The 111,029-nt window shown below is 71.0% G+C and carries 113 protein-coding genes (2 of these 113 running past the window's edge); 31 read left to right on the top strand and 82 right to left on the bottom strand.

The window, feature by feature from the left end; all coding sequences use genetic code 11:
• Nucleotides 1–1,875, bottom strand: the 5' portion of a protein-coding gene (locus C1N81_RS27780; protein ID WP_394433537.1) for a bifunctional glycosyltransferase/CDP-glycerol:glycerophosphate glycerophosphotransferase. 240 nt of this gene lie to the left of the window's left edge; 1,875 of the gene's 2,115 nt are visible here — the first part of the coding sequence; the start codon lies at nt 1,873–1,875; its stop codon lies off the left edge, out of view.
• Between the two features lie 116 nt (nt 1,876–1,991).
• Between C1N81_RS27780 and C1N81_RS27775 the strand changes: the two genes are divergently transcribed.
• Nucleotides 1,992–5,594 carry a bifunctional glycosyltransferase/CDP-glycerol:glycerophosphate glycerophosphotransferase gene (locus tag C1N81_RS27775; RefSeq protein WP_394433536.1) on the top strand — a complete coding sequence of 1,201 codons (3,603 nt, stop codon included), beginning with the start codon at nt 1,992–1,994 and terminating at the stop codon, nt 5,592–5,594.
• Nucleotides 5,591–7,162, top strand: a complete 1,572-nt coding sequence (locus tag C1N81_RS27770) for a hypothetical protein (protein WP_394433534.1) — start codon at nt 5,591–5,593, stop codon at nt 7,160–7,162. Before C1N81_RS27775 ends, C1N81_RS27770 begins: the two co-directional genes overlap by 4 nt.
• Before the next feature lie 3 nt (nt 7,163–7,165).
• Here the strand turns inward: C1N81_RS27770 and C1N81_RS27765 are convergent, their stop codons facing one another.
• Entirely contained in the window at nt 7,166–7,579 is a 414-nt protein-coding gene (locus tag C1N81_RS27765; RefSeq protein WP_394433532.1) for an organic hydroperoxide resistance protein, read from the bottom strand.
• A 108-nt stretch (nt 7,580–7,687) separates the two neighbouring features.
• Between C1N81_RS27765 and C1N81_RS27760 the strand changes: the two genes are divergently transcribed.
• The 3 genes from C1N81_RS27760 to C1N81_RS27750 all read left to right on the top strand — a co-directional run bounded on the left by C1N81_RS27760 (nt 7,688) and on the right by C1N81_RS27750 (nt 11,276).
• The gene (locus tag C1N81_RS27760) at nt 7,688–8,176 is read left to right on the top strand and encodes a MarR family winged helix-turn-helix transcriptional regulator (RefSeq protein WP_394433531.1); all 489 of its coding nucleotides are present in this window, start codon (nt 7,688–7,690) and stop codon (nt 8,174–8,176) included.
• A 44-nt stretch (nt 8,177–8,220) separates the two neighbouring features.
• Nucleotides 8,221–9,441 carry a glycosyltransferase 87 family protein gene (locus C1N81_RS27755; protein ID WP_394433529.1) on the top strand — a complete coding sequence of 407 codons (1,221 nt, stop codon included), beginning with the start codon at nt 8,221–8,223 and terminating at the stop codon, nt 9,439–9,441.
• Nucleotides 9,442–9,587: 146 nt separating this feature from the next.
• On the top strand, nt 9,588–11,276 hold the full coding sequence (locus C1N81_RS27750) for a glycosyltransferase family 2 protein (RefSeq protein WP_394438282.1): 1,689 nt from the start codon (nt 9,588–9,590) through the stop codon (nt 11,274–11,276).
• A 33-nt stretch (nt 11,277–11,309) separates the two neighbouring features.
• On the opposite strand, the gene C1N81_RS27745 is transcribed toward C1N81_RS27750, so the two are convergent.
• The 3 genes from C1N81_RS27745 to C1N81_RS27735 form a co-directional block, all read right to left on the bottom strand.
• Nucleotides 11,310–12,701, bottom strand: a complete 1,392-nt coding sequence (locus tag C1N81_RS27745; RefSeq protein WP_394433527.1) for a threonine/serine exporter family protein — start codon at nt 12,699–12,701, stop codon at nt 11,310–11,312.
• A 255-nt stretch (nt 12,702–12,956) separates the two neighbouring features.
• Nucleotides 12,957–13,661: a LuxR C-terminal-related transcriptional regulator gene (locus tag C1N81_RS27740; RefSeq protein ID WP_394433525.1), complete on the bottom strand. Its 705-nt coding sequence runs from the start codon at nt 13,659–13,661 to the stop codon at nt 12,957–12,959.
• Nucleotides 13,658–14,971, bottom strand: a complete 1,314-nt coding sequence (locus C1N81_RS27735; RefSeq protein WP_394433524.1) for a PspC domain-containing protein — start codon at nt 14,969–14,971, stop codon at nt 13,658–13,660. The genes C1N81_RS27740 and C1N81_RS27735 overlap by 4 nt, the downstream gene beginning before the upstream one ends.
• 173 nt (nt 14,972–15,144) lie before the next feature.
• Here C1N81_RS27735 and C1N81_RS27730 point away from each other — a divergent pair, with 173 nt between their 5' ends.
• Both C1N81_RS27730 and C1N81_RS27725 read left to right on the top strand, forming a co-directional pair.
• Nucleotides 15,145–16,530, top strand: a complete 1,386-nt coding sequence (locus C1N81_RS27730) for a PspC domain-containing protein (RefSeq protein WP_394433522.1) — start codon at nt 15,145–15,147, stop codon at nt 16,528–16,530.
• Nucleotides 16,520–16,723 (top strand): hypothetical protein, encoded by a 204-nt coding sequence (locus C1N81_RS27725; protein ID WP_394433520.1) that lies wholly within the window; start codon nt 16,520–16,522, stop codon nt 16,721–16,723. The genes C1N81_RS27730 and C1N81_RS27725 overlap by 11 nt, the downstream gene beginning before the upstream one ends.
• A 389-nt stretch (nt 16,724–17,112) precedes the next feature.
• Here C1N81_RS27725 and C1N81_RS27720 read toward each other — a convergent pair whose 3' ends face one another.
• Together C1N81_RS27720 and C1N81_RS27715 are read right to left on the bottom strand one after the other, a co-directional pair.
• Complete coding sequence (locus tag C1N81_RS27720; protein WP_394433519.1) at nt 17,113–17,643, bottom strand: DoxX family protein; 531 nt, start codon at nt 17,641–17,643, stop codon at nt 17,113–17,115.
• A gap of 121 nt (nt 17,644–17,764) precedes the next feature.
• Nucleotides 17,765–19,042, bottom strand: a complete 1,278-nt coding sequence (locus C1N81_RS27715) for a hypothetical protein (RefSeq protein ID WP_394433517.1) — start codon at nt 19,040–19,042, stop codon at nt 17,765–17,767.
• A gap of 166 nt (nt 19,043–19,208) precedes the next feature.
• Between C1N81_RS27715 and C1N81_RS27710 the strand changes: the two genes are divergently transcribed.
• Nucleotides 19,209–20,072 carry a DUF4429 domain-containing protein gene (locus tag C1N81_RS27710; protein WP_394433515.1) on the top strand — a complete coding sequence of 288 codons (864 nt, stop codon included), beginning with the start codon at nt 19,209–19,211 and terminating at the stop codon, nt 20,070–20,072.
• Nucleotides 20,073–20,102: 30 nt separating this feature from the next.
• On the opposite strand, the gene C1N81_RS27705 is transcribed toward C1N81_RS27710, so the two are convergent.
• Nucleotides 20,103–20,894, bottom strand: a complete 792-nt coding sequence (locus C1N81_RS27705; protein WP_394433513.1) for a class II aldolase/adducin family protein — start codon at nt 20,892–20,894, stop codon at nt 20,103–20,105.
• 118 nt (nt 20,895–21,012) lie between these two features.
• Here C1N81_RS27705 and C1N81_RS27700 point away from each other — a divergent pair, with 118 nt between their 5' ends.
• Nucleotides 21,013–21,492: a pyridoxamine 5'-phosphate oxidase family protein gene (locus tag C1N81_RS27700; protein WP_394433512.1), complete on the top strand. Its 480-nt coding sequence runs from the start codon at nt 21,013–21,015 to the stop codon at nt 21,490–21,492.
• 61 nt (nt 21,493–21,553) lie between these two features.
• Here the strand turns inward: C1N81_RS27700 and guaA are convergent, their stop codons facing one another.
• Nucleotides 21,554–23,134: a glutamine-hydrolyzing GMP synthase gene (gene guaA, locus C1N81_RS27695; RefSeq protein ID WP_394433510.1), complete on the bottom strand. Its 1,581-nt coding sequence runs from the start codon at nt 23,132–23,134 to the stop codon at nt 21,554–21,556.
• A 360-nt stretch (nt 23,135–23,494) separates the two neighbouring features.
• Between guaA and C1N81_RS27690 the strand changes: the two genes are divergently transcribed.
• The 3 genes from C1N81_RS27690 (at nt 23,495) to C1N81_RS27680 (ending at nt 27,711) form a co-directional block, all read left to right on the top strand.
• A complete protein-coding gene (locus C1N81_RS27690) occupies nt 23,495–23,767 on the top strand; it encodes a chorismate mutase (protein WP_394433508.1) in 273 nt (90 codons plus the stop codon).
• A gap of 645 nt (nt 23,768–24,412) precedes the next feature.
• Nucleotides 24,413–26,485: a glycosyltransferase family 4 protein gene (locus tag C1N81_RS27685; protein WP_394433507.1), complete on the top strand. Its 2,073-nt coding sequence runs from the start codon at nt 24,413–24,415 to the stop codon at nt 26,483–26,485.
• Between the two features lie 137 nt (nt 26,486–26,622).
• The gene (locus tag C1N81_RS27680; RefSeq protein ID WP_394433505.1) at nt 26,623–27,711 is read left to right on the top strand and encodes a hypothetical protein; all 1,089 of its coding nucleotides are present in this window, start codon (nt 26,623–26,625) and stop codon (nt 27,709–27,711) included.
• 77 nt (nt 27,712–27,788) lie between these two features.
• Here the strand turns inward: C1N81_RS27680 and C1N81_RS27675 are convergent, their stop codons facing one another.
• From C1N81_RS27675 to C1N81_RS27640, 8 genes are all read right to left on the bottom strand, one after another.
• On the bottom strand, nt 27,789–29,585 hold the full coding sequence (locus tag C1N81_RS27675) for a GMC family oxidoreductase N-terminal domain-containing protein (protein ID WP_394433504.1): 1,797 nt from the start codon (nt 29,583–29,585) through the stop codon (nt 27,789–27,791).
• 72 nt (nt 29,586–29,657) lie between these two features.
• Nucleotides 29,658–31,283: a succinic semialdehyde dehydrogenase gene (locus C1N81_RS27670; RefSeq protein WP_394433503.1), complete on the bottom strand. Its 1,626-nt coding sequence runs from the start codon at nt 31,281–31,283 to the stop codon at nt 29,658–29,660.
• A 138-nt stretch (nt 31,284–31,421) separates the two neighbouring features.
• The gene (locus tag C1N81_RS27665) at nt 31,422–33,101 is read right to left on the bottom strand and encodes a serine/threonine-protein kinase (protein ID WP_394433501.1); all 1,680 of its coding nucleotides are present in this window, start codon (nt 33,099–33,101) and stop codon (nt 31,422–31,424) included.
• A gap of 102 nt (nt 33,102–33,203) precedes the next feature.
• Nucleotides 33,204–34,766 (bottom strand): serine/threonine-protein kinase, encoded by a 1,563-nt coding sequence (locus C1N81_RS27660; protein WP_394433500.1) that lies wholly within the window; start codon nt 34,764–34,766, stop codon nt 33,204–33,206.
• Between the two features lie 104 nt (nt 34,767–34,870).
• Nucleotides 34,871–36,493: a serine/threonine-protein kinase gene (locus C1N81_RS27655; protein WP_394438280.1), complete on the bottom strand. Its 1,623-nt coding sequence runs from the start codon at nt 36,491–36,493 to the stop codon at nt 34,871–34,873.
• 123 nt (nt 36,494–36,616) lie between these two features.
• On the bottom strand, nt 36,617–38,992 hold the full coding sequence (locus C1N81_RS27650; protein ID WP_394433499.1) for a protein kinase: 2,376 nt from the start codon (nt 38,990–38,992) through the stop codon (nt 36,617–36,619).
• Between the two features lie 260 nt (nt 38,993–39,252).
• Complete coding sequence (locus tag C1N81_RS27645; RefSeq protein ID WP_394433498.1) at nt 39,253–41,310, bottom strand: serine/threonine-protein kinase; 2,058 nt, start codon at nt 41,308–41,310, stop codon at nt 39,253–39,255.
• A 196-nt stretch (nt 41,311–41,506) separates the two neighbouring features.
• On the bottom strand, nt 41,507–43,213 hold the full coding sequence (locus C1N81_RS27640; RefSeq protein WP_394433497.1) for a glycerol-3-phosphate dehydrogenase/oxidase: 1,707 nt from the start codon (nt 43,211–43,213) through the stop codon (nt 41,507–41,509).
• Between the two features lie 224 nt (nt 43,214–43,437).
• Here C1N81_RS27640 and C1N81_RS27635 point away from each other — a divergent pair, with 224 nt between their 5' ends.
• Nucleotides 43,438–44,691 (top strand): nucleotide sugar dehydrogenase, encoded by a 1,254-nt coding sequence (locus tag C1N81_RS27635; RefSeq protein ID WP_394433496.1) that lies wholly within the window; start codon nt 43,438–43,440, stop codon nt 44,689–44,691.
• A 61-nt stretch (nt 44,692–44,752) separates the two neighbouring features.
• Nucleotides 44,753–45,316, top strand: a complete 564-nt coding sequence (locus C1N81_RS27630) for a hypothetical protein (RefSeq protein ID WP_394433495.1) — start codon at nt 44,753–44,755, stop codon at nt 45,314–45,316.
• Between the two features lie 78 nt (nt 45,317–45,394).
• Here the strand turns inward: C1N81_RS27630 and C1N81_RS27625 are convergent, their stop codons facing one another.
• From C1N81_RS27625 to C1N81_RS27610, 4 genes are all read right to left on the bottom strand, one after another.
• Complete coding sequence (locus C1N81_RS27625; protein ID WP_394433493.1) at nt 45,395–46,519, bottom strand: GuaB3 family IMP dehydrogenase-related protein; 1,125 nt, start codon at nt 46,517–46,519, stop codon at nt 45,395–45,397.
• A gap of 102 nt (nt 46,520–46,621) precedes the next feature.
• The gene (guaB, locus tag C1N81_RS27620) at nt 46,622–48,124 is read right to left on the bottom strand and encodes an IMP dehydrogenase (RefSeq protein ID WP_394433491.1); all 1,503 of its coding nucleotides are present in this window, start codon (nt 48,122–48,124) and stop codon (nt 46,622–46,624) included.
• A gap of 150 nt (nt 48,125–48,274) precedes the next feature.
• A complete protein-coding gene (locus C1N81_RS27615) occupies nt 48,275–48,862 on the bottom strand; it encodes a sigma-70 family RNA polymerase sigma factor (protein WP_394433490.1) in 588 nt (195 codons plus the stop codon).
• Between the two features lie 282 nt (nt 48,863–49,144).
• Nucleotides 49,145–49,756 carry a response regulator transcription factor gene (locus C1N81_RS27610; protein ID WP_003948568.1) on the bottom strand — a complete coding sequence of 204 codons (612 nt, stop codon included), beginning with the start codon at nt 49,754–49,756 and terminating at the stop codon, nt 49,145–49,147.
• Nucleotides 49,757–50,165: 409 nt separating this feature from the next.
• Between C1N81_RS27610 and C1N81_RS27605 the strand changes: the two genes are divergently transcribed.
• A complete protein-coding gene (locus tag C1N81_RS27605) occupies nt 50,166–50,528 on the top strand; it encodes a WhiB family transcriptional regulator (RefSeq protein WP_394433489.1) in 363 nt (120 codons plus the stop codon).
• Nucleotides 50,529–50,597: 69 nt separating this feature from the next.
• Here C1N81_RS27605 and C1N81_RS27600 read toward each other — a convergent pair whose 3' ends face one another.
• Complete coding sequence (locus tag C1N81_RS27600; protein WP_394433488.1) at nt 50,598–51,548, bottom strand: LysR family transcriptional regulator; 951 nt, start codon at nt 51,546–51,548, stop codon at nt 50,598–50,600.
• 82 nt (nt 51,549–51,630) lie between these two features.
• On the opposite strand from C1N81_RS27600, the gene C1N81_RS27595 reads away from it, so the two are divergent.
• Nucleotides 51,631–52,308, top strand: coding sequence for an MOSC domain-containing protein (locus C1N81_RS27595; RefSeq protein ID WP_394433486.1), 678 nt, complete (start codon nt 51,631–51,633; stop codon nt 52,306–52,308).
• A 63-nt stretch (nt 52,309–52,371) separates the two neighbouring features.
• Entirely contained in the window at nt 52,372–53,145 is a 774-nt protein-coding gene (locus C1N81_RS27590; RefSeq protein WP_394433485.1) for an SDR family NAD(P)-dependent oxidoreductase, read from the top strand.
• 308 nt (nt 53,146–53,453) lie between these two features.
• Here C1N81_RS27590 and groL read toward each other — a convergent pair whose 3' ends face one another.
• From groL to C1N81_RS27570, 4 genes are all read right to left on the bottom strand, one after another.
• Nucleotides 53,454–55,079, bottom strand: a complete 1,626-nt coding sequence (groL, locus tag C1N81_RS27585; RefSeq protein ID WP_394433484.1) for a chaperonin GroEL — start codon at nt 55,077–55,079, stop codon at nt 53,454–53,456.
• Nucleotides 55,080–55,198: 119 nt separating this feature from the next.
• Nucleotides 55,199–55,507 carry a co-chaperone GroES gene (groES, locus tag C1N81_RS27580; RefSeq protein WP_282535600.1) on the bottom strand — a complete coding sequence of 103 codons (309 nt, stop codon included), beginning with the start codon at nt 55,505–55,507 and terminating at the stop codon, nt 55,199–55,201.
• A gap of 237 nt (nt 55,508–55,744) precedes the next feature.
• Nucleotides 55,745–56,476: a polysaccharide deacetylase family protein gene (locus C1N81_RS27575; protein ID WP_394433482.1), complete on the bottom strand. Its 732-nt coding sequence runs from the start codon at nt 56,474–56,476 to the stop codon at nt 55,745–55,747.
• A complete protein-coding gene (locus tag C1N81_RS27570) occupies nt 56,473–57,531 on the bottom strand; it encodes a polysaccharide deacetylase family protein (protein ID WP_394433481.1) in 1,059 nt (352 codons plus the stop codon). Before C1N81_RS27570 ends, C1N81_RS27575 begins: the two co-directional genes overlap by 4 nt.
• Nucleotides 57,532–57,613: 82 nt before the next feature.
• Here C1N81_RS27570 and C1N81_RS27565 point away from each other — a divergent pair, with 82 nt between their 5' ends.
• Complete coding sequence (locus C1N81_RS27565) at nt 57,614–58,831, top strand: THUMP-like domain-containing protein (protein WP_394433480.1); 1,218 nt, start codon at nt 57,614–57,616, stop codon at nt 58,829–58,831.
• 31 nt (nt 58,832–58,862) lie between these two features.
• Here the strand turns inward: C1N81_RS27565 and C1N81_RS27560 are convergent, their stop codons facing one another.
• Together C1N81_RS27560 and C1N81_RS27555 are read right to left on the bottom strand one after the other, a co-directional pair.
• Nucleotides 58,863–60,083, bottom strand: a complete 1,221-nt coding sequence (locus C1N81_RS27560; protein WP_394438278.1) for an RNA polymerase sigma factor — start codon at nt 60,081–60,083, stop codon at nt 58,863–58,865.
• Between the two features lie 119 nt (nt 60,084–60,202).
• Entirely contained in the window at nt 60,203–60,559 is a 357-nt protein-coding gene (locus C1N81_RS27555) for a YciI family protein (RefSeq protein ID WP_394433479.1), read from the bottom strand.
• A 142-nt stretch (nt 60,560–60,701) separates the two neighbouring features.
• Here C1N81_RS27555 and C1N81_RS27550 point away from each other — a divergent pair, with 142 nt between their 5' ends.
• On the top strand, nt 60,702–61,286 hold the full coding sequence (locus C1N81_RS27550; RefSeq protein ID WP_394433477.1) for a class I SAM-dependent methyltransferase: 585 nt from the start codon (nt 60,702–60,704) through the stop codon (nt 61,284–61,286).
• A 4-nt stretch (nt 61,287–61,290) separates the two neighbouring features.
• Here C1N81_RS27550 and C1N81_RS27545 read toward each other — a convergent pair whose 3' ends face one another.
• The 5 genes from C1N81_RS27545 to tsaB form a co-directional block, all read right to left on the bottom strand.
• Complete coding sequence (locus tag C1N81_RS27545) at nt 61,291–62,286, bottom strand: LCP family protein (RefSeq protein WP_394438275.1); 996 nt, start codon at nt 62,284–62,286, stop codon at nt 61,291–61,293.
• Between the two features lie 133 nt (nt 62,287–62,419).
• Nucleotides 62,420–62,668: a hypothetical protein gene (locus C1N81_RS27540; protein ID WP_394433476.1), complete on the bottom strand. Its 249-nt coding sequence runs from the start codon at nt 62,666–62,668 to the stop codon at nt 62,420–62,422.
• Nucleotides 62,665–63,768: a tRNA (adenosine(37)-N6)-threonylcarbamoyltransferase complex transferase subunit TsaD gene (gene tsaD / locus C1N81_RS27535; protein ID WP_394433475.1), complete on the bottom strand. Its 1,104-nt coding sequence runs from the start codon at nt 63,766–63,768 to the stop codon at nt 62,665–62,667. Before tsaD ends, C1N81_RS27540 begins: the two co-directional genes overlap by 4 nt.
• A complete protein-coding gene (gene rimI / locus C1N81_RS27530) occupies nt 63,761–64,324 on the bottom strand; it encodes a ribosomal protein S18-alanine N-acetyltransferase (RefSeq protein WP_394438273.1) in 564 nt (187 codons plus the stop codon). Before rimI ends, tsaD begins: the two co-directional genes overlap by 8 nt.
• A gap of 23 nt (nt 64,325–64,347) precedes the next feature.
• Nucleotides 64,348–65,004 carry a tRNA (adenosine(37)-N6)-threonylcarbamoyltransferase complex dimerization subunit type 1 TsaB gene (tsaB, locus tag C1N81_RS27525; RefSeq protein ID WP_394433474.1) on the bottom strand — a complete coding sequence of 219 codons (657 nt, stop codon included), beginning with the start codon at nt 65,002–65,004 and terminating at the stop codon, nt 64,348–64,350.
• Nucleotides 65,005–65,137: 133 nt separating this feature from the next.
• On the opposite strand from tsaB, the gene C1N81_RS27520 reads away from it, so the two are divergent.
• Nucleotides 65,138–65,695: a hypothetical protein gene (locus C1N81_RS27520; RefSeq protein ID WP_394433472.1), complete on the top strand. Its 558-nt coding sequence runs from the start codon at nt 65,138–65,140 to the stop codon at nt 65,693–65,695.
• 227 nt (nt 65,696–65,922) lie between these two features.
• Here C1N81_RS27520 and C1N81_RS27515 read toward each other — a convergent pair whose 3' ends face one another.
• The 4 genes from C1N81_RS27515 to alr form a co-directional block, all read right to left on the bottom strand.
• On the bottom strand, nt 65,923–66,126 hold the full coding sequence (locus C1N81_RS27515) for a hypothetical protein (protein ID WP_394433471.1): 204 nt from the start codon (nt 66,124–66,126) through the stop codon (nt 65,923–65,925).
• Nucleotides 66,127–66,250: 124 nt separating this feature from the next.
• The gene (gene tsaE / locus C1N81_RS27510) at nt 66,251–66,787 is read right to left on the bottom strand and encodes a tRNA (adenosine(37)-N6)-threonylcarbamoyltransferase complex ATPase subunit type 1 TsaE (RefSeq protein ID WP_394433469.1); all 537 of its coding nucleotides are present in this window, start codon (nt 66,785–66,787) and stop codon (nt 66,251–66,253) included.
• A complete protein-coding gene (locus C1N81_RS27505) occupies nt 66,750–67,988 on the bottom strand; it encodes an alpha/beta fold hydrolase (protein ID WP_394433468.1) in 1,239 nt (412 codons plus the stop codon). The genes tsaE and C1N81_RS27505 overlap by 38 nt, the downstream gene beginning before the upstream one ends.
• Nucleotides 67,989–68,022: 34 nt before the next feature.
• On the bottom strand, nt 68,023–69,186 hold the full coding sequence (gene alr, locus C1N81_RS27500) for an alanine racemase (protein ID WP_394433466.1): 1,164 nt from the start codon (nt 69,184–69,186) through the stop codon (nt 68,023–68,025).
• A 126-nt stretch (nt 69,187–69,312) separates the two neighbouring features.
• On the opposite strand from alr, the gene C1N81_RS27495 reads away from it, so the two are divergent.
• Both C1N81_RS27495 and C1N81_RS27490 read left to right on the top strand, forming a co-directional pair.
• Nucleotides 69,313–69,897, top strand: coding sequence for a TetR/AcrR family transcriptional regulator (locus C1N81_RS27495; protein ID WP_394433464.1), 585 nt, complete (start codon nt 69,313–69,315; stop codon nt 69,895–69,897).
• A 128-nt stretch (nt 69,898–70,025) separates the two neighbouring features.
• On the top strand, nt 70,026–71,480 hold the full coding sequence (locus C1N81_RS27490; protein WP_394433462.1) for an NAD(P)H-hydrate dehydratase: 1,455 nt from the start codon (nt 70,026–70,028) through the stop codon (nt 71,478–71,480).
• A 268-nt stretch (nt 71,481–71,748) separates the two neighbouring features.
• Here C1N81_RS27490 and C1N81_RS27485 read toward each other — a convergent pair whose 3' ends face one another.
• From C1N81_RS27485 to C1N81_RS27475, 3 genes are read right to left on the bottom strand one after another with little or no spacing between them, the layout of a single operon-like run.
• Nucleotides 71,749–72,123 carry a holo-ACP synthase gene (locus C1N81_RS27485; RefSeq protein ID WP_394433460.1) on the bottom strand — a complete coding sequence of 125 codons (375 nt, stop codon included), beginning with the start codon at nt 72,121–72,123 and terminating at the stop codon, nt 71,749–71,751.
• Between the two features lie 18 nt (nt 72,124–72,141).
• The gene (gene glmS / locus C1N81_RS27480) at nt 72,142–73,995 is read right to left on the bottom strand and encodes a glutamine--fructose-6-phosphate transaminase (isomerizing) (protein WP_394433458.1); all 1,854 of its coding nucleotides are present in this window, start codon (nt 73,993–73,995) and stop codon (nt 72,142–72,144) included.
• Nucleotides 73,996–74,011: 16 nt separating this feature from the next.
• Entirely contained in the window at nt 74,012–74,260 is a 249-nt protein-coding gene (locus C1N81_RS27475) for a hypothetical protein (protein ID WP_394433456.1), read from the bottom strand.
• 219 nt (nt 74,261–74,479) lie between these two features.
• Here C1N81_RS27475 and coaA point away from each other — a divergent pair, with 219 nt between their 5' ends.
• Complete coding sequence (gene coaA / locus C1N81_RS27470; protein WP_394433454.1) at nt 74,480–75,490, top strand: type I pantothenate kinase; 1,011 nt, start codon at nt 74,480–74,482, stop codon at nt 75,488–75,490.
• 70 nt (nt 75,491–75,560) lie between these two features.
• Here coaA and glmM read toward each other — a convergent pair whose 3' ends face one another.
• The 3 genes from glmM to rplM form a co-directional block, all read right to left on the bottom strand.
• A complete protein-coding gene (gene glmM / locus C1N81_RS27465) occupies nt 75,561–76,919 on the bottom strand; it encodes a phosphoglucosamine mutase (protein ID WP_394433453.1) in 1,359 nt (452 codons plus the stop codon).
• Between the two features lie 98 nt (nt 76,920–77,017).
• Nucleotides 77,018–77,539 carry a 30S ribosomal protein S9 gene (gene rpsI / locus C1N81_RS27460; RefSeq protein ID WP_356495134.1) on the bottom strand — a complete coding sequence of 174 codons (522 nt, stop codon included), beginning with the start codon at nt 77,537–77,539 and terminating at the stop codon, nt 77,018–77,020.
• 42 nt (nt 77,540–77,581) lie between these two features.
• The gene (gene rplM, locus C1N81_RS27455) at nt 77,582–78,025 is read right to left on the bottom strand and encodes a 50S ribosomal protein L13 (RefSeq protein WP_324767608.1); all 444 of its coding nucleotides are present in this window, start codon (nt 78,023–78,025) and stop codon (nt 77,582–77,584) included.
• Between the two features lie 291 nt (nt 78,026–78,316).
• Here rplM and C1N81_RS27450 point away from each other — a divergent pair, with 291 nt between their 5' ends.
• Nucleotides 78,317–79,165 carry a hypothetical protein gene (locus C1N81_RS27450; protein ID WP_394433451.1) on the top strand — a complete coding sequence of 283 codons (849 nt, stop codon included), beginning with the start codon at nt 78,317–78,319 and terminating at the stop codon, nt 79,163–79,165.
• Between the two features lie 24 nt (nt 79,166–79,189).
• Here C1N81_RS27450 and truA read toward each other — a convergent pair whose 3' ends face one another.
• From truA to rpsJ, 31 genes are all read right to left on the bottom strand, one after another.
• Entirely contained in the window at nt 79,190–80,041 is an 852-nt protein-coding gene (gene truA, locus C1N81_RS27445; protein ID WP_394433449.1) for a tRNA pseudouridine(38-40) synthase TruA, read from the bottom strand.
• Nucleotides 80,042–80,184: 143 nt separating this feature from the next.
• Nucleotides 80,185–80,682 (bottom strand): 50S ribosomal protein L17, encoded by a 498-nt coding sequence (gene rplQ / locus C1N81_RS27440; protein ID WP_394433447.1) that lies wholly within the window; start codon nt 80,680–80,682, stop codon nt 80,185–80,187.
• A 125-nt stretch (nt 80,683–80,807) separates the two neighbouring features.
• Nucleotides 80,808–81,830: a DNA-directed RNA polymerase subunit alpha gene (locus tag C1N81_RS27435; protein WP_394433445.1), complete on the bottom strand. Its 1,023-nt coding sequence runs from the start codon at nt 81,828–81,830 to the stop codon at nt 80,808–80,810.
• A gap of 116 nt (nt 81,831–81,946) precedes the next feature.
• Nucleotides 81,947–82,351: a 30S ribosomal protein S11 gene (gene rpsK / locus C1N81_RS27430; RefSeq protein WP_003948617.1), complete on the bottom strand. Its 405-nt coding sequence runs from the start codon at nt 82,349–82,351 to the stop codon at nt 81,947–81,949.
• Between the two features lie 64 nt (nt 82,352–82,415).
• Entirely contained in the window at nt 82,416–82,796 is a 381-nt protein-coding gene (rpsM, locus tag C1N81_RS27425; protein WP_394433443.1) for a 30S ribosomal protein S13, read from the bottom strand.
• A 219-nt stretch (nt 82,797–83,015) separates the two neighbouring features.
• Nucleotides 83,016–83,129: a 50S ribosomal protein L36 gene (rpmJ, locus tag C1N81_RS27420; protein WP_003974245.1), complete on the bottom strand. Its 114-nt coding sequence runs from the start codon at nt 83,127–83,129 to the stop codon at nt 83,016–83,018.
• 59 nt (nt 83,130–83,188) lie between these two features.
• On the bottom strand, nt 83,189–83,410 hold the full coding sequence (gene infA, locus C1N81_RS27415) for a translation initiation factor IF-1 (RefSeq protein ID WP_003948620.1): 222 nt from the start codon (nt 83,408–83,410) through the stop codon (nt 83,189–83,191).
• 162 nt (nt 83,411–83,572) lie between these two features.
• Nucleotides 83,573–84,409, bottom strand: coding sequence for a type I methionyl aminopeptidase (gene map, locus C1N81_RS27410; RefSeq protein ID WP_394433441.1), 837 nt, complete (start codon nt 84,407–84,409; stop codon nt 83,573–83,575).
• Between the two features lie 116 nt (nt 84,410–84,525).
• Nucleotides 84,526–85,173 (bottom strand): adenylate kinase, encoded by a 648-nt coding sequence (locus C1N81_RS27405; RefSeq protein ID WP_394433439.1) that lies wholly within the window; start codon nt 85,171–85,173, stop codon nt 84,526–84,528.
• A complete protein-coding gene (secY, locus tag C1N81_RS27400) occupies nt 85,173–86,486 on the bottom strand; it encodes a preprotein translocase subunit SecY (protein ID WP_394433437.1) in 1,314 nt (437 codons plus the stop codon). The genes C1N81_RS27405 and secY overlap by 1 nt, the downstream gene beginning before the upstream one ends.
• 236 nt (nt 86,487–86,722) lie before the next feature.
• Nucleotides 86,723–87,178 carry a 50S ribosomal protein L15 gene (rplO, locus tag C1N81_RS27395; protein ID WP_031041533.1) on the bottom strand — a complete coding sequence of 152 codons (456 nt, stop codon included), beginning with the start codon at nt 87,176–87,178 and terminating at the stop codon, nt 86,723–86,725.
• A gap of 2 nt (nt 87,179–87,180) precedes the next feature.
• Nucleotides 87,181–87,360, bottom strand: a complete 180-nt coding sequence (rpmD, locus tag C1N81_RS27390; RefSeq protein ID WP_013001408.1) for a 50S ribosomal protein L30 — start codon at nt 87,358–87,360, stop codon at nt 87,181–87,183.
• Nucleotides 87,360–87,965, bottom strand: a complete 606-nt coding sequence (rpsE, locus tag C1N81_RS27385) for a 30S ribosomal protein S5 (protein WP_207824967.1) — start codon at nt 87,963–87,965, stop codon at nt 87,360–87,362. Before rpsE ends, rpmD begins: the two co-directional genes overlap by 1 nt.
• Nucleotides 87,966–88,006: 41 nt before the next feature.
• The gene (gene rplR, locus C1N81_RS27380) at nt 88,007–88,390 is read right to left on the bottom strand and encodes a 50S ribosomal protein L18 (protein ID WP_394433434.1); all 384 of its coding nucleotides are present in this window, start codon (nt 88,388–88,390) and stop codon (nt 88,007–88,009) included.
• 3 nt (nt 88,391–88,393) lie between these two features.
• On the bottom strand, nt 88,394–88,933 hold the full coding sequence (gene rplF / locus C1N81_RS27375) for a 50S ribosomal protein L6 (RefSeq protein ID WP_361080955.1): 540 nt from the start codon (nt 88,931–88,933) through the stop codon (nt 88,394–88,396).
• A gap of 24 nt (nt 88,934–88,957) precedes the next feature.
• Nucleotides 88,958–89,356, bottom strand: coding sequence for a 30S ribosomal protein S8 (gene rpsH / locus C1N81_RS27370; protein ID WP_028812365.1), 399 nt, complete (start codon nt 89,354–89,356; stop codon nt 88,958–88,960).
• Between the two features lie 212 nt (nt 89,357–89,568).
• Entirely contained in the window at nt 89,569–89,754 is a 186-nt protein-coding gene (locus C1N81_RS27365; protein WP_003956452.1) for a type Z 30S ribosomal protein S14, read from the bottom strand.
• Between the two features lie 5 nt (nt 89,755–89,759).
• Complete coding sequence (rplE, locus tag C1N81_RS27360) at nt 89,760–90,317, bottom strand: 50S ribosomal protein L5 (RefSeq protein ID WP_361080959.1); 558 nt, start codon at nt 90,315–90,317, stop codon at nt 89,760–89,762.
• A complete protein-coding gene (rplX, locus tag C1N81_RS27355) occupies nt 90,317–90,640 on the bottom strand; it encodes a 50S ribosomal protein L24 (protein WP_394433430.1) in 324 nt (107 codons plus the stop codon). The genes rplE and rplX overlap by 1 nt, the downstream gene beginning before the upstream one ends.
• A gap of 2 nt (nt 90,641–90,642) precedes the next feature.
• Nucleotides 90,643–91,011 (bottom strand): 50S ribosomal protein L14, encoded by a 369-nt coding sequence (gene rplN, locus C1N81_RS27350; protein WP_003974257.1) that lies wholly within the window; start codon nt 91,009–91,011, stop codon nt 90,643–90,645.
• Between the two features lie 97 nt (nt 91,012–91,108).
• Nucleotides 91,109–91,393, bottom strand: coding sequence for a 30S ribosomal protein S17 (gene rpsQ, locus C1N81_RS27345; protein ID WP_156722919.1), 285 nt, complete (start codon nt 91,391–91,393; stop codon nt 91,109–91,111).
• Nucleotides 91,393–91,617 carry a 50S ribosomal protein L29 gene (rpmC, locus tag C1N81_RS27340; RefSeq protein WP_052580777.1) on the bottom strand — a complete coding sequence of 75 codons (225 nt, stop codon included), beginning with the start codon at nt 91,615–91,617 and terminating at the stop codon, nt 91,393–91,395. The genes rpsQ and rpmC overlap by 1 nt, the downstream gene beginning before the upstream one ends.
• Nucleotides 91,617–92,036 (bottom strand): 50S ribosomal protein L16, encoded by a 420-nt coding sequence (rplP, locus tag C1N81_RS27335; protein ID WP_059424836.1) that lies wholly within the window; start codon nt 92,034–92,036, stop codon nt 91,617–91,619. Before rplP ends, rpmC begins: the two co-directional genes overlap by 1 nt.
• 5 nt (nt 92,037–92,041) lie before the next feature.
• On the bottom strand, nt 92,042–92,878 hold the full coding sequence (rpsC, locus tag C1N81_RS27330; protein WP_394433427.1) for a 30S ribosomal protein S3: 837 nt from the start codon (nt 92,876–92,878) through the stop codon (nt 92,042–92,044).
• Nucleotides 92,878–93,225 carry a 50S ribosomal protein L22 gene (rplV, locus tag C1N81_RS27325; protein WP_004571827.1) on the bottom strand — a complete coding sequence of 116 codons (348 nt, stop codon included), beginning with the start codon at nt 93,223–93,225 and terminating at the stop codon, nt 92,878–92,880. Before rplV ends, rpsC begins: the two co-directional genes overlap by 1 nt.
• Nucleotides 93,226–93,267: 42 nt before the next feature.
• Nucleotides 93,268–93,549, bottom strand: coding sequence for a 30S ribosomal protein S19 (rpsS, locus tag C1N81_RS27320; protein ID WP_018528354.1), 282 nt, complete (start codon nt 93,547–93,549; stop codon nt 93,268–93,270).
• Nucleotides 93,550–93,561: 12 nt separating this feature from the next.
• Entirely contained in the window at nt 93,562–94,398 is an 837-nt protein-coding gene (gene rplB / locus C1N81_RS27315) for a 50S ribosomal protein L2 (RefSeq protein ID WP_361080969.1), read from the bottom strand.
• A gap of 39 nt (nt 94,399–94,437) precedes the next feature.
• Nucleotides 94,438–94,854: a 50S ribosomal protein L23 gene (gene rplW / locus C1N81_RS27310; protein ID WP_164304029.1), complete on the bottom strand. Its 417-nt coding sequence runs from the start codon at nt 94,852–94,854 to the stop codon at nt 94,438–94,440.
• Complete coding sequence (gene rplD / locus C1N81_RS27305) at nt 94,854–95,507, bottom strand: 50S ribosomal protein L4 (RefSeq protein WP_338697305.1); 654 nt, start codon at nt 95,505–95,507, stop codon at nt 94,854–94,856. Before rplD ends, rplW begins: the two co-directional genes overlap by 1 nt.
• A 5-nt stretch (nt 95,508–95,512) precedes the next feature.
• On the bottom strand, nt 95,513–96,157 hold the full coding sequence (rplC, locus tag C1N81_RS27300; RefSeq protein WP_394433423.1) for a 50S ribosomal protein L3: 645 nt from the start codon (nt 96,155–96,157) through the stop codon (nt 95,513–95,515).
• A gap of 17 nt (nt 96,158–96,174) precedes the next feature.
• Nucleotides 96,175–96,483 carry a 30S ribosomal protein S10 gene (gene rpsJ / locus C1N81_RS27295; protein WP_003948644.1) on the bottom strand — a complete coding sequence of 103 codons (309 nt, stop codon included), beginning with the start codon at nt 96,481–96,483 and terminating at the stop codon, nt 96,175–96,177.
• A gap of 479 nt (nt 96,484–96,962) precedes the next feature.
• Here rpsJ and C1N81_RS27290 point away from each other — a divergent pair, with 479 nt between their 5' ends.
• Genes C1N81_RS27290 through C1N81_RS27265 form a run of 6 tightly spaced genes read left to right on the top strand, consistent with a single transcriptional unit; the run spans nt 96,963 to nt 101,017 of the window.
• Nucleotides 96,963–97,214, top strand: a complete 252-nt coding sequence (locus C1N81_RS27290) for a hypothetical protein (RefSeq protein WP_394433421.1) — start codon at nt 96,963–96,965, stop codon at nt 97,212–97,214.
• A complete protein-coding gene (locus tag C1N81_RS27285) occupies nt 97,211–97,942 on the top strand; it encodes a hypothetical protein (RefSeq protein WP_394433419.1) in 732 nt (243 codons plus the stop codon). The genes C1N81_RS27290 and C1N81_RS27285 overlap by 4 nt, the downstream gene beginning before the upstream one ends.
• Before the next feature lie 27 nt (nt 97,943–97,969).
• Nucleotides 97,970–99,403, top strand: a complete 1,434-nt coding sequence (locus tag C1N81_RS27280; RefSeq protein ID WP_394433417.1) for a hypothetical protein — start codon at nt 97,970–97,972, stop codon at nt 99,401–99,403.
• A complete protein-coding gene (locus C1N81_RS27275) occupies nt 99,400–99,915 on the top strand; it encodes a hypothetical protein (RefSeq protein ID WP_394433415.1) in 516 nt (171 codons plus the stop codon). The genes C1N81_RS27280 and C1N81_RS27275 overlap by 4 nt, the downstream gene beginning before the upstream one ends.
• Nucleotides 99,912–100,388 carry a hypothetical protein gene (locus tag C1N81_RS27270; RefSeq protein WP_394433413.1) on the top strand — a complete coding sequence of 159 codons (477 nt, stop codon included), beginning with the start codon at nt 99,912–99,914 and terminating at the stop codon, nt 100,386–100,388. Before C1N81_RS27275 ends, C1N81_RS27270 begins: the two co-directional genes overlap by 4 nt.
• Nucleotides 100,385–101,017: a hypothetical protein gene (locus C1N81_RS27265; RefSeq protein WP_394433411.1), complete on the top strand. Its 633-nt coding sequence runs from the start codon at nt 100,385–100,387 to the stop codon at nt 101,015–101,017. Before C1N81_RS27270 ends, C1N81_RS27265 begins: the two co-directional genes overlap by 4 nt.
• 54 nt (nt 101,018–101,071) lie before the next feature.
• Here the strand turns inward: C1N81_RS27265 and C1N81_RS27260 are convergent, their stop codons facing one another.
• Nucleotides 101,072–101,275, bottom strand: a complete 204-nt coding sequence (locus C1N81_RS27260; protein WP_394433409.1) for a DUF397 domain-containing protein — start codon at nt 101,273–101,275, stop codon at nt 101,072–101,074.
• Nucleotides 101,272–102,138 (bottom strand): helix-turn-helix domain-containing protein, encoded by an 867-nt coding sequence (locus tag C1N81_RS27255; protein WP_394433407.1) that lies wholly within the window; start codon nt 102,136–102,138, stop codon nt 101,272–101,274. The genes C1N81_RS27260 and C1N81_RS27255 overlap by 4 nt, the downstream gene beginning before the upstream one ends.
• A gap of 359 nt (nt 102,139–102,497) precedes the next feature.
• Here C1N81_RS27255 and C1N81_RS27250 point away from each other — a divergent pair, with 359 nt between their 5' ends.
• A complete protein-coding gene (locus C1N81_RS27250) occupies nt 102,498–104,447 on the top strand; it encodes a PIG-L family deacetylase (RefSeq protein ID WP_394433405.1) in 1,950 nt (649 codons plus the stop codon).
• A 182-nt stretch (nt 104,448–104,629) separates the two neighbouring features.
• On the opposite strand, the gene tuf is transcribed toward C1N81_RS27250, so the two are convergent.
• The 6 genes from tuf to C1N81_RS27220 form a co-directional block, all read right to left on the bottom strand.
• Nucleotides 104,630–105,823, bottom strand: coding sequence for an elongation factor Tu (tuf, locus tag C1N81_RS27245; protein ID WP_361080989.1), 1,194 nt, complete (start codon nt 105,821–105,823; stop codon nt 104,630–104,632).
• 144 nt (nt 105,824–105,967) lie between these two features.
• A complete protein-coding gene (fusA, locus tag C1N81_RS27240) occupies nt 105,968–108,094 on the bottom strand; it encodes an elongation factor G (protein ID WP_394433403.1) in 2,127 nt (708 codons plus the stop codon).
• A 39-nt stretch (nt 108,095–108,133) separates the two neighbouring features.
• Nucleotides 108,134–108,604, bottom strand: coding sequence for a 30S ribosomal protein S7 (gene rpsG, locus C1N81_RS27235; protein ID WP_119286186.1), 471 nt, complete (start codon nt 108,602–108,604; stop codon nt 108,134–108,136).
• A gap of 2 nt (nt 108,605–108,606) precedes the next feature.
• On the bottom strand, nt 108,607–108,978 hold the full coding sequence (rpsL, locus tag C1N81_RS27230; RefSeq protein ID WP_003948652.1) for a 30S ribosomal protein S12: 372 nt from the start codon (nt 108,976–108,978) through the stop codon (nt 108,607–108,609).
• A gap of 295 nt (nt 108,979–109,273) precedes the next feature.
• A complete protein-coding gene (locus tag C1N81_RS27225; protein ID WP_394438270.1) occupies nt 109,274–109,759 on the bottom strand; it encodes a DUF1707 and DUF4190 domain-containing protein in 486 nt (161 codons plus the stop codon).
• Between the two features lie 179 nt (nt 109,760–109,938).
• On the bottom strand, nt 109,939–111,029 hold the 3' end of the coding sequence (locus C1N81_RS27220; RefSeq protein WP_394433401.1) for a DNA-directed RNA polymerase subunit beta'. The gene runs 2,809 nt beyond the window's last position; only the last 1,091 of its 3,900 coding nucleotides appear in the window; its start codon lies off the right edge, out of view; its stop codon occupies nt 109,939–109,941.

Raw genomic sequence — 111,029 nt, 5'->3', positions numbered from 1 at the left:
CGCCTGCCAGTCGGGCGCGTAGACGACGAGGGGCCGGTCGAGGCAGGCGTAGTCGAACATCACGGACGAGTAGTCGGTGACCAGGGCGTCGGCGGCGAGGCACAGGTCCTCGACGCGGGGGTGCCCGGTGACGTCGATGAGCCGGGGGTGGGCGTCGACGAGCCCGGCCTCGGCGCCGTAGAAGTAGTGGGCGCGGACGAGGATCACGTGGTCGTCGCCGAGTGCGTCGGCGAACCGGGGCAGGTCGAGGCGGGGCAGGAAGCCCTTCTGGTAGTCGCGGTGGGTGGGGGCGTAGAGGAGGGCCCGCCGGCCGTCGGCGATGCCCAACTCGCGGCGCAGCGACCGTACTTCGTCGTCGCCGGTGGTGAAGAAGACGTCGTTGCGCGGGTAGCCGAGTTCGAGGGGCGCGTACGCCGCCGACGGGTAGACCCGCTCCCAGACCTGGGTGGAGTGCGGGTTGGCGGAGAGGCTGTAGTCCCACTGGTCGGTGTGGGCGAGGACCTTGGCGAAGCTGATGCCGTGGGTGCCCGCCGGGTAGCGGCGCTGGTCGAGCCCCATCTTCTTCAGCGGGGTGCCGTGATGGGTCTGGAGGTAGACCTGCCCGGGGCGTTTGGTGAAGCCGCCGGGGAAGGAGGAGTTGTTGACGAGGTACTTCGCCGTGGCCATGGTCTGCCAGTAGCGGCGCGATCCCTCGATGACGTACGGGACGCCCTCGGGGACGCGTTCCTCGTGCCGTGACGAGACGACGAAGACGCCCTTGACGTGCGGGGCGATCCGGCGCGCCGCGGCGTGGATCGCGGCCGGGTTGCAGCTGACGCCGCGGTTCCAGTAGGCGCCGTAGACCGCGAGGTCCGGGTCGAGGCGTGCGGTGCGCAGGTCGCTGCGGTAGGCGGCCCTCATGACGCGGGAGCGGAGCTTCTTCTTCTGCCGCCTGAGCGCGGAGGCGGCCGACTTCTTCCGCCCCCTGGCCTTCTCCTGCTTCAGGTAGGCGGGCCAGGACCCGGCGGCGAGGGCCTGTTCGCGCGCGCCGGCGGGGAGGTGTCCTTCCGGGCGGTGCGCGCGGTGCAGCCCGGCGGCGCGGCGGAACAGTTCGGGCCGGTCGGCGGGTGTGGTGCGGGAGCCGTCGTCGAGGACGCGGAGGATGTGGGCGACGGCGTGGGGGAAGACGCGGCCCGTGTCGGCGGCGCCCGCGAGGAGTTCCTCGTAGCGGTCCACGAGTGCGAGGTGGCGTGGTCCGGGGGTGCCGGTCAGGCCGCCCGCGCGGCGGCGGCGCCAGCGCACGCAGGGGCGCGGCAGCGTCGCGAGGGTGGCCGCCTCCAGGACGGCGCGGTACGCCGGGACCACGTCCTCGTACGGGCCCTCGGGGGCGAAGGCGAGGCCGCGTCCGGTCCAGAAGTCGCGGCGTACGGCGCGGTTCCAGGCGGCGGGGGTGACGGCCAGCGGGTCGGCGTCAGGGCCGAGGTCGTCGCCGCTGGCCCGCACGGTGTCCCACCAGTCGGTGCGGTCGTGGCCGTGGAGCAGGACGTCGGGATCGCCCGCCTCGGTGAGCGCGGCGTCGAGGGCGGCGAGGGCGCCGGGCAGGAGGGTGTCGTCGGCGTCGAGGAAGAGGAGGTAGTCGCCGGTGGCCTCGCGAAGGCCCGCCGTGCGGGCGGCGCCGACGCCTTCGCGGGCGGGCCGGGTGAGGGCGCGTACGCGCGGGTCGCGCCGCGCGTACTCGGCGGCGATCGCGCCGGAGGCGTCGGGCGAGGCGTCGTCGACGACGATCAGCTGCCAGTCGGTGTGGGACTGGCCGAGGACGGAGTCCAGGCACTCGCGGAGGTAGCCCTGGACACGGTAGGCGGGGACAACAACGGAGAAACGGGACGAACGCGACATGGCACCTGACGCTACCTCAGCGGGGCCCGGCGGGCAGCCGCCGACGAGGTTGGTCCAGACGGGCGAGCGCCGCCGAAAATGTTGTCATACACCCGCTTATCGGGCAAATACGCTGAATGTCACAAAAGCCTGGCCGCCGCCCCCGTCTCAGCGTCGTCGTTCCCGTCCACAACGTCGAGGACTACCTGGCCGAGTGCCTGGAGTCGATCGCCGCCCAGACCTTCACAGAGCTGGAGGTCGTCCTCGTCGACGACGGGTCGACGGACGACAGCCCGCGCATCGCCCAAGCCTTCGCGGACCGCGACCCCCGCTTCCGCTACGTCCGCCAGGACAACGCCGGACTGAGCGCCGCCCGCAACACCGGCGTGCGGCAGCTCGGCCCCGGCGCCGAGTTCCTCACGTTCGTCGACAGCGACGACATCGTGCCGCACGACGCCTACGAGCGGATGGTCGCGAGCCTGGACCGCACCGGCTCCGACTTCGTCACCGGCAACGTGTGGCGGCTGAGCGAGAGCGGGCGGCAGCAGGCCTGGCAGTACAAGTGGCTGACCCGGCGCCGCGAGCGCACCCACATCACCCGCGACGTCCAGCTCCTGTCCGACCGGGTCGCCTGGAACAAGGTGTTCCGGCGCGCGTTCTGGGACCGCCACCGCTTCACGTTCCCCGAGGGCAGGCTCTACGAGGACACGCCCGTCATGATCCCGGCGCACTTCCTCGCCGAATCCGTCGACGTGCTCGACAGCCACGTCTACTACTGGCGGGTGCGCGAGGGCTCCATCACCCGGCGCCGCACCGACGTGAAGGGCGTGCGGGACCGGATCGCCGCCTGCGACCACGTCAGCCGCTTCCTCGCCGAGAGCTTCGCCGACCGGCCCGAGCTGAAGAAGACGTACGACACCTCCTGCCTGCGCGACGACTTCGTCTACTTCCTCGACGGGCTGCCGATGGGCGGGCCCGAGTACCGGCAGGCGTTCTGCGACGGCACCGCGGACTTCCTGCGCCGCGCCGACCCGGCGGCGGCCGAAGGACTCCCCCTCCACCTGCGCGTGAAGTGGCACCTGGTCCGCGAGGGCCGCGTCGACGACCTCGTACGGCTCCTCTCCTTCGAGCGCCGCAACGGCACCGCCTTCCAGGTCCGCGGCGCCCTGCGGCGCAGCGCCGCCTACCCCGGCCTCACCCGGCTGCCCGACCGGCTCCTGCGGATCGGCAAGCGGGACATGCCCGTGGTGGCGCGGGTGCGCGAGGCGGCGTGGGACGCCGGGGGAAAGCTGCGGGTGAGCGGGTACGCGTACGTGAAGAACCTCCCCGCGGGCCGCCCCGGGCAGTCGGTGCGCGCGGGCCTGCTCAAGGCCGACGGCAGCCGCACCCAGGTCCGCCTCGTCCCGACCCGGACCGTCGCCGACCCGCTGGCCACCGCCAACTCCCGGCAGGAGCTGCACGACTACGACCACTCCGGCTTCACCATGACGATCGACCCGGAGAAGCTGAAGGTGAAGGGGCGGTGGCAGCCCGGCACCTGGAACCTCGGCGTCGTCGTCGCCGGGCACAAGCAGGTGCGCCGCGCCGCCCTGCGCGCGCTCGACGGCTCGGCCGAGCAGCACCTCGTCCGCGACCTCGGCGACGGCACCCGGCTCGCCCTCGGCCACACCAAGGGCCGCCTCGTCCTCAAGGTGGTGGCGTACGCGGCGCTCGCCGACGACCACCGCGCCGAGAACGGTGCCATGGTCCTCGGCGGCCGGCTCCTGAACGGCATCGAGCCGCGCTCCCTGCGCCTGACGCACAAGCACTCCGGCACCGAGTTCGACTTCCCGGTGACGTGCGCGGGCGGCCGCTTCCTGGTGCGGGTGCCGCTGGACCGGCTCGCCGCCGTGCCCGAGCCGCCGCACCGCGCGCCCAAGGAGGTCGAACCGCCGCACGGCGACCGCTGGCAGGTCAACTTCCGTCTGCCCGACGGCAAGTCCCGCTCGGTCGCGGCGGCGCTCGACCTGCCGCCTGGCCGCTACCGCGCCGGTGACCGCGAACTGTGCGCGACCGCCAACGACCAGGGCCAGCTCGTGATCGAGCTGACCCGGCAGCCGATCGCCGACCGGGCGGACTGGACCGACGACGGCTCGTTCGTCGTCGCGGGCACGGCGTCCGCGGAGTCCTGGGCCCGCCCGGAGCTGGTCCTGCGGCACAGCGCGACCGGCGAAGAGATCACCGCCGCCACCGAGCACGCGCAGGGCCGCTTCCGCGCGGCGGTCGCCGCGTCGGGGCTGTGGGAGGGCCGCTGGTACGCGTTCCTCCGGGAGGCGGAGGACCGGCACGGGGACGGTACGCCGGTACGGGTCCTGACGTCCCTCGGCACGGAGTTGCCCCGCCATCGCCCGGGGGCGGGTGCGGGCGCGGATACGGGTGCGGGTGCGGGCTCCGGCTCGGGCGCGGCGGAAGTCGCGCCGGGTTCGCCGGTGGGGCGGCGCGGGGAGACGGGCGGACAGGACGCCGCCCCCGTCAACCGCCCGGAAACCCGCGGACGCGACCTCACCCTCGACCGCCGCTTCGGCGACCGGCTGCTCGTCGAGGCCGGCCCCGCCCTCGCCCCCGCCGACCGCGGGGCGTACCGCCGGCACCGGCTGCGGACCGTCCACTACCCGGCCCAGCGGCAGCTCCCCCTCCAGGACGCGGTGCTCTACGTCGACGGGGACTCGCCGCGCGCCGTCCACACGGAGCTGGTGCGGCGCGGCACCGCCGTCGAGCACCTCTGGGTGACCCGTGACGGCCGCACCCACGTCCCGCCGACCGCGCGCGGCGTCGAGGAGTACTCCGCCGAGTGGTACGCGGCGCTCGCCCGCTGCCGCCGCGTCGTCACCGCCCACCAGCTCCCCGACTTCTTCGAGCGCCGCGAGGGCCAGACCGTCGTGCAGACCTGGGACGGCTCCCCGCTCAAGCGGATCGGCGCCGACCTCACCGACACCCTCTACGCCGACCACGACCAGCTGGCGCTGCTGCCGGGACTCTCCCGCCAGTGGGACGTCCTGGTCGCCCCGTCCCGCTGGTCGGCACCGCACCTGTCCCGCGCCCTCGGCTACGACGGCGAGATCCTCCAGGCGGGCTCGCCCCGCAACGACCTCCTGTTCACCACCCCCGACGCCCGCCGCGAACGGACCGAACGGCTGCGCCGCGACCTCTCCCTCGACCCGGACAAGCGGATCGTGCTGTACGCGCCGACCTACCGCGACCACCTGGCGCACTCCCCCGGCCGCTTCCGGCACGAGGCCGCGTTCGACTTCGCCGCCGCCGAACGCGAACTCGCCGGCGACCACGTCCTCCTCGTCCGCAAGCACCCGCAGGCGACGGGCCGCCTGACGGGGGCCCGCGCCCCGTTCGTCCGGGACGTCACGGACCACCCGAGCGCGGCCGAACTCCTGCTCCTGGCGGACGTCCTCATCACGGACTACTCGTCCCTGATGTTCGACTTCGCGCACACCGGCCGCCCGATGCTCTTCCACACCTACGACCTCGACCACTACCGGGACACGGTGCGCGGCTTCTACCTCGACTTCGAGGACCGCGCCCCCGGCCCCCTCCTGTCCTCGACGCGGGAGATCGTCACGGCGCTGCGCCGGCTGGACACGGAGGCGCCCCGGCACGCGGCGGCGTACGAGGCGTTCCGCACCGCCTTCTGCGACCTGGACGACGGGGGCGCGGCGGCACGGGTCGCGGAACGGCTCATGCGATGACCCCGCAGGACTCGGCGACGGTGGCGGCGCCCGCCCGGGGCGGGGCGCGCGGCGCCACCTCCCTGCGCGGGGGCCGCTTCTGGCGCCCCACGCCGTTCTTCGTCTTCGGCGGCCTGTTCTGGCTGGTGATGACGGTGGCGTACTGGCGGGTGCCGATGTGCTGCGACTTCGGCCAGCACGCGGCGGTCGTCGAGCGCCTCAGGACGTCCCTGTTCCACCCCCGCCACCCGATGGCGGACCTGCCGGGCGCGGGCAGCCCGTACTACTCCCCGTACGCGGTCGCCCAGGGCGTCTTCGCGCGGGCGTCGGGCCTCGCGGGCTGGGAGGTGGTGAAGCTGGCGGGCCCGCTGAACCTGCTGGTGCTGCTCACGGGCCTGAACCGGTTCGTGCGCACGCTGACGCCCCGGCAGTGGGCCCCGGTCCTGGCGCTGCTGTTCATGACCCTGCTGTGGGGCACGCGGACGGCGTGGTGGAGCGGCTACCTCGGCCTGCTCTCCATGACGGGAAACCTCGGCTACCCGTCGACGTTCGCGATCGGCCTGACGTTCTGGGCCTGGGCCTGGGCGAACCTGCTGCGCGGACAGAGCCCATGGTGGAGCTACGCGGGCCTGGGCGCCTTGGTGGGCCTGATCCTCCTGATCCACCCGATCTCGTCGGTAGCAGCGGTGATCGGAGTAACGGCCTGCGCAATCAGCGCGGCCAGGGGCGCGGGGAACGGCGCGAGCAACCACGACGGCGCGAAACGCAAGCAACTCACCCGCTGGGCAACGGCGCTACTGACCACAGCGGCGGTCACGTTGATCTGGCCCTACTACAACGTCCTGTCCCTGGTCGGAGACACCAGTGTCGATGACATCCACCGCCAGCTCTACACAGAGCTGCCCGCACGTTTCTGGCTGGCGCTCATCGGCCTCGCCCCACTGTGCATGCGCTTCGCGCGTGACCGCCGCGACCCCCTGGCCCTGATGTTCGCCCTGGACCTGCTGGTGATCGTCTACGGCTGGGCCACCGGCCACTACACGTACGGCCGCATCATGGGCCTGGCCCTGGTCCCGCTCCAGTTCTCGCTGGCCATCGCGCTCGCCGCACCCCGCCCCTGGACGTGGCCGCGCCGCGCCCTGGCCCTCGCCGGGACGGCGGGCGCCGCGCTCGGGTTCCTCACCGTGCAGGCCGGCGCCGTCATCCCGCGCGGCTTCGACCAGCCGCCGGACTGGCCGACGTACACGTGGGCGGCGCGTCATGTCCCGCCCGGCGACGTGGTCCTGACCAACGGGTACCGGCCGACCCGCTCCCTGCCCGGCTACGGCCCGAACCTGCTCGCCCCGGCCTGGCCCGACCCGGCGCTCGACGAGCGGGAACGGCAGCGCCGCCTGTCCGCGGTGCGCGCGTACCTCGCCCCGGACTCCACCCGCTCCGGACGGACGGCGATCGTGCGCCGGTACAAGGTGCGCTGGCTGCTCCTGGACAAGAGCCAGAAGCTGCCCGCGGAGGCGGTGATGGTGGCATGGAGCCCCCGGACCGGCGAGGTACTCGCACGGGTCGGCGGGGGCTCCGCGAAGAAGGGCTGACGGTTACTCGATGACGAGGTCGACGTCGATGTTGCCGCGGGTGGCGTTCGAGTACGGGCACACCTGGTGGGCCTGCTCGACCAGCTTGCGGCCCGTCTCCTCGTCGACCGAGTCGGGCAGTTCGACGCGGAGCACGACGGAGAGGCCGAAGCCCTCGCCCTGCTTGCCGATGGAGACCTCGGCGGTGACGGCGGCGTCGGTGACGTCCACCTTGGCGTTGCGGCCGACGAGCCCGAGCGCGCTGCCGAAGCAGGCGGCGTACCCGGCGGCGAAGAGCTGCTCGGGGTTGGAGCCCTGGCCGTTGCCGCCCATCGAGGTGGGGATGCCGAGCTGGAGGTCGATCAGACCGTCGGAGGAGACGGCGCGGCCGTCACGGCCGTGGGTGGCGGTGGCGACGGCGGTGTAGAGGGCGTCCATGAGGGGCTCCTTCGCGGGACTGCGGCGGTGGTGTCCTGACAGCCACAAGTAGAGCACGCAATTCAATTGTGCACAACTAGATGATGGCGTTCGGCTAACCTTGAGCACATGACCGATTCCCGCCCCGCCGTCGAGGTCGACGACCTCCTGAGGCTCGACTCGCAGATCTGCTTCTCGCTGAACGCCGCGTCCCGCGCCTTCGGCGGCGTCTACCGCACGCTCCTCAAGGACCTCGACCTCACCTATCCGCAGTACCTGGTGATGCTGGTCCTGTGGGAGGAGGCGGCGAAGGGCCCGGAGTCCGCGGCGGTCCCGGTCAAGCGGCTCGGCGAGCGGCTGCGGCTCGACTCGGGCACGCTGTCACCGCTGCTCAAGCGCCTGGAGGGGAACGGTCTCGTACGGCGTGAGCGCAGCGCGCGCGACGAGCGTTCGGTGAACGTGACACTGACGGACGCGGGCGCCGCCCTCAAGGAGCGCGCGGCGGAGGTCCCGCGCTCCATCGCGCGGGCGACCGGTTTCGAGCTGGCGGAGATCGAGGATCTGCGCCGCCGGCTGAACCGCCTGACGGAGGCGCTGGACACGGCGACGCTTGGCTGACCGTTCCGCACCATAAGCCGTAATGGGACATACGCTCCCATAGCGTGACTATCGACATGCGAGACCGGCTGACGGCCCTGGACCCGGTCCACCACAGCTGGGTCCGCCCCTCCCGCACCGCGCTCCCCGTCGTCTGGACGCTCACCCGCGCCGTCATGCTCGCGCTGCTCACCCTCGACGGCAGATACCCGCTGGGCGTGGGCGGCGTCGCGCACGAGGTGCACGCGCGGTACGCGCACTGGAGCGCCACCCTCGCCCACGGCACCTTCCCGACCGGCGACCCGCTGTGGCAGTACCCGCCGGGCGCGGGCCCGCTGCTCCTCGCGCCCGGACTGCTGCCGGGCCTCACGTACTTCCAGGCGTTCGTCGCCCTCACGCTCGCCACGGACGCGCTCGTCACCTACGTACTGTCGCGCGGCGACCGTGATCCGCGCGGCGCCTGGCTGTGGGCGGCGGGCCTCCCCCTCCTGCTGCACGTACCGCTCGCCCGCTACGACATCGAGGTCACCGCCCTCGCCGTCGTCGCCCTGCTCGCCCTCGGCCGTGCCCCCCGCGCCGCCGGCGCGCTCGCGGCGCTCGGCGCCCTGGTGAAGGTGTGGCCCGCGCTGACCCTGCTCGGAGTGGAACCCGGGCGGACGGCCCGTCAGGTCTGGGGCACGGCCGTCGCCGCCGCGGCCGCGATGCTCCTGGTCCTGGCGCTCGCCTTCCGCGCACCGCTGTCGTTCCTCGGCGGGCAGGGCGGACGCGGTGTGCAGATCGAGTCGCTCGGCGGGACGGCGCTCGCCCTCGCCCGGTTCGCGGGCTGGCCGGGCCGGGTCCGCTACCGGTACGGGTCGATGGAGTACGTCGGCCCGTGGGTGGACGTCGTGGCGACGGCGTCGCTGGCGCTGACGGCGGTGGCGTTCGCGGTGCTGCTGTGGTGGCGGGTGCGGGCCCGGCGCCACACGGCGGCGACCCCGTACGACGCGGCGCTCTGCGCGGTGCTGCTGTTCACCGTCACCAGCCGCGTGATCAGCCCGCAGTACCTGGTCTGGCTGCTCGGCCTGGCGGCGGTCTGCCTCACGTCGCGGCGGACGACGCAGCGGCCGGTCGCGCCGCTCGTGCTCGCGGCGGCGGGCCTGACCGGGCTCGCGTACCCGGTCCTGTACGAGGACGTGATGACCGGGACGTGGGCGGGCGTCGGGGTGATGGCCGTGCGCAACGCGCTGCTCGTGGCGGCGGCGTGGGTGTCGTTCCGCGCACTGTGGACGGCGACGAGGAGGTAGCCGGGCGCGGCAGGCACCCCATGATGAGGTGGCCGGGCGCGGCGGGCACCCCACGAATAGGTGGCCGGGCGCGGAGGGCGCCACGGACGGGCGCCTTACTTATCGGACAATCAGCCCAAACCCATAGGATTTCCCCTGTGAATCCCGTGGACCCCGCAGACACAGACGCGCCCCCCGCCCCTGCCGTCACGGTCATCGTGATCGGCTACGACGACGCCGCCCACGTCGCCGACGCGGTGCGCTCGGCGCTCGCGCAGGGACCGGCCGTCCGCGAGGTGATCGCGGTCGACGACTGCTCCACGGACGGCAGCGGCGCCCTGCTCGACAGCCTCGCCGCCCGCGAACCCCGCCTCACCGTGCTCCACCGCGCGGCCAACAGCGGCGGCTGCGGCACCCCGCGCAACGACGGGATGGACCGCGCCTCCTCCCCGTACGTCATGTTCCTCGACAGCGACGACGTGCTGCCGCCCGGCGCCGTCGACGCACTCCTCGACGCGGCCGGGCGGCACCGTGCGCAGGTCACCGCCGGACTGTGCGTACGCCGCGAACTCCCCTCCGGCCGCGAGGTCCCGTGGCAGCCCGACCTGTACGCGAAGGAGAAGGTCCTCGCGGACCCGGAGAAGCGCCCGCGCCTCGTCCAGGACACCCTCTGCGTCAACAAGCTCTACCGCGCCGACTTCCTGCGCGCGCACGCCATCCGCTTCCCCGACGGCCGGTTCGTCTACGAGGACTTCGTGTTCGGGGCGCGCGTCCTCGCCGCCGCCCCGCGCATCGCCCTGATCCCCGACCGGGTCTACATCTGGCACGTGCGCCGCGCCGCCGGGAAACTCTCCCTCTCCCTCGACCGCGCCTCCGCCTCCAACTGGCAGGCCCGCCTCGACGCGCACCGCCAGTCCGTCACGATCCTCCTCGACGCCTCCCGCAAACGCCTCGCCCGCGCGGCCCGCGCCGCCTTCCTCGACCACTCCCTGCGGATGTACGCGCGCGAACTCGACCTGCGCGGCCCCGCGTACCGCGCCGAGTGGTGGACCCGCACCCGCGCCTACCTGGAGACCTTCGACACCGCCGACTTCGACGCGGCCCCGGCCCCGGGCCGCCTCGCCGGCCGCCTGATCCTCGCCTCCCCGGCCCCCCGCGACCTGCCGCGCCTGAAGGAGATCGCGGCCCGCCCCGCGCGGCTGCTCCCGCCGTACGCGCGGGCCCCCGACACCACACCGGTCTGGTCCCCCGACCTGCCGCAGGTGAGCCTGGAGCACGTACTGCACCGCCCGATGCACCTGCTCCCCGTGGCGGTAGGCGGCGCACTGCGCCCCGGCATCCGTGGCACCCGCCTCACGCTGACACTGCACGAGCTGTACGGGCGGGTGGCGGACGCGGGTCCGCGCGCGGCGGAGGTGGAGCTGGTCGAGCGCAAGCGGGGCGCGGTGGTGCAGCGCAGGACGGCACCCTTCGCGGAGTGCGGGCCGGACGAGGACGCCGACGACCGGACCTGGGTGGCGTCGACGACGCTCGACCTGTCGGCGCTCGGCCGCCCCGGCACCTGCGACCTCCGCGTCCGCCTCACCTTCGCCGACGGCACCCACCGCGACACGACCCCCCACGCCTCACGCGGCCCCGGCCTGCTCCGCCGCACAGCGGTCCCGAGCCGCCGCCACGGGATCCTCCTGGCACAGCCCTACGCAACGCACTCGGGAGCGCTGGCCCTGCGGACGGCGACGGGGGTGCGGGGGGTGCTGTCGGTGGCCCGAAGACGAGCGGCCCGCCTGCTGACTTCCACCCCAATTGTTGGCCGACCCGGTTCAAGCCCCGCCAAATCAAGCCCCTCCGGCGCTTGAGGAGCGGGGTCCGGGGCAGAGCCCCGCGACCTTCTAACCAGCCCCCCGAACCCTCCGAACAAGCTGCCCAACTTCCCCGGACAACCCAACCCCCACGGCCAGCGCCAGCGTCACCGCCGCCACGTTGACCATCCCGGCGATCCCCACCGTGGTCCGGCCGGAGGCCAACGCCCCGAGCGCCGCATAGAGCGCCCCGCCCGGCAGCAACGGCGCGATCCCGGGCACGACGAGCGGCAGCGCGGACTCACGCCGCCGCCGGGCGAAGAAGTGCCCGGCACCACCGACGGCGGTGGCGACCAGGGCGGTGCCCACCAGCGACGAGAACCCCAGCACCTCGAACTCCACGGAGACGACGAACCCCGCGAGGCCGAGCGCGGCAACAGGCAGCCAGTCGCGCCCCGGCGTCCGTGCCCGCGCCGCGACGGCGACGGCGAACACGACGGCGCCGACCCCCGGCGCCCCGAGATGCTCGGAGCGCCGTACGGACGGCACGATCGGCACGGCGAGCCCGACCAGTTGCCCGATCCCGAGGACGGCGACGACCCCGGTCACGACGGCGGCGAAGACGAGCAGCGCGTCGGTGAGCCGCCCGAGCGCGGTCAGGTAATGCCCGGCGAGGGCGTCCTGCACGGCGCTGACGAAGGTGACGGTGGGCAGAAGCCCGAGCACCCCGGCCACGACGACGGCCTGGACGGCGGACGGCGGAGCGAACCGGCTGACGGCGAGGGCCATGACGGCGGCGGGCATGGCGGCGACGGCGTACCGATAGAAGGCGGGCACCCCGTTGCGCCCGAGCCACCCGCTCAGCAGCCCGCCGAGGACTCCGGCCACGAACGAACAGACAGAGGTCAGCGGCCCGCCACCGAAGACGGGCCCGCCCCCGGCCGCGACGAGCCCGGTCTGCACGGGCGCCCGCCACCGCGCCCAGCGCCGCCCGCCGGCGTCCGCGGGCGCGTCGAGGATCCGCCCGGCGGCGGCCCGCGCCTCGTCCAGCGTCAGCGCGTGCGAACTGATCCGCCCGACCAGTGCCTGCAGATGCCCGAGGGCGCGGAAGTCGGTGGCGTGCCGCCGGACGTGCCGGGTGGCGTGCAGCGGCGTCAGCTCCCCGGGCGCGTAGGCGGACAGCGACACGGAACCGAGCGTGACCCCGGGCTCGCAGTAACTCAGCCCGTACGTCTCGGCGGTGACGAGAATCCCCGCGACCGCCTCCTCGGCGGAGGCCCCGTACGACAGCAGCGCCTCCCCGACCCGAACGGCCAGGTCGGCGACGCGCGCCCCGTACGCCTGCAGGTCCGCGCGCCCGTCGTCGTGCAACAACTCCCCGCCGAACCCATAACTGCTCATCGGTTCGAGCCCCCGCAGCCGCGGCAGGGCCCGGGCCAGCCAGGGGGCGGGCAGGGTGGCGGTGTCGTTCCTCACAGACATACAGATGGAGCGTATCGGACATATCACCCATACGGACCAGTAACTACATCTCAGCCACTCTCGCCCACGTCCTCGCCGAACACCTCGGCGACATCGACAGCGTCCGCCCCAGAGGACCGTCCTCCGTCAGGTCCGTCGGCATGACGGTGACTCTGGTGGGTGCGGGCCGCGATCGTAGGGAGCAACTGGGCGTTCACGCAGGTGAGTTGCAGGTATTCATCCGTGCGAGCGAACGCCCCGTAGCCTGCCGGGCGGTCAGACCAGGCGCCGGGCCGTCGCCCAGCGCGTCAGTTCGTGGCGGTTGGAGAGCTGGAGCTTCCTGAGGACCGCCGAGACGTGGGACTCGACCGTCTTCACCGAGATGAAGAGCTGCTTGGCGATCTCCTTGTAGGCGTAGCCGCGGGCGATCAGCCGGAGGACCTCGCGCTCGCGCTGGGTGAGGCGGTCCAGGTCCTCGTCGACCGGGGGCGCGTCCGTGGAGGCGAAGGCGTCCAGGACGAAACCGGCGAGGCGCGGGGAGAACACCGCGTCGCCCTCCTGCACGCGGAAGATCGAGTCGACGAGGTCCGTGCCGGTGATCGTCTTCGTCACGTAGCCGCGGGCGCCGCCGCGGATCACGCCGATCACGTCCTCGGCCGCGTCGGAGACCGAGAGGGCCAGGAAGCGGACGGGGTTCTCCGCGTCGGCCATCAACGGGGCGCTGCGGCGCAGCACTTCGACGCCGCCGCCGCCCGGCAGGTGGACGTCGAGCAGGACCACCTCGGGGCGCGTCGCCGTGATCACCGTGACCGCCTGGTCGACGTCGGCCGCCTCGCCGACGACCTCGACGCCCGTCGTCTCCGTGCGGCCGATCTCCGCCTGGACCCCCGTACGGAACATGCGGTGGTCGTCGACGAGGACGACGCGCACGTGCCGCCCGGGTCCCTCCGCCGTGGTCCGCGCCGCCTCGTCGTCCGTCATGACGTCCTCTCCGCCCTCTTCATGGTCAGTTCGACCTCGGTACCGCCGTCCGGGACCGCCCGCAGCCGGGCCGTCCCGCCGTTGCGCTCCATCCGGCCGATGATCGATTCTCTTACGCCCATACGGTCGGCGGGCACCGATTCCAGGTCGAAGCCGGGCCCCCGGTCCCGTACGGAGACGAAGACCTCGTCGCCCTCGACCTCCGCGTACACCTGGACCGCCCCGCCCTCGCCACCGTACTTGGCGGCGTTCACCATCGCTTCCCTCGCGGCCTGCATCTGTGCGCGCAGCGCCTCGTCGAGCGGGCAGTCGCCGACGACCACGACCTCCAGCGGCACCCCGTGCTTGTCCTCGACCTCGGCCGCGTGCCGCTTGACCCCCTCGGCGACCGTCTCCGGCTCCTGCGGGTTCTCGGCGGCGGCCGGCTTGTAGAGCCAGGCCCGCAGGTCGCGTTCCTGGGCGCGGGCGAGACGGCGCACCTCGGCGGGGCTTTCGGCGTTGCGCTGGATCAGGGTGAGGGTGTGCAGGACGGAGTCGTGCACGTGGGCGGCGACCTCGGCGCGCTCCTGGGCGCGGATGCGCATGAGGCGCTCCTCGGAGAGGTCCTGCGTCATGCGGATCAGATAGGGACCGGCCAGGAGCGCTATGCCGACCAGGACCGCGAGCGCCGCCTGGAGGATGGAGCCGAGGTGTTCCGTGGCGCCCTGCGTGACGAAGATGCCGGTCACGCCCGCGCCGACGAGGACGACGCCCGCGGCGGCGCGGGCCAGGTTCAGGGTGCGCTTGCGGCGGCCGACCTCGGCCCAGCGGGCCCGCCGCGCGTTGTCCGCCTGGCGCCAGACCAGGGCGACGCCCGCGCCGACCAGGACCGTGGGGACCAGGTAGGCCTTGGTGTTGCCGGTGAGGTTCACGTTCTGCACGAAGATCATCGCGACGATGACCATCAGCAGCAGGGCGAGGATCTGCCCCTTGTCGGGGCGGCGCGCGACGAGTCTGCGCCGCCCGTCCGGAGCGGTCTCGGTGGCCAGCACGGTGGGACGGTCCGTCCCCACCCCGCCCACGCCGAGCGGCACGAAGAACCAGAACGCCGCGTAGAGCAGGGCGCCGAGACCGTCCGCCATGAACAGGCCCGCGAAGACGAGCCGCACCCACACCACCGGAAGCCCGAGATGCCCGGCGAGACCCCGCGCGACACCGCCCAGCCAGCGGCCGTCGCTGCTGCGGTAGAGCTTGCGGGGCGGCCCCGGGTCCCGGGCGTCCCGGGACGCCCCGGGGTGCTCGGCGCGGGGGGCGGTCGCTGCTTCCTGCATACCCCGATCGTCACACGGCGTACGGGGGCGGGGCATCAGGGTCGGCCCCTTAGAGGCCCCTGATCCCGCAGCAGGTACCAGGGCGTACGGGGAGGGGTCTCAGGGGCGATCTCAGGGTCCGGCCAGGGTTGTCCCGACTGCCGCGCGCCGCGCCCGCCCGTCACCATGGACGTATGACCGAGCAGCCTCACGACGCGGTGCGTACCGCGGAGAAGGACACGGCGCCCACCGCGGAGAAGGACACCGCCCCGGCCCCGCTCCGCCGATTCCGCCGCGACCGGCGGTACAAGACCCTCGGCGGCGTCTGCGCGGGCCTCGGCCGGCACTGCGACATGGACCCGGTGATCTTCCGGATCGGGCTCGCCGTGCTCTCCGTGACCGGCGGCGTCGGCCTCGTCTTCTACGGCTTCGCCTGGCTGTTCGTGCCCTACGACGACGAGGACGAGAACGAGTTCCGCAAACTCCTCACCGGCCGCGTCGACGGCCCCGGACTCGCCGCCATCGTCACGGCCCTGGTCGGCTGCGGCGTCTTCCTCTCCATGCTGAACAACGTCGGGGCGTTCACCTTCGCCGTCGTCCTCGCCCTGCTGCTCGCGGGCGCCGGCTACTGGTCGCAGCAGCGCCGCACCGCCGACCCCGACCCCGTCGCCGCGCAGGCCGTGGCCGACGCGCCGCCCGAGGCACAGGCACCACCCGTCTCGCCCGCGCCGTCGTGGTGGCGGGACCCGATCGTCAAGGACGGTACGTACGTCGGCGGCACCGGATACTTCTGGGGCCCGCCGGACAGCGAGGATCCCGGGGCGACGGCGCAACGGGCCGCCGGACGCGGCGGACCGGTCGCCGGACGGCCCGGCGGGGCGGCGGCGCGGGCGCGCGGGCCGCGCGGCATCGGGGGGCTCACCTTTCTCGGGGCGCTCGTCGCCGGGGCCGCGGGCGCGGGGGCGTCCTGGGAGTCCCGTACGTTCGGCGCCAGCCTGCAGACCGGGCTCGCCTGCGCGCTCGCCGTCTTCGGACTCGGCATCGCGATCAGCGCGTTCCGGGGGCGGACCGCGGTGGGCACCTTCTTCTGGGCGGTCGTCACGGCCGGGCTGCTCGTCGCGTCCGCCGCGCTGCCCGCCAACATCAGCACCGAATGGGCCCGGACGAACTGGACCCCGGCGAACGCGGCCGAGCTGCGTCCGCAGTACCAACTCGGCTCCGGCGTCGGCACCCTCGACCTCTCCGCCGTGGACGTCCCCGACGGCCGCACCGCCACGACGCACCTGGAGGTCGGGGCGGGCCAGGCCAAGATCGTGCTGCCCCGGGGCGAGACGGTGCGGCTGCGGGTCGAGGTCGGGCTCGGGGACGTCCAGCTGCCCGGCGACGAGAAGAACGACGTGGACGTCCGCCCCGGCGTGGAAAAAACCCTGACGCTTCGAGGTACCGGTGACAAGGCCGGTGCCGGTGACGAGGGCGGGGGCGGTGACGAGGGCGGGGGCGGTGACGAGGGCGGGGGCGGTGTCCTCGAACTCCACGTAGAGGTCGGACTCGGACAAGCGGAGGTGTCCCGTGCGGCATGACTTCCACCCCGGCCGCCTGCTCGCGGGCCTCACGCTGCTGGCCACGGCGCTCGTCTACTTCGGCGACGCGGGGGGCGCGTGGGACGCGCCCTGGTTCGTGGGGATCCCGATCCTTTGTGGGGGGTTGGGGGTGGCGGGGGCGGTGGGGACGGCGACCCACGCGATGCGCCTCCGGGCGCGGGCCAGGGGTTGAGCGGGCCTGCCTGCCGTGTGCGGCTCTCGTCGTGGCTGGTCGCGCAGTTCCCCGCGCCCCTCGGGATGCGGCTACGCCGCTATCCCCCGTCTTAACGTGCGGCTCTCGTCGTGGCTGAGCGCGCAGTTCCCCGCGCCCCTGGGACGTGCGGCTTCGCCGCTGCCCCAGGAGATGGCGCACGAAGTGCGCATCTCAGGGGCGCGGGGAACGGCGCGAGCAACCACGACGAAACCCGCACGCTGCAAACGCACCCGGCGAAGGGACCGCGGCGCAGCCGCGTCCTCAGGGGCGCGGGGAACGGCGCGACCAGCCACGACGAAACCCGCGCCCGGCAACGCGACCGCCACACCCGCCACCGCCGCCCCCGGCGAACGCAACCCAGGCCACCCCTATCGCCCCCGCCGGCGCCGCCACCACGCATCCACCGAGAAACCCCCCGCCCCGGCCAGAACCAGTGGCAGCCACGCCATCAAATAAGCCAGGTCATTACCCAGGTAATACGGCTGCACAGCCCAGCTGACCGTGAGCCACAGGCTCAGAGAGATCAGCGCCCCGCCGAGCGCGGCAACCCGCCCGAGCACCCCGAGCAACGTCCCGACCCCCACCGCAAGCTCGCCGAAGGCAATCGCGTAGCCGAACCCCGCCGGCGACTTGAGCGCGAGGTCGACGAGTTCGGGGATCGCGGCGATGTCGCGGACGTTGCGCATCTGTTCGCCGATGGACCCGGCCCCGTTGGCCTGGAAGAACCCGCTGTCGGTGAGTTTGTCGAGGCCCGCGTAGACGAAGGTGACGCCGAGGAAGATCCTCAGCGGCAGCAGCGCGTACCGCTGCGCGGTGTCCCGCCAGCCGCCTCCGCCGGTGTCGCGGCCCCCACCCCACCCGTATCCGCTGTGCGTATCCGTTCGCGTGCCGTGCGCCATCCCCGGTCCGCCACCTCTCACGTCGCACCCGATGCCGTGCCGTGCCGTGCCATGTCATGCCGTGCCGTGCCTTCATCCGACGATACGGACGCGGCGCCGCCCCGGCTCACCGAGGAGCGGGTCAATCGGCGACGTCGATCACGGACCGGTTCGTCTCCACTCCGGCGGCCGTGATCACCTGCACCTCCACCCGGCCGGGCTCCACATCCACCGGCACGGGAACCACCAGCAACCCGTCCGCCGGGTTCGTGAACCCGCCCGGCACGGGCACCAGCGGCACATGGACGTGGACCGTGCCGATCCGGACCGCGACCCGCGCCAGCTGGTCCGCCGCGCCCGCGCCGGGCGGCACGAATCCGGCGCCGCGGATCTCGATGTCCTCGCCGGTGCGGATGGGCGCGTCGAGGTCGCCGGCCTCGCGGGCGCGGACGACGGAGAGGACGACGGGCCGCCCGCCCTCGGCGTATTTGCCGCAGAGGTAGGTGGCGGCCGAGACCACGACGAGGACGGCGAGACCCCACGGCAGGTCGGGCAGTTGGTCGGGGCGGCGGGCGAGGCGGGCGGCGGCCCAGACGAGCGCGGCCGTGGACACGGCGACGTACTGCGTGTCGGTGAAGCTGCCGCGCCCGGAGTCGTCGGTGAGCAGGTCGGCGGCGCGCGGCCGGGTGGCGGGCACTTTCTGCAGGCGCTGGCCGAGGACGCGCAGCCCGACGACCCGGCGTACGAGGACCGCCACCGCGCAGACCACCGCGAGGACCGTCAACAGGCCGACCCCGCGCGCGAGTTCGAGCCCGTCGATCAGGGCCTCCCGCTTGCCCTCCCCCGAGGCCAGCGCCAGCTCCCCCGCCAGCACGAGCACCGCGTACACCGCGAGGACGACCACGCCACCGGCCACCGCCCGGGACGTCGACAGCCGGTTGTCCTCCCCGATGACGGGCGCGAGGACGCCGCCGCGCGCCCGGTGCAGGACGGCGGCGGCGCTCAGCACGCCGCCGACGAGAACGGCCGCGACGAGCCCCGCCGTGCGCGCCGTGCTCCAGCCCGCGCCGATCGCGGTGAGCGCCTGCACGAGCAGCAGGGCGACGACCCCGCCGCCGACCACGCAGAGGGTGCGCGGCAGCAGCCTCGCCCGCCACGCGGCGCCCTCCGCCCGGCCGCGTTCGGCGACGGTCTGGGCGGACTGGGTGAGTTCGTCGGAGATCCACTGGCGGGAGGCGCCCGCGGAGTGGGCGACGGCGGGCGGCACCCCGCTGCCGGACGCCAGCTCCTCCCGGCGCGCGAGGAACGCGGCGACCGCTCTGCGGTGCCCTTCGCGTGCGCCGTGCGGGCAGTCCCCGCACGTGCATCCGCCCTCGTGCGCGCCCGCCGCCCCGCCCTGCCGTGCTTCCCGCATCGCCACCGCGACGTCCCCGCCCTCAGCCTTTGTACCGCCGTCAACTTCCGTGCATTGACAGCGAATTGTGCCGTACGGGGCGCGGGCCCCGGCGCACGGGGGCGGCGCCATGAGGCGAACGGCCCGTTGTCCGTATTGACCGGCATGTTGACGCCGCTGCGAGAATTTCCGTATGGCCGAGATCATCCAGCGTGACGGAACCTGGGCCTTCGACGGCAGCACCATCCGCATCACCCCAGGTCTGCACCGCAGCGTGGCCCTGTTGCGGCAGACGTACGGCGAGATCAGCGTGCCGCTCACGGCCGTCTCCGGGGTCGCCTACGAGCCCGAGCGCAAGCGCGGCCGGCTCCGCCTCACCCTGCGCGAGGCCTCCGACCCGCTGCTCCAGGCCACCGGTGGCCGTCTCCCAAACACCGCGGACCCCTACCGGCTCGCGGTCGACGCGGACCGTTCGGGTGTCGCCGAGTACATCGCGGAGGAGATCCGCCAGGCGCTGCTCCTCGAACAGCTCCCGGACGGGCCCGCCGACACCTATCTCGTGCCGGGGCCCGCCGTGCCCGTCTCCGTCCGCTCCAGCGACGGCATGGTCTCCTTCGACGGCAGCCGTATACGCATCGACTGGAGCGACACCTCGGACCGGGTGAAGCGGGTGACGGGCCCGCGCGTCATCGCCCTCGACGACCTCGACGGCGTCGACTGGGTCCCCAACTCCGGCTACGAGGACGGGGTGCTGCGCTTCGTCCTGAAGGGCTCCCCGTACGCGAAGCTGCCACCGGAGAAGGACCCGTACGCCCTCGATCTGTGGGGCAACGCCCGCAAGGATCTGCTGACCGCGCTCGTCGCTGCGGCGGTCACGGCCCGCCTTCCGCACCCGTCGGCGCCGCCCGGCACCCCCGCCCTGACGTCGACGCACCACACCGACCACGACATACTCCTGCGCCGCTTGCGGGAGCTGGGCGAGCTGCACCGGCAGGGGGTGCTGACGGATGCCGAGTTCACGCGGACGAAGCAGGTCGTGCTCCGCGACTTCCGCTGAACACGCCCTCCGCGCGGGCTACCGAGAGGGCTACGACAGCAGCTCCGGTTCGCTGCGCGTGATGTCCTGCCACATCGACTGGTAGTTGATCCACGCCACGAGGTCGCCGCCCGTCCGGTCGCGGGTCGCCACGGCCTGGCGCCGGTCGATCAGCACGGGTCGGCCGACCGCCCGTGCCGCGAGCTGTACCTGGCAGCAGCGTTCCAGGGCGATGAACCACCAGGCGGCCGCGTCCACCGAGTCCCCGACGGTGAGCAGCCCGTGGTTGCGCAGGACCAGCGCCTTGAACGAGCCGAGCGCGACCGCGATCCGCTTGCCCTCGTCCGCGTCGACGGAGACCCCCGTGTACTCGTCGAGCAGCGCGTGGTCCTCGTAGAACGCGCACGCCTCCTGGGTGATCGGTTCGATCAGCTCGCCGAGCGCGGCGAGGGCGCGCCCGTACGTGGAGTGGCAGTGCGCGACGGCGACGAGGTCGGGGCGGGCCCGGTGCACCTCGGCGTGGACGGTGAACGCGGCCTGGTTGACGTGGTAGCGGCCCTCGACGACCTGCCCGTCCCCGTTGGCGAGGACGAGGTCGCCGACGGTGATGTGGCGGAACGGCATCCCGAAGGGGTTCACCCAGTAGCAGTCCTCGAACTCCGGGTCGCGCGCCGTGATGTGGCCCGACACCCCGTCCTCGTAGCCGAGCCGTCCGAAGGTGCGCAGCGCGCCCGCGAGCCGCTCCTTGCGGTACCGGCGCTCGTCGGCGGGGTCGGTGTGCACGGGCGGCATGGCGAAGTGCAGCTGGTCGGTGGGTATCGGGGCGGGGCTGGGCGTCGACATGGAGCGGAAGGTACCCGGGTGGCCGGGAAGGCGACAGGGCCGGGCTGTGAAGAGAATGCGCCGGACCGGCCCCGTAAAGACGACAGGAGGTGTCCGGTAACCGCGCCACACTCGGCGCATGACGTCGAACTGGGCTGCCCTCACCGCCGCCGAACCGGGCCTCGCCAAGACCGTCGAGGACCGCTTCGCCCTCCATACGCACCACGTCCTGGCGACCCTGCGCAAGGACGGTTCGCCCCGCACCTCGGGGCTCGAAGTCCGTTTCCTGGACGGCGAGTTGTGGCTCGGCATGATGCCGGGCTCGCTCAAGTACAAGGACCTCGTGCGCGACCCGCGCTTCGCCCTCCAGGCCAACCCGGGCGAGGGCACGACGATGGGCGGCGGCGACGTACGGGTCAGCGGCCGGGCCGTCCTGGTCGAGGACCCGGCGACCATTGCCCGCTACACCGGACAGGTCGAGGTCCCGGACCCGGACGACTTCCATCTCTTCCGCACCGAGATCACCGAGGTGACCCGCACGTCCATCGAGGACGACACCTGGCTGGTGGCGCAGGTGTGGACGCCGGGCGAGCCGGTGCGCACGCTGCGGCGGACATGACCGAAGGCGCCGCCCACCCATGGGGGTGAGCGGCGCCTTAGGTGACGTACCGGCGTGGGGACTACTCCCACTCGATGGTCCCCGGCGGCTTGCTCGTCACGTCGAGGACGACGCGGTTGACGTCCTTGACCTCGTTCGTGATCCGCGTCGAGATCTTCGCGAGCACCTCGTAGGGCATCCGCGTCCAGTCCGCCGTCATGGCGTCCTCGGAGGAGACCGGGCGCAGCACGATCGGGTGGCCGTAGGTGCGGCCGTCGCCCTGGACGCCGACCGAGCGGACGTCGGCGAGCAGCACGACCGGGCACTGCCAGATCTCGCGGTCGAGGCCGGCCGCGGTCAGCTCCTCGCGGGCGATGGCGTCGGCCTCGCGGAGCAGGTCCAGGCGCTCCTTGGTGATGTCGCCGACGATGCGGATGCCCAGGCCGGGGCCGGGGAAGGGCTGGCGCTGGACGATCTCGTCGGGCAGGCCCAGCTCGGCGCCGACCGCGCGGACCTCGTCCTTGAAGAGCTGGCGCAGCGGCTCGACGAGCTCGAACTCGATGTCGTCGGGGAGCCCGCCCACATTGTGGTGGGACTTGATGTTGGCGGTGCCGGTGCCGCCGCCGGACTCGACGACGTCCGGGTAGAGCGTGCCCTGCACGAGGAAGGCGACCTCGGGGCCGTCCTCCTGGAGGATCTCCAGCTGGGCCTGCTCGAAGACGCGGATGAACTCACGCCCGATGATCTTGCGCTTCTCCTCGGGGTCGGAGACCCCGGCGAGCGCCTTCAGGAAGCGGTCGCTGGCGTCGACGACCTTGAGGTTCGCGCCGGTCGCGGCGACGAAGTCCTTCTCGACCTGCTCGGTCTCGCCCTTGCGCATCAGGCCGTGGTCGACGTAGACGCAGGTGAGCTGGGAGCCGACGGCCTTCTGGACGAGGGCCGCGGCGACCGCGGAGTCCACGCCGCCGGACAGGCCGCAGATGGCGCGCTTGTCGCCGACCTGCTCGCGGATCGCGGCGACCTGCTCCTCGATCACGTTGCCCGTCGTCCAGGTGGGCTTCAGGCCCGCGCCCCGGTACAGGAAGTGCTCCAGGACCTGCTGGCCGTGCGTGGAGTGCATGACCTCGGGGTGGTACTGGACCCCGTACAGCTTCTTCTCGTCGTTCTCGAACGCGGCGACCGGGACGACGTCCGTCGAGGCCGTCACGGTGAAGCCCTCGGGCGCGGCCGAGCACGCGTCGCCGTGCGACATCCACACGGGCTGCTCGTCGGGGGTGCCCGCGAACAGCGTCGAGTCGGACTTGGAGACGGTCAGCGGGGTGCGGCCGTACTCGCGGGCGCCGTTGTCGTCGACGGTGCCGCCGAGGGTCGTCGCCATCAGCTGGAAGCCGTAGCACATGCCGAAGACGGGGACGCCGGCCTCGAAGATCTCGCGGTCCAGGCTGGGGGCGCCCTCCGCGTAGACCGACGACGGGCCGCCGGAGAGGATGATCGCCGCCGGGTTCTTGGCGAGCATCTCCGCGACCGGCATGGTGCTCGGCACGATCTCGCTGTAGACCCGGGCCTCACGGACACGGCGGGCGATGAGCTGGGCGTACTGCGCACCGAAGTCGACGACCAGGACGGTGTCGGGGGCGGCGGCAGCGGAAGTCGCTGATGACACGGGTTGCCTTCCGGCGGCTTTAGCAGGGGGTCGTACCGTCGATTCTAACGGTTCGGGTCAGCTGTCCCCGAGGTCACGGGGCTCCGCCCCGGACCCCGCTCCTCAATCGCCGGAGGGGCTTGAAGGTGAGCGCTCCGGAGGGGCTTGATTCGGGCGCGCTATAGTGGCGGCCATGTTCTCGTACGCGACCTTCGTCTTTACCTATGGCAGCCGGCCCGCCGGATGCCATGGTCGTGCTGCTTGAGCAACTGACAAGCGACTTCCCAGGCGCCCCGGGCCGACAAGGCCCGGGGCGCCTGTCGTTTCCCCGGTCCTGCCGGTACCGGGCTCCGCCCCACCCGTGAAACGGAGCCCTCTCCCATGACCGTCACCGACACCACCACCCCCGACGCCGCCGGCGTGATCTCCGCCTCCCGCGCCCGCATCGACGCCCTCGACGACCGCATCATCGGGCTCGTCCAGGAACGGATGGCCGTCTCCGCCGTCGTCCAGGAGACCCGGCTCGCCAGCGGCGGGCCTCGTGTGAACCTCTCCCGCGAGATGGAGGTCCTCGGCCACTACAGGGACGCGCTCGGCAAGCCCGGCACCGCGCTCGCGATGACCCTGCTCGAACTGTGCCGGGGCCGTGTCTGACACCCGGACCCCAGTTCGGTGCAGCACTCACCCGTACGGCGCGTGACCCCGACGCGGCGGGCTTCGTTGGTCCCGGTGTCCGTGTCAGCCAGGGGCGGGCCAGTCGAACCACGCGTGGCTTTGCTGGAGCGATGAGACGTCACGGTCATGCCGTACGTCGTGGGACCTCGCTCCGGTGCAGTGACCGGACGGCAGGGGACAGCAGCCCGGTCACCCAAGAGAACGGCCGGTCCCGGGGACGCCCGGGGCCGGTCGGCCTCCTGACCCTCCTCCCACACCCCCAGCCTTTCTCCACCCGTCCCCGTGTCCCCCCGAAGAGCCAGCGGCGCGACCCCCCGGCGCCGCTCCGCGGCAACGACGCTGCCCTGACGTCGGAGCCGATGACGAAGGGCCCCGCAGATCCGTCCTGCGGGGCCCTTCGCCGTGCCCGCCACCCGCCTTCGCGGCGGTCCTGACGTGCGGCGATGCGAGGTCGGCCGGATGGTTGTACGGCATCGGCATGAAACTCGCCACATTTGCGACGGATCATGGCACATATGTCTATATGTGTGACGTGCATCACAGAACGCAACGCCCTCCCGCCCATTGGGGCTCAACCAAGGCGCGGGTCACTGGTGACTCGTTCCCGTGGGGGGAGAGGAACACATGAAGATCGCTTTTCTCATCAACAACGCGTACGGCATCGGCGGGACCATCCGGGCCACCGCGAACATGTCCGGCGCGCTCGCCGCGCGGCACGAGGTCGAAGTGGTGAGCGTCCACCGGACCGCCGACCGCACCGGGCTGCCCTTCGACCCGCGCGTCCGCATGACCACCCTCATCGATCTTCGTGAGGACAGCCGCGAGTACGCCGGTGACGACCCGCTGACCGAGCAGCCCAACACGATGTACAACGAGGGCAGCACCGTCGCCGGGAGGCAGCGCTACACCGCCCTGCACGACCAGCGCCTCTCCCGCTATCTGACGGAGACGGACGCCGACGTCGTCATCGCCACGCGCCCGATCCTCAACGGCTACCTCGCCCGCTACGGCACCCCCCGCTACCTGAGCATCGGCCAGGAGCACCTCTCGCTCGCCGGCCACGCCGACCAGGTGCGCCGCGACCAGAACGTGGCGATCGGCCGGCTCGACGCCTACGTCACCGTCTCCGAGGCGGACGCCGCGGCCTACCGCGCCGCGCTCCCCCAGGTCCGCACGCTGATCACCTGCGTGCCCAACGGCGTGCCCGCCGGGCGGGTGCAGCCCTCGACGCGGGACTCCAAGGTGATCGTCGCGGCCGGGCGGCTCATCCCCGTCAAGCGCTACGACCGGCTCGTCGACGCCTTCGCCAGGATCGCGGACAGCCACCCCGACTGGACGCTGCGGCTCTACGGGCGCGGCCCCAAGAGGGACGAACTGCGCGCGCAGATCGACGCCCTCGGCCTGTACGAGCGGATCCTGCTCATGGGCTCGGCCTCGCCCATCGAGACCGAGTGGGCCAAGGGCGCGATCGCCGCCGTCTCCTCCGACATGGAGTCGTTCGGCATGACCATCGTCGAGGCCATGCACTGCGGCGTCCCGGTCGTCGCCACCGACTGCCCGCACGGCCCCGCCGAGATCATCGAGCACGGCAGGAACGGCCTGCTCGTCCCCAAGGCGGACGGCGAGGACGGCATCCGGGCGTACGCCGACGCGCTCGACAGGCTCATGTCGGACGCCGCGCTGCGCGACGAGATGGGCGAGGCGGCCCGGGTCCGCGCCGCCGACTTCGAGCCCGACGTCGTCGCCCGCCGCTACGAGGAACTGTTCCGCGCCCTCGCCGCACGCCGCCAGGAGTTCCCCCGCCCCGAGCGCCTCGACACGCGCCGCCGCCCCCGGCTGTTCCGCCGCCCCAAGGCCGCCGCGCTCGTCCAGCGGCCCGCCGAGCCGGCCGCGCCCAAGCCGTCGGCGTCCACGCCGCTCGCCTTCGTCCGCTCCACCGCCGAGGGCGGCGTCACGGTGCGGCTCGACGCGGCGACGCTGCCCGCGGGCCCGCTCGACCTCGTGATCCGGCTGCGCAAGGACCCCAAGGGCCGGGAGATCCGCGTGCCCGTACCGGAAGCCGCCGCGGACGGCGTCACCCTCTCCCCCGCCGACCACGTCCTCGCCGAGGGCCGCTGGGACTGCTACGTGGCACGGCGCGGCACCGACAAGCGCCAACGGCTCGTCTGCGGCCTCGCCGAGCGGGCCCGGCGCGTGGGCGCGGCCCCGTACACCGGCCCGGCCGGGGTCGCCGCCTGGCAGCCGTACCCGACCGTCGACGGGTTCCTCGCGCTGCGCACCTGGCACCGCCCCGCGCACGCCGAAGTGGAGCGGGTCGAGATCGGCGAGGACAGCGCCACGTTCACCGCCGTGCTGCTCGGGGACGGCGCCGCCCTGGACGGGGCGCGCGTCGTCGCCGTCTCGCGCGCCGACGACCGCCAGGACTTCTCCGTACCGGTGACGCCACGGCCCGGCGGCGGCTTCACGTTCACGCTGCCCTACGCGGACGCGGCCGGCCACCGCGAGGCCGAGCGCGACTACTGGGACCTGCGGCTGCACCGCGCCGCGTCCGAAGCGGCGCCGGTGCCGGTCGGCCGGCTCGGCGGCGACATCGTCGACCGCAACAAGACCGACATGTTCCCCGAGCGCGGCGGGCACGGTGTGAAGGTCTATGTGACGGCGTCGAGCGACTTCGCCGTCTGCGCCCGTCAGCGGTGAATCCGGCGGTCCGGGCGCGGCGGAGTCAGTGATCCAGCTCACATGAAGATCCTGTTAGAATCGGGACAACCATTCCTTGCCGGCACAGGTCACCTATGCAGAACCGAACGTCCCTCTGCATATCGATCGGGGTAGGAATGAAGCTTCGCCGCGCACTGGTGACGGCGGCCGCCACGGCCGCCGTGGCGCCCCTCGCGCTGCTCTCCGCCCCGGCCGCCTTCGCGGAGGAGGGGCCGCGGCCCGCGGCCACGACCGCGACCGGCACGCCGGACCCGGCCGGCGCCGCCGAGGGGACCGACCCGGAGAACACCACCTCGGAGCCGGGCGCGGACAAGGACCCGGCCACCGACGGCGACCTGGACACGGACAAGGACCCGGCCGTCGGCGGCGACCCGGACACGGAGACCGAGACCGAGCCGGGCCCGGCCGGCGAGGACACGAAGACCCCGCCGGCGAAGGACCCCGAAGGGCCGGGGCGGCCGGGCGACGAGAAGCCCGGCGACGGCGAGCCCACCGAAGAAGAGTGCACCGCGATCGAGAAGAGCCCCGGCACCCTCGCCGAGCTGCGCGATCTGCCCTCGAAGGTGGTCGCGGGCTCCGGCTGGCACACCTTCGCCTTCCGCGTCTCCAACAAGACGTCCGAGGAGTTCGACGCGGCCTTCGTCCGGCTCTACGCCTTCGCGTACGCCTACGACAAGGACACCACCGAGATCACCAAGTACGTCCACGTCCAGTACTCCGACATGGACGGCTGGCACGACGTCGACACGGCCATCGACTCCGACGACCACCGGCCCTTCGCCAACCTCGGCCGTATCGCCCCGGGCGACCACGCCGACCTCCCGCTGCGCCTCGGCGTCGACCCCGGGGCCCCGACCGGCATCGGCGGCTCGGTCGCCTTCGCCACCAGCGTGGACCCGGACGGCGTCTGCGGCGAGAGCGTCCCCGAGGACCAGGAGTACCGGTTCGAGATCGTCGCCGCGCCGAAGAAGCCCGGCACGGTCCCGGCGGCCGTCACCTCACCGAAGCCGGCCGTGACCAGCACGCCGACCCCGTCCAACAGCCCGGCCCCGCAGGCGAGCAGCACCCCGTACGCCGGGACGCTCGCCGCCACGGGCTCCGGTTCGGCGCTGCCGATGCTCGGCACGGTCGGCGGGATCGCCGTCCTCGCCGGGGCCGGTGTCGTCCACTCCGTGCGTCGCCGCAAGGCGGGCAACGAGGCGTAGGCGCCCCGCACGCCACGCGAAGGACCCGCACTCGGAGGGGGTGCGGGTCCTTTCCGTGTCTCCCGTGTCTCCGTTCGTCACTCGGTCTTCTGCGGCGGCACCGACGGCATCCCCAGGAACGGGAGCCGGAGCGCGCCGAACGCGTCCGCCGGGACCGCCGGGCTCTTCGGCTCGACGGCCGCGAGCCGGGTGTAGGCGGCGCCCGCGCGCGGACGCGGGTCCTCCTCGCCCTTGTTGGGCCAGTACGACATCGCGCGCTCGGCCTGCGCCGTGATCGTCAGGGACGGGTTCACGCCGAGGTTCGCGGTGACCGCGGCGCCGTCCACGACGGAGATCCCGGGGTGCCCGTACAGCCGGTGGTACGGGTCGATGACGCCGCTCTCCGCACTGTCGCCGATGGGGCAGCCGCCGAGGAAGTGCGCGGTCAGCGGGGTGCCCATCAGCTCGCCGACGTTGGACCCGGCGAAGCCGTTGATCTCGGCGGCGATCGCGGACGCGCCCTCGGATGCCGCCTTGATCTGCTTGGGGTTGGGCGCGCCGTGGCCCTGGCCCGCGGTGAGCAGGCCCTTGCCGACGCCGTCGGGCTTCAGATACGTCGTCAGCGAGTTGTCGAGGGACTGCATGACGAGGCCGATGATGGTCCGCTCCGACCAGCGGCGGTTGGACAGGGAGCGCGCCATCAGGGTCGGGTGCTTGACCGCGTTGACCAGCCAGCCCGCGACCCGCGACGACTTCTCCGCGTAGGGCACCTGGAGGATGGAGAGGCCGCCCATCGCGTTCGATCCCTTGCCGTAGCGGACCGGCTCGATGTGCGTGCTGGCGTCCGGGTGGATGGACGAGGTGATCGCGACGCCCTTGGTGAAGTCGGGGTCCGCGCCGTGCCGCTGCCGGTAGCGCCGGTCGGTGGTCTGCGCGCCGACGAGGGCCTCGGAGTTGGTCCGGGTCAGCTCGCCCAACCGGGCCGAGATGTGCGGGAGTTGACCACTCGCCTTCATCCGGTGCAGGAGCGTCTGCGTACCGTACGTGCCCGCCGCGACGACCACCTTGCGGGCCTTGAAGACGCGCCCTGCCGACTTCTTCTTGTCGTCCGTCGGCAGCGTCGCGACCGCGTAGCCGCCCTGCGAGTCGTCGGTCACGGAGACGACCGTCGTCATCGGGTGGACGACGGCACCCGCCTTCTCGGCGAGGTACAGGTAGTTCTCGTTGAGGGTGTTCTTCGCGCCGTGGCGGCAGCCCGTCATGCACTCGCCGCACTCCTGGCACGCCTTGCGCGCGGGTCCGGCTCCGCCGAAGTACGGGTCGGGGACCTGCTGGCCGGGGCGCGCCTTGACACTTCCGTCGGCGTCCTCGCCGTCGCCGAAGAACACGCCGACCGGCGCCATGTGGAAGGTGTCGCCGATGCCCATGGACTGGGCCGCCGCCTTCAGATGCACGTCGGCCGGGGTCATCGTCGGGTTGAGCCGTACGCCGAGCATCCGCCGCGCCTGGTCGTAGTACGGCTTCAGCTCCTCCTCCCAGTCGGTGATGTCCTTCCACTGGGGGTCCTCGAAGAACGGCTTCGGCGGCACGTAGAGGGTGTTGGCGTAGTTGAGCGAACCGCCGCCGACGCCCGCGCCCGCCAGCACCATCACGTTGCCGAGCAGGTGGATGCGCTGGATGCCGTACATGCCGAGCTTCGGCGCCCACAGGTAGTTCTTCACGTCCCAGGAGTTCTTCGGGAGCGTGCCGGGGGCGAAGCGGCGGCCCGCCTCCAGGACGCCGACCCTGTACCCCTTCTCGGTGAGGCGCAGGGCGGAGACGGATCCGCCGAAGCCCGAACCTATGACGATCACGTCGTAGTCGAACGCCGCGTCGTCGGTTTCCTCCAGCGCCATTGCCGGTCTCCTTGCGTGCGAGTGCGGGTCGTATGTGGCTGGTCGCGCGGTTCCCCGCGCCCCTGGCGGCGCTCAGCGCAGGCGGAACTTCTTCATCAGGCTCAGGCTGCGCGTCATGAACTGGGCGTACTTCTCGTCGTCCATGCCGAACGACGGCGCCATCGGCATGACGCGCTGGTGCGCGACGGTCTGTGCCTCGGTGTACTTGAGCAGGCCCTCGGAGCCGTGGCGGCGGCCGAGTCCGGAGTCCTTCATGCCGCCCATGGGCGCCTGGACACTGCCGTACGCGGGCGCGTACCCCTCGTTGATGTTGACGGTGCCGGTGCGCAGGCGGGCCGCGACCTCGTGGCCGCGCTTGGCGTCCTTCGTCCAGACCGACGAGTTGAGCCCGTACGGGGTCGCGTTGGCGAGGGCGATGACCTCGTCCTCGTCGGTGAAGCGGTAGACGGAGACGACCGGGCCGAAGGTCTCCTCGGAGCAGACCGCCATGGGCGCCTCGACCCCGTCGAGGATGGTCGGCTCGAAGAAGTACGGGCCGATGTCGGGCCGTGCGACCCCGCCGGCGAGGAGCTTCGCGCCCTTGGCGACGGCCTCCTCGACGTGGGCCTTGACCGTCGTCAACTGCCGTTCGCCGACGAGCGATCCCATGTCGGCGCCGTACGCGAGGGACCGGCCGAGCCGCATCGATTTGGTGCGGGTCGCGAACCGCTCCAGGAAGGCGTCGGCGACCGAGTCGTGCACGTACAGCCGCTCGATGGAGATGCAGAGCTGGCCCGCCGAGGAGAAGCAGGCGCGCACGGCGCCCGCCGCCGCCTTCTCCACGTCGGCGTCCTTGAGGACCAGCATGGCGTTCTTGCCGCCGAGTTCGAGCGAGACGCCGACGAGCCGGGCCGCCGCGCCCTGGGCGACCTCGCGCCCGGTGCGGGTGGAGCCGGTGAAGGAGACGTAGTCGGCGTGCTTGACCAACTCGGGCCCCACGACCGGCCCTTCGCCGAGGACGACCTGGAACACCTCGGCGGGCAGACCGGCCTCGACGAGCAGGTCCCGGGCCCACAGGGCGGTCAGGCAGGTCTCCGTGTCGGGCTTCATGACCACGGCGTTGCCCGCGACGAAGGCGGGCAGCGCGTCGCCGACGGAGAGTTCGAGCGGGTAGTTCCAGGGGGCTATCTGCCCGACGACGCCGCGCGGCTGGCGCAGCTCGGTCACCTTGGTGAGGGTCGGGACGGCGCCCGTGTGACGCTTGGGCCTGAGGTACGTGGGGGCCTTCCTGCCGTAGTGGCGGGCCGCGACGGCGACGGCCTGCACCTCCTCGTGGGCGTGCAGACGGGCCTTGCCGGTCTCCAGCTGGATGAGGTCGAGCACCTCGGCCTGGCGCTCCAGGACGAGGTCGTGGAAGCGGAGGAGCACGGCGGCGCGCTGCCGCACCGGCGTCTTCGCCCACACCTCCTGCGCGGCGCGGGCCCGGTCGAAGGCGGTCGCCACGTCCTCGGGCGTCGACTCCGGCAGCTCTGCCAGCTTCTCACCGGTGAACGGCGTGTGGTTCGCCGTCCGGCCCGAGCCGACCACGCCCCGGGTGAGCTGGGCGACCAGCTCGGGCGTGACCACGTCGGCAGCCGTGCGCGCGCCCGCGGGGGCGGCGGCCGTCGGGTTGGTCCCGGTCTTCTGTACGGTCTCGGGGGTGGCCTGCGACTCCGTCATGGAGGGGAGCGTATGCCGTGGGCGACGCTTTCGGTACCCATCAGTAACGAGCTTTCACCGGCCACACACACCGCGCCAGTGTTCGCTGGCATCAAAGCCGCTGATCAGCGGCTTTGCGGCAGCGCTTCACACCGTCGGTCATTTTTCGGCGATGGCCAGGTTGGCAAGGACGTCGTCGGCGACCTCGCGGCCCCGCGCGGTGAAGTCGCCCTTGCCGGGATAGTCGACCGACACCCGGTACATGTCACCGGCCTTGTTCCTGTAGTAGAAGAACCGGACCTCGCGCGGCCGGGGGTCGGTGCTGTCGTCCGTCCTGTACGTGACGGTGTTCCGCGCGGCGTCGTCGCCCTGGAACTTGGCGTCGTCGTCCGGTGCCGTCCGCGCCCCCTTCGGCATGTCGAAGTCGGAGTCGCCGCTGTCCTTGAACCCGGTGTCGTCGTCGTACATCTGGGCCCGCGCCGAGCCCTTGATCTGGTTCAGCGTGTCGTCCTTCTTGCGCGCCACATGGACGCCGACGGAGACGCCGCCGCTCCAGTCGGTGTACGTCACCCAGTTCTTGTCGGTGTCCGTGTCGGTGGGCCGCCCGGCCTGGTACTCCTCCGGCACGGCGACCGTCACGCCGAGCGCCTTCTCCTCGTGCTTCGTCCAGCCCTCCGGCATAGGGCCCGCGAACGGGTCGGCGACCACCAGGTACGCGGCCGCCGCCAGGACGACGACCCCGGCCGCGGCCCCGATCAGCGTCCTGCGGCCGAGCCGGACACCGCCGCGGGCCGGGCCGACCTGCACGACCCGCGTGGGCTCCGGCGCGGCGGCGCGCTCCAGCAGGGCGCGGACCTGCGGGGCGGACGGGCGGCGCGCCGGGTCCTTCTGCAGCAGCCCGTTGATGGCGTCGGCGAGCGGGCCCCGCGCGGAGGCGGGCGCCGCCGGGGTCGCGTTGAGGACGGACTGGAGCGTGGCCGGGGTGTTGGTGCGGCGGAACGGGGAGACGCCCTCGGTCGCCGCGTACAGGACGACTCCGAGCGACCAGAGGTCCGAGGCCGGTCCCGGGCGCCGGCCGAGGACCCGCTCGGGGGCGATGAACTCGGGCGAGCCGACGAAGCCGCCGGTGTCGGTCAGGCTCGTCTCGCCCTCGATCTGGGCGATGCCGAAGTCGGTGAGGACGACACGGTCGTGCCGGCCCAGCATGACGTTGTCGGGCTTCACGTCGCGGTGCAGGACGCCCGCGGCGTGCGCGGCCTCCAGGGCGCCGAGCACGGCGAGCCCGACGCGGGCCGCCTCACGGGCGTCGAGCGTGCCCTCCTGGAGCGCGGCGCCGAGCGAGCGGCCCTGCACGAACTCCATGACGATCCAGGGTCTGCCGTCCTCGACGGCGACGTCGTGCACGTTCACCACCGCCGGGTGGTCGAGGCGGGCCGCCGCCCGCGCCTCGCGCCGCATCCGCTCGAAGACGGTGGCCCGCTCCCGCTCCGGGAGGTGGTCGGGGACGCGGGGCTCCTTCACGGCGACCTCGCGGTCCACCGTCTCGTCCTTGGCCCGCCACACGGTGCCCATGCCGCCGTGGCCCAGCTTGGCCAGGAGCCGGTAGCGGCCCGCGACGAGGCGGCCCGCGCCCGGATCGGGCTGCGGCTGCGGCTGCGGCTGCGGCTGCGGCGCGGCGTACGGGTTGCCCGGGTGCGGCACGTGCGGTGCGGCGGGCGCGTGCGGTACGGCGGCGGGCGCGCGCCCGGGGCCCGGGGCCGGCCGGGGCGGCTGCAGGCTGAAGCTGGTCGGTTCGTTCGGGCCGTTCGGACCCTGGGCGGTTCCCCCGTTGTCGTTCATGGGTCCATCCCTACCGCGCGGGCGCCTCCGCTTCCACAGACGTCCCCACAAGGGTCACGGACTTGTGACCGGCCCCGGACCGGCCCGGCCACCCAAGCCGCGTCATTCCTCCGCAGATGGGGCGAACGTGTCGACGGCGGCGTCGAAGTACCCCCGCGCCTCGTCGATCCTGCCGACCGGCGCCGAGACCCGCACGTCGTACCGGCGCCCGCCCTCCTCCCAGCACAGGTCCATGACGCGCCGCGCCTCACCGGAGGCGCTCGGGTCGTCCCAGGTGAACTCCCACAGCGCCGCGTCGTGCTCGTCGTGCGAGGTGTGGGTGATCTTCCCGTCCCGGTAGCCGGGGTTGGTGCGCGGACCGGCGGCGGCCGCCCGCTGCTGCGTCGCGGCGGGCCCGCCGTTCTGCGGCGCGGAGACCTGAATGCCGATGCGGAAGGTCCGGCCCGCCGACATGTAGTACACCCACACCCCGTCGACCGAGCGGGAGAACCCTTTCGGCACGGCGAGCGCGAACCCCTTCGCGTCCCGCACGCCCCGGTAGCCGGGCGGCGCGGTGAGCGGCGGCTGCTGGGTGACGGTCACGGTCGGGGTGGGCGCCTGCGTCGTGGTCTCCGTGCGCGTCGGGGTGGACGCCGTCGAGCTGGGCGGCTGCGGGGTGTTGTCGTCCTGCCCCGCGAGCAGCACGGCGGCGGAGACCCCCGCCCCGGTGACCGCGGCGACGACGGCGGCGGCGACCAGCACCACCCGCGTCGGGATCCTGCGCCGCCGCACCACGACCGTGTCGAGGGGTGGCGGCAGGAACGGCAGCCGGGCCGGGGCCGCCTGCGGGGTCGCGCCCGTGGCGACGTAGGCGCGCAGCAGCCGCTCGGCCTCGTCGAGGTCGAGGCGCCGCTCGGGCTCCCGCTCCAGGAGGCCCCGGACCACCGGGAGCAGCGGCCTGGCCTCGACGGGCGGCATCGCCTCCTCGTACAGGATCGCGTGCAGGGTGCCACCCAGGGACTCGCGGCGGAACGGGGACTCGCCGGACAGCGCGGCGCACAGCAGCGCGCCGAGCGACCACAGATCGGCGGCGGGGCCGGTGCGGCCGCCCTGCATCCGCTCGGGCGCGGTGTACTCCGGCGATCCGACGAAGCCGCCGGACTCGGTCAGGGTGGTGGCCCCGGCGACCCGGGCGATCCCGAAGTCGGTGAGCACGATCCGGCCGGTGCCGCTCTCCAGGAGGACGTTGGCGGGCTTGAGGTCGCGGTGCTGGACCCCGCCGGCGTGGGCGGTGCGCAAGGCGCCGAGCAGCGCGAGCCCGATCCGCGCGGCGTGCAGGGCGTCGACGGGCCCGTCCTGCGCGAGCCGCTCGGCGAGCGAGGGACCGTCGACCAGCTCCATGACCATGTACGGGCGTCCGTCGTCGACGACCACGTCGTGCACGACGATGATGTTGGCGTGCCGCAGCTGGGCGACGGCCCGCGCCTCGCGCAGCATCTGCTCCCGCTGGAGGCGTGCCTCGCTCTCCGACAGCGATTCGTCGAGGCCCAGCTCCTTGACGGCGACCTGTCGCGCGAGCAACGTGTCGGTGGACCGCCAGATGACCCCCATGCCGCCGCGGCCGATCTCGGCCTCCAGCCGGTAACGACCGCCGATCACGCGGACGTTGGCCCCCTCGGTCCCCATGCGCCCCATCATGCCGCACACATGCGTGCAAGGACTGTCCGGTTCCGGTCAGCAACGTTTCCGAAATAGGTGGGCGCAGGTGTGCGGACAGGGCCGCCGAGGCACTACTGAGGTGGTTCCCAGCCGCGCAGAATGGCGTCGAACCGCTCCCGCGCGCCGGGCCATTCATCCGCCGGCGCGGAGAGGTAGATGGCGTACTCCGTGCCGTCCGCCTCCCGGTACGTCTCCTCGATGGCGCGGCGCGGCCCGGACGTCGCGTCCTTGTTCCCGGCCGTCCACGTGAAGTCCCACAGCGAACCCTGCCGGTCGCGGAAGTAGTTGGAGTCGAGCGCGATCCGCCGGTACTCGGGCAGGTTCTTGCTGAGGTTCTTCTCCAGGTCCAGCTGGTGCTGGTAGGAGTCGCGCCACTGCGAGTTCCGGTCGATGGCGATGCGCAGGAACTGCTGTCCGTCGTCCGGTGTGTAGTCGATCTGGGTGCCGTTCACCTGCCGCGTCCAGCCCGGCGGCAGCATGAGGCTGAACCCCTCGACGTCCTTGACCTTCACCCAGTCCTCGGGGATCGCCCCGGTCCCGGCGTCCTGCCCGTCCTTGCCGCCGTCCTTGCCGTCGTTCTTGTCGCCGTTCTTACCGCTGTCGCCCTGATTGCCGCCGGTCGCGCCCTGGCTCGACGCCGCCCCGTCGCCGTCGTCGCGGCCCTCGTAGTACTTGGCGCCGACCAGCGCGCCGCCGCCCCCGATGACCAGGGCCGCGACCCAGACGGCGACCATGCGCGGCCAGCGCCGCCGCTGCGTGGACGGCGGTACGGGGTTGGTCACGGAGGTGGAGGTGTGCGGGTGCGGGGCGGGCGCCGGGGCAGGTATGTGGGTCTGGGTGTGCACACGTGTCGGCACATACGCCTGGGCCGCGCCGGCGGACCGCCCCTCGGCCGCCTCGGCGAGCATCAGCTCGGCCTCGTCCGCGGTGGGCCGCGCGGCCGGGTCCTTGCGCAGCAGCGCGCTGATGACCGGCCCCATCGCCCCCGCGTGCCCGGGGACTTCGGGCTCCTCCTCGATGACCGCCTGCATCGTGCTGATCGGCGACGTGCGCCGGAACGGCGAGACGCCCTGGACGGCCGTGTAGAGGGTGGCGCCGAGGCCCCACAGGTCGGAGGCGGGGCCCGGCTCGGAACCGCTCACCCGCTCCGGGGCGAGGTAGTCGACGGAGCCGACGATCTCGCCGGTCCTGGTGATGGTCGAGTCGCCCTCGACCTGCGCGATCCCGAAGTCGGTGAGCTTGACCCGGCCGTCCTTCGCGAGCAGCACGTTGCCCGGTTTCACGTCGCGGTGCAGGACCCCGGCCCGGTGGGCGGCGCGCAGCGCCCGCAGCGTCCACAGGCCGATCCGGGCGGCCTCGGCGGGCACGATGCGGCCGTGCTCCTTGACCGCGTCGGCGAGCGAGGGGCCCTCGACCAGCTCCATGACGATCCAGGGCCGGTCGTCGTGTTCCAGCACGTCGTGCACGGTCACGACGGCGGGGTGGTTGATGCGCGCGGCGGCCCGCGCCTCCGTCTGCGTCCGCGCGAGCAGGACCGCGCGGTCCGCCTCGGACACCCACTGAGCGGCCGTCAGCTCCTTGACCGCGACCTTGCGGTGCAGCACTTCGTCATGCGCGCTCCACACCCGGCCCATGCCGCCGCGCCCTATGGATTCGCCGAGGCGGTAGCGGCCCGCGAGGAGCTGGCCCTGCATCTGATTCACGTTCCCACCCATGGTCTTGACGTGCCCACACTAGGGAGCGGGCGCCTCTCAAGGAACAGGCGGGGTGCCATGGAGACAGCACTGTGACGCGGCTCGCGTCCGCTACCTCCCGATTCAGCCGCGGTACTGGTAAGTAGCCGACGCCTGGTCGTACAACCGCGTCACCTCGTCGCGCTCCGCCTCCGGTCCGCGGACCTGGACGACGTGGTACCTGCCGCCGACGATCATGGCCAGATTCCGTACGAAGACTTCCCGCCCGTCGGAGCCCTGCCAGGTGAACTGCCCCTCGGCCATGGTCCGTCCACCGACCTCGACGGTCTTCATGCCGCTCGACGTGGCCCACGTCGAATCGCGGAACGGCTGCAACTCGCGCTCGTCCTCACGCTGGTACTTCATCGGATCACCGCCGTACGTGGCCGTCGTGTCGCGGCCCGGGACGACGAGCAGCTCGAACCCGCCCTGCGTGTACACCACTTGTCCCCGCCCGTTCTTCGCCTGCCGCTGCCACCCCTTGGCGACGGCGACCTCGAACCCCTCGGGGTCCTTGCGCAGGGCGAACCCGGCGGCGACGTCGGACTGCGGCTGGGTGCTGGACGGCTCGGAGCTGTCCTTCCGGTCCGGCTTCGCGGCGGAAGCGGGCGCCGACGGCTCCTGGGAGCGCTGCGGGGCGCCGCCACCGATGGAGTTGGCGTTCTCCCGCGTCCCCGACGCGTTGTCGTCCTTCGGCATGAACGCCATCGCGTACGCCACCGCGCCGACCAGCCCCGCGAGCACGAGGACGAGCAGCCACCGCCCGAGCGACCTGGGCTGCCGCCCGGCCCGCTCACGCGGCGCGCGCGGCGCCTTCGGTATCCGCTCGGCCTTCGGCGCCCTCGGCGCCTTCGGGGGCTTCGGGGGCTTGGCCGGCTTCGGTGCGCGCGCGACCCGCTCGGCCCGGCCCCGCTTGTGCCGCCCGTGCCGGCGCACCAGTTCGCCGCGACGGCGTTTGACGGGCAGCCGGGTGGCGTCGAAGGGGGGCGCCGGTACGACGTTCACCCCCGCGTCCGGCTCGGGCGCCGAGCGCACGAGGGAGCGCAGCCAGCCGCGCAGCTCCTCGAAGTCGAGCCGCTCGGTGGGGTCCTGACGCAGCAGCGACTCCACGACGGGCCGCAGCGGCCCGCACTCCTCGGCGAACGCGGGCGGCTCCGCGCACACCATCTGGACCAGCTCGGGCGTGGACTCCTCCGGGTACGGGGCGTGCCCCTGCACGGCCCGGAAGAGCAGTGCCCCCAGCGCCCACAGATCGGTGGCGGGCCCGACGGGCGCCGCCAGCTGCCAGCTGTCCTGCACGGGATACGCCTGCTCGGGCGCCCACCGCTCGGTGACGGGCCCGACGACGGTCATCCGCACCTGCCGGGCACGCTCGGCGGCGACCCCACTCAACTCATTCCCGGCCCCACCGGCCAATCCGCCCCCACCGGCCAATCCAGCCCCACCGGCCAATCTGCCCCCACCGGCCAACCCAGCCCCTCCGGCCAACCCAGCCCCTCCGGCGTTTGAGGAGCGGGGTCCGGGGCGGAGCCCCGTGTCCTGATCGCCAACGTCGGCGCCGGACACAAGCTCATCCCACCGCGCAGGCCGCACGCCGGGGCCGGAGGAACCTGCCTCGACCTCACGCCCGGGCCGGGGCACAGCCCCATGCCAAGCCTCCCCACCCGCCGCGGCCCGCGCCCCCGCGCGATACGCGGCGATCGCCCCCGCCCGAGCGGCCCGGAACCCCTCGGGATCATCAGGCCCAGCGACGGGCAGAGCCGGGGCGGACGGCGCGGAGGACTGCGACGGCAGGGAGACGGGCGCGGGCTCGGCCACCTCGACGGCAGCCCCGAACCCGTACCCGGGCCCGTCGCCCGAGGGCTCACCCGGCGCGGAGGGCCGCGGATCGTACCCGCACAACGCCTCCTCCGCCGCGCCCGCCGCCATCCCGGTGAGCACGACCCGCCCGTCGTCGCAGACGAGCACGGTCCGCGCGGTGAGGTTCCGGTGCACCCAGCCGTGCGCGTGCAGCGCCCGCAGCGCGGTCAGCACGTCGGAGGCGACCTCCGCGGCCCGGTAGGGGCTGAGCGGCGCCTCTTCGAGCAGCGCGGCGAGCGGCCGCGCGGCGACGACCTCGCTGACGACCCACAGCGACCCGCCCTCGGCGAACACGTCGAAGACCTGGTCGAGCCGGGGGTGGTCGGGTATCTGCGCGGCGGCCTGCGCGGCCTCGATGGCCCGCGCCACGGCGGGTTCGGCGGCGCCCCGGGCCGGCGCCCCGGGCCGGAACCCCTCGGGGAGGCCGTCAGCGTCGAGCACCTCCGCCTCGACGACCTCCGGTAACGGCACCTGTCTGACGAGGACTTCCTGCCCGCTGTAGGTGTCGAAGGCGCGGCTCTCCGAGAACTCCTGGGCGTCCGGCGCCGGAACGGGAAGACGGTAACGGTCGGCGAGCACCCGTCCCGCGTACTCGTCCACGACGCCTCCCCAGATCCGCCCTGCGGTCAATTCCGTTCGCTATGTGCCCAGTTGTACGTACTGATGCGGCACGACGCTTCCGTATACGGCTGCGCACGGTCCGCAAGCACTCACGATACGTGCCGAAAGCGTCCGGAGTTGAGAATCGTCAGCTTTCCCGGACCGGGGTACCCACGACCGGGCTTCTCATGGCCCGGGTTCTCAGGACATGGCTCCTGATGACCCGGGCTCGCACGACATGGGTTCCATGACCCGGTCTCTCACGACTTGGGCGAGAACGACTCCGTGAACGTCTTCCACGCCGTCTTGCGCTGCTCGCCGCTCCAGTCGGCGTCCTTCGCCGTGTACATCAGCCCGTACCCCAGCGACCCGCTGACCACGAAGCCCCGGTCCACCGAGCGGTACTTCGTGCCCCCGTCGACGTAGGTGAACTCCCAGTCGGCCGTGTTCCAGCCGCGGTAGTCGACCGACGCTATGCGGATGCGGTCGTACTGGGACCGCCGCATGTAGTTCTCCTGGTTCTGCCAGTCCTTGACCGGGTCGGACTTCGGCGAACTGGTCCAGCCGACCAGGAGCTTCTGGGAGTCGGGGCCGGTGAAACGGGCCCCGGCGGCGCTGGTCGAGACGTACTTCCAGCCCTTGGGCAGGTCGATCGAGAAGCCCTGGGAGTGCTTGTACGTCTTGGCGTCGGGGTCGGTGCCGTCGCTGCCCGGCGAGGCGCCCTGGCCGGAGGTCGCACCGGAACCGGACGCGGAGGCGGACGCGGAGGCGCCGCCGCCCTTGTCCTGGTCGGACCCCTTGCCGGAGGAGTCGTCGTCCTTGCCGGAACCCTTGTCCGAGCCCTTGTCGTCGCCCTTGCCGCTGTCCGTGTCCTTGCCGTCGCCCGCGCCCGCGGACGCGGTGGTCCCGGCGGAGGCGGCCGTGTCGCCGCCCTTGTCGCCACTGGCCTTGTCGTCACCGCCGCCGAGCGAGACGGCGAGGATGATGCCGAGGACGACGAGCACCACGACCGCCGCGATGATCACGAGCGTGCGGCGCGGTACGACATCGGTGATCGACGCCTTGCGCGCGGGCGTGCGCGGCGGCGGCCCGCCGTGCTGCGCCGGGATCCGGCCGGACGCCGCGCCCGCGGAGGCGGAGACGGCCGTCTTCCGGGCCTCGGGCTTCTCGCGGGCGGCCGTGGCGGCGGCCGCGGCCTTGCGCACCGACTTCAGCGCGCCCCGCAGCCGCTCGGCGGCCTCCTCGCCCTTGGCCGCGACGGCTGCCCCGGCCTTGCCCGGCGTCTTCTCCGACGGCGGGACGGGCGGCAGCGGTACGACCTTGGTGGCGTCCGCCGGTTCCGGCTCGGGGGCCGCCTCGGGCGCGGGTGCGCTGATGACGTTCTTCAGGAGCGCGCGGGCGCCCGCGTCGTCGAGGCGCTGCGCCGGGTCCTTGGCGAGCAGCCCGTAGATGACCGGCTCCAGCGGGCCCGCGTTGGCCGGCGGGTCGACCGGCTCGGTCATGACGGCGGTCAGCGTGGCGATCGCCGACCCCTTGTCGTACGGGGGGATGCCCTCGACGGCCGCGTACAGCAGGCCGCCGAGCGACCACATGTCGGCGGCGGGGCCCGGCTTGTGGCCGCGCGCCCGCTCGGGCGAGATGTAGGAGGGCGCGCCGACGAGCATGCCGGTGGAGGTGATCGAGGGGTCGCCCTCGACCTGGGCGATGCCGAAGTCGGTGAGCACGACCCGGCCGTCCTCGGCGATCAGCACGTTGGACGGCTTCACGTCGCGGTGCAGGATGCCCTCGCGGTGCGCGGAGCGCAGCACGTCGAGGATGGCGAGGCCGACCTCGGCGGCGCGCCTCGGGGTGAGCACCCCGTCCTCGCGCACGGCCTCGGCGAGGGACTTGCCCTCGACCAGCTCCATGACGATCCAGGGCCGGTCGTCCTCGTCGACGACGTCGAAGACGGTGACGGCGCCGCTGTTGCGGATCCGGGCGATCGCCTTCGCCTCGCGCAGGGTGCGCGTGATGAGGCGCCGCTTCTCCTCCTCGTCGATGCTCGACGGGAAGCGCAGCTCCTTCACCGCGACGGTGCGCCCGAGCGTCTCGTCCTTGGCCCGCCACACGGTGCCCATGCCGCCGCGGCCCAGTACGTCGCCGAGGCGGTAGCGCCCGGCGAGCAGCCGTCCGGCCGGTTCCTGGCCGGAAGCGGATCCCTGACCGGCGGGCTTGTGCCCGTCGCGATCGCCGCTCGTGTCCGGCGCGTCCTTCACGGACGCGTCCTGACGAGCGCTCTTGTCCTGACGGGTCTCGCCCGCCCGCTCCGCCTCCGACATGCGTCCCCTCTGCAACCCGCCCTGACAGAGCCTTCATTGTCCCTCACGTGGGGACCGCCCGACGCCCAGGGTCGCTCCCGCGAACGGTTGTCGGGAACGTCTTCTCTGTCCGGATCCGGGCAGCCCGCCTGCCCGTTGACCTTGTGTGACGCCACTCTTCCTGTGCGCGCCACCAAGGGCAAGGGCTACCGGCGTGTCACAGCGGGACGATGTCGGGCGCCCCGAGCCGTGCGGCGTCGGCCGTCAAGTCGTCGGGCTGCAGCTGGGACTCGCGCTCGGCCTCCACCCGCTTCTCGTAGTGCGTGACCTCCCGCTCGATCTGGTCCTTGTCCCAACCGAGCACCGGCGCCATGAGTTCGGCGGCCTCCCGCGCGGAGCGGGTCCCGCGGTCGAACGTCTCGATGGAGATCCGGGTCCGCCGCGTGAGCACGTCGTCGAGGTGGCGGGCCCCCTCGTGGGAGGCCGCGTACACGATCTCCGCCCGCAGGTAGTCGTCGGCGCCGGTCAGGGGCGCGCCGAGCCCGGAGTCGGCGGCGATCAGCTCCAGGACCTCCTGGGCCAACGCCCCGTACCGGTTGAGGAGATGCTCGACCCGGACGACGTGCAGGCCCGTGCGGGCGGCGATCCGCGCCCGCGCGTTCCACAGCGCCCGGTACCCCTCGGCCCCGACCAGCGGTACGTCCTCGGTGACGCACTCGGCGACCCGCTGGTCGAGCGCGTGCACGGCCTCGTCGACCGCGTCCTTGGCCATGACGCGGTACGTCGTGTACTTGCCGCCCGCGACGACGACGAGCCCCGGCACGGGGTGCGCGACGGTGTGCTCGCGGGACAGCTTGCTGGTGGCGTCGGACTCCCCGGCGAGCAGCGGGCGCAGGCCCGCGTACACGCCTTGCACGTCGTCGCGCGTGAGCGGCACGCCGAGCACGGAGTTCACGTGTTCGAGCAGATAGTCGATGTCGGCACTGGAGGCCGCCGGGTGCGCCTTGTCGAGGTCCCACTCGGTGTCGGTGGTGCCGACGATCCAGTGCCGCCCCCACGGAATGACGAAGAGGACGCTCTTCTCCGTGCGAAGGATCAGCCCGGTCGTCGAGTTGATGCGGTCCTTCGGCACGACGAGGTGGATGCCCTTGGAGGCCCGCACATGGAACTGGCCGCGCTCGCCGACCATGGCCTGGGTGTCGTCAGTCCACACACCGGTGGCGTTGACGACCTGCTTGGCCCGGATCTCGTACTCGCCGCCGCCCTCCACGTCCCGCACGCGCGCGCCGACGACCCGCTCGCCCTCCCGCAGGAACCCGGTGACGCGCGCCCGGTTGGCGACCTTCGCGCCGTACTTGGCGGCGGTGCGCACGAGCGTCGCGACGTAGCGGGCGTCGTCCATCTGGGCGTCGTAGTACTGGAGCGCACCGACCAGGGCGTCCTTCTTCAGGCAGGGCGCGACGCGCAGCGCGTGACGCCGCGACAGATGCCGGTGCCCGGGAAGGCCGCGCCCGTGCCCGCGCGCCATGGACATGGCGTCGTAGAGCGCGACGCCCGAGCCCGCGTACACCCGCTCCCACGCCTTGTGCTGAAGGGGGTACAGGAACGGCACCGGCTTCACGAGATGCGGAGCGAGCCGTTCGAGCAGCAGCCCGCGCTCCTTCAGCGCCTCCCGTACGAGGGCGAAGTCCAGCATCTCCAGATACCTGAGCCCGCCGTGGACCAGCTTGCTGGACCGGCTGGACGTGCCCGAGGCCCAGTCGCGCGCCTCGACGAGCCCGGTGGACAGTCCGCGCGTCACCGCGTCCAGGGCCGTGCCCGCGCCCACCACCCCGCCGCCCACGACAAGGATGTCCAGCTCACCCTCGGCCATGGTCGCGAGGGCCTGCGCCCGCTGCTCGGGTCCCAGTGTCGCTGCCTTCACTGCTGCCTCCCGCTGTCGTCGGCGCCGGCCTCACCGGCAGGTGTACCCGCCCCTGGCCCCCTCGCACGCAACACTCCGCAACCCATGGCGACGCAATACCGCATATCGGTCATATTTACTCCTAGTGTGACAGTGCGCTCGCTCGTTCCGACCACCGGGCTTGCGCACTCGTCCCGCCCCGGCTACGCGCCGGAACCGCCTCCTCGGGAAGGACGGCAACCGCCATGCCCGCAGACCTCGCCGTCATCGGCCTCGGCCACCTCGGCCTGCCGCTCGCGCAGGCCGCCGTCGCCGCACGCATCGCCACCGTCGGCCACGACCCGGACCGCGCGAAGGACCTCGCCGCAGGGCGCGTGCCGGGCGACGGCGACGACGCGGCCCTGACCGCCGCCGACGTCCGCCGCATGCTCGCCGGCGGCTTCCGCCCCACCGCCGACCCCGCCGCGCTCGGCCGCGTCCGCACCGCCGTCATCTGCGCCCCCACCCCGCCGGGCGCCGACGGCAACCCCTCGCTCGACCCCGTCATCAAGGCGACCCGCACTCTCGCCGCCCAGCTGCGCCCGCACACCACCGTGATCATCGAGTCCCCGGTCCCGCCGGGCACCACGGAGTCGATCCTGCTCCCGCTCCTCGAAGAGGGCTCACGCCTTCGCGCGGGCCGCGACTTCCACCTCGCCTACGCCCCCTGCCGGCTCGACCCCGGCAACCGCAGCCAGCCCTACGCCGCGACCCCCAAGGTCATCGGCGGCTACAGCCCCGCCTGCACCGAATCGGCGGCGACCTTCTACAGCCGCCTCACCGACAAGGTCGTCCGCGCCCGCGGCCCCCGCGAGGCCGAGACGGTGCACCTCCTGGAGACCAACTACCGGCACGTCAACATCGCCCTGGTCAACGAGATGGCCGTGCTCTGCCACGACCTCAACGTCGACCTGTGGGACGTCATCCGCTGCGCCGAGACCAAGCCCTTCGGCTTCCAGGCGTTCCGGCCAGGACCCGGCGTCGGCGGCCACGCCCTCCCCCAGGACCTCACCTCCCGCCACCTGCCCACCCGCCCCCTGCGCATGGTCGAACTGGCCCGCCAGGTCAACGACCACATGCCGTCCTACGTGGTCCAGCGCGCGGCCACGCTCCTCAACGAGCACGGCAAGTCGGCCCGCGGCGCCCGCGTCCTCCTCCTCGGCATCACCTACAAGCCCGACCTCGCCGACCGCCAGGGCTCCCCCGCCCAGGAGATCGCCACCCGCCTCATGCAGCTCGGCGCCGCCGTCAGCTACCACGACCCGTACGTACCGTCATGGAATGTCCTGAACCGGCCGGTCCCGCGCGCCGATTCGCTCTACGAGGCCGCCGCCGACGCCGACCTGACGATCCTGCTCCAGCACCACCGCACCTATGACCTGCAAGGTCTCGCGGTGAAGGCGCAGCTCCTGCTCGACACCAGAGGAGCGACTCCGGCAGGGGCGGCACACCGGCTCTGACTGATAATGTGCGGCCCTTCATGGGCACAGTCGTGCCCATCTTCACTCTTCGGGGGACCGCATGACCCAGCCGCCACCGCCACAGGACGCCAACCCGTACGCCCAGGACCAGCCGCCCGCGCCGCAGCCCGCCTACGGCCAGCCGCAACAGCAGCCGTACACCCCGTTCCCGCAACAGCAGGGCCAGCCGGGCGGTTTCGTCCCGGCGCCGCCGCAGGGCCGGAGCGGGAACGTCGCGCTCGGCATCGTCGCCGCCGTGGTCCTCGCCCTCGTCACGGCCTGGATCTACGGCGCCGTCATGAAGGCCACCGAGCACGAGATCGGCTACGCGGCCGTGGGTGTCGGCGCGCTCATCGGCTTCGCCGCGGGCAAGCTCGGCGGCCGCAACCAGGCCCTGCCGTTCATCTGCGCGGTACTGGCGCTCGGCGCGGTCTACCTGGGCCAGCTCACCGGCTACGCGATGGCCGTCGCCGAGCTGGCGCACCTCTCCTGGTTCGAGGTCCTCACCGACCACTTCGGCGACCTCAGCAAGGGCTGGAAGGACGAGGCCGACCCCATGACGTACCTCTTCCTCGTCATCGGCGCCGTCGCCGCGTTCGGCAGCTCGAAGAAGGCGGCCCTCTGACCGACAGGTCACGGACGACATGAGTGGGGCCCCGCCGAAACCGGCGGGGCCCCACTCACATCCTGCTACGACACAGCGTCAGCGCCGGTGCTGGGAATCGGCCACCGTGACCTCGACCCGCTGGAACTCCTTGAGCTCGCTGTACCCGGTCGTCGCCATGGCCCGCTTCAGCGCGCCGAAGATGTTCATCGACCCGTCGGGCGTGGACGAGGGCCCGGTGAGGACCTCCTCCGTGGTGCCGACGGTGCCGAGGTCGACCTTCTTGCCGCGCGGCACGTCCTCGTGGACGGCCTCCATGCCCCAGTGGTGGCCCTGGCCGGGCGCGTCCGTCGCGCGGGCCAGCGGGGAGCCCATCATGATGGCGTCGGCGCCGCAGGCGATGGCCTTGGGCAGGTCGCCGGACCAGCCCACGCCGCCGTCGGCGATGACGTGCACGTACCGGCCGCCGGACTCGTCCATGTAGTCACGGCGCGCGGCGGCGACGTCGGCCACGGCGGTCGCCATGGGGACCTGGATGCCGAGCACGTTGCGCGTGGTGTGCGCGGCGCCGCCGCCGAAGCCGACGAGGACACCGGCCGCACCCGTGCGCATGAGGTGCAGGGCAGCCGTGTACGTGGCGCAGCCGCCGACGATCACCGGCACGTCCAGCTCGTAGATGAACTGCTTGAGGTTGAGCGGCTCGGCGGCGCCGGAGACGTGCTCGGCGGAGACGGTGGTGCCGCGGATGACGAAGATGTCGACGCCCGCGTCCACGACCGCCTTGGAGAACTCGGCGGTGCGCTGCGGGGAGAGCGCGGCGGCGGTGACGACACCGGAGTCACGGACCTCCTTGATGCGCTGCCCGATCAGGTCGGCCTGGATCGGGGCGGCGTAGATCTCCTGGAGGCGGCGCGTCGCGGTCTCGGCGTCCAGCTCACGGATCTCGTCGAGCAGCGGCTGCGGGTCCTCGTAGCGGGTCCACAGGCCTTCGAGGTTGAGGACGCCGAGGCCGCCCAGCTCGCCGATGCGGATCGCGGTCTGCGGGGAGACGACGGAGTCCATGGGGGCGGCCAGGAACGGCAGCTCGAAGCGGTAGGCGTCGATCTGCCAGGCGATCGAGACCTCCTTCGGGTCGCGGGTGCGCCGGCTCGGTACGACGGCGATGTCGTCGAAGGCGTACGCGCGGCGGCCGCGCTTGCCGCGCCCGATCTCGATCTCAGTCACGTTGTGTGGGCCTTTCCCTCTTGGTCTGCGTGTTCCAGTATCCCCGACACACCAGTGAGGGGCGGCCCCGGCAATGCGGGACCGCCCCTCACCAGGTCGGTTCTACTTACGGCTGTAGTTCGGCGCCTCGACCGTCATCTGGATGTCGTGCGGGTGGCTCTCCTTGAGCCCCGCGGACGTGATGCGGACGAAACGGCCCTTGCTCTCCATCTCGTCGACGCTGGCCGCGCCGACGTAGCCCATCGTCTGGCGCAGGCCGCCGACGAGCTGGTGCAGGACGTTGGCGAGCGGGCCGCGGTAGGGCACCTGGCCCTCGATGCCCTCGGGCACGAGCTTGTCGTCGGAGGCGACCTCGGCCTGGAAGTACCGGTCCTTGGAGTAGGAGCGGCCCTGGCCGCGGGACTGCATGGCGCCGAGCGAACCCATGCCGCGGTAGGACTTGAACTGCTTGCCGTTGATGAACTGCAGCTCGCCCGGGGACTCCTCGCAGCCCGCGAGCAGCGAGCCGAGCATCACGGAGTCGGCGCCGGCGGCGAGCGCCTTGCCGATGTCGCCGGAGTACTGCAGGCCACCGTCGCCGATGACCGGGACACCGGCCGCGCGGGCGGCGACCGCCGCCTCGTAGATCGCCGTGACCTGCGGGACGCCGATACCGGCGACCACGCGGGTGGTGCAGATCGAGCCCGGCCCGACACCGACCTTGACGCCGTCGACACCGGCGTCGATGAGCGCCTGGGCGCCGTCACGCGTGGCGACGTTGCCGCCGATGACGTCGACGGAGACGCTCGACTTGATCTTCGACATCCAGCTCAGCGCGTTGCTGTTGTGGCCGTGCGAGGTGTCGACGATGAGGAAGTCGACCCCGGCACCGGCCAGCGCCTGGGCGCGCTCAAGGGCTTCGGGGCTCGCGCCCACGGCGGCGCCGACGAGGAGGCGGCCCTCGGCGTCCTTCGCCGCGTTCGGGTACTGCTCGGCCTTCTTGAAGTCCTTGACGGTGATGAGCCCCTTGAGGACACCCGCGTCGTCGACCAGGGGAAGCTTCTCGATCTTGTGGCGGCGCAGCAGCTCCATGGCGTCGACACCGCTTATGCCGACCTTGCCGGTCACGAGCGGCATCGGCGTCATGACCTCGCGGACCTGACGGCCGCGGTCGGACTCGAAGGCCATGTCGCGGTTGGTGACGATGCCGAGCAGCTTGCCCGACGCGTCGGTCACCGGGACGCCGCTGATCCGGAACTTCGCGCACAGCGCGTCGGCCTCGCCGAGCGTCGCGTCGGGGTGCACCGTGATCGGGTCGGTGACCATGCCGGACTCGGACCGCTTCACCAGGTCGACCTGGTTGACCTGGTCCTCGATCGACAGGTTGCGGTGCAGCACGCCGACGCCGCCCTGGCGGGCCATGGCGATCGCCATACGCGCCTCGGTGACCTTGTCCATCGCCGCGGAGAGCAGCGGGATGTTCACTCGGACGTTCCTGGAGATGCGGGACGAGGTGTCGACCGCGTTCGGCAGCACTTCCGACGCGCCCGGCAGCAGCAGCACGTCGTCGTAGGTCAGCCCGAGTGTCGCGAATTTCTCGGGCACTCCGTCGACGTTTGCAGTCATGACACCTTCCCCAAATGGCCTTGATCGGTGCGGATGTCCATGCTAACGGGAACAAGGGGTGTCTCATTCCACGAGCAAGATCATCAAGGTTCTTTGTACGTTCCCACGTACGGGGCCGGGGGCCGTGTGCTACCGCTCCCGGCCCCCGCGTTACTGCTCGGCCAGGGCCCGCAGGCGGCTGAGCGCCCGGTGCTGCGCGACGCGCACGGCGCCGGGTGACATGCCCAACATCTGCCCGGTCTCCTCGGCGGTGAGCCCGACGGCGATCCGCAGGAGCAGCAGCTCCCGCTGGTTGTCGGGGAGGTTCGCGAGGAGCTTCTTGGCCCACGCGGCATCGCTGCTGAGCAGCGCCCGCTCCTCCGGGCCGAGCGAGTCGTCGGGCCGCTCCGGCATCTCGTCGGACGGCACCGCCGTCGAACCGGGGCCGCGCATGGCCGCGCGCTGCAGGTCGGCGACCTTGTGCGCGGCGATGGCGAAGACGAACGCCTCGAAGGGGCGCCCGGTGTCCTTGTAACGCGGCAGTGCGAGCAGCACCGCGACGCAGACTTCCTGGGCGAGGTCCTCCACGAAGTGCCGCGCGTCCCCCGGGAGCCGGGAGAGGCGGGTGCGGCAGTAGCGGATCGCCAGCGGATGGACGTGCGCGAGCAGATCGTGCGTGGCCTGCTCGTCCCCGTCCACGGCGCGGCCGACGAGCGTACCGATGACCCCCTGCGGGGTCACTGCCTCGTCGTCGCGCATCGGTCCATGGTGCCTTGCCGAGGCGCGGTCCGTGACATCGCGGCCCTGGTTGTGCACCGAAGCGTTATGAGCAGGTGCGCCGGAACTCATCTCCTGCGCCCTCCCCTCTCGCTGACCCTGCTCGCCCGAATCGCCGTCCCCGAGGAACTCCACACCTCAAGGATGCGGCATCACGCGCGAAACGTGGGGGCGGCGTTCACCGCAGCCCCGCAAGGGGCGCGGGGAACGGCGCGCCGAGCCACGACGAACTCGCGGCGGACCGGCCACCGCACCCCGGCGGCGCTATCGCACCAGCCCCCATCGAAATCCGAGCGCCACGGCGTGGGCCCGGTCCGAAGCACCGAGCTTCTTGAACAGACGCCGCGCGTGCGTCTTCACGGTGTCCTCGGAGAGGAAGAGCTCGCGCCCGATCTCCGCGTTGGACCGGCCGTGGCTCATGCCTTCGAGCACCTGGATCTCACGCGCGGTGAGGGTGGGCGCGGCGCCCATCTCGGCCGAGCGCAGTCTGCGGGGGGCGAGCCGCCACGTGGGGTCGGCGAGCGCCTGCGTCACGGTGGCCCGCAGCTCGGCGCGCGAGGCGTCCTTGTGCAGATACCCGCGGGCGCCGGCGGCGACGGCGAGCGCCACCCCGTCCAGGTCCTCGGCCACGGTGAGCATGATGATGCGCGCACCGGGGTCGGCGGAGAGCAGCCGCCGGACCGTCTCGACGCCGCCCAGGCCGGGCATGCGTACGTCCATCAGAATCAGGTCCGAGCGGTCGGCGCCCCAGCGGCGGAGGACTTCCTCCCCGTTGGCCGCGGTCGTCACGCGCTCGACGCCGGGCACGGTCGCGACCGCGCGGCGAAGCGCCTCTCGGGCGAGCGGGGAGTCGTCGCAGACGAGGACGGATGTCATGACCGTCCTCCGCAGCTGATGCGCGTCACCTTGTGCCTCCAGGCTTTGTACGAATCGTCACCTGTGCGGTCGACACTCGCAAACCACCGGACAGATGCCCGAGCGCTTGTTCCTTCAACCGCCTCCGCACTACCAACGACGGTCACTCGAAAGAGTTACGGGTCGGACGGTCTCGTTCGGCACTCTACGTGAGGGGCCGGACACAGTGGAGGTCCCGCAACGGACCCTCAAGGTTTCATCACAAGCTATGCCCCATTTAGCGGCTTTTCTTCCCTTTTGCTGGTGTCTGTAGCTAGATTCGCAATGAGTCATATTTTCATCTCCTTAGATAGTAGATGTACGGTCAGGCACCGTATCCGCGCCACAACCGGATCAAAACGGCCACAACCGGCTACAAGGGGACTACGCAATGGCAGATTTCTCCCGCCTTCCCGGACCGAACGCTGATCTGTGGGACTGGCAGCTCCTCGCGGCCTGCCGCGGGGTGGACAGCTCGCTCTTCTTCCACCCGGAGGGCGAGCGAGGAGCGGCGCGCAGCGCGCGCGAGAACTCGGCGAAAGAGGTCTGCATGAGGTGCCCGGTGCGCGCGGAGTGCGCAGCTCACGCCCTTCAGGTGCGCGAGCCGTACGGCGTGTGGGGCGGCCTCACCGAGGACGAGCGCGAAGAGCTGATGGGGCGGGCCCGCAACCGGCTCGTCACGGCGTCGGCGGCGGTCGGCGGCGGACCCGCGACCCCGTCACCGGGTCATGACGGGCCCTTCATGAACCACTGACGCACCACTGAAGGGTCACTGAAGGAACGTTTCTGCAAACACCTGTGCAGGTGGCACCCAGGGGCGGGATCAGCGAGCGGCGGCCTTCGCCAGGTGGTCGAGGGTCGCGGCGACCGCCGGGACCTGGGCCAGATCGGGCAGGGTCAGCGCCACGATCTCGCGCCGCACGGGCGGCTCCACCGTCACTGTGCGTGCACCCTTGGGGCGAACGGATTCGATGGCCAGTTCGGGAAGGACGGCAACTCCGAGCCCCGCGCCGACCAGGCCGACCACCGCCGGGTAGTCGTCCGTGGCGAAGTCGATGCGCGGGGCGAAACCGGCGCCCCGGCACACCTCGACGAGCTGGCGGCGGCAGCGCGGGCAGCCCGCGATCCACGGGTCGTCGGCGAACGCGTCGATGGTCACCGAGCCCGCGCCGGCGAGCGGGTGCCCCTCGGCGACCAGGCCCACGAGCCGGTCGGCGAGCAGGGGCCGCACGACAAGGTCGTCCCACTCCTCGGCGGCGTGCGCGCCCTGGCCCTCCCGCCTCCCCCCGCCGCCCTCCTGCTGAGGCGCTTCGCGCCGCCCCTCGTAACGGAAGGCGAGGGCGACGTCGCAGTCGCCCTCGCGCAGCATCTCCACCGAGCGCGGCGGCTCCGCCTCGACCAGCGAGACGCGCGTACCGGGGTGTTCCGCGCGCAGGGCGGCAAGCGCGGTCGGCACCAGGGTCGAACTGCCGCTCGGGAAGGAGACGAGGCGGACCCGGCCCGCGCGCAGACCCGCGATCGCGGCGACCTCCTCCTCGGCGGCCGTGAGCCCGGCGAGGATGCCCGCCGCGTGCCGCACGAGCGCCTCACCGGCCTGGGTCAGCCGCATCTCGCGTCCGGTGCGGATCAGCAGCGGTGTGCCGGCCGAGGACTCCAGGGCCTTCATCTGCTGGCTGACGGCGGGCTGCGTGCAGCCCAGTTCGCGGGCCGCCGCCGAGAAGGAGCCGGTGGCGGCGACGGCGCGCAGGACGCGAAGGTGCCGGGCCTCGATCATGGTTCAAGCATAAGCGCCGCTTGGGGAGATCGTCGAATATTGCGTGGCGGCTTTCATGGGCGGTCCCGTACCGTGCGGTGACATGAAGCTTCTGTCGCTGAACCTGGGCCGCCCCAAGGCCGTCCCCTACACCGACCAGCCGGACGGCGTGACCGGCATCGACAAGCAGCCGGTCCAGGGCCCGGTCCGGGTGAGCGCACCGGGCACGAAGGGGACCGGGGCGAGCGGCATAGCGGGCGACGCCGTGTGCGACACGCGCCACCACGGCGGCGACGACCAGGCGGTGTACGCGTTCGCGCGCGAGGACCTGGACGCGTGGGAGCGCGCGCTCGGCCGCACGCTCCCCAACGGCTCCTTCGGCGAGAACCTCACCACCGAGGGCATCGACGTGTGCGGCGCGAAGATCGGCGAGCGCTGGCGGATCGGCCCCGACCTGCTCCTGGAGGTCAGCGCGAGCCGGATCCCGTGCAAGACCTTCCAGGGGCACGTGGGCGAGAAGGGCTGGGTCAAGCGGTTCACGCAGGAGCAGCGGCCGGGCGCGTACCTGCGGGTCATCGAGCCGGGCGAGATCCGCGCGGGCGACACCGTGGAGATCGTGCACCGCCCCGCGCACGAGGTGACGGTCTCCTTCGAGTTCCGCGCGCTGATGACGGAGCGGGAGCTGCTGCCGAGGGTGCTGGCGGCCGGGGCCCCGCTCCACGGCGAGGTGGAGCGGGTCGCGCGGACGTACGTGGAGAAGTACGGCGCGCAGACGGCGTGAAGGGTGCGGGCAGACCCCGCCCGGTGATCACGAGCACCGCGTGACGCTCACTAACCTTGCTCCATGACTACGGCACTGATCACGGGATCCACCGCGGGCATCGGCGCCGCCTTCGCCCGGCGCCTCGCCGCCGACGGACACAACCTGGTGCTCGTCGCCCGCGACACGAAGCGGCTCCAGGAGCAGGCGACGGAACTGCACGACCGGCACGGCATCGAGGCCGAGGTGCTCACGGCCGACCTGTCCACCGACGACGGCATCGCGGCGGTCGAGAAGCGCCTCGCCGACCCGAAGGCCGCGGTCGACCTGCTGGTCAACAACGCCGGGTTCGGCAACAAGGGCCGCTTCCTGGAAGTGTCCATGGCCGACGAGCTGACGATGCTGAAGGTGCACTGCGAGGCCGTCCTACGGCTCACCTCCGCGGCGACCGGGGCGATGCGCGAGCGCGGGCGCGGCGGTGTGATCAACGTGGCGTCGGTCGCGGCGTTCGTCCCGCGCGGCACGTACGGCGCCTCGAAGGCGTGGGTCGTCCAGTTCACGCAGGGCGTCGCGAAGGACCTGGCGGGCTCGGGCGTCCGCCTGATGGCGCTCTGCCCCGGCTTCGTGCGCACGGAGTTCCACGAGCGGGCCGGGATGGGCACGGACAACATCCCCAAGTGGATGTGGCTCGACGCCGACAAGCTGGTGACAGCCGCCCTGGCGGACCTGTCCCGCAACAAGACCCTCTCGATCCCGGACCCGCGCTACAAGGCGCTGATGGGGCTGGCGAAGGTGACCCCGCGCGGCCTGCTGGGCGGCGTCACCTCAAAGACGGGCCGAAAGTACGGCCCCCGCTAGGGCCACGAGGAACGGCGCGAGCACCGCAAACGCGCCCCCGCCAGGGGCGCGGGGAACGGCGCGAGCACCGCAAGCGGCCCCGCCAGGGGCGCGGGGAACGGCGCGAGCAACCACGACGCTCCGCGGACGGCGACGAACCGCACCCAGCAGACGCGCCCCCGCCAGGGGCGCGGGGAACTGCGCGACCAGCCACCACGCAACCCGCGCCCGGCAACGACCAGAACCCGGCAGACGCGCCCCGGAAAACCAGGAGGCCCGGCCCCCGAAAACACAGGGGGCCGAGCCTCAGGTCACTTCAGCGGAGCGCGTCAGTGGGAGTGGCCGTGACCGTGGCCCGCGGCCTCCGGCTCCTCCTCCGCCGGCTTCTCGACGACCAGGGTCTCGGTCGTGAGGAGCAGGGAGGCGATGGAGGCGGCGTTCTCCAGGGCGGAGCGGGTGACCTTGACCGGGTCGATGACGCCGGCCTTGACCAGGTCGCCGTACTCGCCGGTCGCGGCGTTGTAGCCGGAGCCCTTCTCGAGCTCGGCGACCTTGGAGACGATGACGTAGCCCTCGAGGCCCGCGTTCTCGGCGATCCAGCGCAGCGGCTCGACGGCGGCGCGGCGGACGACGGAGACGCCGGTGGCCTCGTCGCCCTCCTTGCCGAGGTTGTCGTTGAGGACCTTCACGGCGTGGACGAGCGCGGAGCCACCACCGGAGACGATGCCCTCCTCGACCGCGGCGCGGGTCGCGGAGATGGCGTCCTCCAGACGGTGCTTCTTCTCCTTGAGCTCGACCTCGGTCGCGGCACCGACCTTGATGACGCAGACGCCGCCGGCGAGCTTCGCGAGGCGCTCCTGGAGCTTCTCGCGGTCCCAGTCGGAGTCCGTGTTCTCGATCTCGGCCTTGATCTGGTTGACGCGGCCCTCGACGTCGGCCTTGTTGCCGCCACCGTCGACGATCGTGGTGTCGTCCTTGGTGATGGTGACGCGGCGGGCGGAGCCGAGGACGTCGAGACCGGCCTGGTCGAGCTTGAGGCCGACCTCTTCGGCGATGACGGTGGCACCGGTGAGGGTGGCCATGTCCTGCAGCATCGCCTTGCGGCGGTCGCCGAAGCCGGGGGCCTTGACCGCGACGGCGTTGAACGTGCCGCGGATCTTGTTCACGACCAGGGTCGACAGGGCCTCGCCCTCGACGTCCTCGGCGATGATCAGCAGGGGCTTCGAGCCGCCCGCCTGGATGACCTTCTCCAGGAGCGGGAGCAGGTCCTGGATCGAACCGATCTTGCCCTGGTGGATCAGGATGTACGGGTCGTCGAGGACGGCCTCCATACGCTCCTGGTCGGTGACGAAGTACGGGGACAGGTAGCCCTTGTCGAAGGCCATGCCCTCGGTGAAGTCGAGCTCCAGGCCGAAGGTGTTGGACTCCTCGACGGTGATGACACCGTCCTTGCCGACCTTGTCCATCGCCTCGGCGATGAGCTCGCCGACCTGGCTGTCCTGGGCGGACAGACCGGCGACGGCGGCGATGTCGGACTTCTCGTCGATCGGGCGGGCGGTCGCGAGGAGGTCCTCGGACACGGCCTTCACCGCGGCGTCGATGCCCTTCTTCAGGGCGGCCGGGGACGCGCCCGCGGCAACGTTGCGCAGGCCCTCCTTGACCAGGGCCTGGGCGAGCACGGTGGCGGTGGTCGTACCGTCACCCGCGATGTCGTTGGTCTTGGTCGCCACCTCCTTCACCAGCTGCGCGCCGAGGTTCTCGTACGGGTCCTCGACCTCGACCTCGCGGGCGATGGTCACACCGTCGTTGGTGATGGTGGGGGCGCCGAACTTCTTGTCGATGACGACGTTGCGGCCCTTGGGGCCGATCGTCACCTTGACCGTGTCGGCAAGCTTGTTGACGCCGCGCTCGAGGGCGCGACGGGCGTCCTCGTCAAACTTCAGGATCTTCGCCATGGGAGCGTTTCAGCCCTCTCGAAAAACTAGGGGTGAACGAAGGACGCCCCTGACCCCGGCTTCTTACGGTCGCGGGTGCCAGGGGCGCACTTCACATCAAAAGCTGCTTTTTCGGCCGCTTACTTCTCGACGATCGCGAGGACGTCGCGCGCCGAGAGGACGAGGTACTCCTCGCCGTTGTACTTGACCTCGGTGCCGCCGTACTTGCTGTACAGCACGATGTCGCCGGACTTCACGTCGAGCGGCAGGCGCTCGCCGTTCTCGAAGCGGCCCGGACCGACGGCGAGGACGACGCCCTCCTGGGGCTTCTCCTTCGCGGTGTCCGGAATGACCAGGCCGGAGGCCGTGGTCTGCTCGGCGTCGAGCGGCTGGACCACGATGCGGTCCTCGAGCGGCTTGATGGCAACCTTGGAGCTGGCGGTCGTCACGATCCGGTCTCCCCCTTCGGAGATCTCACGGGGTTAAGAGTCTGAGGTGGCGACCAGGTGGATCCGTCGTCGCGGGTGCCGGACCTGCCCGTCGCTGATTGGCACTCTCCAGTGGTGAGTGCCAGGGTCGAGACTATGACCGCGATTAGCACTCGGTCAAGCGGAGTGCCAATCGTCCGGCGACGCGGCGTGGATCTGGCCGGTCGCGCAGTTCCCCGCGCCCCTGGGCGGGCCCGGTCACAGGTAGGCGTTCAGGTGGGCCACCTCGTAGCCCTGGCTCCGGATCTCTCGCAGCAGGGTTGCCGTCGTGTCCGCCGGGCGCCGGCCTCCCCCCACCTTGATGATGTCGCCCGGGTGGAGGCGGAGGTGGAGGTGGAGATGGGGCGGGTCGGGGGCCTCGTGGGTCCACAGGACGATCGCCTCGATGCCGCAGGCGGCGGCCGCCCGGAGCGTCGCCGCGTCGAAGCCGCCCTCGGGCGGACGGAGCAGCCGCGGGGCACGGCCGAAGCGGCCCGCGACGCTGTCCTGTTGCGCGCAGATCTGCGTGTGCTGGGCGACGTAGCCGAGGCCGGGCAGGGACGCGCGCGTGAAGGTGCGGTTCTCGATGTCGGCGCCCAGGGCGCGCAACCGTGCGAGGGGGCCGGAGCGGGTGGCGGGCCGTGCCAGGAACACGGACAGCGGCAGGCGCTTCTCGCGGACCAGTGCCGCGAGTCCGCGGGCGCCGGGATGGTCGCCGTCCAGGTCGTAGGTCAGGAAGACGACCTTGTCGCGGGTGGCGATGTGGTCGATCACCGGGGGGACCGTTCCCGCCGGGCCGGCCGGGGGTGCCGCCGCCGGGGCCGCGTGATGGTGGCGGACCCCCTGCGCCGCCTTGCGGCCCATGCGTTCGATCGGGTCGACGGACTGGGCGCAGCCGGTGAGGAGCAGGGCGGCCGCCAGGGTGGCGGCGAGGGTGCGGCCGGGTGTCACAGGTAGTCCTCGAGGCGGGCCACCGCGAACCCGTCGGCGGTGGCCCGGTCCAGGAACGTACGGACCATGTCGGGCATCGTGCCCGCCCAGTCCCCGCGGCCGCGGAAGTGCGTGAGGACGATGTCGCCGGGGTGGAGGGACCGGTCCCATTCCCGGTAGTCGACGCGGTCGGCGAAGACCTCGGCGTTCCAGATCGGCGCGTGGGTGATGCCGCACGCCTTGGCGGCCCTGAGAGTGGTCCGGTCGTAGTCGCCGTACGGCGGGCGGAAGAGGGTGGGGCGCTTGCCGTAGTGGCGTTCGAGCTTGTCCTGCATGCCGCAGATCTCGTGCTTCTGCTCCGCGTAGGAGAGGTTCGGCAGGAAGCGGTGGTGCAGGGTGTGGTTGTTGAGGGTGGCGCCGTCCAGGTCCCTGGCCTTCGCGAAGTACGCGTAGCCCGGCTTCTTCTTCCTGACCTCGGTGTCGGTCAGGAAGGCCGTGTACGGGATCTTCAGGTCGTTCATCATCCGTAGGAAGCGCGGGTCCTTCTCGGCGCCGTCGTCGATGGTGAGGAAGACGACCCGGTCCTTGGTGGGCACCGTGGTGAAGACGGGCGGCAGGGCGAGCCGGTCCTGGCCCGCTACCTCGAACCCCGCGCGCGGCCTGATCACCGGCTTCTTCGCGGGCGGCTCGGGTGCGGCGAGAGGGACCTCGGCCAGGCCCCAGCGCCGGGCCGCCGCGGCGCGGCGGGCCTGCTGGCCGAGGGCCGGGCGCACCGCCCGCTCGGCGACCGCCCGGTCCGCGGCGGCGCTCTCCGTGGCCGCCCGCGTCCGTTCCTCACGGGGGTCAAAGTCGCCCGCGCAGGCGGTCGCGAGCGATGCCGTGGCCAGCGCGAGGACCCATGTGCGGGGCGCGGCCCTGCGGGCGGATCCCGTGCGGAGCGCGGTTCTGCGGGTGGATTCCGTGCGGGGCGCGGCCCGGCGGCCCGACCCCGTGCGGGGCGCGGTTCTGCGGGCGGATTCCGGGCGGGCCGGCCGCGCGGCCGTCTCTTCATCTTGTCGTACCGACACTCGTCGCATGGCGCCGGATCCTCGCAGCTCAGAGCCCTGATGCGGGGCCGACACCGCCACCGCGCACGGACCGTCCACCGACTGGCCCACAATGGATCGGGTGAGTTCCTCTGCCACGTCCGACGACGCCGCCGCCGACTTCCGCGCCCTCCTCGCCCCGGAGGGCCAGGCCCTCCTCGACGCGTTGCGCGAGCACGATCCGGCGCAGGAGCTGGCCCTCGCGACCCGGCTGCGCCGCGACCACCCCGCCGCGCTCGTCTCGGCGGCGCTCGCGCAGGCGCGGCTGCGGCAGCGGGCGGTGGCGAAGTTCGGGGCGGAGGACGCGGCCCGCATGTACTTCACGCCGAACGGGGTCGAGCAGGCCACCCGCGCCGGGGTCGCCGCCCACCGTGCCGCTTCGTTCCGCGCGCTCGGTGTCCGGTCAGTCGCCGACCTGTGCTGCGGCATCGGCGGCGACGCGATCGCCCTGGCCCGCGCGGGCATCTTGGTGCTCGCCGTCGACCGGGATCCGCACACCTGTGCCGTCGCCCGCGCCAACGCCGCCGCTCTCGGCCTCGACGACCTCATCGAGGTGCGGGAGGCGGACGTGACCGACGTGGACACCTCCGCGTACGACGCCGTCTTCGTGGACCCGGCCCGGCGCTCGGCCGGACGCGGGCGCATCTTCGACCCCGAGGCGTACTCGCCGCCGCTGTCCTGGGCCGTCTCCGCCGCGCTCGCCGCCCCGCGCGCCGCGCTGAAGATCGCGCCGGGCATCCCGCACGAGGCGATCCCGGCGGAGGCCGACGCGGAGTGGATCTCGGACGGGGGTGATGTGAAGGAGGCCGTGCTCTGGTTCGGCACGGAGCCCGGCCGGATGCGCGCCACCCTGCTGCCGGACCCGCGCGAGCTGGTCGGGCGCGGGCTCCCGGATCCCGGGGTGCGGCCCGTGGGGCGGTACTTGTACGAGCCCGACGGGGCCGTCATCCGTGCGCATCTCGTCGCCGAGGTGGCCGAGCAGGTCGGGGGCGGGCTCATCGACGAGACCATCGCGTACGTCACCGCCGACGCGCCGCGCCCGACCCCGTACGCGAGCGCCTACGAGATCACGGACCAGCTCCCCTTCAACGTCAAGAAGCTGAAGGCGCTGTTGCGGGAGCGGGGCGTCGGGGTGCTGACCGTGAAGAAGCGGGGGTCCGCGGTCGAGCCGGAGGAGTTGCGGCGCAAGGTCATGCCCAAGCCGTACGGTAAGGGGGCGGTGACGGTGTTTCTGACGCGGGTGGCCGGGGCGCCGACCATGCTTCTCGGGGGGCCGGTCTCCCTTGGCTGAGGCCGCGGGGCTCTGCCCCGGCCCCCGCTCCTCACTCGCCGGAGGGGCTTGAACCAGCGTCCGACTTGCCGAGCAGGAAGGCGCGTTCCCGTCCGTTCCGGGCCAGCTTCGCCGCCCGCGCGTACTCCTCCCGCGCCTCCGCCACCCGGCCGAGCCGCTCCAGCAGATCGCCGCGCACGCTCGGCAGCAAGTGGTAGTCGCGCAGGGCCGGTTCGTCGGTGAGGGCGTCGACGAGGGGCAGGGCCGCGGCCGGGCCCGCAGCCATCGACACGGCCACCGCCTGGTTGAGCCGGACCACCGGGGACGGGGTACGGGCGGCGAGGAGCCCGTAGAGGGTGGCGATCTGGGACCAGTTGGTCTCCTCGTAGGTGTGGGCCCGGGCGTGACAGGCGGCGATGGCGGCCTGGAGGGCGTACGGTCCCGGCGGTCCCGGGGCCACCGCGTCCGCCCGGCCGAGCGCGGCGAACCCGCGCCGGATCAGGAGCGGGTTCCAGCGGGTCCGGTTCTGGTCCCTGAGCAGGACGGGCGAGCCGTCGGGCGCCGTGCGGGCGGCCGTGCGGGACGACTGGAGCTCCAGCAGAGCCGCGAGGCCGTGCACTTCGGGATCCTTCGGCATCAGCGACTGGAGGACGCGGGCCAGGCGCAGGGCGTCCTCGCACAGGCCGGGGCGCAGGTAGTCGTCGCCCGCCGTGGCGGCGTAGCCCTCGTTGAAGATGAGGTAGATGACCTCCAGGACCGAGCCGAGGCGGGCCTCGCGGTCGGGGCCGGTGGGCACCTCGAAGGCGACGTTGCGGGTGGCGAGGGTGCGTTTGGCGCGGACGATGCGCTGGGCGACCGTCGGTTCGGGGGCGAGGACCGCGCGGGCGGTCTCCGCGGTGGTGAGGCCGCCGAGGAGGCGCAGGGTGAGGGCGACGCGGGCCTCGGCGGACAGCACCGGGTGGCAGGCCATGAAGACCAGGCGCAGCAGGTCGTCGTCGATGTCGTCCGGGTCGGCCGGGCTCTGGTCCTCGTACGCGAACTCCGTTGCCCTGCCGACCTCTTCGAGCTTGCGGGCGTAGTTCTCGCGGCGCCGCACGAGATCGACGGCGCGGCGCCGGGCGACGGCGGTGAGCCAGCCGCCCGGCCGCTCGGGCACACCGGATTCCGGCCACTGTTCGAGGGCGGCGACGAGCGCGTCCTGCGCCAGTTCCTCCGCGATGCCGACGTCGCGCACGACGCGCGTGACGGCGGCGATGATGCGGGGGGCCTCCATGCGGAAGACGGTCTCGATGGCCTGGGCGGTGGCGGCGTCCGGGCGGGCCGTTGCGCGGTGCTCGTTCACAGCCCACCATCAGACACCGGCCCTGGACGGACGCCAAGCCGGTCCGCCGGTCAGCCTTCGACGATCTCGCGGATCTCGGAGGTGACCGTCCACTCCTCGCCGTGGACGCGCAGGAACCGCTTGGTCCACTCCAGGACCTCGGCCTCGTCCTTCGCCTGGATGATCGCGTAGCCGCCGACGACCTCCTTGGTCTCGGTGAAGGGGCCGTCGGTGACGCTGATCTCGCCCTTGTCGTAGTGCACGCGCCTGCCCTGCGCGGTCGGGGTCAGTCCCGCCGTGTCGAGCAGGACGCCGGCCTTGGTCATCTCCTCGAGGAGGGCGCCCATGCGCTGCATCAGCTCGTCGCTGGGGCCGCCCTCGGGGGCGTTGTTCTCGTCGACGCGGACCATCGTCAGATAGCGGGGCATGATCATCTCCAGTGCTCTCGTGGACGTGCTCGCACTCGCTCGTGGATGTGCGTGCACTTGCTCGTGGACGTGCTTGCACTATCGCGTCGATCGAGCGCCCCCGGCATCGACACGGGCACCGGAATTCTCCGAGGATTTCCTCATGCCGTTCGATCACAACGACCACTACCACCGGCTCCTGCTGCGCCACGTGCCGCCCGGCGCCCGTACCGCGCTCGACGTCGGTTGCGGCACGGGCCGCTTCGCGCGCCGCCTCGTCGGCCTGGGCTGCCGGGTCGACGCGCTCGACCCCGACCCGGAGACGCTGGCCGCGGCGGAGGCGTCCGGCGGCGGTCCGCGCTACCGCCGCGCCGACGCCGCGACCGAGCCGCTCCCGTCCGGCCACTACGACGTGATCACCTGCCTGGCCAGCCTGCACCACATGCCGTTCACCACGCTGACGCGCTTCCGCGACGCCCTCGCGCCGGGCGGCCGCCTCCTCGTCCTCGGCTGCTACGCGGGCCACACCGCTCTGGATGTCGTCGCTTCGCCGGCGAACGCCGTGGCCCGCGCGGCGGTGTTCGCCACCGAGCGCGCCCGCGGCATCCGTACGCCGCCCCGCAAGGCCCCCGTCCGGCAGCCGGAGATGCGGCTGCCGCGGATCCGCGCGGAGGCGGACCGGCTGCTGCCGGGCAGCGAGGTGCGCCAACTCCTCTACTGGCGCTACCTGTTGACGTATACGAAGTGACGGGTCACCGCAGCGACTCCCACAGCTTCCCCGCCTCCGGCTCCTTCGCGACGACCCGGTTGGCGTCCGCCGGGGCCGGCACCACCGGCATGACGACGGTCTTCACGGCGTCGCCGGACAGCTCGCGCAGGCTGCGGGCCAGGTCGGAGAGTTCGGCGAGGGAGTCGAGCCCGGTGTCGGCGACGAGGCTGCCGGTGGCGGCGTCGGCGACGCGGTAGAGGCGGGCCGGGTCGGTGAGCAGGCCGTCCGCGGAGACCTCGCCGACCAGCGACTTCACGAGCTGCTGCTGGAGTGCGATGCGGCCGAGGTCGCTGCCGTCGCCGACGCCGTGCCGGGTGCGGGCGAAGGCGAGGGCGTCTTCGCCGTCGAGGTGGTGCGTGCCCGCCTCCAGGTGGAGGTGGCTGAGGTCGTCGTCGATGTCCTCGGTCGTCGTGACGTCCACGCCGCCGAGCGCGTCGACGAGCTTCGCGAACCCCGCGAAGTCGATCTCCAGATAGTGGTCCATGCGGACGCCGGTGAGGTGCTCGACCGTCTTCACCGCGCAGACGGGGCCGCCGACCGCGTAGGCGCTGTTGAACATGACGTTGTACGCGACCGCCGTCGTGCCGCCGGACTCCGTCGGGCAGGAGGGGCGTTCGACGAGGGTGTCGCGGGGGATGCTGACGACGGTCGCCTCGGTGCGGCCCGCGTCCAGGTGGACGACCATCGCGGTGTCGGAGCGGGCGCCGCCGTCCTCGCCGCCGCCGAGCGCCTTGTTCTCCGCGCCGGTGCGGGAGTCCGAGCCGAGGACGAGGAAGTTGAGGACGCCCGTGTCGACGGGGGCCGTGTCCCGCGACGCCGAGGGGGCGGCGGTGGGCGTCGGCCGGGCCGGGCGGTCGTCGCCGAGCGCGCTGTCGATGTCGACGCTGCGTATGTTGTGCTCGAAGTGCCAGTACGCCCAGCCGACACCGGCGCCGACGAGCACGAGGACGCAGCCGAGGGCGATCGCCACCGCCTTCAGCGCACGCGTCTTCACCACGCGCCCGCAGAACCGTTTCTTCTCATCCACGCACGGAACATAAGTCCGCATTAGTACAGGCGTAAACCACTTGCCGCGCAGTTTCGGAAAACTCAGGCAGATTTAACAGTGCGGCTCAGACCGCCTCGAACCGCCACCTGTGCACGGCCCGCGTCACCAAGTCCTCGCCCGGCTCGGGCAGTTCGGGCACCTCGGCGTCGTACTCCGCGTCCCACCACGTGATGACGAGGACCCGGTCCTGCGGCGCGCGCAGCGTCTCGCGGCGCAGCGGCTCCTCGGCCAGTTCCTGCGCCCGCACCCAGGCGAGGAGGTCGTCGCCGCGGCCCTGGACGGCCCGCGCCTCCCACATCAGCGCGACCGTCACGAGTACAGGTTCTCCTTGCTGACCTCGTGCACATGGTCGTGCCCGTGGTGGTGGTCGTGGCCCGGTACGTGCGTCTCCGTCACCGGCAGCGACGAGTCCGCCGACAGGTCCCACGACGACGGCTGCCGGTTCCTCGCCACCATCTCCGCGCCGAGCGCCGCGACCATCGCGCCGTTGTCCGTGCACAGCTTGGGACGCGGCACGCGCAGCCGGATGCCGGCCCGCTCGCAGCGCTCCTGGGCCAGCGCCCGCAGCCGCGAATTGGCGGCAACGCCACCGCCGATCATCAAATGGTCGACGCCCTCGTCCTTGCAGGCGCGCACGGCCTTGCGGGTCAGCACGTCGACGACGGCCTCCTGGAACGACGCCGACACGTCCCGCACCGGCACGTCCTCGCCCGCCGCCCGCTTGGCCTCGATCCAGCGGGCCACGGCCGTCTTGAGGCCGGAGAAGGAGAAGTCGTACGCCGGGTCGCGCGGGCCGGTCAGGCCGCGCGGGAAGGCGATCGCGTCCGGGTCGCCCTCCTTCGCGTACCGGTCGATGACGGGGCCGCCGGGGAAGCCCAGGTTCAGGACGCGGGCGATCTTGTCGAACGCCTCGCCCGCCGCGTCGTCGATGGTCGCGCCGAGCGGCCGGACGTCGGAGGTGATGTCGCTGGAGAGCAGCAGCGAGGAGTGGCCGCCGGAGACGAGGAGCGCCATCGTCGGCTCGGGCAGCGGGCCGTGCTCCAGCTGGTCGACGCAGATGTGCGAGGCCAGGTGGTTGACGCCGTAGAGGGGCTTGCCGAGCGCGTACGCGTACGCCTTCGCGGCGCTGACGCCGACGAGCAGGGCGCCCGCGAGGCCGGGTCCCGCGGTGACGGAGATCCCGTCGAGGTCCTTGGCGGTGATCCCGGCGTCCTTGAGGGCGCGCTGGATCGTCGGGACCATCGCCTCCAGGTGGGCACGGGAGGCGACCTCGGGCACGACGCCGCCGAAGCGGGCGTGCTCGTCGACGCTGGAGGCGACGGCGTCGGCGAGCAGGGTGGTGCCGCGGACGATGCCGACGCCGGTCTCGTCGCAGGAGGTCTCGATGCCGAGGACGAGGGGTTCGTCAGCCATGGTTCTTCTCTTCGGTTGCTTCGGTTGCTTCGGTTGCTTCGGTCGCTTCGGTCGCTTCGGTCGCCGTGAGGGGAGCCCCGGGTACGGGCTCCTGGGTGGTGATCAGGCGCATCACGAGAGCGTCGACATTGCCCGGCTGGTAGTAGCCGCGGCGGAAGCCGATCGGCTGGAAGCCGAAGCGCTCGTAGAGCTTCTGCGCCCGCGTGTTGTCGACGCGGACCTCCAGCATCACCTCGGCGGCCTCGAAGGCGGTGGCGTGGCGCAGCAGCTCGGTGAGGAGGCGGGCGCCGAGGCCGGTGCCCCAGTGGTCGCGGGCGACGGCGATCGTCTGCACGTCGGCGCCGTCGGCGGGACCGTCCTCCCCCGCGGCGCCGGCCGCGGCGAGACCGCCGTAGCCGACGAGCCTGTCGCCCTCGTACGCGACGACGTAGCGCCGCGTCGAGCCCACCCCGCGCGCGTGGGCCAGCTCCGACCAGAACATGCCGCGCGACCATGCGTCGTCGGGGAAGAGGTCCTTCTCCAGGGCCAGCACGGGATCGATGTCCCACCAGCGCATCTCACGCAGTTCGGCCTCGGTCGTCACTTGGGGGTGACCACCTTGTAGTTCTTGGGGACCTGCGCGTCGGGGCGGCGCAGGTAGAGGGGGCGGGGCGCGGGCAGCTCCTCGCCCGCGGCCAGTCGCTCGGCGGCGAGGGCGGCGAGCGCGGCGGCGGAGACGTGCTCGGGGCCGCGCGGGTCGGTGAACGTGTCCGGGTAGAGCAGCGCGCCCGCGCCGACCGCGGGCAGTCCGGCGACGGCCTCGGCGATGTCGGCGGGCCGGTCGACGGCGGGCTCGGAGAGGCGGGTGCGCGGGTCGGCGTAGCGCGCCCAGTAGACCTCCTTGCGGCGGGCGTCGGTGGCGACCACGAAGGGGCCCTCCACGCCTTCGGCCGCGTAGGCGAGACCGTCGAGCGTGCACACGCCGTGCACGGGCACGTCGAGCGCGAGCCCGAAGGTGTCGGCGGTCATGAGGCCGACGCGCAGTCCGGTGTACGGTCCCGGGCCGATGCCCACGACGATCCCGGTGACGGCGTCGAGCGCCGTGCCGGCCTCGGCGAGGACCCGGTCGACGGCGGGCAGCAGCAGCTCCCCGTGTCTACGGGCGTCCACCTGACTCGACGCGGCGACGGTGTCGGTCCCGTCGTGCAGGGCGACGGTGACGGCGGGGGTGGCGGTATCCACAGCGAGCAACAGCACGCGAACAGCCTACGACTCCGGCGGGGTGGACATGTCCGCGTCCGCGACTCCCCGGGCCTGTCGGTCCCGGCTGCTACCGTCACGTACAGCCGTCACTGGCGTCGTACTTACGTACTGGAGAGGCAGGCACCTGGTGGCACGGAGCAGCACCGGATTCGTGACCGCGCTGACCGTCGGCGCGCTCGCCGCGGTCGGCTTCCTCGCGTTCCAGGCGTCGGCGAACGCGCCGTCCGAGCTCGGCGCCGCCAAGCCCGGCGCCTCCCCCTCCGCCACGGCGTCCCACTCCCCCAAGGACAAGAAGGCCCCCGCCACCGCCCTGCCCGACCGGTCCGGCACGGGGCAGCGGGTCGTCTACGCCCTGAAGACCGACCGGGTCTGGCTGGTCGGCGCGGACGGCAAGGCGCAGCGCACGTACGCGGTGGTGCCCGGCACGCTGGACCCGGCGGCCGGCACGTACAAGGTGATCCAGCGCACCGGTTCCGTCACCGGGACCGACGGGGTGCCGATCGAGCATGTCGTGCTGTTCACGACGGTCAACGGGAAGGGTGTCGGGTTCAGCGCGGCGGTCGACGGTTCCACGCCGACGCCCGATCCGGCGCAGGAGACCGGTGGTATCCGGGGGTCGCGGGCGGATGCGGCGGCGATGTGGCAGTTCGCCACGTGGGGTCGCAAGGTGGTCGTGGTTCCCTGAGCCCCGGGTACGCCCCGGGTACGTGGGGGTTCGTTGCCGGGTGCGGCGGACGTCGTGGCTGGTCGCGCAGTTCCCCGCGCCCCTGGAGCATGCGGCTCCGCCGCAGCCCCATGGGGACGCGCGTCCCCGCGCCCTCCTGAGATGGCGCACGCAGTGCGCATCTCAGGGGCGCGGGGAACTGCGCGACCAGCCACCACGCACCCGCACGCGACGACGCACCCGTACCCCTACGGCGCCTGATCGCGCGGCGACGGCGCGGGTGCCGGGCCCGGCGGGGTCGAGATGGCGCGGGCGGCCGCGCAGGAGGCCAGCAGGGCGCTCATCGACACCGGCATCGTCCCCCCGCCGAACCCGCCACCGACCCCGCCGCGCACACCATCCCGCCCCGCCGAAGGCCCATCGCCCCGCACGACACGTTCCGAAGCCGTCATGGCGCCTCCCGAGCAGGCGTGGTTAGGTAGACCTAACTAAGTCCGGCCTCCATGTGAACACGCCGAACACGCGCCGCGCAACATTTTGCCGACGCGTTGTCGGGATACGGGCCCCGCGGTGCGCTCAGCCCGCGAGGGACGCCAGATCGGCGTCGGACCAGCGCGCGCCGATGCCGTGCAGCGTCACCACGCGGACCTCGTCCGTGGTGTCGCCGGTGGCCCGGTCGATGAGGACGTGCAGGCGGTCGTCGGAGAGCTCCTCGACCTTGCCGTCGCCCCATTCCACGACGACGACGGACTCGGGCAGGTCCACGTCGAGGTCGAGGTCCTCCATCTCGTCGAGGCCGCCGCCGAGCCGGTACGCGTCGACGTGCACGAGGGCGGGTCCGCCGGTCAGGGAGGGGTGGACGCGGGCGATCACGAAGGTCGGCGAGGTGACGGCGCCGCGCACGCCGAGGCCCGCGCCGAGCCCGCGGGTCAGGGTCGTCTTGCCCGCGCCGAGTTCGCCGGTGAGCATCACGAGGTCGCCGGGGCGCAGTTGCTTGGCGAGGGCGAGGCCCAACTCCCGCATGGCGTCGGGGGAGTTGACCGTGACGGTGACGGTCGTGACGGGGGTGGCGGGGTCAGCCGCCGGGCTGTGCGGTGCTGCCGGTGTCTCCATGGCTCCCCACGGTAGCGGCTGCGACCGGCACACCCGCGCGCGCGAGGAGCTGCGCGAGGCGCTCGGTGACGACGTCCGGGTGCTCCAGCATGACCAGGTGCCCAGCGTCCGGGACGAGGGCCAGCTCGGCGTCCGGGAGCAGCGCCGCGATGGCCTCGCTGTGCTCGCTCGGCGTCACGAGGTCGTGCTGCCCGGCGAGGACCAGGACGGGCAGGTCCGCGAAGTGCGCGAGCGCCGCCGTCTTGTCGTGCTCCTGGAACGCCGGGTAGAACTCGGCGACGACGTCGATGGGCGTGCTTTCGATCATCCGCTCGGCGAACCGGGCGATCGCCGGGTCGACGTCCCGCGTCGCGAACGAGTACCGCTTGATGATCCCGGCGAACAGGTCCGCGGTCGCCCGGCGCCCGCGTTCGACCAGCTCGGCCCGCTGCCCGAGCGCCTTCAGGACACCGGGCAGGACCTTGCGCACGGCGTTCATCCCGGCGACCGGGAGCCCGTAGTTGACCTCGCCGAGCCTGCCCGACGACGTGCCGACGAGCGCCACGCCCACCACCCGCTCGCGGACCAGCGCGGGGTGGCGGTCGGCGAGGGCCATCACCGTCATGCCGCCCATGGAGTGGCCGACCAGGACGATCGGGCCCTCGGGCACGGCGGCGTCGATGACGGCCCTGAGGTCGTCGCCGAGCCGGTCTATGGAGACGGGGGCGCCCTGGTCCGCCTGTTCCGCGCCGCGCCCGGAGCGGCCGTGACTGCGCTGGTCCCAGTAGACGCTGCGGACGACGCCGCGCAGGGCCGCGCGCTGGAAGTGCCAGGAGTCCTGGTTGAGGCAGTAGCCGTGGCTGAAGACGATCGTCACGGGGGCGGGCGCCCTGCGACCGAAGAGGCGACGCCTGCGCGGGCCTTCGCCGCCGGCCGGTTCGGCCTCGTCGACCTCGTAGTACAGCTCGGTGCCGTCGGCGGCGCGAGCCCGCCCGGGAACGCCGCGCAGCGCCCCGTAGGGTCCGGCCGCGTCGAGGGCGAGGCGGGCCTTGCGGCGCATTCCGCGCCCCACGGTCAGCCGCTCCACGGCGACCCCGGCGGCGGCGCCCGCGGCCACCACGCCTATCGCGGCCCCGGCGAGACCGGCCCGCCGCCAGCTCCCCTGAGCCGCGGCGGCGACCTCGGCGACGGCCTCCGTGGCCTGTGCGCTGCTCTCGCTCACGTGCCGTTCCTCCTGGGGGCTACCCGTCCGGATCTCAGACCGTGCTCTGCTTCCCCGTGTCCCCATAGACGCGAGGTACCCGCGAACCGATCCGGGTCACGATCTCGTACGCGATCGTGCCCGCCGCGGCCGCCCAGTCCTCCGCGGTCGGCTCGCCCGCGTCGCCGGGACCGAACAGGACCGCCTCGTCGCCCGCGGCGGGCTCGTCGCCGCCGAGGTCGACGACGAACTGGTCCATCGCGATCCGTCCCGCGACCGTGCGCAGCTTGCCGCCGATGAGGACGGGCCCGGAGCCGGAGGCATGGCGCGGGATGCCGTCCGCGTAGCCGAGCGGCACCAGGCCGAGGGTCGTGGCGCCGGGTGTGACGTAGTGATGCCCGTAACTGATGCCGAGTCCACCCGGCGCCTGCTTCACGAGCGCCAGGTTCGCCTTGAGCGTCATGACGGGGCGCAGGCCGAAGTCGGCGGGCGTGCCGAGCTCCGGGCTGGGCGAGATCCCGTACATGGCGATGCCGGGGCGCACGAGGTCGAAGTGGGTCTCGGGGAGGGTGAGCGTGCCCGGCGAGTTCGCGATGTGCCGCACCTCGGGGGTGACGCCCCGCTCCTCCGCGTACGCGACCATCTCGCGGAACGACTCCAGCTGGGCCGGGGTGGCGGGGTGGCCCGGCTCGTCGGCGCAGGCGAAGTGCGACCACAGCCCGGTGACGGTGACGTGCCCCGCCGCCTGCGCGGCCAGGGCCTCGCGCACCAGCTCGGGCCAGTCGGCGGGCAGGCAGCCATTGCGCCCGAGGCCCGTGTCGGCCTTGAGCTGGATCCGGGCCGGGCGGCCGACGGCGCGGGCCGCCTCGACGACCTCGCGCAACGCCCACAGGCCGCTCACCGACATGTCCAGGCCGGCCTCGACGCCCTCGCGCCACGGCCCGCCCGGCACCCACAACCAGCACAGGATGCGCCCGGTCAGGCCCGCGGCACGCAGTTCGAGGGCTTCCTCGGGCGTGGCGGTTCCGATCCACTCGGCGCCCGCCTCCTTGGCGGCGCGGGCCACCGGGATCATGCCGTGCCCGTACGCGTCCGCCTTCACGACGGCCATGAACGCGGCCCCCGGCGCATGGGCGCGCAGGGACCGCACGTTGGCCTTCAGGGCGCCGAGATCGATCTCGGCGCGGGCGCGGAGCGGGGCAGTCACGTTCTCGTTCATCGTGCGCCCAGTCTCTCAGAGGGGATTGCGGTGAAATCCGTTGACCGGTCCGGCGGGTCCGGATAACCCTAGGAGCCGTAAGCAGCAACCTAGGCCCCCTAGGAATTGAGGAGTGACACGGCTGTGATGGCAAGGGCAGGTCTGACCAGGGAGCGGGTGGTGGCGGCCGCCGCCGATCTCGCGGACTCCGTCGGTTTCGAGCACATCACCGTCGCGGCGCTGGCCCGTGGCTTCGGCGTCAAGGACGCCAGCCTCTACGCACACGTCAAGAACCTCTCCGACCTGCGCGTCCAGGTCGCGATCCGGTCCGGCCTCGACCTCGCCGACCGGATCGCGGACGCGCTCGCGGGCCGGGCGCGCCACGACGCCCTCACCGCTTTCGCGGACGCCTACCGGGACTTCGCCCTCGCCCACCCCGGCCGGTACGCGGCCACCCAGCAGCAAGAGCTCGACCCGGACGTCATCGAGGCCCACCCCGGCCTGCGCCGTAACCTCACCTGCACCTACGCGCTGCTCCAGGGCTACGACCTGACGGAACCGGACCTGACCGACGCGGGCCGCCTGCTGCGCAGCACCTTCCACGGCTTCGTCAGCCTCGAACTGGCGGGCAGCTTCCGGCACCAGCGGGAGGCGGGCGCGAGCTGGGCGAGCACGGTCGAGGCGCTGCACGCGGCACTCAGCAACTGGCCTTCACGAGCGGCGACCCGATGACCGGGTTGCCGAGCAACTGGGCGTCGGGGGCGGTGACCCGGTGACCAGGTCGCTGAGCACCTGGTCCACACACCCCGCCGAGACCGCCGGCCTGCTTCGTCGCCACTTCCTGGGGGAGACTCGATGACATGCGCACTGCTTACGACGTGGAGAGTGTCCGGGCCGCCGAACGCGCGCTGATGGCGCGCCTGCCCGACGGAGCACTGATGCAGCGGGCCGCGGCGGGCCTCGCCGCCGCCTGCGCCGACCTGCTCGGCAAGGTGTACGGGAAACGGGTCACCCTGCTGATCGGCTCCGGGGACAACGGCGGCGACGCCCTGTACGCGGGCGCCCGCCTCGCCAAGCGCGGCGCGGGCCTCACCGCGCTGCTCCTCTCACCCGAGCGGGCGCACCCGGGCGGACTCGCCGCGCTGCGCTCCGCGGGCGGCACGGTGCTCGACGCGGAGGGGGCCGACGCCGAGGACCGCGTGGCCCGCGCCGACCTCGTCCTCGACGGCATCGTCGGCATCGGGGGCAAGGGCGGCCTGCGCCCCCGAGCCGCCCGGCTCGCCTCGCTGGCCGGGGAGTCGCGGTGCCTCGTCGTCGCCGTCGACCTGCCCAGCGGGGTGGACGCGGACACGGGTGAAGTGCGGGGCGAGGCGGTACGGGCGGACGCCACGGTCACGTTCGGCGCGTACAAACCGGGTCTCCTGGTGGACCCGGCACACGCGTACGCGGGAGCGCTCCGCCTGGTGGACATCGGCCTCGATCCGGGCACGTCCTCCCCGGCCCTGGAAGCGCTGCAGCACGACGACGTGGCGGGGCTGCTCCCCCGCCCCACCGGCGAGAGCGACAAGTACCAGCGCGGTGTCGTCGGCGTCGTCGCCGGTTCCGAGCGCTATCCGGGCGCGGCCGTCCTCGCCACCGCGGGAGCGCTGCACGGCGGCGCGGGCGCGGTCCGCTACGTCGGTCCCGCCGCGGACGCGGTCATCGCCCGCTTCCCCGAGACGCTCGTCTCGGCCGGGCCGCCCTCGCAGGCGGGCCGCGTCCAGGCGTGGGTGATCGGCCCCGGCCTCGGCGACGACAAGACCGGCATGGCGGACGTCCTCGCGTCGGACGTCCCGGTCCTCATCGACGCGGACGGCCTCCGGCTGGCCGACCCGGAGACGGTACGGAGGCGCCGCGCGGCCACCGTCCTCACCCCGCACGCCGGGGAGGCGGCGGCGCTGCTCGGATGTGCGCGGGAGCGGGTCGAGGCCGAACGGGTGTCCTCCGTCCGGGAGTTGGCGTCCCGGTACGGGGCGACGGTGCTCCTGAAGGGGTCGACGACCTTGATCGCGTCGCCGCCCTCTCCTGACGGCCGCGCCCCCCTCCGGGTCAACTCCACCGGCACCCCGTGGCTCGCCACCGCCGGGAGCGGCGACGTCCTCTCGGGCCTCACCGGCTCCCTCCTGGCGGCCGGCCTCGGGCCGTTGGACGCGGCGTCGGCCGGGGCCTACCTCCACGGCCTGGCGGCCCGCGCCTCCTCCCGGAACGCCCCCATCTCGGCCCAGGACGTGGCGTCAGCGCTACAAACAGCCTGGCGAGACGCAGCCACCGCCTAGCCCCGCCCAACTCCGACTGCGCGCAAATCGCGGCCGGCCCACGCGCCCCTGGGACAGCGCCGAAGCCGCAGGCCCCCAGGGGCGCGGGGAACGGCGCGACCAGCCACGACACCAGGCGCACCCGGCAACGCCACGAACCCCCACGGCGGAAAGCCGCCCCTGAAGGGGCGCGGGGAACGGCGCGACCAGCCACGACGGCGGGCGCACCCGGCAACGCCACGAACCCACGACGGCGTCGTACCCGGTGACCGCCGGACGTGGAGCCGGGCTACCCCTCCGCCACCACCACAGCGGAAGCGACCCCCGCATCGTGGCTCAGCGACACATGAAACCCCGCGACCCCGAGCTCCGCGGCCCGCGCGGCCACCGACCCGGTCACCCGCAACCGCGGCTGCCCCGTGTCCTCGACGTACACCTCCGCGTCGGTCCACCGCAGCCCCACCGGCGCCCCCAGCGCTTTCGCGAGGGCCTCCTTCGCGGCGAACCGGGCGGCCAGCGAAGCGACTCCGCGCCGCTCGGCGCCGCCCGGCAGGAACAGCTCGTCGCGCAGGAACAACCGCTCGGCGAGCGCTGGCGTGCGTGCGAGGGATGCCGCGAACCGTTCGATCTCGGCCACGTCGATCCCGACCCCGATGATGCTCATGCGGGCACCTTACGGCGGCTACTCCACCGTCACGGATTTCGCGAGGTTGCGCGGCTGGTCCACTTCGTTGCCGCGCGCGGTCGCGAGCTCGCAGGCGAACACCTGCAACGGCACGGTGGTGACCATCGGCTGGAGGAGCGTCGGCGTGGCCGGGACCCGTACGAGATGGTCCGCGTAGGGCACGACGGTCTCGTCGCCCTCCTCGGCGATCACGATGGTCAGGGCGCCGCGTGCCCGGATCTCCTGGATGTTGGAGACCATCTTGTCGTGGAGGACGGACCGCCCGCGCGGCGACGGCACGACGACCACGACGGGCACGCCGTCCTCGATGAGCGCGATCGGCCCGTGCTTCAGCTCCCCGGCGGCGAAGCCTTCGGCGTGCATGTACGCCAGTTCCTTCAGCTTCAGCGCCCCTTCCAGCGCCACCGGGTACCCGACGTGCCGCCCGAGGAAGAGCACCGTGTCCTGCCCGGCGAGGGACCGCGCCAGTTCGCGTACGGGCTCCATGGTCTCCAGGACCCGTTCGACCTCTTCACCGATGCGCGAGAGGTCCCGTACGACCGGCAGGATCTCGTCGGCCCACTTGGTGCCCCGTACCTGCCCGAGGTACAGCGCCACCAGGTAGCAGGCGACGAGCTGGGTCAGGAACGCCTTCGTGGAGGCGACGGCGACCTCCGGGCCCGCGTGCGTGTAGAGCACGGCGTCGGACTCGCGCGGGATCGTCGAGCCGTTGGTGTTGCAGATGGCGAGGACGGTCGCGCCTTGTTCGCGCGCGTGCCGCAGCGCCATCAGCGTGTCCATGGTCTCGCCGGACTGGGAGATCGCGACGACGAGCGAGCGGGCGTCGAGGATCGGGTCCCGGTAGCGGAACTCGCTGGCCAGCTCGACCTCGCAGGGGACGCGGGTCCAGTGTTCGATGGCGTACTTGGCGATGAGCCCTGCGTGGAACGCCGTACCGCACGCCACGATGACGACCTTGTCGACCATCTTCAGGACCTGCTGGGGGATGCGCAGCTCGTCGAGGGTGAGCTGCCCGTTGGCCCCGATCCGCCCGAGCAGCGTGTCCGCGACGGCCTTCGGCTGTTCGGCGATCTCCTTGAGCATGAAGTAGTCGTAGCCGCCCTTCTCGGCGGCGGAGGCGTCCCAGTCGACGTGGTAGTGGCGTACGTCGTCGTCGGCGGGCCGCCCTTCGAAGTCGGTGATCGTCACCGCGTCCCTGCGCACGAGGACGACCTGGTCCTGGCCGAGTTCGATCGCGGAGCGCGTGTGCGCGATGAACGCGGCGACGTCGGACGCGAGGAACGCCTCGCCCTCGCCGACGCCGACCACGAGCGGCGAGTTCCGGCGCGCCCCGACGATCGTGTCCGGCACGTCCGCGTGCGCGGCGACCAGCGTGAACGCCCCGTCCAGGCGGCGGCAGACGAGCCGCATGGCCTCGGCGAGGTCCCCGCAGCCGGAGAACTCCTCGGCGAGCAGGTGGGCCACCACCTCGGTGTCCGTCTCGGAGGCCAGTTCGTGGCCGCGCTCGGCCAGCTCGGCGCGCAGCTCGGCGAAGTTCTCGATGATCCCGTTGTGGACGACGGCGACCCGGCCCGCGTTGTCGAGGTGCGGGTGCGCGTTGGCGTCGGTGGGGCCGCCGTGCGTGGCCCAGCGGGTGTGTCCGATCCCGGCGGCGCCGCTCGGCAGCGGCCGGTCGACCAGTTCCTTCTCCAGGTTGGCGAGCTTGCCGGCCTTCTTCGCGGCGGCGAGCGACCCGTCGGCGAGCACCGCCGCGCCGGCCGAGTCGTAGCCCCGGTACTCCAGGCGTTTCAGCCCCGCGAGGACGACGTCGAGGGCCGACTGTGAACCTACGTATCCCACGATTCCGCACATGGACAAAAGCCTAGGGTCAGCTCTCGCGCCCCCACAGGAGCCGGTCCCGCGCGTCCCGTACGAGCCCCAGGTACTCGGCCTCCTCGCAGCGCGGCTTGGAGCCCATCTCGTAGAGGTCGAGGCAGTCGTCGAGGTCCTCGCCGATGTCCTCGTCGGGCAGGTCGCCCGCCAGCTCACTGCGGACGTGACCGGCCCAGTCCTCGTCGCCGGGGGGCGGCGGGCGTTCGGAGCGGGCCAGGCGGCGCACGAAGCCTGGTACGCGCATTAAGGACATCTGCTTCACCTCCGGGCCCACGGAGGCGGCTCTGCCCCACGGGTCACGGAAAGGTATCGGCCATCTCCACCCGGGGTCCATACCTGTGGGACAGGTGTGACGATCCGATCGCCGCGGTGAAGGGTCCGGGCGGGCCCCGCACGGACCCTGGGCGGCCCCGGGTGACACACCCCACCCCCCACGGCCGCCACACAGCCGTAACAATGGACTGTGATCTCTCCGGTCTCCGAGCCCCTGCACGCGACCTCCCGGAGCGCCCACCGGCCCAGGCCGGAGGCGACTCCCTACGTCGACCTCACCCGCACCGAGTGGAGCGCCCTGCGTGACAAGACGCCACTACCGCTGACCGCCGACGAGGTGGAGCGGGTCCGCGGTCTCGGCGACGTGATCGACCTCGACGAGGTCCGCGACATCTACCTGCCGCTCTCCCGCCTCCTCAACCTGTACGTCGGCGCCACCGACGGTCTGCGCTCCGCCGTGAACACCTTCCTCGGCGACACGGGCGAGAAGGCGTCCCAGTCGGGCACGCCCTTCGTCATAGGGGTCGCGGGCTCGGTCGCCGTCGGCAAGTCGACGGTCGCCCGGCTCCTCCAGGCGCTGCTCTCGCGCTGGCCCGAGCACCCGCGCGTGGAGCGCGTCACCACGGACGGCTTCCTGCTGCCCACCAGGGAGCTTCAGGCCCGCGGCCTGATGGCGCGCAAGGGCTTCCCCGAGTCGTACGACCGCCGCGCCCTGACCCGGTTCGTCGCCGACATCAAGGCGGGCAAGGACGAGGTCACCGCCCCCGTCTACTCCCACCTGATCTACGACATCGTGCCCGATCAGAAGCTTGTGGTCCGCCGCCCCGACATCCTCATCGTCGAGGGCATCAACGTGCTCCAGCCCGCTCTGCCCGGCAAGGACGGCCGCACCCGCGTCGCGCTCGCCGACTACTTCGACTTCAGCGTGTACGTGGACGCGCGCGCGGAGGACATCGAGCGCTGGTACCTCAACCGGTTCCGCAAGCTGCGCGCGACCGCCTTCCAGGACCCGTCGTCGTACTTCCGCAAGTACACGCAGGTCTCCGAGGAGGAGGCGCTCGACTACGCGCGCACGACCTGGCGGACGGTCAACCAGGTCAACCTCCTGGAGAACGTGGCCCCGACGCGCGGCCGCGCCGGACTCGTCATCCGCAAGGGCCCGGACCACAAGGTGCAGCGGCTGCGCCTGCGCAAGCTGTAAGCAACACACACGTGTGCGGCCCCGCCCGGAAAGGTCTCCGGGCGGGGCCGCACACGTGTGTTCAGGCGGTTCAGCCCAGCGCCGACTTCACGACGTCCGCGAGGCGCTGCGCCACGGCCCGCGCCTGCTCGATGTCGGCGGCCTCGACCATGACGCGGACGAGCGGCTCGGTGCCGGAGGGGCGCAGGAGGACCCGGCCGGTCTCCCCCAGCTCGCGCTCGGCGTCGGTGACGGCCCTGGTCAGCTCGTCGGAGGTGGTGACCCGGGACTTGTCGACGTCCGGCACGTTGATGAGCACCTGCGGCAGGCGCTCCATGACGGAGGCGAGGTCCTGGAGGCTGCGCCCGGTCTGGGCGACGCGCGCCGCGAGGAGCAGGCCGGTGAGCGTGCCGTCGCCGGTGGTGGCGTGGTCGAGCACGATGACGTGCCCGGACTGCTCGCCGCCCAGCGCGTAGGAGTGCTGCTTCATCGACTCCAGGACGTACCGGTCGCCGACGGCCGTCTCGACGAAGGTGATGCCCTCGCGCTGCATGGCCAGTTTGAAGCCGAGGTTCGACATGACGGTGGCGACGACGGTGTCCTCGCGCAGGGCGCCGTGCTCGCGCATCGACAGGGCGAGGACGGCCATGATCTGGTCGCCGTCGACCTCGGAGCCCGTGTGGTCCACGGCCAGGCAGCGGTCGGCGTCACCGTCGTGCGCGATGCCGAAGTCGGCCTTGTGCTCGATGACGGCGGCCTTGAGCAGGTCGAGGTGGGTCGAGCCGCAGCCGTCGTTGATGTTGAGGCCGTCGGGCTCGGCGCCGATGGTGACGACCTCGGCGCCCGCGCGCGTGAACGCCTCGGGCGAGACGCGGGCCGCGGCGCCGTGCGCCTCGTCGAGGACGATCTTCAGCCCTTCGAGCCGGTTCGGCAGCACGCCGAGCAGGTGCTCGACGTAGCGGTCGAACCCTTCCTCGTACTCCTTGACGCGGCCGACGCCGGAGCCGGTCGGGCGGTCCCAGGGCGCGCCCGTGCGGTGCTGCTCGTACAGCTCCTCGATGCGGTCCTCCAGGGCGTCGTCGAGCTTGTGGCCGCCGCGCGCGAGGAACTTGATGCCGTTGTCCGGCATCGCGTTGTGACTCGCCGAGAGCATCACACCGAGGTCGGCCTCCAGGGCGCCGGTGAGATACGCCACCGCGGGGGTGGGCAGCACACCGACGCGCAGGACGTCGACGCCCGCGCTGGCCAGACCCGCGACGACCGCGGCCTCCAGGAACTCGCCGGAGGCCCGCGGATCGCGGCCGACGACGGCCACCGGGCGGTGCCCCTCGAAGGAGCCCGCCTCACCGAGCACGTGCGCCGCGGCGACGGAGAGACCGAGCGCCAGCTCGGCCGTCAGATCCGCGTTGGCCACGCCGCGCACGCCGTCGGTGCCGAAGAGTCGTCCCACTTGTTGTCCTCCGAAACTTCCACTTATCCATAAGCCGAACGCCCCGGCGGCACGGGAAGTGCCGCCGGGGCGAACAGGAAAAACAAGCAGGCAGCGATTTAGCGCTTGCTGTACTGCGGGGCCTTGCGGGCCTTCTTGAGACCGGCCTTCTTGCGCTCGACGGCACGGTCGTCGCGCTTGAGGTAGCCGGCCTTCTTGAGCGCCGGGCGGTTGTTGTCCACGTCCGCCTCGTTCAGCGCGCGGGCCACGCCGAGGCGCAGGGCACCGGCCTGACCGGAGACGCCGCCACCCGAGATGCGGGCGATGACGTCGTAGCGGCCGTCCAGCTCGAGCACCTTGAAGGGCTCGTTGACTTCCTGCTGGTGGACCTTGTTCGGGAAGTAGTCCTCGAGCGTGCGCCCGTTGACCTTCCACTTGCCGGAGCCCGGGACGATCCGGACGCGGGCGATGGCGTTCTTGCGACGGCCCAGGCCGGCGGCCGGCTGCGGGTCGCCGAAGCGGGCCGGGTTGGACTCCGAGGTGTACTCGCCCTCGACGGGCGCGTCCGACTCGGTGGTGTAGCTCTCGACGTCGACGATCTCGGTCTCTTCGACCGGCGTCTCGGCAGTGGTCTCGGCCACGATTCTCCTCAGATTCTTTTCTGTCTTAGGGGGTGGCCGGAACTACTGCGCGACCTGGGTGATCTCGAACGGCACCGGCTGCTGGGCAGCGTGCGGGTGCTGGTCGCCCGAGTAGACCTTCAGCTTCGAGAGCATCTGACGGCCCAGGGTGTTCTTGGGGATCATGCCCTTGATGGCCTTCTCGACGGCCTTCTCCGGGTTGTTCGCCAGGAGGTCGTCGTAGCGCACGGAGCGCAGACCGCCCGGGTAGCCGGAGTGGCGGTACGCCATCTTCTGGGTCTTCTTGTTGCCGGACAGGTGAACCTTGTCGGCGTTGATGATGATGACGAAGTCGCCCATGTCCATGTGCGGGGCATAGGTCGGCTTGTGCTTGCCACGGAGGAGGTTCGCGGCAGTGGTGGCCAGACGTCCCAGGACGATGTCCTGCGCGTCAATGACGTGCCACTGGCGAGTCACATCGCCGGGCTTAGGGCTGTACGTACGCACTTCGCAGCCTTCTTCTTCAGTGGATGGGTGCTGAAATTGGCATCACTGAAGCGATCGTGCAGCTGGGGACGACAGTGCCGGGTTCAGCGCCCGTATGCCGCCCACTGGTAACTGCTCCAGGGAACCTGTGCTGGACCCCTCATCCGATGATGAGCAATCCATTACACATAACGACTAGGCAGCGTACCTGTGCCGACCCGGACGGGTCAAAACGGCGCCGGACCTCGACGGTCACGCCGACCGGCCACCTAGTACCTCCCAGCGTAACGGGCGGCGTCTAAGATGCGCCCCATGAGTTTCGGGCAGGGGGGACCCGCGTGGGGTTCCGGTGACAGCGGGGGCGCTCCGGACTGGGCCGCGTTGGCGGAGGCCTCGGAGGCACGCGCACGCAAGAAGCGCTGGACGCTGATCGGCGGCGCCGTCGTCGCCACGCTCGCGGTGGGCTCGGTGGTCGCCTGGGCCATCGTCTCCGCGGGCGGCGGCAGCACGGCCGCGAACAAGCCCGGCGGCGGGCTCTCCAGCGGCTCGGACATCCCCAGCGAGGGCAGGACGGCGGGCCCGACCTTCGCGGAGACGACCCCGCCGCCGCCGCTGAACCCGGACGACTTCATCGACACCGCGGCCAAGGACAAGGCACCGCTGACCGCGGACACCCTGTTCCCCGGCGCGACGCTCCCCTTCAACGGCCGCACGTACAAGAAGGGCGCGACGGCCCGTACGACGGACTGCGCCTCGGTCGGCACCAAGGGCCTGGCCGGCGTCCTGAAGAAGAACGGCTGCACGCAGGTGATCCGCGCCACCTACACCAGCGGTGGCGAGGCGGTCACCATCGGTGTCGCCGTCTTCGACACCAAGGCCGCGGCGACCCGCACCAAGGAGCAGTACGACTTCGACGGCGCGATCCTGTCGCTCCCCGGCTCCGGCGTCCCGACGTTCTGCCGTACGACGGTCTGCCGCTGGACCGCGAACTCCGTCGGCCGCTACGCGTACTTCACCAACGGCGGCCACACGAACGGCAAGAACGCCACGAAGCAGGACACCGCCCTGTACGCCCTGGGCGACGACCTCCAGGCGTACACGTTCCAGCAGATCAAGCGCAGGGGCGCGACCCAGGCATCGGCGGCGGCAACGGCAGGCTGACCGCTCGCCCCCGAACCCGGCGGTTCAGCGGCCGCTCTCCGGGAGCGTCCGCTTGTTCCGCGCCTGCCTGTTCCGCTCCGCCAGCAGCTCGTCCGCCGGGTACGCCACTTCCTCGAGCGTCAGCCCGTGCGGCCGCACCACGTGCACCGCGCTGTCCCGCACCCCCGCGTCGAGCACCTTCCGCGGCCACTCCGGCCCCCGGTGCCCGTCCCCCACGAACAGCAGAGCGCCCACCATGGACCGCACCTGGTTGTAGCAGAACGCGTCCGCGCGCACCTCGATCTCGATGACACCGTCGCCGCGGCGCTCCACCCCGAAGTCGAGGATCTCCCGGATCGTCGTCGCGCCCTCGCGCTTCTTCGCGTACGCGGCGAAGTCGTGCTCCCCGATCAGCGACTTCGCGGCGACGTCCATCGCCGCGACGTCCAGCTCCCAGTCGTGCCACAGCACGTGGCCGCGCAGCAGCGGGTCGACGCCGCCCGGCCGGTCGGTGACCCGGTAGATGTAGCGCCGCCACAGCGCGGCGAACCGCGCGTCGAACCCGGCAGGCGCCGCGCCGACCCGCCACACCCGCACGTCCCGGGGCAGCCGCCCGGCCAGCCGCTTGACGAGCTTCTCGGCGTGCTCGGCCCACACCGCCTCCGGCAGATCGACGTGCGCGACCTGCCCCCGCGCGTGCACCCCGGCATCGGTCCGCCCGGCCACGGTCAGCTCGTACGTGTCCAGGGACCGGGTCACGGTCCGCAGCGCGTCCTCGATCTCCCCCTGGACGGTCCGGCGGCCGCCCGGCTGCTTGGCCCACCCGGAGAAGTCGGTCCCGTCGTACGACAGATCGAGCCGCACCCGCACGAACCCGTCCGCCACTTCGTCACTCACCCGTAGATCCTCTCACCAACGAAAAAGCGGGCCCGCCCTTGTGAAAAGGGCGGGCCCGCTCAAAGCACCCGAAGGGGCGCGGGGAACTGCGCGACCAGCCACGACGAAGCCGCAGCCGCCCGGAAACAGCACCCAGCGGACGACTAGGCGTCCTTCGACTCCTCGGCGGCCTCGGCCGGCTTGGCGTCCTCGACCGTCTCGGCGGCCGGAGCGGCAGCCTCGGCGTCCTTGGCGGAGCGCTTGGTGGCGGCCTCGGCCTCACCGGTGGCCTGCTGCGCGACCGTCAGGGCCTCGACCAGCTCGATGACGGCCATGGGCGCGTTGTCGCCACGGCGGTTACCGATCTTGGTGATACGGGTGTAACCACCCGGACGGTTCTCGTAGCGCGGGCCGATCTCCGTGAAGAGCGTGTGCACGATGCTCTTGTCGGTGATGACGGACAGCACCTGGCGGCGGTTGTGAAGGTCGCCCTTCTTCGCCTTGGTGACCAGACGCTCCGCGTACGGGCGCAGACGACGGGCCTTGGCCTCGGTCGTCGTGATCTTGCCGTGCTCGAAGAGCTGCTTGGCCAGGTTCGCGAGAAGCAGCTTCTCGTGCGCGGCGCTGCCGCCCAGACGGGCACCCTTGGTGGGCTTCGGCATGGTGTTTCTCCTTGTTGTCTGCCCCGGCCGTATCAGGTACCGAGGTCAGTGGCACCGCGCCCCGTAAGGGGCGCGGGGAACTGCGCGACCAGCCACAACCGGCCCGCAGCCAAAATCAAACCAGACTAGTACTGCTCAGTCTCCACGAACCCGGCGTCCGCGTCGTCATCGGCGCCGAACGCGTCCGCCGCCGCCGTCGGGTCGAACCCGGGAGGCGAGTCCTTCAGGGCGAGGCCCATACCGTGCAGCTTCGCCTTGACCTCGTCGATCGACTTCGCACCGAAGTTGCGGATGTCGAGCAGGTCCGCCTCGGAGCGCGCGACCAGCTCACCCACGGAGTGGATGCCCTCGCGCTTCAGGCAGTTGTACGACCGGACGGTGAGCTCGAGCTCCTCGATGGGGAGCGCGAGGTCGGCCGCCAGGGCGGCGTCCGTCGGGGACGGGCCCATGTCGATGCCCTCGGCGTCGACGTTGAGCTCGCGGGCCAGACCGAACAGCTCCACCAGCGTCTTGCCGGCGGACGCCATGGCGTCACGGGGACGCATGGCCTGCTTGGTCTCGACGTCGACAATCAGCTTGTCGAAGTCGGTGCGCTGCTCGACACGCGTGGCCTCGACCTTGTAGGTGACCTTGAGAACCGGCGAGTAGATCGAGTCGACCGGGATGCGCCCGATCTCCTGACCGACCTGCTTGTTCTGCACGGCGGAGACGTAGCCGCGACCGCGCTCGACGGTCAGCTCCATCTCCAGCTTGCCCTTGCCGTTGAGCGTGGCGAGGACGAGGTCGGGGTTGTGCACCTCGACACCGGCCGGGGGCGCGATGTCGGCGCCGGTGACCAGACCCGGGCCCTGCTTGCGCAGGTACATCACGACGGGCTCGTCGTGCTCCGAGGAGACGACCAGCTGCTTGATGTTGAGGATGAGGTCGGTGACGTCTTCCTTGACGCCCGGCACGGTGGTGAACTCGTGCAGGACGCCGTCGATACGGATGGACGTGACGGCCGCACCCGGGATCGAGGACAGGAGCGTACGGCGGAGCGAGTTGCCGAGGGTGTAGCCGAAGCCCGGCTCCAGCGGCTCGATCACGAACCGGGAGCGGAATTCGTCGACGACCTCTTCGGTCAACGAGGGACGCTGAGCGATCAGCATGAAAGCGAGTCCTTCAGTTCAGGGGCACCCACTATTTGATGCCCTGAGATAAAACAAGGGTACGGGCGGCACCGCCCCGAGGAGCCGTACCGCCCGAAACCTAAAACGTCAGTGCGTCAGACGCGGCGACGCTTGGGCGGACGGCAGCCGTTGTGCGGCGTGGGCGTCACGTCCTGGATCGAGCCGACCTCGAGACCGGTCGCCTGGAGCGAACGGATGGCGGTCTCACGACCGGAACCCGGGCCCTTGACGAAGACGTCGACCTTGCGCATGCCGTGCTCCTGGGCGCGGCGGGCAGCCGACTCGGCGGCCATCTGCGCGGCGAACGGCGTGGACTTGCGGGAGCCCTTGAAGCCGACGTGGCCGGCGGAGGCCCACGAGATCACGTTGCCGGTCGGGTCCGTGATGGACACGATCGTGTTGTTGAACGTGCTCTTGATGTGCGCGTGGCCGTGAGCGACGTTCTTCTTTTCCTTGCGGCGCACCTTCTTGGCAGCGCCCTGACGTCCCTTGGGGGGCATGTCGTTCTCCTACGGGAGGTGGTCGGTCCTACAGCGAAGACCGCTGAAAAGCGTCCGCTGAGGACTACTTCTTGCCCGGCTTCTTCTTACCGGCGATGGCGCGACGCGGGCCCTTGCGGGTACGCGCGTTCGTGCTGGTGCGCTGACCGCGGACCGGCAGACCACGACGGTGGCGCAGACCCTGGTAGCAGCCGATCTCGACCTTGCGGCGGATGTCGGCCTGGATCTCGCGACGGAGGTCACCCTCGGTCTGGAAGTTCTGGTCCACGTACTCGCGGATCTTGACGAGGTCTTCCTCGCTCAGGTCGCGGACGCGGATGTTGCGGTCGACGCCCACGGTGTCCAGCGTCAGCTGGGCGCGCGTACGGCCGATGCCGAACACGTAGGTGAGGGCGACCTCGATGCGCTTGTCGCGCGGGAGGTCAACGCCTTCAACGCGTGCCATTCATGGCTCCTGTTGATTTTCGGAGGTCTGCAGCAGAGCCACTCCCCGCCGCCGTCCCCGCTGCGATGAGCGGTTCGGTACGACTGGGTCCCCGGCCTCCGACCGAAGGTGTCGCCGCGGTGCGCAGAATCTGTGCACTGCCGACGGGCCCTGCATATGTACTCAATGTGTTGCGTGCGTCGCGCGAAACTCTGCGAACGAACTGCAGTAAGTCGTGCGTCAGCCCTGGCGCTGCTTGTGGCGCGGGTTGTCGCAGATCACCATGACCCGACCGTGACGGCGGATCACCCTGCACTTGTCGCAGATCTTCTTGACGCTCGGCTTGACCTTCATGGGTGAGGTTCTCCGGGTCAGTTGCCGGCGCCCCCGCCGGAAGCGGGGCCGGGCAAGATCTACTTGTACCGGTAGACGATCCGGCCACGCGTCAGGTCGTACGGAGACAGCTCCACCACGACCCGGTCGTCAGGGAGGATGCGGATGTAGTGCATACGCATCTTGCCGCTGATGTGTGCCAGGACCTGGTGGCCGTTCTGGAGCTCCACCTTGAACATGGCGTTCGGAAGAGACTCGACGACAGTGCCTTCGATCTCGATGGCACCTTGCTTCTTGGCCACGCTTCGCCCTTCGAATCGACTACCTTGATCGACTCTCGCCACGCATGCGGACATGCAGATACACGAGAGCCGACGAGTCAGTCTACGTCAGCGCCCCCGGAAAGACGAATCCGAGAATTCTGCCCTACCGCGAAGATCCCTAAGCCCCCGACGCCCCAACCCTTACGCCAACGGATCAGGCGCCGCCGTCACACCCATCTCGGCCAGCTTCGCCTTGCCGCCGTCGGGCGCCGTCAGGACGAGCGGGCCCTCCTCCGTCAGCGCCACCGAGTGCTCCCAGTGCGAGGACCAGGTGCCGTCCGTGGTGATGACCGTCCAGTCGTCCGAGAGGACCTCCGTGCGGGGGGTGCCGAGGGAGACCATGGGCTCGATCGCGAGGCAGAAACCGGGGACGAGCCTGGGGCCCTTGCCGCGGCGCCGCTCGACGTAGTTCAGCAGGTGCGGGTCCATGTGCATCTCGGTGCCGATGCCGTGGCCGCCGTAGTCCTCGACGATGCCGTACTTGCCGCCGCCGGGCTTCGGCTGGCGGCGGATGTAGGTCTCGATGGCGCGGGAGACGTCGACGAGCCGGTTGCCCTGCTTCATCGCGGCGATCCCGGCCCACATCGACTCCTCGGTCACCCGGGAGAGCTCGAGCAGCTCCGGGGAGTGACCGGAGCCGACGAACGCGGTGTACGCCGCGTCGCCGTGCCAGCCGTCGACGATGGCGCCGCAGTCGATGGAGATGATGTCGCCGTCCTCCAGGACGACCTCGTCGCTCGGGATGCCGTGGACGACGACCTCGTTCTTCGAGGTGCAGATGGTCGCGGGGAAGCCCCCGTAGCCCAGGAAGTTCGACTTCGCCCCGTGCTCGGCGATCACCTTGCGGGCGACCTCGTCCAGGTCCTTGGTGGTCGCGCCGGGCACGGCCGCCTCACGGGTCGCGGCGTGGATCGCCGCGACGACAAGCCCCGCCTCCCGCATCTTGCGAATCTGGTCGGGGGTCTTGATCTGCACCATGGGGGCCTGCGCTCTCCGTCATCCGGTACGACGTGTACGTACACCACCAACACTAAGGCCGCGGCCCCCGGAGCAGGGAACCGCGGCCTCGGCCACGTACGACAGGAAGAGAGGCCTCAGCGGCCCAGGGCCTCCATGGCCCGCGCGGTGACCTCTTCGACCTTGCCGAGCGCGGAGATCGTCTTCACGAGCCCCTGCTCCCGGTAGTAACCGATGATCGGCTCGGTCTGCGTGTGGTAGACCTCGAGCCGCTTGCGCACGGTCTCTTCCTTGTCGTCGTCGCGCTGGTACAGCTCGCCGCCGCAGACGTCACAGACGCCCTCGGCCTTGGGCTGCTTGTACGCGACGTGGAACACGTGCGCCGAGTCGTTACGGCAGATGCGGCGGCCGGCGATGCGCTTGACCACCTCGTCCTCGGGGACCTCCAGGTCCAGGACCGCGTCCAGCTTCACGTCGTCCGCCTTGAGGGCGACGTCCAGCGCCTCGGCCTGCGAGACGTTGCGAGGGAAGCCGTCGAGCAGGAAGCCGTTGACGGCGTCCGGCTGCTCCATGCGGTCCTTGGCCATCCCGATGGTGACCTCGTCCGGTACCAGCTGACCCGCGTCCATGTACGACTTGGCCTGCTTGCCCAGCTCCGTGCCCTGGCTGATGTTGGCACGGAAGAGGTCGCCCGTGGAGATGTGCGGGATCGACAGGTTCTGGGCAAGGAACGCGGCCTGCGTTCCCTTGCCGGCACCAGGCGGCCCGACGAGGACGATTCGCATCAGCGGAGGAACCCTTCGTAATTGCGCTGCTGAAGCTGGCTCTCGATCTGCTTCACCGTCTCCAGACCAACACCCACGATGATCAGGATGCTGGTGCCGCCGAACGGGAAGTTCTGGTTTGCCCCGAAACCAACCAACGCCATCGTCGGTACGAGTGCGATCAGCCCCAAGTACAGCGAACCCGGCCAGGTGATCCGGTTGAGTACGTAGCTCAGGTACTCAGCGGTCGGTCGGCCAGCCCGGATGCCCGGGATGAAGCCACCATACTTCTTCATGTTGTCCGCGACTTCCTCGGGGTTGAACGAGATCGCCACGTAGAAGAAGGCGAAGAACACGATCAGGAGGAAGTACGTAACGATGTAGATCGGGTGATTTCCCTTGGTCAGGTGGTCGTCGATCCACACCTTCCACTGCGAGTCACCACCGGCGAACTGGGCGACCAGAGCGGGGATGTACAGCAGCGACGAGGCGAAGATGACGGGGATCACACCCGCCTGGTTCACCTTGAGCGGGATGTACGTAGACGTACCGCCGTAGGAACGACGGCCGATCATGCGCTTCGCGTACTGCACCGGGATACGGCGCTGGGCCTGCTCGACGAAGACGACCAGGGCGACCATGACGAGGCCGACCAGGATGACGGTGCCGAACTCGATCCAGCCGTCGGCCAGGGAGCCCTGCTTCTTGATGGCCCACAGGGCGGACGGGAAGGTGGCGGCGATCGAGATGAACATCAGGATCGACATGCCGTTGCCGATGCCGCGGTCGGTGATCAGCTCACCGAGCCACATCATGACGCAGGTACCGGCGGTCATCGTGATGACCATCGTGATGGTGATGAAGATCGACTGGTCCGGGACGATCTCGCTCGCGACGGGGCACCCCTGGAAGAGGGCGCCGGTACGGGCGGTGGCGACGAGGCCCGTGCCCTGAAGGATGGCGAGCGCCACGGTCAGGTACCGGGTGTACTGCGTGATCTTCGCGGTACCGGCCTGACCCTCCTTCTTGAGGGCTTCGAGGCGCGGGATCACCACGGTGAGCAGCTGCAGAATGATGCTCGCGGTGATGTACGGCATGATGCCGAGCGCGAAGACCGTGATCTGCAGCAGCGCGCCACCGCTGAACATGTTGACCAGACCGAACAGGCCGGTGCTGGAGTTGGCCACGTCCATACACGTCTGGACGTTCGTGTAATCCACACCGGGGATCGGGATATGCGCCCCGAGCCGGTAGATCACGACGATGCCCAGCGTGAAGAGCAGCTTCTTGCGCAGGTCGGGCGTCTTGAACGCCCGGGCGAACGCGGTGAGCACGGTGCCTCCTGCGACCCCCGCGCGCGTGCGTCAGAGGTGACGGTCTTGAGGATTCGACGAATGGGTAACGGTCAAGATCCGGGATTGGTGCCGGGGACACTCAACTAGCCCGCAAATTAACAGCGGACGCCACCTTACCGGCGGACATGGTCCCCTAGGAACGACCAACCGGGGATACCCCTTTTGTGGGGTATCCCCGGTCGGGATCGCTCATGTCATCGAGACGGCGTCTGGACTCAGACGAGCTCGGTGACCGTACCGCCGGCGGCGGTGATCTTCTCCTTGGCGGAGCCGGAGACGGCGTCGACCGTCACCTGCAGCGCCACGGAGATCTCGCCCTGGCCCAGGACCTTGACGAGGCTGTTCTTGCGCACGGCACCCTTGGCGACCAGGCCCTCGACCGTGACCTCGCCACCCTCGGGGTAGAGCGCGGACAGCTTGTCCAGGTTGACGACCTGGAACTCGGTCTTGAACGGGTTCTTGAAGCCCTTGAGCTTCGGGAGGCGCATGTGGAGGGGCATCTGCCCACCCTCGAAGCGCTCCGGAACCTGGTAACGGGCCTTGGTGCCCTTGGTACCACGACCGGCCGTCTTACCCTTCGACGCCTCACCACGACCGACACGGGTCTTCGCGGTCTTGGCACCGGGGGCCGGACGGAGGTTGTGGATCTTCAGCGGGTTGTTCTCCGCCATGATCAGACCTCCTCAACCGTCACGAGGTGGCGGACGGTGTGCACCATGCCGCGGAACTCGGGGCGGTCCTCCTTGACGACCTGCGTGTTGATCCCCTTGAGACCAAGGGAGCGCAGGGTGTCACGGTGGTTCTGCTTGCTGCCGATGTACGACTTCGTCTGCGTGATCTTGAGCTGCGCCATTACGCACCAGCCCCGGCACGCGCACGAAGCAGAGCCGCGGGAGCGACGTCCTCGAGGGGCAGACCACGGCGGGCCGCGATCTCCTCGGGACGCTGCAGACCCTTCAGGGCCTCCACGGTCGCGTGCACGATGTTGATCGCGTTGTCGGAGCCGAGCGACTTCGACAGGATGTCGTGAACGCCGGCGCACTCGAGCACGGCGCGCACCGGACCACCGGCGATAACACCGGTACCCGGGGACGCGGGCTTGAGCAGCACGACGCCGGCAGCCTTCTCACCCTGGATCGGGTGCGGGATGGTGCCCTGGATACGGGGGACCTTGAAGAAGTGCTTCTTGGCCTCCTCCACACCCTTGGCGATGGCGGCCGGCACCTCCTTGGCCTTGCCGTAACCGACACCCACGGTGCCGTCACCGTCGCCCACTACGACGAGCGCAGTGAAGCTGAAGCGACGACCACCCTTCACAACCTTGGCGACGCGGTTGATCGCGACAACGCGCTCAACGTACGCGGTCTTCTCGGCGGCGGCGTTGCCACCGTCGCGACCCTTCCGGTCCCGCCGCTCGCCGCCACCGGCACCGCCACCGCGGCGCTGGGGTCCAGCCATTGGAATTACCTCTCTCTGTTTCCGCTAGCTACGGAACCGGCTCAGAACTTCAGTCCGGCTTCGCGGGCGGCGTCCGCCAGGGCGGCGATGCGCCCGGCGTACTGGTTACCACCACGGTCGAACACGACAGCCTCGACACCGGCGGCCTTGGCGCGCTCGGCGACCAGGGCGCCGACCGACTTGGCCTGCGCGGACTTGTCGCCCTCGCCGCCGCGGATCGACGAGTCCAGGGTGGACGCCGACGCGAGGGTGTGACCCTTCACGTCGTCGATCACCTGGGCGACGATGTTGCGGTTGGAGCGCGTCACGACCAGGCGCGGACGCTCGGCCGTACCCGAGATGTTCTTACGGATACGGATGTGGCGGCGCTTGATAGCCGCACGCTTGTAAGCGTCGCCCTTAGCGATCTTCTGACCGTATGCCATGGCTTACTTACCCGCCTTTCCGACCTTGCGGCGGATGACTTCGCCTTCGTACTTGACGCCCTTGGCCTTGTACGGGTCGGGCTTGCGCAGCTTGCGGATGTTGGCCGCAACCTCGCCGACCTTCTGCTTGTCGATGCCCTCGACCGAGAACTTGGTCGGCGACTCGACCTTGAACGAGATGCCCTCGGGCGCCTCGACCAGGATCGGGTGGCTGTAGCCCAGCGAGAACTCCAGGTTGGAGCCCTTCGCCAGAACGCGGTAACCGACACCGCTGATCTCGAGCTTCTTCACGTAACCCGTGGTCACGCCGGTGATCATGTTCGCCACCAGCGTGCGGGACAGGCCGTGCAGGGCCTTGTTCTGACGCTCGTCGTTGGGGCGGGTGACGTTCAGGACGCCGTCCTCACCCTTGGCGATGTCGATCGGCGCGACGATGGTGTGGCTCAGGGTGCCCTTGGAACCCTTCACCGTGACCGTGCGGCCATCGATGGTGACGTCCACGCCGGCGGGAACCGTGATGGGGAGCTTGCCAATACGCGACATAGCTGTTTCCTCCGTTCCCTTCCGCTACCAGACGTAGGCGAGGACTTCCCCACCCACGCCCTTCTTGCCTGCCTGCTGGCCGGTCAGGAGACCGTGCGACGTGGAGATGATCGCCACGCCCAGGCCACCGAGGACCTTCGGCAGGTTGGTGGACTTCGCGTAAACGCGCAGACCCGGCTTGGAGATCCGCTTGATGCCGGCGATCGAACGCTCACGGTTCGGGCCGAACTTCAGCTCCAGGACGAGGGACTTGCCGACCTCGGCGTCCTCGACCTTCCAGCCGGTGATGAAACCCTCCTGCTGGAGGATCTCGGCGATGTGCGACTTGATCTTGCTGTGCGGCATAGCCACGGTGTCGTGGTACGCCGAGTTCGCGTTCCGCAGACGCGTAAGCATGTCTGCGATCGGATCAGTCATGGTCATGAATTGGCCTTCGGCCTCTCTCGCCGGGGTTTCCTGTATGCGCCATCCCTCTCCCCACACAGGGGCGGGACGGGTGCGGCGCGGGGACCTACGGCGTAGTAAGTCGGTCAGGGCGGCAGAGCGCCCAACCCTCCTAGCCTAAGCCATGAGAGCTGGTGCCTCTGCCGACCCTTTACTTACCGAGAGATCCAAGCAGTCCCGAAAAGCGGGGACTACCAGGAGCTCTTGGTCACGCCCGGCAGCTCGCCACGGTGAGCCATCTCACGAAGGCAGACGCGGCACAGGCCGAACTTGCGGTACACGGAGTGCGGGCGGCCACAACGCTGGCAGCGGGTGTAGGCACGCACACCGAACTTGGGCTTACGAGCAGCCTTGGCAATAAGAGCCTTCTTCGCCATCTCGCTCACGCCTCCTTGAACGGGAAGCCGAGGTGACGAAGGAGGGCGCGGCCCTCGTCGTCGTTGGTCGCCGTGGTGACCACGGTGATGTCCATACCCCGGACGCGGTCGATCTTGTCCTGGTCGATCTCGTGGAACATGACCTGCTCCGTGAGACCGAAGGTGTAGTTGCCACGGCCGTCGAACTGCTTGGGGGACAGGCCACGGAAGTCGCGGATGCGCGGGAGCGCGAGCGACAGGGTGCGGTCCAGGAACTCCCACATGCGGTCGCCACGGAGCGTGACGTGGGCACCGATCGGCTGACCCTCGCGCAGCTTGAACTGCGCGATGGACTTGCGGGCCTTGGTGATGGCCGGCTTCTGACCGGTGATGGTGGTCAGGTCGCGGACGGCACCGTCCATGAGCTTCGAGTCACGCGCGGCGTCACCCACACCCATGTTGACCACGATCTTGACGAGACCGGGGATCTGCATGACGTTCTCGTAGGAGAACTCGTCCTGCAGCTTGCCCTTGATCTCGTCGCGGTACTTCTGCTTCAGACGCGGGTTCGTGGTGGTAGTCATCAGATGTCCTCACCCGTCCGCTTGGCAACGCGGATCTTGTTGCCCTCGTCGTCGAAGCGGTAACCGACGCGCGTGACGACCTTGTTGCCGTCCTTCTCCACGACCAGCTGGACGTTGGAGACGTGGATCGGGGCCTCGGTGGTCACGATGCCGCCGGCCTGCGAGCCGGTGGCCGTGGGGCCGGCCTTGGTGTGCTTCTTGACCCGGTTGACACCCTCGACCAGGACGCGCTCGTCGCGCGGGTAAGCGGCAATGACCTTGCCCTGCTTGCCCTTGTCCTTACCGGTGATGACCTGGACCAGGTCGCCCTTCTTGATCTTCATGCTTACAGCACCTCCGGCGCGAGCGAGATGATCTTCATGAACTTCTTCTCGCGCAGCTCACGGCCGACGGGGCCGAAGATACGGGTGCCGCGAGGGTCGCCGTCGTTCTTCAGAATGACAGCGGCGTTCTCGTCGAAGCGGATGTACGAGCCGTCCGGACGGCGGCGCTCCTTGACGGTGCGAACGATGACCGCCTTGACGACGTCACCCTTCTTCACGTTGCCACCGGGGATCGCGTCCTTCACGGTGGCGACGATGACGTCACCGATGCCCGCGTAGCGGCGACCCGAGCCACCGAGAACACGGATGGTGAGAATTTCCTTCGCACCCGTGTTGTCGGCGACGCGCAGTCGCGACTCCTGCTGGATCACGTCTATCTCCTGATTGTCTGCCGGTTCCCGGCAGGGGTTCTATGCGAACCCCTGCCGAGCCTGGCGGAACGAACCCCGAGGGATACCCCTCGGAGAATTACTTGGCCTTCTCGAGGATCTCGACGATGCGCCAGCGCTTGGTGGCGGACAGCGGACGCGTCTCCATCAGGAGGACGCGGTCGCCGACGCCGGCAGCGTTCTGCTCGTCGTGCGCCTTGAGCTTGTTCGTACGGCGGATGACCTTGCCGTACAGGGCGTGCTTGACGCGGTCCTCGACGGCGACGACGACGGTCTTGTCCATCTTGTCGCTGACGACCAGACCCTCACGGGTCTTGCGGAAGCCGCGGGCGGCAGTCTCTTCAGTCACGTTCTTCTCGCTCATCAGGCGTTCTCCACCGTCTCGATGCCGAGCTCACGCTCACGCATGAGGGTGTAGATCCGGGCGATGTCCTTGCGGACGGCCTTGAGCCGGCCGTGGTTCTCGAGCTGGCCCGTCGCCGCCTGGAAGCGGAGGTTGAACAGCTCTTCCTTGGCCTCGCGGAGCTTGCCGACAAGCTCCTCGTTGCCCAGCTCGCGCAGCTCGGACGCCTTGGTACCGGTCGACATCACGCTTCACCTGCCTCGCGCTTGACGATCTTGCACTTCATCGGCAGCTTGTGGGCCGCGCGAGTCAGCGCCTCACGCGCGATCTTCTCGTTGGGGTACGACAGCTCGAACATCACGCGTCCGGGCTTGACGTTGGCGACCCACCACTCCGGGGAACCCTTACCGGAACCCATGCGGGTCTCGGCAGGCTTCTTGGTGAGGGGGCGGTCCGGGTAGATGTTGATCCAGACCTTGCCGCCACGCTTGATGTGACGCGTCATCGCGATACGAGCGGCTTCGATCTGCCGGTTCGTCACGTACGCCGGGGTGAGGGCCTGAATGCCGTACTCACCGAACGCAACCTGCGTGCCACCCTTGGACATACCGCTGCGCTTCGGGTGGTGCTGCTTGCGGTGCTTGACCCTACGGGGGATCAGCATTTCGGTCAGGCCTCCGTTCCGGTGCTCTCAGCAGCCGGAGCAGCGGCGGGCGCCTCAGCCTTGGGGGCCTCGGCGGCCGGAGCCGACTGCTGCGGCTTACGACCGCGACCGCCACGCTCGCCACCACGGCCGCCACCGCGGGCCGGGCGGTCGTTGCCGCCACGGGCCGGACGGTTGCCGGCGCGGGCCGCGGCGTTCTCGGCGCGAACCTCGGCGATGTTCTTGACGTCGCCCTTGTAGATCCAGACCTTCACGCCGATACGGCCGAAGGTCGTCTTGGCCTCGAAGAAGCCGTAGTCCACGTTGGCGCGGAGCGTGTGCAGGGGCACACGGCCCTCGCGGTAGAACTCCGAACGGGACATCTCGGCGCCGCCGAGACGACCGCCACACTGGATCTTGATGCCCTTGGCGCCCGCCTTCATCGCCGACTGCATGCTCTTACGCATGGCGCGACGGAAGGAGACGCGGGAGGACAGCTGCTCCGCGACGGCCTGGGCCACGAGCTGAGCGTCGACCTCGGGGTTCTTGACCTCGAGGATGTTCAGCTGGACCTGCTTGCCCGTGAGCTTCTCGAGGTCACCGCGGATGCGGTCGGCCTCGGCGCCACGGCGGCCGATGACGATGCCGGGACGAGCGGTGTGGATGTCCACACGCACGCGGTCACGGGTGCGCTCGATCTCCACCTTCGAGATGCCGGCGCGCTCCATGCCGGACGTCATCATCCGACGGATGGCGACGTCTTCCTTGACGTAGTCCTTGTACAGCTTGTCGGCGTACCAACGCGACTTGAAGTCGGTCGTGACACCGAGCCGGAACCCGTGCGGGTTTACCTTCTGGCCCATTACCGGGTTCCTTCCTTGCTGCTGACGACCACGGTGATGTGGCTGGTCCGCTTACGGATCCGGTAGGCACGGCCCTGAGCACGCGGACGGAACCGCTTCAGGGTCGGGCCCTCATCCACGTACGCCTCGCTGATGACCAGCGAAGAGGCGTCGGTGTGGTCGTAGTTGTGCGCGGCGTTGGCAATGGCGCTGTCCAGCACCTTGCCGACCGGCACGCTCGCGGCCTGCGGGGCGAAACGCAGGACCGCCTGAGCCTCCGTGGCGTCCATGCCACGGATGAGGTCCACCACGCGGCGGGCCTTCATGGGCGTGACGCGGATGTACCGCGCCTGGGCCCTGGCTTCCATGGTTGTCCCTTCGGTGTTTGTCATAGTCGATTCCACCCCGCCTTAGCGGCGCTTCGACTTCCGGTCGTCCTTGACGTGACCCCGGAAGGTGCGCGTCGGCGAGAACTCGCCGAGCTTGTGGCCGACCATCGACTCGGTGACGAACACCGGGATGTGGGTCTTGCCGTTGTGCACCGCGATCGTGTGGCCCAGCATGCTGGGGATGATCATCGAGCGGCGGGACCAGGTCTTGATGACGTTCTTGGAACCAGCTTCGTTCTGAGCGTCCACCTTCTTGACGAGGTGGCCGTCGACGAAGGGTCCCTTCTTGAGACTGCGCGGCATCTAAACCCGCTCCTAGCGCTTCTTGTTCGTCTTGCGGCGGCGGACGATGTACTTGTTCGAAGCCTTCTTCGGCGAACGAGTACGACCCTCCTTCTGACCCCACGGGGAGACCGGGTGGCGACCACCGGAGGTCTTGCCCTCACCACCACCGTGCGGGTGGTCGACCGGGTTCATCGCCACACCGCGAACGGTCGGGCGAACGCCCAGCCAGCGCTTACGGCCGGCCTTGCCCCAGTTGATGTTCGACTGCTCGGCGTTGCCGACCTCGCCGATCGTGGCGCGGCAGCGCACGTCGACCAGACGGATCTCACCGGACGGCATACGAAGGTGGGCCATCGAGCCCTCCTTCGCGAGCAGCTGCACGGAGGCACCGGCGGAGCGGGCGAACTTGGCGCCGCCGCCCGGACGGAGCTCGATCGCGTGGATCGTGGTACCGACCGGGATGTTGCGGAGCGCGAGGTTGTTGCCGGGCTTGATGTCGGCCCCGGGGCCGTTCTCCACCCGGTCACCCTGCGACAGGCCGCGCGGAGCGATGATGTAGCGCTTCTCGCCGTCTGCGTAGTGCAGGAGCGCGATGCGCGCGGTGCGGTTCGGGTCGTACTCGATGTGCGCGACCTTCGCCGGCACGCCGTCCTTGTCGTGACGACGGAAGTCGATCACGCGGTAGGCGCGCTTGTGTCCGCCACCCTGGTGGCGAACGGTCACACGACCGGCGTTGTTACGGCCGCCCTTGCTGTGCAGCGGGCGGACCAGCGACTTCTCCGGCGTGGACCGCGTGACCTCGACGAAGTCGGCAACGCTGGAGCCACGACGCCCCGGCGTAGTCGGCTTGTACTTGCGGATTCCCATTTCTCAGTCCTCGTCCGATATTCGGACCAGGGCGCTCCGTTAGGAGGCCTGGCCGAAGATGTCGATACGGTCGCCCTCAACGAGGGTCACGATCGCGCGCTTGGTGTTCGCACGCTGGCCGAAGCCGGTGCGGGTCCGCTTGCGCTTGCCCTGCCGGTTGATCGTGTTGACCCCGGAGACCTTGACCGAGAAGACCGCCTCGACGGCCTGCTTGATCTGGGTCTTGTTGGCACGCGGGTCGACGATGAAGGTGTACTTGCCCTCGTCGAGGAGCGCGTAGCTCTTCTCGGAGACGACCGGCTTGACGAGGACGTCACGGGGGTCCGTGAAGCTCTTGCTCAGCGGCGTCTCAACGGTGTTCTTGCCCTCGGTGGCGTGGCGCTTCGCCTTGGCGACGCGCGCGGCCTTGGCGGCCTTGGCGGCCTTCGAGGCGATGCTCGGGTGACGCGTAGCCATCAGGCTTCGCTCCCTTCGGTGTCAGCGGCCTTGGGGCCAGACACGAAGGACTCGAAAGCGGCCTGGGTGAAGACCACGTCGTCCGAGACGAGAACGTCGTACGTGTTCAGCTGGCCCGGCTCCAGGATGTGGACCTGGGGCAGGTTGCGAGCGGAGAGCAGCGAGGCCTCGTCGGCACGGTCGATCACGAGGAGCAGGTTCTTGCGCTCCGAGATCTTGCCGAGCAGCGACTTGGCGGCCTTGGTGGAGACTCCGCCGTCGACCACGCCGGTGACGACGTGGATGCGAGCGTTGCGGGCCCGGTCGGTGAGGGCGTGGCGCAGGGCCGCGGCCTTCATCTTCTTCGGGGTCCGCTGCGAGTAGTCACGCGGCGTGGGGCCGTGGACGACGCCACCGCCGGCGAACTGCGGCGCACGGGTCGAACCCTGGCGCGCGCGGCCGGTGCCCTTCTGGCGGTAAGGCTTCTTACCGCCACCGCGGACCTCGCCACGACGCTTGACCTTGTGCGTGCCCTGACGGGCCGCGGCCAGCTGCGCGACGACGACCTGGTGAAGCAGCGGAACGCTGATCTTCTCCACGTCGAAGATCTCGGCCGGGAGCTCGACGGTCCCGGTCTTGTCGCCGGAGGGCGACAGAATGTCAATGGTGCTCATAGTCCTCAGGCCCCCTTGGCCGCGGTGCGGACCAGGACGAGGCCGCCGTTCGGACCAGGAACCGCGCCCTTGATGAGGAGCAGGCCCTTCTCCGCGTCAACGGCGTGAACGGTCAGGTTCTGGGTGGTGACCCGCTCGTTGCCCATACGGCCCGCCATGCGGAGGCCCTTGAACACACGACCCGGGGTGGCGCAGCCACCGATCGAGCCCGGCGAGCGGTGCTTGCGCTGGGTGCCGTGACCGGCGCCGAGGCCCTTGAAGTTGTGACGCTTCATGACACCGGCGAAGCCCTTGCCCTTGCTCTTGCCGGTCACGTCCACCTTGACGCCGGACTCGAAGGTCTCAGCGGTGATCTCCTGGCCGAGGGTGTACTCGCTGGCGTCAGCGGTACGGATCTCGACGAGGTGACGGCGGGGGGTGACGTCGGCCTTGGCGAAGTGGCCCTTGAGGGGCTTGTTCACCTTGCGCGGGTCGATCTCGCCGAACGCGATCTGGACGGACTCGTAGCCGTCGACGTCGTTCGTGCGGACCTGGGTCACGACGTTGGGGCCGGCCTTGACGACGGTGACCGGAACAACACGGTTGTTCTCGTCCCACACCTGCGTCATGCCGAGCTTCTCGCCCAGGATGCCCTTGATCTGCTTGGTCATCTTCAGATCACCGGCCCTCAGAGCTTGATCTCGATGTCGACACCGGCCGGGAGGTCGAGTCGCATCAGGGAGTCAACGGTCTTGGGCGTCGGGTCGAGGATGTCGATCAGGCGCTTGTGCGTGCGCATCTCGAAGTGCTCGCGCGAGTCCTTGTACTTGTGCGGCGACTTGATGACGCAGTACACGTTCTTCTCGGTAGGCAGCGGCACCGGGCCCGCGACCGACGCACCAGTACGCGTCACCGTCTCGACGATCTTCTTCGCCGAGGAGTCGATGACCTCGTGGTCGTAGGCCTTGAGCCGGATGCGGATCTTCTGTCCCGCCATGGCTACTTAGTAGTCCTGTCTCTCGTAAGCGCTCTGGAACCCGGGGGCCCTGTTTTCCACTTCCTCCGACCCACGCGGTCGGGCGTGTCGCAGTCCCGCTGACAGCGATATCCATACGGATTTCCCTGCTAAGGGGTCTGCGGCCCGGGGCCGCGGGTCCGGGGGAAGAAACCCACCGGGTGCCTGGTCCAGCCACCGCACTGCACTTCCCGAAAGATTCCCGTACGTCCGCCCCAGCGCTGCCGCGGCCCTTGCAGGCCCTTGACAGATAAGGCGACGAGTACTGTGGGACTCGCTTTCAGTCCTCCCGGCGGGAGGCGCGCAGCATCGGCACTCAACCGAGCAACCCCGACAGTCTGCCACATGGGACACGCCGGGGGCCAATCGAGCCGTAGAGATTACCCGGTGTGTGACTGAGGTCAAACCGGGGGCGATGGCGGTCCCGGCTCATCACTGATCTGGGTACGTGTGCTGACGGCATGCGTTCCGCTATGCGCGAGCTGAAGGACATCGGCCCCAAGGGTTCCGGCCACGACGGGCTGGAAGAGGCCTGTGACCACTTCCAGGACAAGTGGGGCTACGGGATCAAGCTGATCGCGGAGGCGACCGGCGGGGTCACCGAGAAAGTGGCCAAGGCTGGCAAGGAGTTCCAGCACGTGGAGGACCTGGTGCGGGCCAAGGTCGGGGCCGTCGAGGTCAAAAACGTCTCTGAGAACGGTGGCAGCCGGTGACCGCCGTGGTCGACCCCGGCCCGGCCTTCCGGTTCCAGGTACAGCCCGAGTTCCACGAGATCCCGCTCGGCATCGACGCGGATCCGGCGGCCTTCGACGAACAGCTGCGCAGGTTCACCCATGACTACTGGGGTGAGGCCGAGGAGCTGGACCCGCTGCGCAGGCTGATGGCCGCCCTGTACGGCGTCACGGCGCAGGACCTCACGGCGGGCGGCACGGTCTACCAGGCCCTGGGCATCTTCCCGATCGGCGGCACCGCGGACGGGATCGAACCGCCCGAGCGGTACAGCCGCGCGACGCTCACCGTGAGCGTGCGGGAGCTGGAGAACCCGGATCCGCACATCAGCGCGGCGGGGATCGCCGAGACCCTGGACAAGTCCGCCGAGAGCGGCGAGGTCCAGCCGATCATCCTGCCCGCCGGGCCCGCGGTGGTGCACATCGCGGGCACACGCGCCATGTGGAAACTGCCGACCCCGCTCGAAGACCCGGGCACGCCCGCCGCTGTTCCCGCCCAGCAAGAGCGCTTCTTCGTACGCATCGAAGTCTGGCTGCCGTTCCCGGACGAGGACCGGCTGCTGCTTCTGTGCCTGAGTACGCCGGACACGCAGGACCTCTTCCACTACCAGGCGGTCCTCGCGGACATCGCCGACACGATCGCCTTCGGGGAGGAGCCGCCCGCGCCCGCCGAGCCCGCGACGGCGTCCGTCTCCCCCATCGCCGCCTACTGACGCGCCGAGTCCGTCGAGGAGAACTCCATGACCACGCAGACCTACGACGCGCTCGGCTTCGACCCGGCCCCGGGGGTGCCCGCTTCCGTACAGAAGCTCGTCACCTCGCTGGAGACGGCGGGCAAGCGGCTGGGCGAGGCGCACGGGACGCTGTCCAAACTGGGAAAGGCGAACGCCGCCTGGGAGGGCCTTGCCGCCGAGGCCTTCACCAAGAAGCTCGGCTCACTGCCCAAGTACCTTGCGGACGGCCACACTTCGGTGACGGACGCCACGCACGCGCTGAACGGCTGGCACTCCCGGCTGACCGAGTTCCAGACCCTCGCGGGCCGCTACGAGCGCGAGGCCGAGGTCGCCCGGCGCACCCTCACGAGCGCCCAGGGCAACCCGGACCTCAAGCTGGCGGGCAGGACGTTCGACACCGATGCGGCCCTGCAGGACGCGCAGCGGCGCCTGGACAGCGCGGTGCGGCGGGTGAACGAGGCGCAGGGTGACCTCGACGCCATCATCAAGAAGGCCCAGTCACTCCTCGAACACCACGACGAGGCGGCCCGCGCCGCGGCCCGCGTCATCCGCGCGGCCGCCGGCATCGCCCCGGACCAGAGCCTGCTCGACAAGTTCGTGGACACGCTCAAGGACATCGGCAACAAGATCCAGGAGATCGCCGGTGACATCTGGAAGTGGTGCCAGGAGCACGCCGACACGATCTACAAGATCGGCGACTGGCTGGGCCTCGCGGCTGCCGCCTGCGACGCCCTGGCCATCGTCTTCTCCGAGACGGTCGTCGGCGCGGTGGTCTTCGAAGCGCTCGCCCGCATCCTGAACACCGGTGCTCTTGGCTTCCACGCGGTCGGCTGGGCGGCCGGCGCCAAGAAGGGGTCCTGGCTCGACATCGGTCTCGACATCGCCGGATTCGTTCCCTTCGGAGACCTCCTGAAGGGCGGCAAGGTCGCCGTTCAGGCCTTCAAAGGGGTGGAGATCTCGGCGGACGCCTTCAAAGCCACGGAGCGCATCGCCGAGATCGCGGGAAAGGCGAAGGACGCCGAGGTCTTCCTGGAGTCCAAAAAGTTCCTGGGCGTGTTCGGCGACGGCAAGGCCGTCTACCGCGCCACCGGCGACTTCAAGGACCGCCTCGCCATGGCCACCGAGCGGGTCTTCAACGACGCGGTACGGTACGAGCGGCCGCTGACCAGCCCCGCTCGTTACCTGGACGAACACGTCTTCCCGAAGATCATCGACAACACCCCGCTCAACAAGATCCCCGGCCTTGCGGACGCGGTGAAGCTCGGCGAGAACGGCAAGACGTTCATCGACCCCACCTCCTGGGTCTCCCGCGGCACCGAGACCGCGTACCGCGGTTACAAGGTGGTCGAGTCGACCGAGACCGCCCTCTCCGACGAGGTGCACGGGAAGTACGAGAAGTACAGGGGCGCGATCCACCACGGGCTTGGAGCACTTGGATGACAGCGACGACGCCGGGCACGAGCCGCGCCTGGGCTCCCCGGCCACCCAAATCGGCGCTGCGGGTCTGGAGCCGCTATTGCCTCCAGTGGGTGTGGGGGCCGGTGCTGTGGTTGCTCGCCCGCATCCCCCTGCTCCTGCTGGCCCTGCTCGAAGTGGAAGTACAGCAGTCGGGTCACGGCCGCATGCGCAAGCCCCGCTGGCGGCGGCGGCTCTGGATCGACCGGGACCGGCTGTGGCTGGACCGCATCACCGATCCGAGCGAGCAGGAGCGGGAGCTGCGTGTCCTCCTGGAGGATCACCGGCTCAACTGTGTACCCGCGCGCCCCGGTACCCCCGCACCACTCCCGTGCCCGGGCGGCATCCACCGTCTCGGCATCGACGACAGCTGCTACCGGCTGCTCGGCGCCCGCCGCGCCTGGGAGATCGCGCAGCAGGAGTACGGCTGGGAACTGGCCGCCGACGCGGACACGAAGCTTCCTGGCTGGCTGGATCTGCGGTGTCCCGCCGGATGAGAACGCGCACCCGGTACGCGCTGCAATGGCTGTGGTTCCCGCCACTCTGGGCCCTGTGGCTGGTGCCCTGGCTGGTCCTCGTGTTCCTCTACTTCGTATTACTCCCCTTCACCTTCCTGTGGGATCTCGACCTGCCGGGCTTCCCAGGCTCCGGCCGCCGGTTCCGCGCACGCCGCCGCATGTGGCTGAACCCCAAGCGGATGCGCCGGGAGTGCTCCACCGACCTGCCCTGGCTGGAGGACCAGCTGCGGGCGCTGTTCGACAACCGGTCGCCGGTTCTCGGAGGACGCCAGAGCAGTGGCACGACGTGGCGCCACCGCGACGGCCGCATCGAGATCGACGACAGCTACTACCGGCAGCTGGGCGTGGAACGCGCCGTCCGCATCGCCCACGAGTACGGCTACGAGGCCGATGTCCGGGACGCTCCGACGTGGCTGGTGTTCCGGTACCGCGCCGCACGAGGAGAGAGATGACACCAGCCCCGCATGTGTTCGTGGTCTCGTCGAACAACCCTGTCCCGGTGGACGACGGTACGGAGATGGCTGCGACGCTACGGCTGTCGGGCGCGGACCCGCTGGCCCCGCCGCTGGCCCGTATCTGCGTGCCGCGGACCAACGCGCCCCTGTCTCTGTCGGCGCCGGTGCCGTTCTGGGTGCGGGGCGGCGGCGGTGAGCCGCTGTGTTCCGTCCGGCCGGTGGCCGAGGACGCCTTCGATGTGCACGGCGCGGACGGCGCCCCGCTGACCCGGATCACGTACCGGGGCGGTCGCTTCCTGCCCTGGCCGCGGCGCACCCGGTGGTCCGCCGCCGGATTCACCGGCCGGGCCGGGACCTGGTACGCATGGCTGGGGTACGTGGTGACGTACCCGGTGTGGCTGATCGCCGCGGTGTTCTCCGTCGTGTACGCCCTGATCGAGGGCGACACGACCGACTCCAACTGGATGCCTCCGACCCGCGTCAGATGGCGAGGGCGTGGCCTCCGTACGGTCCTTGACTACCGGGGCCTCAGCAAGGTCTACCGCGTCGAGCTCCGGCACATCGACATCCGTATCGCCTACCCACTCGCTGTCCTGCACGACTGGAGCGGTCGGAGCCGCACGTGAGCAACGGGACCGCGCCTCGCTTCGGTCACGGAGTACGCGGAGCGGCTCGACACGCTAGGCGCGGCGTGGGACCGGGCCGGCTGAGGCGTACGCCGTGAACACCGTCCAGGCCGGCCCGCCGACGTTGAACCGGGGCCCGTGCGGGTTCTTCGAGTCGCGGACATGAACGGTGCCGAGGGCGCGGGCGACCTCGACGCAGTCCGTCTCACTGCCATTGCTGCTGTAGCTGCTCTTGCGCCAGACGAGTGCGGCGTTCATGTCTCTCCCACCAGTTGCCCGATGAAGGCCAGCGACTCCCTCGGGGAGAGAGCCTGGGCCCGGATGATGCCATAGCGCAGTTCGAGGATCCGCAGATGCTGGGGATCGGACACCGGTAGTCCTGAGAGGACACCCGGCGAGCGCCCCACGGCCGACCCGTCCCGGAACCTCAGCATCTCGATGCTCCCGTCCACGCCGGCGTGCTCTTCCCGGTCGTTCGGCATGACTTGCAGCGTCACCGCGCGCAACTCCCTGATGAGCAGCAGATGTTCGAGCTGGCCGCGTAGCACCATTCTGCCCCCGAGCGGGCGTCGCAACGTCGACTCCTCCAGCACAAGGCTGAGCGCGGGAGCCGGACACCTGTCGTAGATCGTCTGCCGGGCCAACCGGGCCGCGACACCCTTCTCGATCTGCGCCTCCTCGTACGCCGGCTGCCGCATCCCGAACAGTGCCCGCATGTACGGCTCAGTCTGCAACAGGCCGTGCACGTCGTGCGCGCCGTACCACTGGAGGTCAACGGCCTTCGCCTCCATCCGAGCCAAGTCCCGCACCCTCTTCGGGTACCGAACCTCCGCGACCCGCCCCTTCGTCGCCGAGATCAACCCGCTGGCCCGGAGCACCCGATCCGCCCCGTCCAAGAACCCCGGCCGGGGAATCCGCTGACCGGCCTCGACCTTGTGGACCAGATTCTCGCTGTACCCGATCGCGTCGCCCAACTCCCGCGCACGCATGCCGAGTTGGACGCGACGCATCTTGATCTGCTGCCCCACCATGGCGATGATCGCCGCGCCCTGCTCATCGTCCGGATCGACGTCCCAGCCCGGCTCGTCCAGCTCCGCCCGTGTCTCCGCCGCGTTGTCCACTCGCGCCTCCCGCACTAGCCGCCGATCAGACAACGAGCGCTTTACCCAGGAGGACGCGGCACGCAGTCCGTACAACGCCGGACAGCGGGGGACACACGTCGCACAGCCGTGACTCACTCCACGACGGTGAACAGAACATGTACGCACATGGAACCCGAATCCCCGTTCCCCCCTCTACCCAGGTGAAACACAGAAAACGAAACACCTGAACAGAGGCGAGCGCACTACCCACCGCTGCCTCGGTAGCGGACGGAGTGAGCGTCACCGTGCGGAAGCGACCTGCGATATTTGGGTCCGAAAAGCCCGTTAGCGGAGCTATATCCCGGAGCGCGGCCCGCCCCGGCATCTCCCGGCGCGGGATGCTCACCGCAGGCGCCGCCCTCGCCGGAGCCGGAGCCCTGAGCGCCTGCTCCCGCGTCACCCCTTCCGCCCCGCCGCACACCACCGCCCCGTCCCCCGCGACCGGCCGCCCCGCCGCCCAGGCGGAGCGCGCGCTGCAGATGCAGATCCTCGCCCACCCGGACGACGACCTGTACTTCATGAACCCGGACACGCAGCACTCGCTCGCCGCAGGCACCCCGCTCGTCTGCGTCTACGTCACCGCCGGCGAGGCCCACGGCCAGAACAAGTCGCCGCAGGACCGCAACCCGCGCCCGGACAAGGCCGCCTACTCCTCCGCGCGCCACCAGGGCCTGCGCCAGTCCTACGCGACCCAGCTCGGCCTGCCCGTCTTCACCCCCTGGAACAACGGCGTTCTGCGGCTGCCCAACGGCTACCAGGCCGAGGTCAGCACCCTCGACCACCAGGGCCGCCGCATCGAGCTGGTCCACCTCGACCTGTCGATGCACACCCCGCTCGGACACATGGGCGTCCCCGCGCTGTGGCGCGAGCGCGGCCTGCTCCTGCGCACCCTCGTTCCCGCGGGCTCCCCGCTGCGCACGGTCCAGACGTACGACTACGACTCCCTGGTCGACACCCTCGTAGCCCTCTTCGAGCGGTACCGGCCGACCCTCGTGCACACGCTCGACCCGGACCCGGACATCCAGCTCAGCGACCGGATCACCGCGATCCGCGACAGCGAGCAGATCGGCTTCTCCGACCACGCGGACCACACGGCCGTGGCCTCCTTCACCTGGGCGGCGCTGATCCGCTGGACCGAGGGGAGCAAGGGCGGTCCGCCCGCGTTCGTGACCACCGCCTTCCGCGGCTACTACAACAACCACTGGCCCAAGAACCTCCCGCCGCGGGTCCTGACCCAGAAGGCCGCGCACCTCGTCCCGTACGGTGCCGCGCCCGACTGGGACTGCGGCAACCCCTCGGGCTGCGGCGACTACAACGTCGGCGGCGACCGCCCCCTCACCAACCGCAAGGGCTGGGTCCGCGCCACCCACTACCGCTACCCGGGGCCGCGCCTCTCCCTCCAGCAGAACGCCGACGGCGCCGTCACCGCGTACGGCGTCCTCGGCCTGCGCGCGGTCCGCTACGACGAGAAGGACGGCGCGTTCGGCGCCCCGGTCGACCTCGGCGGCGGCCCGCTCGCCCCGGTGCTCGACAGCGCCGCGCTCCCCGACGGCCGCCACCTCGTCTTCGGCCTGCGCCTCGCCAACGTGGAGGGCAGGAACGGCTCGAACGTCCGCGAGATCGTCGTCCTCGAACAGCGCGGCCCGCGCACCTACGGCTCCTGGACCAGCCTCGGCAACCCGGAGACCGACCCCGACCGCGGCCGCCGCATCGGCGTCCCGGTGACGGTCACCGCCCCCGACGGCCGCGTCCACCTCTTCGTACGCAACGCCGACCAGGGCATCAGCACCCGCGTGCGCGCGACGAACGGCACCTGGACCGCCTGGCGCGACCTCGGCGGCGGCCCCGTGCAGGACGGCCTCACCGCCGTCGTCGGCCCCGACCGGCAGGTGCACGTGTACGCGCCCGGCCACTACACCGTCCACCACTGGACGCCGGACGGGCCCGACCCGCTCACCGGCCTGCCCACCCCGGCGGACGCGATAGCCGCCGCGGGCAACCAGCTGTACTACCGCCCGCCCGCCTCCGACCGGTTGCTCTCCCCCGGCGGCCCGGCCGTCGACTTCCCCGGCTACGGGCCTGTAGTCGCCGCCGGTCCTTACCTCGTCGGCACCGACCTGGCGGGCCGCATCCAGATGCACCACGACGGCCGGATCAGCCATCCGGCTAACGCCCCGGTGGCCCTGAACGGCCCGGCGCTCACCGTCGGCCGCCGTGGCCCGACCGTCGCGGGGTTCTCCCCGGACGCCCGCCCGTGGCTTTGGCGGCCTTCGCAGACCCAGGCGTAACCCGGCCACCGCCGTAAAAGCGCACGCAAAAGGGCCCGTACGACCGAAGTCGTACGGGCCCTTCAGTGCTCGCAGGAGCTACCAGGCGTCAAGCCCTCAAGGGACTCCCGAGGGAACCCCCCAAGGGGCTCCCGAGGGAAACCCCCCGAAGGGACTCGACAAGACCCAGCAAGTAAGCGGACTTACTTGTTGATCTTGGTGACCTGGCCGGCGCCGACGGTCCGGCCACCCTCACGGATGGCGAACTTGAGGCCCTCTTCCATGGCGACGGGCTGGATGAGCTCAACGGTCATCTCAGTGTTGTCACCCGGCATGACCATCTCGGTGCCCTCGGGGAGGGTCACGACGCCGGTCACGTCCGTCGTACGGAAGTAGAACTGCGGGCGGTAGTTGTTGAAGAAGGGGGTGTGACGGCCACCCTCGTCCTTCGACAGGATGTAGGCCTGGGCCTCGAACTCGGTGTGCGGCGTGACCGAACCGGGCTTGATGATGACCTGGCCGCGCTCGACGTCCTCGCGCTTGATGCCACGGAGGAGCAGACCGACGTTCTCACCGGCCTGGCCCTCGTCGAGGAGCTTGCGGAACATCTCGATGCCGGTGACCGTGGTGGTGGTCTTCTCGGTCTTGATGCCGATGATGTCGACGGTCTCGTTGACCTTGAGGACACCACGCTCGATGCGGCCGGTGACGACGGTGCCACGACCGGTGATCGTGAAGACGTCCTCGATCGGCATCAGGAACGGCTTGTCGACGTCGCGCTCGGGCTCCGGGATGGACTCGTCCACGGCCTTCATGAGCTCGAGGACCGAGTTGCCCCACTCCTTGTCGCCCTCGAGGGCCTTCAGAGCGGAGACCTTGACGACCGGAACGTCGTCGCCCGGGAACTCGTACTCGGAGAGGAGCTCACGGACCTCGAGCTCGACGAGCTCCAGGATCTCCTCGTCGTCCACCATGTCGGCCTTGTTCAGGGCGACGACGATGTACGGAACGCCGACCTGGCGGGCCAGGAGCACGTGCTCCTTGGTCTGCGGCATCGGGCCGTCGGTGGCGGCGACCACGAGGATGGCGCCGTCCATCTGCGCGGCACCCGTGATCATGTTCTTGATGTAGTCCGCGTGACCGGGGCAGTCGACGTGCGCGTAGTGACGCGTCTCCGTCTGGTACTCGACGTGCGCGATCGAGATGGTGATACCGCGCTGGCGCTCCTCAGGAGCCTTGTCGATCTGGTCGAAGGCCGAGGCCTCGTTCAGGTCCGGGTACGCGTCGTGCAGCACCTTGGTAATGGCGGCCGTGAGGGTCGTCTTACCGTGGTCAATGTGACCGATGGTGCCGATGTTGACGTGCGGCTTAGTCCGCTCGAACTTCGCCTTCGCCACTGGGTCCTCCTGTGGAGTGGTTCTGTACGCCTTGCTTCATCGGCGCCAGGTGATCTTTGCTGGGAAGCCAGCCGCCGGGGATCTTGCCTTATGGGGTCGAACCCCGGCGGATGGTGTCAAGCCTAAAGCGTGAACTCGGGTGAGTTACTCGCCCTTGGCCTTCGCGATGATCTCCTCGGCGACGTTCCGCGGAACCTCGGCGTAGGAGTCGAACTGCATTGAGTAGCTTGCGCGACCCGACGTCTTGCTGCGGAGGTCTCCGACGTAGCCGAACATCTCCGAGAGGGGCACGAGGCCCTTCACGACGCGAGCGCCGCTGCGCTCCTCCATGGCCTGGATCTGGCCACGGCGGGAGTTGATGTCGCCGATGACGTCACCCATGTAGTCCTCGGGCGTGGTGACCTCGACGGCCATCATCGGCTCGAGCAGCACGGGCTTCGCCTGACGCGCGGCCTCCTTGAAGGCCTGCGAACCGGCGATCTTGAAGGCCAGCTCGGAGGAGTCGACCTCGTGGTAGGCACCGTCGAGAAGCGTGACGCGGACGCCCGTCATCTCGTAGCCGGCGAGGATGCCGAACTGCATGGCTTCCTGCGCACCCGCGTCCACCGACGGGATGTACTCCCGGGGGATGCGGCCACCGGTGACCTTGTTGACGAACTCGTACGACGCCTCGCCGCCCTCGATGGGCTCGATCGCGATCTGCACCTTGGCGAACTGACCGGTACCACCGGTCTGCTTCTTGTGGGTGAAGTCCACGCGCTCGACGGCCCGACGGATCGTCTCGCGGTACGCGACCTGCGGCTTGCCGACGTTCGCCTCGACGCGGAACTCGCGCTTCATGCGGTCGACGAGCACCTCGAGGTGAAGCTCGCCCATACCACCGATGATGGTCTGGCCGGTCTCCTCGTCCGAGTGAACCTGGAAGGAGGGGTCCTCCTCCGAGAGACGCTGGATGGCGACACCCAGCTTCTCCTGGTCACCCTTGGACTTCGGCTCGATGGCGACCTGGATGACAGGCGCCGGGAAGTCCATGGACTCCAGGATGACCTGCTGCTTGTCGTCACAGAGCGTCTCGCCCGTGGTGGTCTGCTTCAGACCCATGACGGCGACGATGTCACCGGCGCCCACCGACTCGATCTCCTCACGCTTGTTCGCGTGCATACGGTAGATCTTGCCGATGCGCTCCTTCTTGCCCTTGACGGGGTTCAGCACCGCGGTGCCGGACTCCAGGCGGCCCGAGTAGACCCGGACGAAGGTGAGCTTGCCGAGGTGCGGGTCGCTCATGATCTTGAAGGCCAGAGCGGCCAGCGGCTCGTCGTCCGACGGCTTGCGCTTGACGACGACCTCGGGGTCCTTGACGTCGTGGCCCTCGATGGCCTCGACGTCGAGCGGGGTCGGCAGGTAGCGCACGACGGCGTCGAGCAGGGGCTGAACGCCCTTGTTCTTGAACGCGGTGCCACAGAAGACGGGGGTGACGGTGGTGTCGCCGCCCTTGCCCGAGGCGATGGTGATGCGACGCACGGCGGCGTGCAGCTGCTCCACGGTGGGCTCGGTGCCCTCCAGGAACAGCTCCATCATCTCCTCGTCGTTCTCCGCGACGGCCTCGAGCAGCTTGCCGCGGTACTCCTCGGCAGCCTCGGTGTGCGTCTCGGGGATGTCGACGATGTCGTAGGCCTCGCCCTTGGCGGCCTCGGCCGACCAGACGAACGCCTTCATCGTGACGAGGTCGACGACACCCTTGAAGTCGGCCTCGGCACCGATGGGCAGCTGCATGACGAGCGGGGTCGCACCGAGGCGGTCGACGATCATGTCGACGCAGCGGTGGAACTCGGCACCCGTGCGGTCCAGCTTGTTGACGAAGCAGATGCGCGGCACGCCGTAACGGTCGGCCTGACGCCACACCGTCTCGGACTGCGGCTCAACGCCGGCGACGCCGTCGAACACGGTCACGGCACCATCGAGGACACGCAGGGAGCGCTCCACCTCGACGGTGAAGTCGACGTGCCCGGGGGTGTCGATGATGTTGATCGTGTAGTCGTCGTTCTCGAGCGGCCAGTGACAGGTGGTGGCAGCAGAGGTGATCGTGATGCCACGCTCCTGCTCCTGCTCCATCCAGTCCATCGTGGCAGCGCCGTCGTGGACCTCACCGATCTTGTACGAGACACCGGTGTAGAACAGGATCCGCTCGGTCGTCGTCGTCTTGCCCGCGTCGATGTGGGCCATGATCCCGATGTTGCGGACCTTGGCCAGGTCAAGTGAAGTGGTAGCCATAAGGCTTCAGTCTTCTCTCGGTCTCGATGTGGGTAGCGACTACCAGCGGTAGTGCGCGAAGGCCTTGTTGGACTCGGCCATCTTGTGCGTGTCCTCGCGCTTCTTGACGGCCGCACCGAGGCCGTTCGAGGCGTCGAGCAGCTCGTTCGTCAGACGCTCGGTCATCGTCTTCTCGCGACGGGCGCGGGAGTAGCCGACGAGCCAGCGGAGCGCGAGCGTGTTGGCGCGACCGGGCTTGACCTCGATCGGCACCTGGTAGGTGGCGCCACCGACACGGCGGGACTTGACCTCGAGGGTCGGCTTGATGTTCTCCAGCGCGCGCTTCAGCGTGATGACCGGGTCGTTGCCCGACTTCTCACGCAGGCCCTCCATGGCGCCGTAGACGATGCGCTCGGCGGTGGAGCGCTTGCCGTTCAGCAGCACCTTGTTGATGAGGGAGGTCACCAGAGGAGAACCGTAGACCGGGTCGATGATGACCGGGCGCTTCGGGGCGGGGCCCTTACGAGGCATTCTTACTTCTCCTTCTTGGCGCCGTAGCGGCTGCGGGCCTGCTTGCGGTTCTTGACACCCTGGGTGTCGAGGGAGCCGCGGATGATCTTGTAACGAACACCAGGCAGGTCCTTCACACGGCCACCACGCACGAGCACGATGGAGTGCTCCTGCAGGTTGTGTCCCTCACCCGGAATGTAGGCCGTGACCTCGATGCCCGAGGTCAGACGCACACGCGCGACCTTACGGAGGGCCGAGTTCGGCTTCTTCGGGGTGGTCGTGAACACACGCGTGCAGACGCCACGGCGCTGGGGCGAACCCTCGAGCGCGGGCGTCTTGTTCTTCTCGACCTTGTCCTGCCGGCCCTTACGGACCAGCTGCTGGATCGTAGGCACTACTTCTCCGGTTTCTGTGTGCCGAATAGTAAAGCTAACCTGGAACGCCCTCCGACCCACGCGGTCGGGTGTGTCGAATACTGCAGAACCCCGCGACTGGGCGAGAGAGCGGCAGATTGCGGTGACCCTGATCTAAACCGTTGATCTGAAGCAGACCGGTATCGATCCGGACTCGCCGTGCGGCTGAAGACACGCACACGAGCCCAGGCACACCCCAGGCACAAGGTCTGAGCGTACCTACCTCATAGGCTGTGGTCAAAACAAATACCCCACAGCCGGGACACGCCGGGGCAGCTCAGGCGCCGGAAGAGCTCGCCGCGGCGACGACGAGCGTGAGGAACAACACCCAGCCGACGACCGAAAGCCACCCGAGGACGATCCCGGTGACGGCCATCCCGTCGCCCTGCTCCCCGCTCCGCTTGATCTCCCCGCGCGCCATATGGCCGAGCACGAGCGCGGGCACCGCGGTCAGCCCCCCCGAGAAGATCACCGAGATCCCGCACACGAGCGCCCCGATGGCCTTGCCGTTGGTCGGCACGGGCGGCGGAGGCATCGGCAGGAACGTCCGCGGCACGGGCGCCATCGTCTGCATCTGCACCTGCTGCTGCGGTACGGGCCCCTGCGGCAGATCCGCGACCAGGACATGCAGTTCGCCCACGGTCCGCGCCTGATACGCCCGCTCGACCCGCTTCTCGTACTCCCCCTGCGGCAGCCGCCCCTCGGCGAACCCCGCCCGCAGCACATCCACGGCCCGCTCCCGGTCCGCGTGCGCGGCAAGCATCGACGGCTGCTGCCCCTGCGGCGGCCAGGGCGCGGGCTGCCACGAAGAATTCGACACGAGACCACTCCCCCGGGACCCGGACACCTGCGTGCCCCCCATCATGCGCCAATACGCCGCAAGGCGGCCACCTCCCGAGTATTCGGGGGATGACCGCCCAGCGGTTTCAGGCAACTGCCCGCTTACTGGTTGTACGGACCGTAGTCGTAGTCCTCCAGCGGAACGGCCTGGCCGGAGCCGGTGCCGAACGGCGAGTAGTCGATGTCGTCGTAGCCGACGGCCGAGTACATCGCGGCCTTGGCCTCCTCGGTGGGCTCCACCCGGATGTTGCGGTAGCGGGACAGACCCGTACCGGCCGGGATGAGCTTACCGATGATGACGTTCTCCTTGAGGCCGATGAGGCTGTCGGACTTGGCGTTGATCGCCGCGTCCGTCAGCACTCGGGTCGTCTCCTGGAAGGAGGCGGCCGACAGCCAGGACTCCGTCGCGAGCGAGGCCTTGGTGATACCCATCAGCTGCGGACGGCCGGAGGCGGGGTGACCGCCCTCGGTGACCACACGACGGTTCTCGGTCTCGAACTTCGAGCGCTCGACGAGCTCGCCCGGCAGCAGCTCCGCGTCGCCGGACTCGATGATCGTCACGCGGCGCAGCATCTGCCGGATGATGATCTCGATGTGCTTGTCGTGGATCGACACACCCTGCGAGTTGTAGACCTTCTGGACCTCGCCGACCAGGTGGACCTGGACGGCACGCTGGCCCAGAATGCGCAGCACGTCGTGCGGGTTGGTGGCACCCACGGTGAGCTTCTGGCCCACCTCGACGTGGTCGCCCTCGCCCACGAGCAGACGGGCACGCTTCGAGATCGGGAACGGCGTCTCGTCGCTGCCGTCGTCCGGGGTGACGACGATCTTCTTGGTCTTCTCGGTCTCCTCGATGCGGACCCGGCCCGCGGCCTCGGAGATCGGGGCGACACCCTTCGGCGTACGAGCCTCGAAGAGCTCGACGACACGGGGCAGACCCTGGGTGATGTCGTCACCGGCCACACCACCGGTGTGGAAGGTACGCATCGTCAGCTGGGTACCGGGCTCACCGATGGACTGGGCGGCGATGATGCCGACCGCCTCACCGATGTCGACCAGCTTGCCGGTGGCCAGCGAGCGGCCGTAGCAGTAGGCACAGGTGCCGACCGCGGACTCGCAGGTGAGCACCGAGCGGGTCTTGACGACCTCGACACCGTGCGCGACCAGCTGGTCGATGAGCACGTCACCCAGGT

The sequence above is a fragment of the Streptomyces sp. SGAir0957 genome (genome assembly GCF_043523415.1).
The sequence above is the reverse complement of the archived record's forward strand: the minus strand, read 5'-3'. Positions and strand labels throughout refer to the sequence as shown.

Coding starts and splice junctions, on each gene's coding strand:
- C1N81_RS27660 (WP_394433500.1), bottom strand. CDS start 34,766: ATGGGGACCGAGGGGGCCAACGTCCGCGTGATCGGCGGTCGTTACCGG.
- rpmJ (WP_003974245.1), bottom strand. CDS start 83,129: ATGAAGGTCAAGCCGAGCGTCAAGAAGATCTGCGACAAGTGCAGGGTG.
- C1N81_RS27665 (WP_394433501.1), bottom strand. CDS start 33,101: ATGAACGACAACGGGGGAACCGCCCAGGGTCCGAACGGCCCGAACGAA.
- rpsQ (WP_156722919.1), bottom strand. CDS start 91,393: ATGAGCGAGAAGAACGTGACTGAAGAGACTGCCGCCCGCGGCTTCCGC.
- rplO (WP_031041533.1), bottom strand. CDS start 87,178: ATGGCGGAGAACAACCCGCTGAAGATCCACAACCTCCGTCCGGCCCCC.
- C1N81_RS27615 (WP_394433490.1), bottom strand. CDS start 48,862: ATGCGCGACGACGAGGCAGTGACCCCGCAGGGGGTCATCGGTACGCTC.
- tsaD (WP_394433475.1), bottom strand. CDS start 63,768: ATGGCTGACGAACCCCTCGTCCTCGGCATCGAGACCTCCTGCGACGAG.
- C1N81_RS27745 (WP_394433527.1), bottom strand. CDS start 12,701: ATGTCTGTGAGGAACGACACCGCCACCCTGCCCGCCCCCTGGCTGGCC.
- rplW (WP_164304029.1), bottom strand. CDS start 94,854: ATGGCTACGCGTCACCCGAGCATCGCCTCGAAGGCCGCCAAGGCCGCC.
- C1N81_RS27705 (WP_394433513.1), bottom strand. CDS start 20,894: ATGTCGACGCCCAGCCCCGCCCCGATACCCACCGACCAGCTGCACTTC.
- rplR (WP_394433434.1), bottom strand. CDS start 88,390: ATGGCATACGGTCAGAAGATCGCTAAGGGCGACGCTTACAAGCGTGCG.
- C1N81_RS27260 (WP_394433409.1), bottom strand. CDS start 101,275: ATGAACGCCGCACTCGTCTGGCGCAAGAGCAGCTACAGCAGCAATGGC.
- C1N81_RS27630 (WP_394433495.1), top strand. CDS start 44,753: ATGACCCAGCCGCCACCGCCACAGGACGCCAACCCGTACGCCCAGGAC.
- rpmD (WP_013001408.1), bottom strand. CDS start 87,360: ATGGCGCAGCTCAAGATCACGCAGACGAAGTCGTACATCGGCAGCAAG.
- C1N81_RS27700 (WP_394433512.1), top strand. CDS start 21,013: ATGACGTCGAACTGGGCTGCCCTCACCGCCGCCGAACCGGGCCTCGCC.
- rpsS (WP_018528354.1), bottom strand. CDS start 93,549: ATGCCGCGCAGTCTCAAGAAGGGACCCTTCGTCGACGGCCACCTCGTC.
- C1N81_RS27265 (WP_394433411.1), top strand. CDS start 100,385: ATGACACCAGCCCCGCATGTGTTCGTGGTCTCGTCGAACAACCCTGTC.
- rplC (WP_394433423.1), bottom strand. CDS start 96,157: ATGACCAAGCAGATCAAGGGCATCCTGGGCGAGAAGCTCGGCATGACG.
- C1N81_RS27450 (WP_394433451.1), top strand. CDS start 78,317: ATGAGTTTCGGGCAGGGGGGACCCGCGTGGGGTTCCGGTGACAGCGGG.
- fusA (WP_394433403.1), bottom strand. CDS start 108,094: ATGGCTACCACTTCACTTGACCTGGCCAAGGTCCGCAACATCGGGATC.
- map (WP_394433441.1), bottom strand. CDS start 84,409: ATGGTGCAGATCAAGACCCCCGACCAGATTCGCAAGATGCGGGAGGCG.
- tsaE (WP_394433469.1), bottom strand. CDS start 66,787: ATGGAGACACCGGCAGCACCGCACAGCCCGGCGGCTGACCCCGCCACC.
- C1N81_RS27435 (WP_394433445.1), bottom strand. CDS start 81,830: ATGCTGATCGCTCAGCGTCCCTCGTTGACCGAAGAGGTCGTCGACGAA.
- C1N81_RS27290 (WP_394433421.1), top strand. CDS start 96,963: ATGCGTTCCGCTATGCGCGAGCTGAAGGACATCGGCCCCAAGGGTTCC.
- rpmC (WP_052580777.1), bottom strand. CDS start 91,617: ATGTCGACCGGTACCAAGGCGTCCGAGCTGCGCGAGCTGGGCAACGAG.
- rplV (WP_004571827.1), bottom strand. CDS start 93,225: ATGGAAGCCAGGGCCCAGGCGCGGTACATCCGCGTCACGCCCATGAAG.
- C1N81_RS27550 (WP_394433477.1), top strand. CDS start 60,702: ATGCCGTTCGATCACAACGACCACTACCACCGGCTCCTGCTGCGCCAC.
- glmS (WP_394433458.1), bottom strand. CDS start 73,995: ATGTGCGGAATCGTGGGATACGTAGGTTCACAGTCGGCCCTCGACGTC.
- C1N81_RS27590 (WP_394433485.1), top strand. CDS start 52,372: ATGACTACGGCACTGATCACGGGATCCACCGCGGGCATCGGCGCCGCC.
- rpsM (WP_394433443.1), bottom strand. CDS start 82,796: ATGGCACGCGTTGAAGGCGTTGACCTCCCGCGCGACAAGCGCATCGAG.
- C1N81_RS27275 (WP_394433415.1), top strand. CDS start 99,400: ATGACAGCGACGACGCCGGGCACGAGCCGCGCCTGGGCTCCCCGGCCA.
- C1N81_RS27560 (WP_394438278.1), bottom strand. CDS start 60,083: ATGGAGGCCCCCCGCATCATCGCCGCCGTCACGCGCGTCGTGCGCGAC.
- alr (WP_394433466.1), bottom strand. CDS start 69,186: ATGAACGAGAACGTGACTGCCCCGCTCCGCGCCCGCGCCGAGATCGAT.
- rpsK (WP_003948617.1), bottom strand. CDS start 82,351: ATGCCCCCCAAGGGACGTCAGGGCGCTGCCAAGAAGGTGCGCCGCAAG.
- C1N81_RS27710 (WP_394433515.1), top strand. CDS start 19,209: ATGGCCGAGATCATCCAGCGTGACGGAACCTGGGCCTTCGACGGCAGC.
- C1N81_RS27670 (WP_394433503.1), bottom strand. CDS start 31,283: ATGACGGAGTCGCAGGCCACCCCCGAGACCGTACAGAAGACCGGGACC.
- C1N81_RS27720 (WP_394433519.1), bottom strand. CDS start 17,643: ATGGCGCACGGCACGCGAACGGATACGCACAGCGGATACGGGTGGGGT.
- C1N81_RS27570 (WP_394433481.1), bottom strand. CDS start 57,531: ATGCGACGAGTGTCGGTACGACAAGATGAAGAGACGGCCGCGCGGCCG.
- C1N81_RS27365 (WP_003956452.1), bottom strand. CDS start 89,754: ATGGCGAAGAAGGCTCTTATTGCCAAGGCTGCTCGTAAGCCCAAGTTC.
- C1N81_RS27645 (WP_394433498.1), bottom strand. CDS start 41,310: ATGTCGGAGGCGGAGCGGGCGGGCGAGACCCGTCAGGACAAGAGCGCT.
- C1N81_RS27405 (WP_394433439.1), bottom strand. CDS start 85,173: ATGCGAATCGTCCTCGTCGGGCCGCCTGGTGCCGGCAAGGGAACGCAG.
- C1N81_RS27610 (WP_003948568.1), bottom strand. CDS start 49,756: ATGACATCCGTCCTCGTCTGCGACGACTCCCCGCTCGCCCGAGAGGCG.
- C1N81_RS27680 (WP_394433505.1), top strand. CDS start 26,623: ATGAAGCTTCGCCGCGCACTGGTGACGGCGGCCGCCACGGCCGCCGTG.
- rpsJ (WP_003948644.1), bottom strand. CDS start 96,483: ATGGCGGGACAGAAGATCCGCATCCGGCTCAAGGCCTACGACCACGAG.
- C1N81_RS27770 (WP_394433534.1), top strand. CDS start 5,591: ATGACCCCGCAGGACTCGGCGACGGTGGCGGCGCCCGCCCGGGGCGGG.
- rplE (WP_361080959.1), bottom strand. CDS start 90,317: ATGACTACCACCACGAACCCGCGTCTGAAGCAGAAGTACCGCGACGAG.
- groL (WP_394433484.1), bottom strand. CDS start 55,079: ATGGCGAAGATCCTGAAGTTTGACGAGGACGCCCGTCGCGCCCTCGAG.
- C1N81_RS27270 (WP_394433413.1), top strand. CDS start 99,912: ATGAGAACGCGCACCCGGTACGCGCTGCAATGGCTGTGGTTCCCGCCA.
- guaB (WP_394433491.1), bottom strand. CDS start 48,124: ATGACTGCAAACGTCGACGGAGTGCCCGAGAAATTCGCGACACTCGGG.
- C1N81_RS27600 (WP_394433488.1), bottom strand. CDS start 51,548: ATGATCGAGGCCCGGCACCTTCGCGTCCTGCGCGCCGTCGCCGCCACC.
- C1N81_RS27740 (WP_394433525.1), bottom strand. CDS start 13,661: ATGACGGACGACGAGGCGGCGCGGACCACGGCGGAGGGACCCGGGCGG.
- rplF (WP_361080955.1), bottom strand. CDS start 88,933: ATGTCGCGTATTGGCAAGCTCCCCATCACGGTTCCCGCCGGCGTGGAC.
- C1N81_RS27280 (WP_394433417.1), top strand. CDS start 97,970: ATGACCACGCAGACCTACGACGCGCTCGGCTTCGACCCGGCCCCGGGG.
- rpsG (WP_119286186.1), bottom strand. CDS start 108,604: ATGCCTCGTAAGGGCCCCGCCCCGAAGCGCCCGGTCATCATCGACCCG.
- C1N81_RS27760 (WP_394433531.1), top strand. CDS start 7,688: ATGACCGATTCCCGCCCCGCCGTCGAGGTCGACGACCTCCTGAGGCTC.
- C1N81_RS27685 (WP_394433507.1), top strand. CDS start 24,413: ATGAAGATCGCTTTTCTCATCAACAACGCGTACGGCATCGGCGGGACC.
- C1N81_RS27605 (WP_394433489.1), top strand. CDS start 50,166: ATGGCAGATTTCTCCCGCCTTCCCGGACCGAACGCTGATCTGTGGGAC.
- C1N81_RS27730 (WP_394433522.1), top strand. CDS start 15,145: ATGACCGAGCAGCCTCACGACGCGGTGCGTACCGCGGAGAAGGACACG.
- C1N81_RS27225 (WP_394438270.1), bottom strand. CDS start 109,759: ATGCTTGCCGCGCACGCGGACCGGGAGCGGGCCGTGGATGTGCTGCGG.
- C1N81_RS27595 (WP_394433486.1), top strand. CDS start 51,631: ATGAAGCTTCTGTCGCTGAACCTGGGCCGCCCCAAGGCCGTCCCCTAC.
- C1N81_RS27565 (WP_394433480.1), top strand. CDS start 57,614: ATGGATCGGGTGAGTTCCTCTGCCACGTCCGACGACGCCGCCGCCGAC.
- rplB (WP_361080969.1), bottom strand. CDS start 94,398: ATGGGAATCCGCAAGTACAAGCCGACTACGCCGGGGCGTCGTGGCTCC.
- rpsE (WP_207824967.1), bottom strand. CDS start 87,965: ATGGCTGGACCCCAGCGCCGCGGTGGCGGTGCCGGTGGCGGCGAGCGG.
- C1N81_RS27495 (WP_394433464.1), top strand. CDS start 69,313: ATGGCAAGGGCAGGTCTGACCAGGGAGCGGGTGGTGGCGGCCGCCGCC.
- C1N81_RS27515 (WP_394433471.1), bottom strand. CDS start 66,126: ATGACGGCTTCGGAACGTGTCGTGCGGGGCGATGGGCCTTCGGCGGGG.
- rplD (WP_338697305.1), bottom strand. CDS start 95,507: ATGAGCACCATTGACATTCTGTCGCCCTCCGGCGACAAGACCGGGACC.
- rpsC (WP_394433427.1), bottom strand. CDS start 92,878: ATGGGCCAGAAGGTAAACCCGCACGGGTTCCGGCTCGGTGTCACGACC.
- C1N81_RS27765 (WP_394433532.1), bottom strand. CDS start 7,579: ATGGACGCCCTCTACACCGCCGTCGCCACCGCCACCCACGGCCGTGAC.
- rpsH (WP_028812365.1), bottom strand. CDS start 89,356: ATGACCATGACTGATCCGATCGCAGACATGCTTACGCGTCTGCGGAAC.
- C1N81_RS27555 (WP_394433479.1), bottom strand. CDS start 60,559: ATGCCCCGCTATCTGACGATGGTCCGCGTCGACGAGAACAACGCCCCC.
- C1N81_RS27655 (WP_394438280.1), bottom strand. CDS start 36,493: ATGCAGGGCCAGCTCCTCGCGGGCCGCTACCGCCTCGGCGAATCCATA.
- C1N81_RS27475 (WP_394433456.1), bottom strand. CDS start 74,260: ATGCGCGTACCAGGCTTCGTGCGCCGCCTGGCCCGCTCCGAACGCCCG.
- C1N81_RS27690 (WP_394433508.1), top strand. CDS start 23,495: ATGACCGTCACCGACACCACCACCCCCGACGCCGCCGGCGTGATCTCC.
- C1N81_RS27250 (WP_394433405.1), top strand. CDS start 102,498: ATGCTCACCGCAGGCGCCGCCCTCGCCGGAGCCGGAGCCCTGAGCGCC.
- C1N81_RS27490 (WP_394433462.1), top strand. CDS start 70,026: ATGCGCACTGCTTACGACGTGGAGAGTGTCCGGGCCGCCGAACGCGCG.
- C1N81_RS27675 (WP_394433504.1), bottom strand. CDS start 29,585: ATGGCGCTGGAGGAAACCGACGACGCGGCGTTCGACTACGACGTGATC.
- rplQ (WP_394433447.1), bottom strand. CDS start 80,682: ATGCCGAAGCCCACCAAGGGTGCCCGTCTGGGCGGCAGCGCCGCGCAC.
- rplX (WP_394433430.1), bottom strand. CDS start 90,640: ATGAAGATCAAGAAGGGCGACCTGGTCCAGGTCATCACCGGTAAGGAC.
- C1N81_RS27775 (WP_394433536.1), top strand. CDS start 1,992: ATGTCACAAAAGCCTGGCCGCCGCCCCCGTCTCAGCGTCGTCGTTCCC.
- C1N81_RS27635 (WP_394433496.1), top strand. CDS start 43,438: ATGCCCGCAGACCTCGCCGTCATCGGCCTCGGCCACCTCGGCCTGCCG.
- C1N81_RS27735 (WP_394433524.1), bottom strand. CDS start 14,971: ATGCAGGAAGCAGCGACCGCCCCCCGCGCCGAGCACCCCGGGGCGTCC.
- rimI (WP_394438273.1), bottom strand. CDS start 64,324: ATGCGCTGGTGGGACATCGATCCCGTGCTGGCCCTGGAGAAGGACCTC.
- C1N81_RS27485 (WP_394433460.1), bottom strand. CDS start 72,123: ATGAGCATCATCGGGGTCGGGATCGACGTGGCCGAGATCGAACGGTTC.
- rplP (WP_059424836.1), bottom strand. CDS start 92,036: ATGCTGATCCCCCGTAGGGTCAAGCACCGCAAGCAGCACCACCCGAAG.